The 108,420-nt window shown below is 56.2% G+C and carries 98 protein-coding genes and 3 pseudogenes; 82 read left to right on the top strand and 19 right to left on the bottom strand.

Annotation, left to right across the window (positions count from 1 at the left end; translation table 11 throughout):
- Nucleotides 1-91: 91 nt before the first annotated feature.
- Nucleotides 92-493: a cupin domain-containing protein gene (locus G485_RS0104665; RefSeq protein WP_027091596.1), complete on the top strand. Its 402-nt coding sequence runs from the start codon at nt 92-94 to the stop codon at nt 491-493.
- A gap of 430 nt (nt 494-923) precedes the next feature.
- On the opposite strand, the gene G485_RS25090 is transcribed toward G485_RS0104665, so the two are convergent.
- The gene (locus tag G485_RS25090; RefSeq protein ID WP_051318023.1) at nt 924-1,505 is read right to left on the bottom strand and encodes a TetR/AcrR family transcriptional regulator; all 582 of its coding nucleotides are present in this window, start codon (nt 1,503-1,505) and stop codon (nt 924-926) included.
- 161 nt (nt 1,506-1,666) lie between these two features.
- Here G485_RS25090 and G485_RS0104655 point away from each other — a divergent pair, with 161 nt between their 5' ends.
- The gene (locus G485_RS0104655; protein ID WP_027091595.1) at nt 1,667-2,428 is read left to right on the top strand and encodes an SDR family oxidoreductase; all 762 of its coding nucleotides are present in this window, start codon (nt 1,667-1,669) and stop codon (nt 2,426-2,428) included.
- A gap of 597 nt (nt 2,429-3,025) precedes the next feature.
- On the opposite strand, the pseudogene G485_RS25085 reads toward G485_RS0104655, so the two are convergent.
- Nucleotides 3,026-3,615, bottom strand: a pseudogene (locus G485_RS25085) (IS66 family transposase); the annotation flags it as partial.
- 240 nt (nt 3,616-3,855) lie between these two features.
- Here G485_RS25085 and G485_RS0104645 point away from each other — a divergent pair.
- The 8 genes and pseudogenes from G485_RS0104645 to G485_RS25075 form a co-directional block, all read left to right on the top strand.
- Nucleotides 3,856-5,625 (top strand): sensor histidine kinase, encoded by a 1,770-nt coding sequence (locus G485_RS0104645; protein ID WP_035154727.1) that lies wholly within the window; start codon nt 3,856-3,858, stop codon nt 5,623-5,625.
- Nucleotides 5,626-5,645: 20 nt separating this feature from the next.
- Nucleotides 5,646-7,184, top strand: a complete 1,539-nt coding sequence (locus tag G485_RS0104640; RefSeq protein WP_027091592.1) for a response regulator — start codon at nt 5,646-5,648, stop codon at nt 7,182-7,184.
- Between the two features lie 179 nt (nt 7,185-7,363).
- Nucleotides 7,364-8,611, top strand: a complete 1,248-nt coding sequence (locus tag G485_RS0104635; RefSeq protein WP_027091591.1) for an ABC transporter substrate-binding protein — start codon at nt 7,364-7,366, stop codon at nt 8,609-8,611.
- 92 nt (nt 8,612-8,703) lie between these two features.
- Complete coding sequence (locus tag G485_RS25080) at nt 8,704-9,591, top strand: carbohydrate ABC transporter permease (protein ID WP_051318022.1); 888 nt, start codon at nt 8,704-8,706, stop codon at nt 9,589-9,591.
- Nucleotides 9,592-9,596: 5 nt separating this feature from the next.
- Entirely contained in the window at nt 9,597-10,421 is an 825-nt protein-coding gene (locus G485_RS0104625) for a carbohydrate ABC transporter permease (RefSeq protein WP_051318021.1), read from the top strand.
- A gap of 28 nt (nt 10,422-10,449) precedes the next feature.
- Nucleotides 10,450-12,549: an amylo-alpha-1,6-glucosidase gene (locus tag G485_RS0104620; protein ID WP_027091589.1), complete on the top strand. Its 2,100-nt coding sequence runs from the start codon at nt 10,450-10,452 to the stop codon at nt 12,547-12,549.
- A gap of 16 nt (nt 12,550-12,565) precedes the next feature.
- Nucleotides 12,566-14,179 carry a glycoside hydrolase family 13 protein gene (locus tag G485_RS0104615; protein WP_027091588.1) on the top strand — a complete coding sequence of 538 codons (1,614 nt, stop codon included), beginning with the start codon at nt 12,566-12,568 and terminating at the stop codon, nt 14,177-14,179.
- Between the two features lie 224 nt (nt 14,180-14,403).
- Nucleotides 14,404-15,067 (top strand): annotated as a pseudogene (locus G485_RS25075) (transposase); the annotation flags it as partial.
- On the opposite strand, the gene G485_RS28765 reads toward G485_RS25075, so the two are convergent.
- From G485_RS28765 to G485_RS0104595, 3 genes are read right to left on the bottom strand one after another with little or no spacing between them, the layout of a single operon-like run.
- Nucleotides 15,021-15,239, bottom strand: coding sequence for a kinase/pyrophosphorylase (locus G485_RS28765; RefSeq protein WP_027091586.1), 219 nt, complete (start codon nt 15,237-15,239; stop codon nt 15,021-15,023). The pseudogene G485_RS25075 and the gene G485_RS28765 sit on opposite strands and share 47 nt — an antisense overlap.
- Nucleotides 15,240-15,253: 14 nt before the next feature.
- Complete coding sequence (locus tag G485_RS0104600; protein ID WP_027091585.1) at nt 15,254-15,919, bottom strand: helix-turn-helix transcriptional regulator; 666 nt, start codon at nt 15,917-15,919, stop codon at nt 15,254-15,256.
- Nucleotides 15,920-15,957: 38 nt separating this feature from the next.
- On the bottom strand, nt 15,958-16,431 hold the full coding sequence (locus G485_RS0104595) for a glyceraldehyde 3-phosphate dehydrogenase NAD-binding domain-containing protein (RefSeq protein ID WP_027091584.1): 474 nt from the start codon (nt 16,429-16,431) through the stop codon (nt 15,958-15,960).
- A gap of 132 nt (nt 16,432-16,563) precedes the next feature.
- On the opposite strand from G485_RS0104595, the gene G485_RS0104590 reads away from it, so the two are divergent.
- The 11 genes from G485_RS0104590 (at nt 16,564) to dgoD (ending at nt 28,615) form a co-directional block, all read left to right on the top strand.
- Nucleotides 16,564-17,352, top strand: a complete 789-nt coding sequence (locus G485_RS0104590) for an enoyl-CoA hydratase/isomerase family protein (RefSeq protein WP_027091583.1) — start codon at nt 16,564-16,566, stop codon at nt 17,350-17,352.
- Nucleotides 17,353-17,396: 44 nt separating this feature from the next.
- On the top strand, nt 17,397-18,281 hold the full coding sequence (locus tag G485_RS25070) for a CaiB/BaiF CoA transferase family protein (RefSeq protein WP_205620114.1): 885 nt from the start codon (nt 17,397-17,399) through the stop codon (nt 18,279-18,281).
- Nucleotides 18,251-18,586 (top strand): CoA transferase, encoded by a 336-nt coding sequence (locus G485_RS31195; RefSeq protein ID WP_205620113.1) that lies wholly within the window; start codon nt 18,251-18,253, stop codon nt 18,584-18,586. The genes G485_RS25070 and G485_RS31195 overlap by 31 nt, the downstream gene beginning before the upstream one ends.
- A 19-nt stretch (nt 18,587-18,605) precedes the next feature.
- Nucleotides 18,606-19,781, top strand: a complete 1,176-nt coding sequence (locus G485_RS0104580; RefSeq protein ID WP_027091582.1) for an ABC transporter substrate-binding protein — start codon at nt 18,606-18,608, stop codon at nt 19,779-19,781.
- 116 nt (nt 19,782-19,897) lie between these two features.
- Nucleotides 19,898-21,271: an ABC transporter substrate-binding protein gene (locus G485_RS0104575; protein ID WP_027091581.1), complete on the top strand. Its 1,374-nt coding sequence runs from the start codon at nt 19,898-19,900 to the stop codon at nt 21,269-21,271.
- An 85-nt stretch (nt 21,272-21,356) separates the two neighbouring features.
- Nucleotides 21,357-22,238 carry a carbohydrate ABC transporter permease gene (locus G485_RS0104570; RefSeq protein WP_027091580.1) on the top strand — a complete coding sequence of 294 codons (882 nt, stop codon included), beginning with the start codon at nt 21,357-21,359 and terminating at the stop codon, nt 22,236-22,238.
- The gene (locus G485_RS25065) at nt 22,235-23,083 is read left to right on the top strand and encodes a carbohydrate ABC transporter permease (protein WP_051318019.1); all 849 of its coding nucleotides are present in this window, start codon (nt 22,235-22,237) and stop codon (nt 23,081-23,083) included. The genes G485_RS0104570 and G485_RS25065 overlap by 4 nt, the downstream gene beginning before the upstream one ends.
- Nucleotides 23,084-23,161: 78 nt before the next feature.
- Complete coding sequence (locus tag G485_RS0104560) at nt 23,162-24,922, top strand: sensor histidine kinase (RefSeq protein WP_027091579.1); 1,761 nt, start codon at nt 23,162-23,164, stop codon at nt 24,920-24,922.
- Entirely contained in the window at nt 24,919-26,553 is a 1,635-nt protein-coding gene (locus G485_RS0104555; protein ID WP_027091578.1) for a response regulator transcription factor, read from the top strand. Before G485_RS0104560 ends, G485_RS0104555 begins: the two co-directional genes overlap by 4 nt.
- A gap of 98 nt (nt 26,554-26,651) precedes the next feature.
- Nucleotides 26,652-27,416: an SDR family oxidoreductase gene (locus G485_RS0104550; protein WP_035154766.1), complete on the top strand. Its 765-nt coding sequence runs from the start codon at nt 26,652-26,654 to the stop codon at nt 27,414-27,416.
- A 50-nt stretch (nt 27,417-27,466) separates the two neighbouring features.
- On the top strand, nt 27,467-28,615 hold the full coding sequence (gene dgoD, locus G485_RS0104545) for a galactonate dehydratase (protein WP_027091576.1): 1,149 nt from the start codon (nt 27,467-27,469) through the stop codon (nt 28,613-28,615).
- Between the two features lie 94 nt (nt 28,616-28,709).
- On the opposite strand, the gene G485_RS0104540 is transcribed toward dgoD, so the two are convergent.
- Complete coding sequence (locus tag G485_RS0104540) at nt 28,710-29,468, bottom strand: IclR family transcriptional regulator (RefSeq protein WP_027091575.1); 759 nt, start codon at nt 29,466-29,468, stop codon at nt 28,710-28,712.
- A 297-nt stretch (nt 29,469-29,765) separates the two neighbouring features.
- Here G485_RS0104540 and pxpB point away from each other — a divergent pair, with 297 nt between their 5' ends.
- From pxpB to G485_RS0104445, 18 genes are all read left to right on the top strand, one after another.
- A complete protein-coding gene (gene pxpB / locus G485_RS0104530; protein WP_051318018.1) occupies nt 29,766-30,536 on the top strand; it encodes a 5-oxoprolinase subunit PxpB in 771 nt (256 codons plus the stop codon).
- On the top strand, nt 30,533-31,552 hold the full coding sequence (locus G485_RS29705; RefSeq protein WP_027091573.1) for a 5-oxoprolinase subunit C family protein: 1,020 nt from the start codon (nt 30,533-30,535) through the stop codon (nt 31,550-31,552). The genes pxpB and G485_RS29705 overlap by 4 nt, the downstream gene beginning before the upstream one ends.
- A gap of 9 nt (nt 31,553-31,561) precedes the next feature.
- Nucleotides 31,562-32,335: an ABC transporter ATP-binding protein gene (locus tag G485_RS29700; RefSeq protein ID WP_027091572.1), complete on the top strand. Its 774-nt coding sequence runs from the start codon at nt 31,562-31,564 to the stop codon at nt 32,333-32,335.
- 15 nt (nt 32,336-32,350) lie between these two features.
- Nucleotides 32,351-33,154: an ABC transporter permease gene (locus G485_RS0104515; protein ID WP_027091571.1), complete on the top strand. Its 804-nt coding sequence runs from the start codon at nt 32,351-32,353 to the stop codon at nt 33,152-33,154.
- 74 nt (nt 33,155-33,228) lie between these two features.
- Nucleotides 33,229-34,269 (top strand): ABC transporter substrate-binding protein, encoded by a 1,041-nt coding sequence (locus G485_RS0104510; protein WP_027091570.1) that lies wholly within the window; start codon nt 33,229-33,231, stop codon nt 34,267-34,269.
- A gap of 20 nt (nt 34,270-34,289) precedes the next feature.
- The gene (locus G485_RS0104505; RefSeq protein ID WP_027091569.1) at nt 34,290-35,720 is read left to right on the top strand and encodes a UbiD family decarboxylase; all 1,431 of its coding nucleotides are present in this window, start codon (nt 34,290-34,292) and stop codon (nt 35,718-35,720) included.
- A 145-nt stretch (nt 35,721-35,865) separates the two neighbouring features.
- On the top strand, nt 35,866-36,645 hold the full coding sequence (locus G485_RS0104500) for a LamB/YcsF family protein (RefSeq protein WP_027091568.1): 780 nt from the start codon (nt 35,866-35,868) through the stop codon (nt 36,643-36,645).
- Between the two features lie 24 nt (nt 36,646-36,669).
- The gene (locus G485_RS0104495; protein ID WP_027091567.1) at nt 36,670-38,367 is read left to right on the top strand and encodes an FAD-binding protein; all 1,698 of its coding nucleotides are present in this window, start codon (nt 36,670-36,672) and stop codon (nt 38,365-38,367) included.
- Nucleotides 38,368-38,389: 22 nt separating this feature from the next.
- On the top strand, nt 38,390-38,701 hold the full coding sequence (locus G485_RS0104490; protein WP_027091566.1) for a 2Fe-2S iron-sulfur cluster-binding protein: 312 nt from the start codon (nt 38,390-38,392) through the stop codon (nt 38,699-38,701).
- Nucleotides 38,702-38,716: 15 nt separating this feature from the next.
- Nucleotides 38,717-39,589, top strand: coding sequence for an FAD binding domain-containing protein (locus G485_RS0104485; protein WP_027091565.1), 873 nt, complete (start codon nt 38,717-38,719; stop codon nt 39,587-39,589).
- Nucleotides 39,586-40,545, top strand: coding sequence for a type 2 periplasmic-binding domain-containing protein (locus G485_RS0104480; RefSeq protein WP_027091564.1), 960 nt, complete (start codon nt 39,586-39,588; stop codon nt 40,543-40,545). Before G485_RS0104485 ends, G485_RS0104480 begins: the two co-directional genes overlap by 4 nt.
- A 25-nt stretch (nt 40,546-40,570) precedes the next feature.
- A complete protein-coding gene (locus tag G485_RS0104475; RefSeq protein ID WP_027091563.1) occupies nt 40,571-41,056 on the top strand; it encodes a (2Fe-2S)-binding protein in 486 nt (161 codons plus the stop codon).
- Nucleotides 41,053-43,290 (top strand): xanthine dehydrogenase family protein molybdopterin-binding subunit, encoded by a 2,238-nt coding sequence (locus tag G485_RS0104470; protein WP_027091562.1) that lies wholly within the window; start codon nt 41,053-41,055, stop codon nt 43,288-43,290. Before G485_RS0104475 ends, G485_RS0104470 begins: the two co-directional genes overlap by 4 nt.
- Nucleotides 43,291-43,358: 68 nt before the next feature.
- Nucleotides 43,359-44,453, top strand: coding sequence for an XdhC family protein (locus G485_RS0104465; protein WP_027091561.1), 1,095 nt, complete (start codon nt 43,359-43,361; stop codon nt 44,451-44,453).
- Nucleotides 44,446-45,057, top strand: coding sequence for a nucleotidyltransferase family protein (locus tag G485_RS0104460; protein WP_027091560.1), 612 nt, complete (start codon nt 44,446-44,448; stop codon nt 45,055-45,057). Before G485_RS0104465 ends, G485_RS0104460 begins: the two co-directional genes overlap by 8 nt.
- 264 nt (nt 45,058-45,321) lie before the next feature.
- Nucleotides 45,322-45,525: a helix-turn-helix transcriptional regulator gene (locus G485_RS0104455; protein ID WP_027091559.1), complete on the top strand. Its 204-nt coding sequence runs from the start codon at nt 45,322-45,324 to the stop codon at nt 45,523-45,525.
- Nucleotides 45,522-45,731, top strand: coding sequence for a hypothetical protein (locus tag G485_RS0104450; protein WP_420805724.1), 210 nt, complete (start codon nt 45,522-45,524; stop codon nt 45,729-45,731). The genes G485_RS0104455 and G485_RS0104450 overlap by 4 nt, the downstream gene beginning before the upstream one ends.
- Before the next feature lie 53 nt (nt 45,732-45,784).
- Nucleotides 45,785-46,426, top strand: coding sequence for a hypothetical protein (locus G485_RS0104445; protein ID WP_156922109.1), 642 nt, complete (start codon nt 45,785-45,787; stop codon nt 46,424-46,426).
- A 75-nt stretch (nt 46,427-46,501) separates the two neighbouring features.
- On the opposite strand, the gene G485_RS25060 is transcribed toward G485_RS0104445, so the two are convergent.
- A complete protein-coding gene (locus tag G485_RS25060) occupies nt 46,502-46,810 on the bottom strand; it encodes an SRPBCC family protein (RefSeq protein ID WP_051318017.1) in 309 nt (102 codons plus the stop codon).
- A 376-nt stretch (nt 46,811-47,186) separates the two neighbouring features.
- On the opposite strand from G485_RS25060, the gene G485_RS0104435 reads away from it, so the two are divergent.
- From G485_RS0104435 to G485_RS0104405, 7 genes are all read left to right on the top strand, one after another.
- Nucleotides 47,187-49,241, top strand: coding sequence for a hydantoinase/oxoprolinase family protein (locus tag G485_RS0104435; protein ID WP_027091556.1), 2,055 nt, complete (start codon nt 47,187-47,189; stop codon nt 49,239-49,241).
- Nucleotides 49,238-51,202 (top strand): hydantoinase B/oxoprolinase family protein, encoded by a 1,965-nt coding sequence (locus tag G485_RS0104430; protein ID WP_027091555.1) that lies wholly within the window; start codon nt 49,238-49,240, stop codon nt 51,200-51,202. The genes G485_RS0104435 and G485_RS0104430 overlap by 4 nt, the downstream gene beginning before the upstream one ends.
- A gap of 31 nt (nt 51,203-51,233) precedes the next feature.
- Complete coding sequence (locus G485_RS0104425; protein ID WP_027091554.1) at nt 51,234-52,346, top strand: ABC transporter substrate-binding protein; 1,113 nt, start codon at nt 51,234-51,236, stop codon at nt 52,344-52,346.
- The gene (locus G485_RS0104420) at nt 52,343-53,443 is read left to right on the top strand and encodes an ABC transporter ATP-binding protein (RefSeq protein ID WP_027091553.1); all 1,101 of its coding nucleotides are present in this window, start codon (nt 52,343-52,345) and stop codon (nt 53,441-53,443) included. Before G485_RS0104425 ends, G485_RS0104420 begins: the two co-directional genes overlap by 4 nt.
- A gap of 52 nt (nt 53,444-53,495) precedes the next feature.
- Nucleotides 53,496-54,326 (top strand): ABC transporter permease subunit, encoded by an 831-nt coding sequence (locus tag G485_RS0104415; protein WP_051318026.1) that lies wholly within the window; start codon nt 53,496-53,498, stop codon nt 54,324-54,326.
- Nucleotides 54,319-55,164, top strand: a complete 846-nt coding sequence (locus G485_RS0104410; RefSeq protein ID WP_051318016.1) for an ABC transporter permease — start codon at nt 54,319-54,321, stop codon at nt 55,162-55,164. Before G485_RS0104415 ends, G485_RS0104410 begins: the two co-directional genes overlap by 8 nt.
- Before the next feature lie 87 nt (nt 55,165-55,251).
- Nucleotides 55,252-56,436 (top strand): amidohydrolase, encoded by a 1,185-nt coding sequence (locus tag G485_RS0104405; RefSeq protein ID WP_027091550.1) that lies wholly within the window; start codon nt 55,252-55,254, stop codon nt 56,434-56,436.
- 111 nt (nt 56,437-56,547) lie between these two features.
- Here the strand turns inward: G485_RS0104405 and ssuD are convergent, their stop codons facing one another.
- The 5 genes from ssuD to G485_RS0104380 all read right to left on the bottom strand — a co-directional run bounded on the left by ssuD (nt 56,548) and on the right by G485_RS0104380 (nt 61,197).
- Nucleotides 56,548-57,678, bottom strand: a complete 1,131-nt coding sequence (gene ssuD, locus G485_RS0104400; RefSeq protein WP_027091549.1) for an FMNH2-dependent alkanesulfonate monooxygenase — start codon at nt 57,676-57,678, stop codon at nt 56,548-56,550.
- Between the two features lie 11 nt (nt 57,679-57,689).
- A complete protein-coding gene (locus G485_RS0104395; protein WP_035154761.1) occupies nt 57,690-58,505 on the bottom strand; it encodes an ABC transporter ATP-binding protein in 816 nt (271 codons plus the stop codon).
- A gap of 25 nt (nt 58,506-58,530) precedes the next feature.
- The gene (locus G485_RS0104390; protein ID WP_035154716.1) at nt 58,531-59,625 is read right to left on the bottom strand and encodes a taurine ABC transporter substrate-binding protein; all 1,095 of its coding nucleotides are present in this window, start codon (nt 59,623-59,625) and stop codon (nt 58,531-58,533) included.
- 27 nt (nt 59,626-59,652) lie between these two features.
- Complete coding sequence (locus tag G485_RS0104385; protein WP_027091546.1) at nt 59,653-60,462, bottom strand: ABC transporter permease subunit; 810 nt, start codon at nt 60,460-60,462, stop codon at nt 59,653-59,655.
- 183 nt (nt 60,463-60,645) lie between these two features.
- Complete coding sequence (locus G485_RS0104380) at nt 60,646-61,197, bottom strand: TetR/AcrR family transcriptional regulator (protein ID WP_027091545.1); 552 nt, start codon at nt 61,195-61,197, stop codon at nt 60,646-60,648.
- 580 nt (nt 61,198-61,777) lie between these two features.
- Between G485_RS0104380 and G485_RS30775 the strand changes: the two are divergent.
- From G485_RS30775 to G485_RS0104285, 18 genes and pseudogenes are all read left to right on the top strand, one after another.
- A pseudogene (locus tag G485_RS30775) lies at nt 61,778-62,038 on the top strand (flavodoxin domain-containing protein); the annotation flags it as partial.
- Between the two features lie 39 nt (nt 62,039-62,077).
- Nucleotides 62,078-62,266, top strand: a complete 189-nt coding sequence (locus G485_RS0104370) for a hypothetical protein (protein ID WP_027091544.1) — start codon at nt 62,078-62,080, stop codon at nt 62,264-62,266.
- Between the two features lie 521 nt (nt 62,267-62,787).
- Entirely contained in the window at nt 62,788-63,465 is a 678-nt protein-coding gene (locus tag G485_RS0104365) for a response regulator transcription factor (RefSeq protein ID WP_027091543.1), read from the top strand.
- Nucleotides 63,462-64,841 carry a sensor histidine kinase gene (locus tag G485_RS0104360; RefSeq protein ID WP_027091542.1) on the top strand — a complete coding sequence of 460 codons (1,380 nt, stop codon included), beginning with the start codon at nt 63,462-63,464 and terminating at the stop codon, nt 64,839-64,841. Before G485_RS0104365 ends, G485_RS0104360 begins: the two co-directional genes overlap by 4 nt.
- 369 nt (nt 64,842-65,210) lie before the next feature.
- The gene (locus G485_RS0104355) at nt 65,211-65,591 is read left to right on the top strand and encodes a hypothetical protein (RefSeq protein WP_027091541.1); all 381 of its coding nucleotides are present in this window, start codon (nt 65,211-65,213) and stop codon (nt 65,589-65,591) included.
- 254 nt (nt 65,592-65,845) lie between these two features.
- On the top strand, nt 65,846-69,271 hold the full coding sequence (locus G485_RS28215) for an NEAT domain-containing protein (protein WP_240489062.1): 3,426 nt from the start codon (nt 65,846-65,848) through the stop codon (nt 69,269-69,271).
- 123 nt (nt 69,272-69,394) lie between these two features.
- Nucleotides 69,395-70,348 (top strand): heme ABC transporter substrate-binding protein IsdE, encoded by a 954-nt coding sequence (gene isdE, locus G485_RS0104345; protein ID WP_027091540.1) that lies wholly within the window; start codon nt 69,395-69,397, stop codon nt 70,346-70,348.
- Nucleotides 70,349-70,389: 41 nt separating this feature from the next.
- A complete protein-coding gene (locus G485_RS0104340; RefSeq protein WP_027091539.1) occupies nt 70,390-71,373 on the top strand; it encodes a FecCD family ABC transporter permease in 984 nt (327 codons plus the stop codon).
- Entirely contained in the window at nt 71,363-72,145 is a 783-nt protein-coding gene (locus tag G485_RS0104335; RefSeq protein ID WP_027091538.1) for an ABC transporter ATP-binding protein, read from the top strand. The genes G485_RS0104340 and G485_RS0104335 overlap by 11 nt, the downstream gene beginning before the upstream one ends.
- Nucleotides 72,146-72,161: 16 nt before the next feature.
- The gene (gene isdC, locus G485_RS28210; RefSeq protein WP_051318013.1) at nt 72,162-73,304 is read left to right on the top strand and encodes a heme uptake protein IsdC; all 1,143 of its coding nucleotides are present in this window, start codon (nt 72,162-72,164) and stop codon (nt 73,302-73,304) included.
- Nucleotides 73,301-74,257: an ABC transporter substrate-binding protein gene (locus G485_RS0104325; protein ID WP_027091537.1), complete on the top strand. Its 957-nt coding sequence runs from the start codon at nt 73,301-73,303 to the stop codon at nt 74,255-74,257. The genes isdC and G485_RS0104325 overlap by 4 nt, the downstream gene beginning before the upstream one ends.
- Nucleotides 74,250-75,248, top strand: coding sequence for a FecCD family ABC transporter permease (locus G485_RS0104320; protein ID WP_027091536.1), 999 nt, complete (start codon nt 74,250-74,252; stop codon nt 75,246-75,248). The genes G485_RS0104325 and G485_RS0104320 overlap by 8 nt, the downstream gene beginning before the upstream one ends.
- Entirely contained in the window at nt 75,245-76,027 is a 783-nt protein-coding gene (locus G485_RS0104315; protein WP_027091535.1) for an ABC transporter ATP-binding protein, read from the top strand. The genes G485_RS0104320 and G485_RS0104315 overlap by 4 nt, the downstream gene beginning before the upstream one ends.
- Nucleotides 76,028-76,106: 79 nt before the next feature.
- On the top strand, nt 76,107-76,424 hold the full coding sequence (gene isdG, locus G485_RS0104310) for a heme oxygenase (RefSeq protein WP_027091534.1): 318 nt from the start codon (nt 76,107-76,109) through the stop codon (nt 76,422-76,424).
- A gap of 272 nt (nt 76,425-76,696) precedes the next feature.
- Nucleotides 76,697-77,146: a hypothetical protein gene (locus G485_RS0104300; RefSeq protein WP_027091533.1), complete on the top strand. Its 450-nt coding sequence runs from the start codon at nt 76,697-76,699 to the stop codon at nt 77,144-77,146.
- 9 nt (nt 77,147-77,155) lie between these two features.
- The gene (locus G485_RS0104295; protein WP_027091532.1) at nt 77,156-77,776 is read left to right on the top strand and encodes a TetR/AcrR family transcriptional regulator; all 621 of its coding nucleotides are present in this window, start codon (nt 77,156-77,158) and stop codon (nt 77,774-77,776) included.
- 159 nt (nt 77,777-77,935) lie between these two features.
- Nucleotides 77,936-79,771, top strand: coding sequence for a cache domain-containing sensor histidine kinase (locus tag G485_RS0104290; RefSeq protein WP_027091531.1), 1,836 nt, complete (start codon nt 77,936-77,938; stop codon nt 79,769-79,771).
- Between the two features lie 14 nt (nt 79,772-79,785).
- Entirely contained in the window at nt 79,786-81,381 is a 1,596-nt protein-coding gene (locus tag G485_RS0104285; protein WP_027091530.1) for a response regulator transcription factor, read from the top strand.
- Here G485_RS0104285 and G485_RS25040 read toward each other — a convergent pair.
- Complete coding sequence (locus tag G485_RS25040) at nt 81,360-82,370, bottom strand: substrate-binding domain-containing protein (protein ID WP_051318012.1); 1,011 nt, start codon at nt 82,368-82,370, stop codon at nt 81,360-81,362. The two genes, G485_RS0104285 and G485_RS25040, sit on opposite strands and share 22 nt — an antisense overlap.
- 160 nt (nt 82,371-82,530) lie before the next feature.
- Between G485_RS25040 and G485_RS0104275 the strand changes: the two genes are divergently transcribed.
- The 14 genes from G485_RS0104275 to G485_RS25025 all read left to right on the top strand — a co-directional run bounded on the left by G485_RS0104275 (nt 82,531) and on the right by G485_RS25025 (nt 97,713).
- The gene (locus G485_RS0104275; protein ID WP_240489060.1) at nt 82,531-84,054 is read left to right on the top strand and encodes a sugar ABC transporter ATP-binding protein; all 1,524 of its coding nucleotides are present in this window, start codon (nt 82,531-82,533) and stop codon (nt 84,052-84,054) included.
- Nucleotides 84,051-84,992, top strand: coding sequence for an ABC transporter permease (locus G485_RS0104270; protein ID WP_051318011.1), 942 nt, complete (start codon nt 84,051-84,053; stop codon nt 84,990-84,992). Before G485_RS0104275 ends, G485_RS0104270 begins: the two co-directional genes overlap by 4 nt.
- Nucleotides 84,993-85,085: 93 nt before the next feature.
- A complete protein-coding gene (locus tag G485_RS0104265; RefSeq protein WP_027091527.1) occupies nt 85,086-86,066 on the top strand; it encodes a sugar ABC transporter substrate-binding protein in 981 nt (326 codons plus the stop codon).
- Nucleotides 86,067-86,112: 46 nt separating this feature from the next.
- Nucleotides 86,113-86,508 carry a D-ribose pyranase gene (rbsD, locus tag G485_RS0104260; RefSeq protein WP_027091526.1) on the top strand — a complete coding sequence of 132 codons (396 nt, stop codon included), beginning with the start codon at nt 86,113-86,115 and terminating at the stop codon, nt 86,506-86,508.
- Nucleotides 86,509-86,556: 48 nt separating this feature from the next.
- Nucleotides 86,557-87,759, top strand: coding sequence for a hypothetical protein (locus tag G485_RS0104255; protein ID WP_027091525.1), 1,203 nt, complete (start codon nt 86,557-86,559; stop codon nt 87,757-87,759).
- Nucleotides 87,760-87,788: 29 nt separating this feature from the next.
- Nucleotides 87,789-88,736, top strand: a complete 948-nt coding sequence (locus G485_RS0104250) for a sugar phosphate isomerase/epimerase family protein (protein WP_027091524.1) — start codon at nt 87,789-87,791, stop codon at nt 88,734-88,736.
- Nucleotides 88,737-88,945: 209 nt separating this feature from the next.
- Nucleotides 88,946-89,323, top strand: a complete 378-nt coding sequence (locus G485_RS0104245; protein WP_027091523.1) for a BlaI/MecI/CopY family transcriptional regulator — start codon at nt 88,946-88,948, stop codon at nt 89,321-89,323.
- Nucleotides 89,324-89,326: 3 nt separating this feature from the next.
- Entirely contained in the window at nt 89,327-90,535 is a 1,209-nt protein-coding gene (locus tag G485_RS25035) for a M56 family metallopeptidase (protein WP_051318010.1), read from the top strand.
- 26 nt (nt 90,536-90,561) lie between these two features.
- On the top strand, nt 90,562-91,638 hold the full coding sequence (locus G485_RS0104235; RefSeq protein WP_027091522.1) for a hypothetical protein: 1,077 nt from the start codon (nt 90,562-90,564) through the stop codon (nt 91,636-91,638).
- Nucleotides 91,635-92,819: a hypothetical protein gene (locus G485_RS0104230; protein ID WP_027091521.1), complete on the top strand. Its 1,185-nt coding sequence runs from the start codon at nt 91,635-91,637 to the stop codon at nt 92,817-92,819. The genes G485_RS0104235 and G485_RS0104230 overlap by 4 nt, the downstream gene beginning before the upstream one ends.
- A 16-nt stretch (nt 92,820-92,835) precedes the next feature.
- Nucleotides 92,836-93,708, top strand: coding sequence for an ABC transporter ATP-binding protein (locus G485_RS0104225; RefSeq protein ID WP_027091520.1), 873 nt, complete (start codon nt 92,836-92,838; stop codon nt 93,706-93,708).
- Nucleotides 93,702-94,937, top strand: coding sequence for a hypothetical protein (locus G485_RS0104220; protein WP_027091519.1), 1,236 nt, complete (start codon nt 93,702-93,704; stop codon nt 94,935-94,937). Before G485_RS0104225 ends, G485_RS0104220 begins: the two co-directional genes overlap by 7 nt.
- Nucleotides 94,918-96,864, top strand: a complete 1,947-nt coding sequence (locus tag G485_RS25030; RefSeq protein WP_156922101.1) for an ABC transporter permease — start codon at nt 94,918-94,920, stop codon at nt 96,862-96,864. The genes G485_RS0104220 and G485_RS25030 overlap by 20 nt, the downstream gene beginning before the upstream one ends.
- 210 nt (nt 96,865-97,074) lie before the next feature.
- Nucleotides 97,075-97,713: a YkoP family protein gene (locus G485_RS25025; RefSeq protein ID WP_240489059.1), complete on the top strand. Its 639-nt coding sequence runs from the start codon at nt 97,075-97,077 to the stop codon at nt 97,711-97,713.
- Nucleotides 97,714-97,828: 115 nt separating this feature from the next.
- On the opposite strand, the gene G485_RS25020 is transcribed toward G485_RS25025, so the two are convergent.
- Nucleotides 97,829-98,077 (bottom strand): hypothetical protein, encoded by a 249-nt coding sequence (locus tag G485_RS25020; RefSeq protein ID WP_240489058.1) that lies wholly within the window; start codon nt 98,075-98,077, stop codon nt 97,829-97,831.
- Nucleotides 98,078-98,166: 89 nt separating this feature from the next.
- Complete coding sequence (locus tag G485_RS0104200; protein WP_420805723.1) at nt 98,167-98,775, bottom strand: xanthine phosphoribosyltransferase; 609 nt, start codon at nt 98,773-98,775, stop codon at nt 98,167-98,169.
- A gap of 254 nt (nt 98,776-99,029) precedes the next feature.
- Here G485_RS0104200 and G485_RS0104195 point away from each other — a divergent pair, with 254 nt between their 5' ends.
- Complete coding sequence (locus G485_RS0104195; RefSeq protein WP_240489061.1) at nt 99,030-99,737, top strand: divergent polysaccharide deacetylase family protein; 708 nt, start codon at nt 99,030-99,032, stop codon at nt 99,735-99,737.
- A 51-nt stretch (nt 99,738-99,788) separates the two neighbouring features.
- On the opposite strand, the gene G485_RS0104190 is transcribed toward G485_RS0104195, so the two are convergent.
- Nucleotides 99,789-100,499, bottom strand: coding sequence for an N-acetylmuramoyl-L-alanine amidase family protein (locus G485_RS0104190; RefSeq protein WP_084423101.1), 711 nt, complete (start codon nt 100,497-100,499; stop codon nt 99,789-99,791).
- A gap of 177 nt (nt 100,500-100,676) precedes the next feature.
- Between G485_RS0104190 and G485_RS0104185 the strand changes: the two genes are divergently transcribed.
- On the top strand, nt 100,677-100,892 hold the full coding sequence (locus tag G485_RS0104185; RefSeq protein ID WP_027091515.1) for a YqzE family protein: 216 nt from the start codon (nt 100,677-100,679) through the stop codon (nt 100,890-100,892).
- A 65-nt stretch (nt 100,893-100,957) separates the two neighbouring features.
- Here G485_RS0104185 and G485_RS0104180 read toward each other — a convergent pair whose 3' ends face one another.
- The 3 genes from G485_RS0104180 to G485_RS25015 form a co-directional block, all read right to left on the bottom strand.
- Nucleotides 100,958-101,902 carry a hypothetical protein gene (locus G485_RS0104180; RefSeq protein WP_156922099.1) on the bottom strand — a complete coding sequence of 315 codons (945 nt, stop codon included), beginning with the start codon at nt 101,900-101,902 and terminating at the stop codon, nt 100,958-100,960.
- Between the two features lie 138 nt (nt 101,903-102,040).
- Nucleotides 102,041-102,910 carry a YqhG family protein gene (locus G485_RS0104175; RefSeq protein WP_027091513.1) on the bottom strand — a complete coding sequence of 290 codons (870 nt, stop codon included), beginning with the start codon at nt 102,908-102,910 and terminating at the stop codon, nt 102,041-102,043.
- Nucleotides 102,907-104,742, bottom strand: a complete 1,836-nt coding sequence (locus G485_RS25015; RefSeq protein ID WP_084423107.1) for a DEAD/DEAH box helicase — start codon at nt 104,740-104,742, stop codon at nt 102,907-102,909. The genes G485_RS0104175 and G485_RS25015 overlap by 4 nt, the downstream gene beginning before the upstream one ends.
- 343 nt (nt 104,743-105,085) lie before the next feature.
- Here G485_RS25015 and G485_RS0104165 point away from each other — a divergent pair, with 343 nt between their 5' ends.
- Together G485_RS0104165 and G485_RS25010 are read left to right on the top strand one after the other, a co-directional pair.
- Nucleotides 105,086-107,728 (top strand): adenosylcobalamin-dependent ribonucleoside-diphosphate reductase, encoded by a 2,643-nt coding sequence (locus G485_RS0104165; protein ID WP_027091512.1) that lies wholly within the window; start codon nt 105,086-105,088, stop codon nt 107,726-107,728.
- 471 nt (nt 107,729-108,199) lie between these two features.
- On the top strand, nt 108,200-108,420 hold a 221-nt coding region (locus G485_RS25010), incomplete at its 3' end, for a transposase (protein ID WP_035154711.1).

Below are 108,420 nucleotides of genomic sequence, written 5' to 3'. Positions count from 1 at the left end.
TTTCTATGTTTTCCTTGCAGATAAATTCGACAAAAGTAGCTCAAATCCCTTGTGGAATAAGGATTTTTTGTTCGTTCAGCAAGCCCTAAATATGAAAAACGAACACTTAAGCAACAGCACGATCTTCCCGTTGGGTCAAAAAGTAGAACAAAACTTTATCGGTGACGCGTACTTGCAAATGGTGCTTGCCGATCCAACACCGCTCAATACCGCAATCGGGAATGTAACCTTTGCTCCGGGAGCCCGCAATAACTGGCACTCACATCATGTAGGACAAGTGTTGTTAGTAACCGGCGGCGAGGGATGGTACCAAGAGGAAGGAAAGGCAGCTCGGTTGCTCAAGACAGGAGATGTGATCAATATCCCAGCCAACGTAAAACATTGGCATGGAGCCACAAAAGACAGTTGGTTTGTACACTTAGCTCTTACACCAGGGCCAACGGATTGGTTAGAACCCGTATCGGATGAAGAATATAACAAACTTAAGTATTAAAAACATATAAACGGCAGCCATCAGGCTGCCGTTTATAATTGAAGCTTCTTTTAAACCAGGAATCATTTATTCCATCGAAGACGTAGTTAAAAGGAAATAAGGCGCGATAAATCCACGATTTTAAGTGAATTTACCGCTTTCTACGAAGCTTTTGACGCTTACGTTTATTATGTATTCTAATGATATCATGTAAAGTTCGTTAAATTCAGAATTTTCCAATGAACTCGTCTGCCCGTTAGTGAAACAGGCCACCGATTATGTCGGTAGCGCCATCCTTTGTAGGGATTGTATAGTCTCCACTGTTTAACTACATCATAAAGGAGAAGCTAGTATTGAAATTTGAAGTTCAAACAGAATGCCTCGAAAAGAGGAGGCATTCCATGCTTACCCTTCCAAAATTAGATTCGGTCAACCGTAAATGATTATTTCCTTAATTTGAAATGCCTTCTTCGCCCTTGGCAAGCAAGCTAACGGCCTTGGCGATTGCTTCCCTTGTCTCGTTTGGCGTTTTCAATGCATTAGGGTCGTACGACGGACCAAAAGGATTTGTCGGCGTCCAGGCAGTAGCTAAGGCCATGATAGCAGTCAAAAGAAAACCAGGGGTGAAGGTCGTTCCTACCTGCCCGGCGCTTTGCGCATTCATTAGCTGTTTTATTTTCTTTTGTTGGACGGAGGCACGCTCGGTTAAGTTAACGACCCTCTGTTCCAACCCGTACCATGCCATTAATCTAAATAATTCGGGATGTGAAATAGCAAAATCGAAAACCCTTGCCGCATAACCGGGAAGATCTTCAGGGGTGAAGTATATTTCTTCATAGACTCGTGTCAGGTTATTCAGGAGAACAGTTGTAAAGAGCGTCTCTTTATTCTCAAAGTAAATATAGATCATATTCTTATTGCATCCGGCATTCTTGGCAATGCGATCAACACGCGCGCCTGCAATGCCATAGGAAGAGAACTCCTCCAAAGCTGCCTCTAAAATCCGCTCTTTTGTTGCTTCAGCGTTTTTCAAAGGAAGTCCCTCCTTGTTCATGCTTTTTGTATTTTAATATATCATACGGATCATCTGCTTGACAAACCGGTTAGTTAGATGTATATTTTAACTAACCAGATGGTTAGAAAGACTGGCATCCTAATGAAAGAAGTATAAAACGGTTAAGGAGCGGAAGGTATATGAAGCTTTCGGGAAACACAATACTCATTACCGGCGGAGGTTCCGGAATCGGGCTAGCTTTTGCGGAACGCTTTATAAAAGGCGGGAATCAAGTAATTATTTGCGGACGGCGTGAAAACGTACTTCAACAAGCCAAAGAAAAATTCCCAGGCATCATTACACGAGTATGCGATTTGACGGTTGAATCCGAACGTGCAGCATTATTTGATTGGGTAACCGCGAATTATCCTCAGGTGAATGTATTAATCAACAATGCAGGGATTCAACAGCGTTTCAATGTGTTAAAAGCAGAGGCGAAAGACAATTGGAGATACTTCGGTCAAGAAATTACAACAAATATTGAAGCGCCTTTCCATCTTTCCATGCTGTTCGCACCATTCTTTGCTGCAAAAGGAGAGGCGGCTATTATTAACGTGACGTCTGGGTTAGCGTTTACACCGCTTGCGATTGCCCCGATATATTCAGCCACAAAAGCGGCGCTTCATTCTTTTACCATGAGCCTTAGGCACCAGCTTTCAGCTACATCTATAGAAGTGATTGAAGTAGCTCCGCCTGCAGTGAATACAGATTTGGGCGGAACAGGGTTGCACACGATTGGAGAACCATTGGACGCCTTCGCAGACGGCATTTTCAAGGGATTGGAAGAAGGTAAAACGGAAATTGGATACGGCACTTCCGTAAGCCGCCTGCGCATGTCGCGAGATGAAATTGACGAGTACGCAGAAAAGATGTACAACGCAATGAAAGACTCGATTGAATAACAATTAAAACTCGTAACTCGATAAAATGTTTGATTTATTGTAACTGAAAGGTATACCGCCCTTAACCCTAGCCCAACATAAAAAACAGGTCGTTTAATGGAACCTATTGCCATTAAGCGACCTGTACTGCTTTCGGGATATTGCTCACCCAATATACGACGAACGGTTAAAACATTGGAAATGAGAAACCAAAGTAGTAAAGGCCAGAAAGCGATAAAGATCGTGAAGAAATCTTGTCGATTAACCTTATTGCTCCTTCCTCGTTAAAAGAGAAACAATTAAGTCTATTTTGCTGAACATAAGGTAGCCATATGGGATATGCCAGGTGCTTACTGGTGTTGGCTTCCAAATAGCAAGCGGAAGCGCCGCGGCTGTTCAGCCGGCAGACTAAATTGAAAGGGGGGGAAAGATGATGGTGTTGTTTTTGTCGTTTTATGGACGTTGGCCGCCATTTTGGTCATTACCAATCCCAAATATGAAGCAGTCAGGTGGATCGCGCTTACGCTTTTTGTCGCTGGTGGCGGAGCACTTTCCCTAACCATTACGGAAAACATATTGCCGTATCTGCATCATTTTCAGATTGGCACAAACGCTGGATTAAGATTTAAATACGCGGCAAGTTAGCGGCAGCGATGGCGACCACGGCAGCAGCCTGTCCAGCGCTTCTGGATCTTTCGGATCGGGAAGTTGCGGGAGCTGCTCGAACAAATACGTCAGGTATTTGAACGGGTTTAGCTGGTTCTCTTTCGCCGTTTCGATCACGCTGTAATTGATCGCGCTGGCCTTCGCGCCGCGAGGCGTGTTGGCGAACAACCAATTCTTCCGTCCGATGACAAACGGCTTGATGGCGCGCTCGCTGCGATTGTTATCAATCTCCAGCCGCCCGTCCTTTAGAAATGCAGTCAACTTGTCCCACTGGTTCAAGCTGTAGGCGATGGCTTCTCCAAGCAGACTCTTGGGCAAAGTGCGGGATCGCTGCTCACGCAGCCATACCAATAAACATCCAAAACGGGACGGCTTCGCTCCATTCGGATGGTATACCGTTCTTCCGGCGTGGCGTCCTTCAACTCCCGCTCAATCGCAAAAAGCTGGTTGCAGAAGTGCAAACCTTGCTGAGCCGCTGTCTCGGTTTTGTTTTGCGAGGCAGGCAACAGCGATGGGAGCTGGACAGACGTTGCTCTTTGGTGGTCATGAGGCAACCTCCTTAATTGGGGTACCTTCATTTTCTCATGAATGTCTAGGGCGTTGAAGGTGTGCAGGGTTTGACGCTTACCTGCCGGATTTTCATGGCCCACTCGGAGTCCGCCAATGAACATAGGATCCGTCCCGATTTTACAAAAGGCGCGGGATTGGGTAGCATATGTTCAGGACGTGAGAGGCACGGTGACACCGGATCGCTGCCGATTAACAGAAGGCGGAGGGCAGCCATGAAGAGCTGGAAACTGCAAAAACGATGGAAACGATGGTGGATTCATAAAGGTCTCAGGCAAAAGTTGATCCTGACTTTTGCCTGTTTCATTTTGCTCCCGCTTGCGGGGGTCGGCGGCGCGTTGTCGTGGCTGTACGTGGAATCGAACCGCGGCATGCTGCTGGACGCGGCCGTGGAGAACAACCGGCAAATCATCCGCAACATCGATACGGCCGTGAACCCGCTGCTTCGCTTGTCCATGTACCCGCTGCAGAACCCTTCGCTGCTTCAGATGATGAAGAAGGATTACGCGTCCGTCCTTTATCCGCTTTACGAGCGGGAGAAAGACTTTGACGAGGTGAACGGCATTATCCGCGACAGCATCATGCTGTATTCGGATCTGATCGACTCGACGGTGATCTATCATTTGAAGAACCATATGATTCTGGGCCGAAGCAATCTGGACTACATGAATCGTTCTTATTTGGAGAATGAATTTTATAAGGAGCCGTTCGTTCGGAGCATCATGCGGAAGAAGGGGCTCTACGTCCCTGTCGGCATCCACGACGAGAAGCTGTTGTCGTTCCGCCCGGTTCCCGTCGTCTCCATCGGCCGGGCTATTGTGGATCCGTTCACGAAGGAGGACCTGGGCTTCATCCTGTTCAACATTCAAGTCGCCAAATTAAAATCGCTGTGGAGCGACATCCATTTTACGGATCATACCCGTTTTTACTTGGTGGACCAGGACGGCAACCTGATCTACAGCCAAGACGGCAGCGAGATCGGCAAGCCTGCTGCGGATCTTCTGGGTCCGCAGCAAGACCGCGGGCATTATTTCATCTCCTCCTCCTCCAAGCTGACGGGGTGGACGACGGTGACCGTCATCCCGAAGCGGGAATTGTTCGGCTTCGTATATACGATTGCGAGAACGATCGCGATCTCCTTGATCGTGCTGCTCGCGCTGTCGATTGCCGCTTCGGTGTACATCGCGACGGGGATTACCCGGCCGCTGCGCGAACTGGAGCGCAAGATGCAGCGGGTGACCGAGGGGGATCTCGATGTGACGATCGAACCCGGTCCCGGCGAAGTCGGCAGAATCGGCGCCGCCATCGATCGCATGCTGCAAGAAATCCGCCGGCTCATCCGCGGCATTTACGAGGAGGAGCGGGAGAAAAGGCAGATGGAAATTCTCGCGCTGCAATCCCAGATCAAGCCCCATTTTATGTACAACACGTTAAACGCCATTAAATGGATGGCCAAAATCCAGGGGGCGTCGGGCATCGAAGAGGCGCTGACCGCTTTCTCCGCGGTGATCCGCTTCACGGCGATTACGAAGAGCGAGTTCGTCACCGTCCGGGAAGAGGTCGAGTTCATCCGCAACTACACGAAAATTTTGAGCTTTCGTTACCTCAATAAATTCGAGGTCGAATACGAGATCGATCCGGACGTGCAGGAATGCCGCATCCTGAAATTTCTGCTTCAACCGCTCGTAGAGAACGCCATTTTCCACGGATTCGACAAGATCGCTTATAAAGGGAAGCTGACCATTCGAATTCTTCGGGAGAACGGCAACATCGTGATGTCGGTCGCCGACAACGGACGGGGCATGACGAGCGAACAGGAGGCCGCCGCACGCCCAGGCAAAGCCCCGGAGCAGCTGAACGCGATCGGCATCAGCAATATTCGGCGGCGGATCGCCTTGCATTTCGGGCCTGGCTACGACCTTACTCTCCGCAGCGAGCCGGGAGCCGGCACGACGGCGACCATCGTGGTACCCATTATCGATTAACAGGAATCAGGTGAACAACGATGAAAATTTTGATCGCGGACGACGAACCGCTGGTGCGAATCGGCATCAAGTCCTCTTATGACTGGAAGCAAGCCGGCATGGAGATCGTCGGGGAAGCGGCGGACGGCGAGGAGACGCTGCGGCTGCTGGAGCAGCTGAAGCCGGACGTGCTGCTGCTCGACATTAAAATGCCCCAAAAAGACGGAATCGACGTGCTGACGGAGATGCGGCAGAGAGGCATGACAGCGAAAGTCGTCATCTTGAGCAGCTTCGACGATTTCGTCCACGTGAAAAAAGCGATGAAGCTCGGCGCGGCGGATTATTTCCACAAGCCGAGCATGGACGTGCTGGAAATCGTCGACGTGCTGCGGAAGATAAAAAACCAAATCGAAGAAGGGCGGACGGCAGACACTGGAGCCTCCGGCACAGCCGCCCTGAACCGGGAAACGATTCTTCGCGACTTGATCGGAGGCCGCACGGAGAACGCTTCAAGCACTCGTCTCACGGAGAACAACCTGTACGCGGTCGTCTTTTCTGTCAAAAAATATGCCCATACGCTCAAACGCTACTCGGGCGAAAGCGCCGCTTTTCTGCAGGGCACGATCCTGAACCTGCTCGGCGAGCTGCTGTCCAAAGAGCCGGAGACGGAATACGTTCGCCTGCAGGACAACCTGTTCGCCATCCTCGCCTCCCACGCCGAATCCAAGAGCGTCCAAGCCGCGTTCGCGCGCGTGAACGATCTCGTCTATTTGGTGCACAGCTCTCTGAAGCGTTACGTCAATATCGATACGGTGTTCGGAATCAGCGAGCCTTGCCACGCTTTCTCGAGTCTTCGTCAGGCCGTGGACCAGGCCCGGCAGGCACTCGAGTTGAAATTTTACCACCCCAACGAGCCCTTGTTTTATTACCGAAGCCGGAATCTCGACGATGAATCGATGCAGGCGAAGGTCCAAGCTCTAATCGCGGCGATGAAGACCGGCCTGAAAGAAGAGAAATACGAGGAGTTCGCCACATCGCTGGCGGAGTGGGAGGAATTCGTCCGGAGCCGGGAATGCATGACGGAAAACGATGTAAAAAAGGTGTACGAAGGGCTGCTGTTCATGTTGGCGGATGACGAGGACTACGGGGAGAGCCGGGCCGGCGCGGACGAGCTCGACGATTTCACCGAATGCTCCGGCTACTATCACGCCCGGTTCAACGAGATGCTCAAAGCCCGGATCTCCGGCAAGAGCAAGGACTACAGCCCGCTCATCCGCAACATCGTGCAATACCTCGAGACGCATTACCGCGAGGATATTTCGCTGGCGCTGCTCGGCGATACATTCCATGCCAGCCCCAACTACATCAGCCGGCTGTTCAAACAGGAAGTGGGCAGGGGCCTGTTCGACTACCTCAACCATGTCCGCATCCGCAAGGCGAAGGAACTGCTGAAGGACTACAAGTACAAAATCTACGAAATCGCCGAGCTTGTCGGGTTCCACAGCCAGGTTCATTTCGCTATCGTGTTCAACAAGTACGAGGGAATGTCCCCGACGGATTTCCGCAAGGAACTTGGATAATATTAATCGCATTAAAGAAAAGTCAATTTCGTTTAAATCAGATTTCGGCAGCTGCGGCCCCCGGCGTAAGACAAGTTTATCCCGTTAAAAGAAAGGCCGTTTGATTAATTTTATGTCACTCCCCAAATCCGTAAGATAGAGAAGCAAGAGGACGACTCCATCCGAGGGGGATACAAGACATGGTCAAAAAAATGAAAGACTCTGCACTGCTCTTGCTGGCCCTGTGCCTGGTGTTCGCGCTCGCGGCATGCGGCGGCAAGAACGAGGACAACGCCGGCGGCTCGCAAGCTTCCGGGAGCGCAGGCGCGAAGACGACCGTCACGATGGGCTTCTGGGGCACTGCGCAGGATCTGAAAATTTACCAGGCCGCGGCGGACAACATCTCGAAGCAATATCCGAACATCGAGCTCAAGATCAAGCAATACCCGAGCAGCGACCAGTTCTGGAACGCGCTGCCCGGCGAAATCGCCGCAGGCGTCGCGCCGGACTTCATCAAGATCTCGAACGAAGGCTCGTACGAATACATCCAGAAGGGGATGTTCGTTCCGCTTGACGATCTGGTCGCATCCGCCGGCATCGACCTGAACCGCTACACGGCGGGCTCGGTCGACACCTGGAAAGTGGACGGCAAGCTGTACGGCATTCCGAACAGCGTCATTCCGGGGATGTTCCTGATCAACGAAGACATGTGGAAGAACGCGGGGCTCGGCAAGTACCCGACCACCTGGGACGAAGTGAAAGCCGCCGCGAAAAAATTGACGACCAAAGACGTCAAAGGCATCGTCATCAACATCGATCCATACCACATCACCAACTACGTGAAAAGCTACGGCGGCGGATGGGGCTACGGCAAAACGATCAACTCGCCGGAGAACGTCAAAGCGCTGCAAACGATCTTTGACATGTATAACGCGGGCGTCGCGGTCACTCCGAAATCGCTCGGCTACGGCTGGGACGGCGAAGTGTTCGCCAACGGCAAAGCCGCGATGACGACGGGCGGCTACTGGTACAAGAGCTTCCTGAAGGATGCGGCCCCGAACCTGAAATACGTGGCGATCCCGATTCCGAAGGGAACAACGGAAGGCAGCACGATGATCGCCGACGGCTACGTCGTGCTGAAGGACGCGAAGGATAAGAAGGCGGCGGCGCAAGCGGCTTATTACATGACCAACGACGCCACCCAAAAGGCGCTGATGGAGAACGGCTTGCCTACCGCAGTCGCTTCCCTGTCTCCGAAATATTTCGAGCTGAACCCCGAATTCAAGTCGATCGAGCCGGAACTCAAGACGGCCACCGACTTCGCCTACCCGGCGGAAACGAAGAAGTTCAAAGACGAGCTCGTCATGCAGCTGGAGAATACGCTGCTCGGCGGTTTGAAGAAATCGCCGCAAGAGATTCTGGACGCGGTCCAACAACAATTCAAGTAAGCTAGGCCATCCCGTTCTCCGTTTCGGCATGAAACGGGAACGGGATTGTTCTGTCCGAAAGCGACAGTCCGCGAAACTTAAGGAGGGTTATAATGTTCCGCAAAGCAAGGGATTCCGACTTTGTCGTCGGCTGGCTGTTTTGCCTGCCGTTTCTGGCGCTGTGGGCGTGGTGGTTCTTCTACCCGTTCCTGCAGTCTTTTGTCCGCAGCTTCCAGGATGCCAACTTCGCGCAACTGGACGCAGCCAAGTTCATCGGTCTGGACAATTATGTAACCATCCTGCAAGACAAAGCCTTCTACCGGGCCGTCCTGCATTCGCTTGAAATCGTCGTGATCGCCGTACCGGTTCAGACGCTGCTCGGGCTGCTGATGGCGATTCTCGTCAACCGGAAGATCAAGGGGAAAGGCTTGTTCCGGACGCTCTTCTTCATTCCTTACATCACGTCGACCATCGCCGTCACGACGGTATTCATGATGCTGTTCAAGCAAGGAACGTTCGTCACCGAATTTTTCGGCCTGTTCGGCTTCCGCAACGTGACCTGGTTCGCGGATACGCATTATGCGCTGCTGTTCGTCGTCATTCTGTTCATTTTCCAGCAAGTCGGCTTCAGCATGATCGTGTATTTGTCGGGCCTGCAGGAGGTGCCCAGAGACCTGTACGAAGCGGGGCAAATCGACGGGGCTTCGCGGCTGGCGCAATTCCGCTACATTACCGTGCCGTCCCTGAAGCCCATCACTTTCTTTATCGTGTCCGTCGCGACCATCCTGGGCTTCCAGATTTACGACCAGATCGCCGCGATATCCCGCTACGGCGCGCTCGGTTCCCCGGCGGGGGCGACCAGCACGGTCGTCACGTATTTCTACCAGAACGGCATCCGCTACATGAACATCGGCTACGGCAGCGCTGCGGTCGTCCTGTTCTTCATCATTATCATGATCATTACGTTCCTGCAGAAAAAACTGCTGGATGACAAGGGGTGAGGGCTGTGAAAACCAATAAGGGCTTGGCGACCGCCGGCAATTACGCGCTGCTGATCGTCCTTGGGCTTTTATTTGCCCTGCCGTTTCTTTACACGCTGTATTCGTCCCTGGTGACGATGCAGGATGTCAATCATTGGGTCGGACCCTCGAAATGGACGCTCGACAACTACAACCTGTTCTTCACCAACGAAGCCTACAATGTGCCCCAGTGGCTTTGGAATACCGTCCTCATGACGGGAATCGTCATCGCCGGCAACCTGGTCATTAATCCGATGGCCGGCTTTGCGCTGGCGAAGCTGGATTTCGCGGGAAAACGGTGGATTTACTGGATCGTCGTGGCCACGATGATGGTGCCGTATCAGATGATCCTGATCCCGGTCTACGTGAACGTCGCCAAGCTCGGCTGGCTGAATTCGGTGTGGGGGCTGACGATTCCGTTCCTGTACCAGAGCTTGTATATTTTCATGCTGCGCCAGTTTTTCATCAGCATTCCCGGCGAATTCATCGAGGCGGCAAGGCTGGACGGACTGACGAAAATGGGGGCGTTCTGGCGGATCGTCTATCCGCTCGCGAGATCGTCCCTCATTACGATGTCGATTCTGGCGTTCTCGGGGACGTGGAACAGCTATTTGATCCCGAGCACGTTCACGAGCGATCCGTCCAAGTACGTGCTCGTCGTCGGCCTCAACAGCGTCAAGGATATGTTCTTCGAGAACACGCCGCTGATCATGGCCGGAGTCGTGCTCGCCACGCTGCCGATTCTGGCGTTCTTCTTCATTTTCCAGAAGCAATATATCGAGGGCGTGTCCAGCTCCGGCGTCAAAGGCTGACTAATAACGGGAATGGGGAGTTACCGATATGGATTACCGCGTCATTAAAGAAGGGGATTTGTTTTTCCTGACCGATCTGCACGGGGACGTGACCGGCAACGACGAAGCCGGCCACGGCTTGTACGCGCAGGATACCCGGTATCTCAGCCGGATGGAACTGCGGATCGACGGGGAGAAGCCTTCGCTGCTCGGTTCGGACGGGAGTAAGAGCTATTTCGCGTCGATCCGGTCGATGAAGGCAAGCAAAGACGAAGGCGCCATCGAGATGCTGCGAGAACGGTTCATCTATGGCGGCATCCTGTACGAACGGGTTTCCCTGACGAATTACTTTCCGCGTTCCGTCCGGTTCGATTTTGCGGCGGCGTTCAACGCCGATTTCCAGGATATGTTCATCGTCCGCAAATACCGGACCGGCGACGTCGGAGCCATCGTCGGCCGCGACATCGGCCCCAAGGGAATGTCGATCCGCTACAGCGGCAAAGACGGCATCGAGCGGGAGACCCGCATAGCCTGGGACTGGCCGGAGGCGGCCAAAGCGGGAGCGGACGGCTGCTTCCACTTCGCCGTGTCGCTGGAGCCGAAGCAGTCGCAACAGATCTGCTTCACGATTACGCCCGTGATCGGCGGCAAGGTTCCGGAAGCACGCTCGTTCGATGAAGGGCTGGCGCTGCTGGAGCAGTCTTACGACCGCTGGCGCAAGGAGACGGCCGAAGTCGCCTCGGACGTGCCGGCTTTCGACCAGTTGTACCGCCGCGGCGTGCAGGATCTGCGCATGCTGATGACGGACGTTGGCTTCGGGGACGTTCCCGTAGCGGGATTGCCATGGTTCGCGGTGCCGTTCGGCCGCGACAGCCTGATCACTTCGTTGTTCATGCTGCCGCTGAACGCGGGCAAAGCCCGCGGAACGCTGCGGACGCTGGCCGCGTACCAGGGCGAGAAAGCCGATGCCTGGCGGGACGAACGGCCGGGCAAGATCATGCACGAGATCCGCTTCGGCGAGCTCGTGAACACGAACCAGTCTCCCTTCGGCCCGTATTACGGCTCGGTGGACGCCACGCCGCTGTTCCTGCTGCTCCTAGGCGAATACGTCCTCTGGACGGGCGACGCTGCGCTCGCGGAGGAGCTAAAGCCTAACGTGCTGCGCGCGCTCGAGTGGATGGACGAGAACGCCGGCGGCTCGGAAGGCGGCTTCCTGACCTACCGGCAGGAGGCCGAGAAGGGCTTCCCGAACCAGGGCTGGAAAGACTCGGCGAACTCCATCGTCCACGAGTCCGGCGAATACGCGGCTTCTCCGATCGCGCTGTCCGAAGTGCAGGGGTACGTCTATCAGGCGAAGCGAAGCCTCGCGCCGATCTACCGGCAGCTTGGGGACGCGGAGCTGGCGGACCGGCTGGAACGCGAGGCCGAGGCGCTGCGGGTCCGCTTCGAGACCGCCTTCTGGATGGAAGATGAGGGATTCTACGCGATTGCATTGGATCAGGAAGAGCGGCAGGTGCGCTCCGTCGCCTCGAACCCTGGGCATCTGCTGATGTCCGGGCTGCCGTCGCGCGACCGTGCGGAGAACGTCGCCAGACGGCTTGTGTCTGCCGACATGTTCAACGGCTACGGCGTGCGCACCATGAGCACGGAAGCGGCGGGTTACTACCCGATGAGCTACCACAACGGAAGCGTATGGCCGCACGACAACGGCATGATTTTGCTCGGGCTCGGCAAGCTCGGGATGAAGGAGGAGGCCGGACGGATCATGAACGGCTTGCTGGCCGCCTCCGCCCATTTCGAATACCAACGCTTGCCGGAGCTGTTCTGCGGGTACGGGCTTGCCGAGTCGGCCGTCCCGGTTCCGTACCCGACGACCTGTTCGCCGCAGGCGTGGGCGTCTGCCGTGCCTTTCGTCTTTGTGCAGGCGATGCTAGGCATCGTTCCGAACGTCCCGGAGCGGACCATCGCGTTGCACCCGTTCTTGCCCGACGGCTTTGGCGAGTTGACGGTACGCGGCGTGTCCGTCGGCGGCGGACGGCTCAGCGTGAAGCTGATTCGGACTCCGGCGACGGAGGCGGGGTCCGGCGGCAATGTTCGCGTCGATATCCTTGAGAACACGACCGGTTGCGAACTAAGCATCAAGGAATGAGGGGACGGAGCCTGCTATGAACAAAAAGTGGTGGAAAGAGGCCGTCGTATACCAGGTATATTGGCGCAGCTTTCTCGATACGGACGGAGACGGGTACGGCGACCTGGAGGGCGTCATTCAGAAGCTGGACTACATTCGCGATCTCGGCGCCGACGTCATTTGGCTCAATCCGTGCTACGGCTCTCCGGACGTGGATAACGGCTACGACATCTCCGATTACCGGTCGGTGATGCCGAAGGCGGGCACGATGGATACTTTCGAGCGGCTGCTGCGCGAAGTCCACGCCCGGGGCATGAAGCTGATCATGGACCTGGTCGTCAACCATACGTCGGACCGGCACCCGTGGTTTATCGAGTCCCGTTCGTCCAAGGACAATCCGAAGCGGGATTATTATATTTGGCGCAAGGACAAGAACAATTGGCGCTCCTACTTCACGCCGTCGGCATGGGAGTATGACGAGCGCACGGGGGAGTACTATTTCCACTCGTTCGCCGTCGAGCAGCCCGACCTGAACTGGGCCAACCCGAAAGTGCGGGAAGAAATTTACGACATGATGCGTTTCTGGCTGGACAAGGGCATCGACGGCTTCCGCATGGACGTGATCAACCTGCTCGCCAAGCAGGAAGGGTTCCCTGACTCTCCGCATCCGGACAATATCTCTTATCTGGGCAACAATCCCGGGATTCACGACTACCTCCGGGAGATGCACGACAAGGTGCTCCAGCATTACGACGTCTTCACCGTGGGAGAGATCCCCTTCGTCACGCCGGAGGACGGGGTTCTGTACGTGGGCGAGGACCGCGGCGAGCTGAACACGCTGTTCCATTTCGAGGTGCTCGATTACATCGCGTATTGGGACATGGGAAAGTTCAAGGACATCCAGAAGCGCTGGTACGACGGCATGTGGGGCAAAGGATGGAACTCGCAGTTCCTAAATAACCACGATCACACCCGGGTCGTTACCCGTTACGGCAACGACAAGGAGTACCGCGTCCCGTCCGCCAAATGCTTCGCGACGCTGATCCATACGCTGCCCGGCATGCCTTACGTGTACCAGGGCGAAGAGATCGGGATGACCGGCGTGCGTTACGAGTCCATCGACGACTACAACGACATCGCGATGATCAACAAGTACAAGGAAGCGGTGGCCGCCGGACGCGATCCGCAGGCGACGTTCGAGAGCCTCCTCCACCTGTCGCGGGATAACTCGAGAACGCCGATGCAGTGGAACGATTCGGCGAACGCCGGCTTCACCGAAGGCGTTCCCTGGCTGAAGGTCAATCCGAACTACCGCGAAATCAACGTCGAGCAGGCGCTTTCCGATCCGGACTCCGTCTTCTATTACTACCAGAAGCTCATTCGGCTGCGGAAGGAAAATGAAGTGATGGTGTACGGCAGCTACGAGCCAATCTTGGAAGACCACCCGCAAATTTATGCCTTCTATCGCGCTTTGGGAAGCGAGAGGTGGCTCATCCTGCTGAACATCTCGGAGCAGGAGGTCCTCGCCGAGCTGCCGGAGGACGCCGCGTCCCGGCTGCAAGAGACGCTGCTCCGCAACTATCCGGAGGAAGCCGGCGCCGCGGACGAGTTCTTGCTGAAGCCGTACGAAGCCCGCATTTACCGCTGTTAAATCAAAAGCAAAGAAGGTACAGTTACTCAAGTTTATTGAGGAAGCTGTGCCTTTTTTCTGTATAATCAACTTTGAAGTGTAAAGACATAAATTGACCACTTACAATTCCTGGCGGCGGATTCGAATTTCTAACTCTTCGTATCCGTACACCTCATAACGGCGCCGCCATTTCGCCAAAGTTGTTTTGCAATGCCGTATTTTTTTGCTGCTGCCTTAACGCCTATCTGGCCGCATTCAATTTCTTGGAGGATGACGAATTTCTGTGGCGCACTATAAATGCGCAAGATGCCGGTGTCGCAAAGTTGCTGGAATCGGTACCGAACCAAATCTTACAAGCGCAGGTGACCGAACAATTGGATGCGCAGCGTTATGAACGTACTGAACATCGGCGAGGTTATCGCAATGGCACCTATCCCCATCCACTACATACGCGCATCGGCACCATCACGTTGAGTGTACCGCGCATCCGTGGCGGCAAGTTTACGACGGAACCGTTTGCCCGTTACCAGCGCGAACAAGCCTTCATCCTCACCATGATGGAAATGGTCGTTATCGGTGTCTCCACACGAAAAGTCTCTGAGGTCACCGAGGAGCTGTGCGGTACAGAGTTCTCGAAATCCGTTGTCGGACAGCCCATTTCCTTTTGTGCTGGTTGATGCACTCTACTTGAAAGTCCGGGAGGAAGGCCGTGTGCGATCCCGCGGCGTCATGCTCGGGATTGGTATCAATACCGACGGACATCGCGAAGTATTAGGCCTCATGCTGGGCGATACCGAGTCTGAAGAAAGCTGGACGGAATTCTTTAGCTGGCTGAAAACACGCGGCCTTCGGGGTGTAGACCTCATTGTCTCCGATGACCACGGCGGCCTGGTACGTTCCATCCGCTCCGGGCCGCTTCTTCCATCAGGAGACGAATTTCCTCTTCCGATTTGATATGGGCCCAGCGCCGGATGTTCACCTGCTCCGCGTCGAATTGCCGGGCGGTCGCTCTGACGACGGCTTCGGCCGTCTCTCCGACCGAGTCGGAGCATACGAAAATCGTATTTCGCTGAATGTCCAAATTCCCATCGCCTCCTAAAGTTCTCCCGCAGTCGATTGAAGGAGCAGCCTGGTTACGGTGGTCTTCGTAATTCGTCCGATCGCTTCGACCTTGGCGGTTCCTTCCGAAGGATGCAGAGGCTGGACGACAGGCAGTCCGTCCACTTGATGCTCGATCATCTTGCGGATGGCGTCAAGCACCGTATCGACCGGCGATACGGTCACGACATTGGGATATCGGGTCATGACCATGCTGAGCGGAACGGTTGCGGCCTGGGCATTGCCGAGCGTCACCTTGAGCAGATCCTTGCGGGACACAATGCCGACGAGCGCTCCGGCGGCGTCCGCAACGATGAGGCTTCCCACGTTCTCCAGGAACAGGGTGACGACGGCGTCGCTTACGGTCGCCGTCTCCCGCAGCGTAACGGGAATTCCCATCACGTCCTTCACCCTCATCCCGGTCACCTCGACCGCTGCCGACTGCTGCTTGACGACGGCAGAGCCGAGAAAGTACCCGACTTTGGGTTTGGCATCCAGGTAGCCCAGCATGACTAGCAGCATCAAATCGGAACGGATGGCAGGCCGTGTGGTTCCGAGCAGCTCGGCAATCTGTTCTCCGGTAACCGGAGCGTGCTTCTGGACGAGTCCGACGATTTCCAACTGGCGGGGGGACAGTTCGATCTTGGTTCCCTCCCGGTACAAGTTCGCACCTATCCATTGTATCCGATTCCCGCGCGGCGTCACACCGCTTTTATCTTCGCTGTCGATCTTTTGTGTTCAATGGCCGCTTGCGCGGCGGCAATGCGCGCCATCGGAATCCGATACGGCGAACAACTGACGTAATCCAGGCCGACCCGATGGCCCGGGGCGGTAATCAGTACTTTCCCCTCTCCCGCCAGCCGATGCTTTTCCATGCCCGAACGCTCTTTGAATTTGCCCGTGGCGTCCACTGCCAGTTCGATCCCGTACTCCCGCCATGGAAGCAGCTCGGGATTTCTCTCGGAAATGACGGTTACGCGCCGGCCGTTCGCCACCAATTCGTTCCCCTCAGCGTGAACCTCCGTACTCCATTCGCCATGAACGGTGCCGTATTGTAGAAGATGCGCCAGTTCCTGAGGCGAGCAAGTCGAGTCGATCGCTTGAAGCTCAATGTCGGCGACTTCTCCGACAAGGACATGCGCCTGCCAGTCCGCCAAATGGGTCAGCAGGACCAATCGATTAATGTTTCGTTATCGAAGTTAAAGATCGGTTATATATTCCGGCAACATGCGAATTTAAGATGAGGGTGTAACCCTTGGAAGCAGAAGGAAGAGGCACCGTTATTTCGAGCAAAGGGGGATGATGGAATGACAGGGTCATCTTACAGGTACTTGGAGCGACAAGTGCAGGATGGCGTGCTCTTCGTGACGATTCGCCGGGAAGAGAAGCTGAACGCGATGAACGACGGCATGATGGCGGAACTGACGGATTGCTTTCTGCGAATCCGGGAGCGCGCGGACGTGCGGGCCGTCGTCTTGACCGGTACGGGCAAAGGGTTTATGGCCGGAGCGGATATCGAAGGATACGGCAGCTTCGATATCGGGCAATTTTTCGCCTTCCAGCAGAAAGGCAGAGAAATGTACCGCGCGATCGAGACGTGTCCGCAGCCGGTCATTGCCGCCGTGAACGGCTATGCGCTCGGAGGAGGCTTCGAGCTGGCGCTCTCCTGCGACATCGTCATCGCTTCGGAGAAGGCGAAGTTCGGGCTCCCGGAAGTGAAGCTGGGACTCGTGCCCGGCGGAGGCGGCGTTCAGAAGATCGCCCGTATCGTAGGTCCGTTCGTCGCCAAGGAATTGACGATGAGCGGAAGGTTTCTGACGGCGGAAGAAGGCAAGTCGCTGCTGTTCGTCAATCAGGTGACGGAGCCGGACAAGCTGATGGATACCGCCGCCGCGTTCGCCCGCATGCTGGCGGGTCAGGCGCCGCTGGCCGTGCAGGCGCTCAAGAAATTAATTGACGAGGGACGGGACGCGAGCTTGGAAACCGCCCAAGCGTATGACCGATCTTACCTTGCCAACTTGTTTCACAGCGAGGACGGCCAAGAAGGGATCGCTGCGTTCATCGAGAAGCGGACGCCCCGGTTCCAAGGCAAATAAGCGTTCTAACGCTTTCGGAAGCGATCGCCAGAGGAGGATGGACGATGGACAAAGCGCTTTCCGGCATTAAAATATTGGATTTTACGCATCTATTGCAAGGACCGTTCGCTACGCAAATGCTGGGCGATCTCGGCGCGGACGTGATCAAGATCGAACGCAGAGGCACGGGCGACAGCTACCGGGCGTGGACGTTCTTGAAATATTGGCTCGGCGGCACCGAATCGCCTTGCTACATGGCGTTCAACCGGAACAAACGGTCGCTCGCCCTTGATTTGAAGTCGGCGGAAGCCAAGGAGATCGTCTACAAATTGGCCGCCGAGTGCGACATCGTCGTGGAGAATTTCCGTCCCGGCATCATGGCCAAGCTCGGATTCGGCTACGAGAATTTCAAGCAAATCAATCCGCGCATTATCTATTGCTCCAGCACCGGCTACGGTCAGGACGGCCCGTATGCCGATCGTCCGGGCCAGGATTTGATGATCCAATCGCTTTCCGGACTGATGACGCTAACGGGACGCAAGGAGGACCCGCCGATGCCGCTCGGCACGGGCATTGCCGATCAGCTCGGCGCATACAACATCGTGTACGGGCTGTTGTCGGCCTTGTATTACAGAGAGAAAACCGGCAAAGGACAGAAGCTGGAAATCAACCTGTTCCAATGTTTGCTGACGCACCAGCTGCAGGAATTTGCCGTCACGCTCAATTCGGGCAAGCTGTTCGAGCGCCCGCAATCCGGCATCGCCCATCCGGGCCAATCCGCGCCGTTCGGCATCTACCGCACGGCGGACGGCTACATGTGCATCTCGGTTAATCCGATCCCGGTGCTGGCGGAAGTGCTGGGCGACGAAGGCTTAATCGCCTATGACGATCCGCAGACGTTGTATGACAAGCGCGACGAATGTTCTTCCGCATTCAGGCAACCATCGTGAAGCAGACGACGGCGTATTGGGTGGACAAGATGCTGGCGCGGGACATGTGGGTGTCCGAAGTGAAAAACCATTTGGAAGTCGAGCAGGATCCGCAGGCGATCCACCTGGAAGCGTTTGCTTCCTATGAGCATCCAACGGCCGGAACGGTGCGCACGGTGAACATTCCCGTGAAATTCAGCGAGACGCCGGGCGACATCCGCCGTCATCCCCCGCGGATCGGCGAACACAATGAGGAGATTTTGCGGGAGCTCGGCTATTCGGACGAAACGATCGCGTCCTTGAAGCAAAACGGCGTTCTCGACTGATCGGACGGAGGTGTGGACCATGGGTAAACTGAAAGGCATGACTTGGAATCATCCCAGGGGCTACTTGCCACTCGAAGCGGCGGCGGCGAAATTCCGCGAGACGCATCCGGAATTCGACATTGCGTGGGATCGCCGTTCCCTGAAAGATTTCGGCGATTATCCCGTCGAACTTCTGGCGCGGGAATACGATATCATCCTGATCGATCATCCCCATGTCGGGATGGCCGCGAGACAAAATGCGCTCGTGCCGCTGGACGAATACGTTCCGGAGCCGTATTTGCATGACCAGGACGCCAATTCCGTCGGCCCTAGCCATCGCAGCTACCGGTGGAACGGCCGGCAGTGGGCGCTCGCCGTCGACGCCGCCGCCCAGGTGGCGGCGTTTCGCCCGGACTTGCTGGACGCGCGGGACGTGCCGCATACTTGGCAGGAGGTGCTGGAGCTGGCCAAGTCGCCGCAAGGACCGAACGGAAGCCGGGTAGGATGGCCGCTCTGCCCGACGGACGCCATGTGCAGCTTCCTGAGCTTGTGCGCCGGCATCGACGGACCGGGCTTCTTCGACGAAGAGAGCGGCGTCGATAGCGTTATCGGCGAAGCGGCAATCGGCCTCATGTTCGAGCTGCTGCCGCATTTGCACGCTTCATCGCTTCATTCCAACCCGATTCAGATGTACGACCGGATGTCGTCGGGGGACGAGATCGCTTACGTTCCGCTCGCGTTCGGCTACACGAACTACGCCCGCAAGAGCTTGGCGAGCCGTCTGCTGCGATTCGCCGACATCCCTGCGATCTCCCGGGAGCCGCGAGGCAGCTTGCTTGGCGGCGTCGGGATGGCCGTGTCCGCCTATTCCGCGAACATCGGGCTGTCGGTCGAATTCGCCATGTTTGCGGCCCGCGGCGATGTGCAGCGCACGCTCTACGTCGAGAGCGGCGGACAGCCGGGCCATGCGGCTGCATGGGGGGATAAGGCAGCGAACGCTGCCTGCGGCGATTTCTTCGCGAGCACCCTTCGCACGATGGAATTAAGCTATATGCGGCCGCGCAACGAGGCATTCCCGACCTTCCAGGAGCAAGCCGGCGTTCTGCTGCACGAAGCGCTCAAGCGGCGCGCGGCGGGTGAATCCATCCATTCGGCTGTCATCGTGGAAGACATGAACCGATTGTACCGCAGCGCGTTGCATCATCGCGTTCGATAGATTAAAAACTCATTAATGTTTCGTTATCGAAGTTAAATCTCGGTTATATCTTCTTACATTTGGGAGTTTTATGATGAGAGTGTAACAACCTACACGCTCACTTAGGGGGTTCAGCTATGAAAAAGAAGTTGTTCGGAACAAGCGCAGCGATTGTCGTAACGGCCGGCATGCTGGCTGGCTGCGGCAGCAATTCTGCGCCGCAAGCGTCGACGTCGCCGTCAGCAGCGACTGCGGAAACGACGGCGACCGCAACTTCGGCGGCCGCAACTTCGGCGGCCGGAGACAAACCGTTCGCAGGCCAGACGATAACGCTGGTCACCGCCAATCACCCATGGTCGGAAGCGCTTACGCCGCTCCTGCCGGATTTTGAAGCCCAAACGGGCATCAAAGTCAAAGTGGAAAACTACTTCGAAGACCAGCTGACGCAAAAGCTGACCGTTCAATTCACGGCGGGATCGTCGACGCCGGACGTGTTCATGTACCGTCCGCTCCAAGAAGGCCAATTGTTCTTCAAGAACGGCTGGGTAGCGCCGCTTGACGAGTACGTCAACCAAGATGCGGACTACGACTTCAAGGACATCTCCCCTTCGGCCGTCGGCACGACGACGGTGGACGGCAAGCTGGCCGGCATTCCGATCATTACGGAGCGGGAAATTTTGTACTACCGCAAAGACTTGCTGGAAAAAGCGAACATCCCGGTGCCGAAGACGATCGACGAGCTTGTCGCGGCAGCCAAGAAGCTGCACGATCCGGGCGCGGAAATGTACGGCTTCGTCGCGCGCGGTCAGCGCTCTCCGCTCGTCACCCAGCTGTCCTCGTACATCTACTCCGAGGGCGGGGACTTCATGAAGGACGGCAAAGCGACGATCAACACGCCCGAAGCCGTGAAGGCGATGACGACATACGGCACGCTGCTCAAGGATTACGGCCCTCCCGGGGTGCTCAATATGTCCTGGCCGCAAGCGTTCGGCATTTTCGCGCAAGGCAAAGTCGCTTTCCTGACGGACGTAGACTCCCTGTACACGAACGCCACCGATCCGGCGAAATCGAAAATCGGCGACAAAGTCGGCTTTGCGCCATTCCCGGCCGGCGCCGCAGGCTCCAAGCCGACGAACGTAACGGCATGGGGATTGTCCATCAACGCGAGGACGGAGCACAAGGATGCAGCTTGGGAGTTCATCAAATGGGCGACCAGCAAAGAGATCGTGTTGAAACAGCAGCAAAAAGGCAATCCGGGCGCCCGCACGTCGGTATGGGACACTCCGGAAGCGACCCAATCGTTCCCGGCCGAACTGGTGCAAGTCATTAAAGAATCCATGAAAAACGGCGTCGACCATGACCGTCCGGTCGTCATCACGGTCGGGGAAGCGCGCGACGCCGTCGGCGAAGTCGTCATGAGAGTCATCACGGGCGAGAAGGACATTCAAGCCGTGGCGGATAAAGCGAACGCCAATTTGCAAGCCATCATCGACAAAGACAACAAAAAGTAAGTTTAGCTCTGTTTGGACTGCTGTTTGAGGGCCATGCACTACGGGATATGGCCCTCGAACAGGGAAGACGGAAAGGATGATACGCATGCGTTACAATTGGTTCGACCGCAACTTGAAGTGGGTGTACATCCTGCCCGCGCTGTTGTTCGTGCTGGTCATGATGCTTTTCCCGATTCTATATACGGTATGGATCAGCTTTTACGAGTGGAGCATGTCCGCCATCACGCCGCCCGCTTTCGTGGGGTTTGCGAATTACATCGCGTTGTTTAAGGACGAGCGATTTCTCGACGCGTTGTTCAATACGTTTTATTTCACGGTCGTGGCGCTGATCGCCGAAGTCGTTCTCGGCCTCGCGATCGCCGTGCTGCTCAATCGGAGCTTCAAAGGCAAAAATATCGCGAAAACGTTGTTTCTGCTCCCGATGGTCGCGACGCCGGTCGCCATGGGGCTTGTATGGATGCTGATTTACGAACCGACGATCGGCGCGGCGAACACGATTTTGAAGGCAATCGGCATTCATCCCCAGCTTTTCCTGGCGTCGATGACGCAGGTCGTTCCCTCTCTGATCGTCGTGGACATATGGCAGTGGACGCCGATGGTGGCGCTCATTTTGATGGCAGGCTTGTCTACGCTGCCTGCCGATCCTTACGAATCGGCAGATGTCGACGGCGCGACCGCATGGAAGAAATTCGTGCATATTACGCTGCCGCTGCTTAAACCGACGCTCATTATCGCGACCATGCTCCGTCTGATCGGCGTTTTGAAGACGTTCGACATTATTTATGCCACCACGCAAGGCGGGCCAAACTTCAAGTCCGAAACGCTCAACATCTATAGCTACGTGCTCGGCTTCCAATATTTCAAGTTGGGATCGGCTTCCGCGCTGCTGGTCATCTTTTTTCTGATCGTCATGGCGCTTACGCTGCTGCTGATCTGGATGAGGAAACGATTGGAGGCTGCTTCATGAAAAAGAAGAAAAGGACGAAAATCCTGCTGGCCGCGCTGACTGTGCTCGTTCTGGTCGTGTTCGTCTTTCCGTTCGTGTGGATGCTGCTCGCGTCCTTCAAGACGCAATCGCAAATTATGTCGGCGGATCAGACGTTTATTTTTACGCCGACGACCGACAACTACGAAAGCGTGTTCCGGCAGTACGATTTTCTGAAATATATCGTGAACAGCATGATCGTGGCCGTCGCCTCCACCGTTTTGTCGCTCCTGCTGGGGCTGCCTGCGGCTTATTCGGTCGCCAGGTACAGATTGCAAGGTTTCGGTCTCGTCATTCTCGTCGCCCGGATCGTGCCGGGGATCTCGTTCCTCATTCCGTGGTACATCATTTTTTCGAAGCTCGGACTGGTGGATTCGTATGTATCACTCGTGCTCAGCCACATGCTGGTCGGTTTGCCGTTCATCGTGTGGATCATGATTTCGTTCTTCGAAGGACTTCCGCACGAAGTCGAGGAAGCCGGGATGATCGACGGCTGCTCGCCGCACCAAGTGTTCCGGCGTATTGTGCTGCCGATGTCGGGAGCGGGCATCATCACGTCTTCTCTGCTGTCGTTCATTTTCTCGTGGAACAACTTCATGTTTTCGATCATTCTCGCGGGCGACAAGACCAAAACATTGCCGATTGCAGTATTCAACTTTATGTCCTATGCTGAAATCAACTGGGGCGGTTTGATGGCCGCCGCTTGCATCATTACCCTTCCCGTGCTTGTCATCGCTTTGATTGCGCAGCGTTACGTAGTCAACGGTCTGGCGGCGGGAGCGGTAAAAGGAATAAGATCAGCCGGAACAAGAAAACGGTTACATTAATGCCGGCATCATGCCGGATCGCGCGTTGCGGACCTGCTGAAGCTGTATTGGCGCTTGACGGCTGAGGGAGGGAACCTGTTGTTCAGACAAAATATTTTCCTCAAAATGGTTCTCTTGCTCGTTCTGCTGCTTGTGCCGATCCTGATTTTGTACAGCGTGTCTACGAGAACCAGCACGGAGGTCGTGCGGGAGCAGATCGAGACGACGAATTTGAACCAGTTGACGTTTCTCATGAACCAGTTGGATACGAACATCGAGCAGTTGTCCATGTTCCCGGTGCTGCTCAGCTACGATCCGTACATTCGCGAGTTTCTCGACCGCCGTCCGGTCAAGCTCTTCGACGCGCTCAACGCCGAATACCGGATCATCGAGAAATTGAGCTTGCAAAGCGTATCGAGCGGCTGGCAGAACGACTTGACGCTGATTTTGCCGCAGGAGCGCCGGGAGATCGCGTCCAACGTCTTTTTGCAGGCAACCGACAAGGATACGACGGGACCGATCTACACGCGCTGGACTTATATGACGGAGGGAACGGGCGACAAGACCCGCCGTTATTTCGTCCGTGAGATCGGCGAACCGGCCAAGGAACGGCTCAAGGAATCGGCGCAGGCCGTTTTTCGCGTCCGATTCGACATGGCCAACATCACGGCGATGCTGGATGCGTACAAGAACGGCAAGAATAACGATCCATTCCTGTATCTGCGGGGCGAACAGCCGGTGCCGAACAGCACCTCGTCCGCGGAGAAGACGCAGCAGCTGGTCGAATTGTTGAACGGCGGCGGGGACCTCAAGCCGGACACGGGACAGAAGCTGATGAAGCTGGGGAACGATCAGTATCTCGTCAGCTATGCCAAATCGCAGCAATTGGGCTGGTACCTGATCGATTACACGCCGTACCAAAGCGTCATTACGCCGATCACGAAGCAGCGAAACTTTTTCTACGCGATCATCGGGCTGCTGCTCGTTCTCGCCGTGGCCGCGTCGTTCCTGCTTTACCGCAACGTGCAGCGTCCGCTCGGACAGTTGATCGCGAACGTGCAGCGCATCAAGCGGGGCGATTACTCCGCCCGGATTCGCTACCAGGCGCGCAATGAGTTCGATTATTTGATTTTCCAGTTCAATGAGATGGCGAAGCAGATTCAGCTTTTGATCGAGGACGTATACGCGGAGAAGCTGAGAAGCCGGGAGGCGACGCTCAAGCAGCTGCAGTCGCAGATCAATCCGCATTTTCTGTACAACTCGCTGTTCTTCATCATCAATTCGGCCATGATGAACGACAAGGAGGCGGTCGTGCAGATGTCGCAAAACCTGGCGCAGTATTGCCGCTATACGACGCGGGTGGAAAATCAGTTGGTGGCGCTTGAGGAGGAGCTCGACCTCGTCCGGCACTACTTGATTATTCAAAATTTGCGGATGGATCGGGTTCAGTTCGAAATCGACGTGCCGGAAAAAATGCTGGATCTGAAAGTGCCGCGGCTGATTCTGCAGCCGATCGTGGAGAACGCGATCGTGCACGGCATCGGACGTTCGCCGGACAGCGGAATGATTACGATTACGGGCAAACAGGACGACCGCTACAACATGCTTTACGTCGAAGACGACGGGCCCGGCATGTCGCCGGAGGCGCTGCGCGAGCTGCAAGTGAAGCTTCTGCAGCCGATGTCGGAGGAGATCGGATGCGGCACGTGGAACGTGCATCGCCGCTTGCAATACCAATTCGGCGGACAATCGGGGCTCTCATTCGAGCAATTGCCGATGGGCGGATTTCGCACGACGATCAAATGGACGCGGACCGGGACATCGGAAGCATGGAATCATCAAGACGGAGGGTTCGAATGATGCAACTGTTGATTGTGGACGACGAGGCGCACGTAGTCGATCGCCTGGCGACGACGATCGCTTGGAGAAGCGTCGGCATCCTGCAGGTGTACCGGGCGTACTCGGTATACGAAGCGCTCGCGATTTTGCAGCAATGCTCCGTCGACATCGTCATTACGGACATTCAGATGCCTGGCATGACGGGCCTTGAGCTGATCGCGGAAATCCGCAAAAGGTGGAACAAGACGAAGTGCGTGCTCCTGTCCGGCTACTCCGATTTTCACTACGCCAAAGAAGCGATCCAGAACCAGGTGGAGGATTACTTGCTGAAGCCCGTCACCGAGGAAGAGCTGCTGCAAACCGTCTCCAGGCTTCGGCAAAAAATGTTCGACGAGTGGGAGCAAGTGATCTCCGTGCGGAATTTGACCATGACGCTGCACGAGAACATGCCGCTGCTCAAAGGCAATTTGCTGACCGAGCTGCTGCAAGGGCATATCCGGAACGAGCAGACGGTCAGGGAGAAAATGCAAACTTTGTCGCTGCCCGATCTCTATGGCCAAACGTGCTCGATCATGCTCGTTCGGCCCGAAGAGCCGTTCGTCGACTACGATTTCCGCAGCCGGTCGCTGATCGAATACGCGATCGGCAATATGGCCGAAGAACTGTTCAACGAGCGGTTCCATTTGTGGCATACGAAGGATGCGCACGATTATTTGATTTTCCTGGTCGCCGGGAAGGAAGGGGCCGACGCGGAGGAGAGGACGCTATTGTTCGAACGGACGGCGTCGCAGCTGCAAACGGTCGTGAAAAGCTTTTTGAAGGGCCGCATCTCCGTGATCGTCAGCACCTCGGGCGTGTTCCCGCATGACGTGCCGGATTTGTACGACAGCTGTGTATCCGCGGCGCGCAAACGGGTCGGCAGCGAGCAGGAGCTGTTCGTGCGGGCGGCGGGCGAGCTGGCCGACGTCAAGATGGAATCGCTGCGCAGCTTGTACGAGCCGCCGACGCTGATTCATCTGTTGGAGGCGGGGCGCTGGGACGGGATTCAGGAGAAGCTGGGCCGCATTTTCGACGAGCTGCAGGACAAATGGTCGCATTCGCAGGAGCATTTGCTGGAAGTCTGCTTTGCCATCTCCTCGGCGTTCTCGTATATCGCGCACAAGAACGGCCAGCCGCTCTCCGACCTTATCGGCGACGATTACGGCAAATTGGCCGACGGCATTCCATTCCGTTCCATTCAGCAGCTTCGCGATTGGTCGATGCGCGTATTGCGCCGCCTGACGGAAGACATGGACCGCGAAATCAAAGACAGCCGCGCGTCGCTCATTCGCGCCATCCACAAATTCATCGACGAAAACTTGGAGCAGGACGTCACGCTGCAAAGCATCGCCGACCACGTCTTTATGCATCCCGTGTACGTATCGAAAATTTACAAGCTGGAAACCGGCATCAATATAAGCGATTACATTCAGCAGCTGCGCATTGAGAAGGCGGTCTATCTGCTGACGAACAGCCAGGAGAAGACGTACGAAATCGCCGCCAAGCTGGGCTATCAGCATTCCCATTCGTTTAACTACGCGTTTAAAAAGTACCATGGCTTAACGCCGCAGGAATTTCGGGACCAACAAAAGAAAAGGGCGAACTGCCCTTGAACGCGAACGGCTCCGGCGCGATCCGCGGGTTCCGCGATGCGATCGATGCGGGTTTGCCGTGCAACGTTAAATCCTCTGATGAAAAGGCGGTCGCAATGATGGCAAATTTGAGCTTATTCGATCTGACGGGCAAGAAGGCAATCGTCACGGGAGCCGGCTGCGGACTGGGCCGCGGCATCGCCGCCGCGCTGGCGAACGCCGGCGCGGAAGTGGTCATCCTCGACATTGCGGACGCAGCGGTTGACACCGCTGCCGAATTGACCGCGAGCGGGCTCGCCGTCCATGCGGTAAAGGGCAATCTGCTGGACCGCGCCGATCTGGAGCGCAGCTTCCACGAATCGGTCCGCGTCCTGGGCGGACTCGACATTCTCGTCAACAACGCGGGCATGCACGACCGCAGAGCTTGTCTCGATCTGCCTGTCGAGAGCTGGGACAAAGTGTTGGAATTGAACATTACGGCGGTGTATCAGCTTTGCCGTCTGGCGGGCGCGATCATGGTGAAGCAGGGCAGCGGCAAAATCATCAGCATGGCGTCCATGCTCAGCTTCCTGGGCGGATATAACGCTTCCGCGTACGCGGTGAGCAAGGCGGGCGTCGCGCAATTGACGAAGTCGCTGTCCAACGAGTGGGCGGGGTACGGCGTCCAGGTCAACGCGATCGCTCCCGGCTACATGGCGACGGAGATGAACACCGACTTGTTGCACGACGATGTCCGTCTGCCGCAAGTGAATGCCCGCATCCCCGCCGGCCGGTGGGGCCGTCCGGACGATTTGGCGGGGGTCAGCGTATTTCTCGCTTCGGCGGCTTCGGATTACGTTTCGGGCGCCATCGTTCCGGTCGACGGCGGCTATTTGGCCAGATAGCGCGGCGTTGCGGCGCCATTTGAATCCGATGGGGAGGAGCGGGAATCGAAATGAAAATACGCAGCATCGAGCTGTTCAAAGTGCCGCCGCGTTGGCTGTTTCTCCGTATGGAGACGGACGACGGGCTGGTCGGCTGGGGAGAGCCGATCGTGGAGGGCAAAGCGGACACGGTCAAGGCGGCCGTGGAAGAAATGAGCGCCTACGTGATCGGCCAAGATCCGATGCGGATCGAAGATCTTTTTCAGGTGTTGTACCGCGCGGCGTTTTACCGCGGAGGGCCGGTGCTGTCGAGCGCCATCTCCGGCATCGAGCAGGCGTTGTGGGACATCAAGGGCAAATTTTACAATGCGCCGGTATACGACCTGCTCGGCGGCGCCTGCCGGGACCGGATACGCGTCTACAACTGGATCGGCGGCGACCGGCCGAGCGACGTGGGCGAGGAAGCGAAGAAGCAGATCGCCGCCGGATTCACGGCGGTGAAGATGAACGCGACGGAGGAGATGCATTACATCGATTCGTTCACCAAAGTGGAGCAGGCGATCGCCCGCATTGCCGCCGTCCGCGAGGCGGGCGGACCGGATTTCGGCATCGGCATCGACTTCCACGGCCGGGTTCATAAATCGATGGCGAAAATACTCGCCAAGGAGCTGGAGCCGTTCCGCCCGATGTTCATCGAAGAACCGGTGCTGCCGGAGAACAACGAAGCGTTGAAGGAAATTGCGCGCCATACGTCCGCTCCGATCGCGACGGGCGAGCGGATGTATACGCGCTGGGGCTTCAAGGAGCTGCTCGCGCAGGGCATTGTCGATATTATTCAGCCCGATTTGTCTCATGCCGGCGGCATTCTCGAAACGCGGAAAATCGCCGCGATGGCGGAAGCGTACGACGTGTCGGTCGCTCCGCATTGCCCGCTCGGTCCGATCGCGCTCGCCGCCTGTCTGCAGCTCGACGCGTGCTCGCCGAACGCGATCATTCAAGAGCAGAGCCTCGGCATCCATTACAATCGAGGCAACGACATTCTCGACTACGTCAAGGACGCTTCGGTGTTCGCGTACAAGGACGGCTACGTCGACAACTTGAAGCTGCCGGGACTCGGCATCGAAGTGAACGAAGACAAAGTTCGCGAAATGGCCGCTGTCGGCCACGACTGGAAAAATCCCGTCTGGCGCCAGAGCGACGGCACGGTAGCAGAGTGGTAGAATAAGCGGCAAATCAAACCAAAGACTCCTGCCAACGAGATTTAGATGTTGGCAGGAGTCTATTTTTTTGACGAGCTACGCTTAAGGCGCCGGCTCACGACGCCGAATAACCGAGTTTCAGCGAGATTTCATGGGCCGCCTGCTTAACCTTGCGGATCAGTTCGGGCAGCTGCTCTTCGCCGAACCGTACTTCGAGTCCGGCAATGCTGAGTCCGGCCACCATTTTGCCGGAATGATCGAAGATGGGAGCGCTTAATTCCGCCGTATAATTTTCAAGTTCGGAACGGCTGAAGCTGTATCCCGTCCGCCTCGTGGTCTCCAAAGCTTCAAGCAGCTCCTGTTTGTTTGTAATCGTTCCGACCCCGATCGGAACCAGCTCCACTTGATTCAAGTAGGCTTCCCGTTCTTCTTCGGGCATAAAGGCGAGAATAATCCGGGACGAAGCTCCCGCGTACAGCGGCGCCTTTCTGCCGATTTGGGTAAAGAGCCGCACCGGATGATCCGTGTCCAGCTTCTCGATATACATGGACGAATAACCGTCTCTGACGGCAAGATGGACGGCTTCTTCTAGATCGTCCCGAAGCCTCTGCATGACATTGAGGGATATTTGCCGGATGTCCAGCCGCTCGGCGACCAAATGGCCGAATTGCAAAAATAGCAATCCGAGGGAATAATATCCATCCTGATCTTTGTTCAAGAAACCCATCTCTTCAAGCGAACCGATCATACGGTTGACGGATGTTTTGGGAATGCCCGACAACCGCACCATATCGTTTATATTCAGCTTCGAATGGGTCAAGAATAAATTCAGCAGATCCATGGATCTGACCACCGTTTTATTTTTAATTTGCACCGTTTCCTCCCATTGTTCGCTTCATTCATACCGTTCAACGGACGGCTTTAAAATGTAGTATACACCGAATGACCGCTGCATGAAATCCGGAAGGAATCAACCCGTTCTTATTCGACCGTAAATGTGAATTTTTTATTTAAAACACTTGATTTTTATTTAATCCTTACTATAATGATCGTATATATATGGATTGAAATTCGGATTAAAAAAACCGAAATTCGGTTTTTGATGAATTTCGGAGAGGAGATCCATGAGACTTTTTACCGTTAACACCGATGACAAGGCGATGATGACCAGATGGGCAATGTAGCGGGCCATTCCGCCGGAAGCGAGCCCGGCGCGGCGGAGATCGTTCCATTGGGCGATTCGGCGATCGTCGTTCGGCTGGGCGAGTCCATCCATCCGGACACGCACAGACGAGTCCGGCAGCTGGCCGATTACTTGGAGCGCTATCCGTTCGACGGCATGATCGAATATGTTCCCGCCTTTACGACGGTTACGATTTACTACGATGGATGGTCGCTGGTGAACGCCCATTCCGAGGATGGGGCCGGGACTAAGGAACCGACGCCTTATGACCTGGCGGTCTCGCTCGTGAAGAGGATTTTGCTGGAGATGGACGACGCCTCGGCGGAGCCGGCGAGAATCGTGGACATTCCCGTTTGTTACGGGGGGGAGTGGGGCCCGGATCTGGAGACGGTCGCAGCCTATCACGGTTTGACGCCGGAAGAAGTCATCGAGATTCACACTTCGGCCGACTATCTCGTGTACATGCTTGGTTTTGCGCCCGGCTTCGCTTATTTGGGCGGTTTGTCGCCTCGAATCGCCACCCCGCGCCGTCAAACGCCGCGGCTGTCCATTCCGGCGGGAACGGTAGGCATTGCAGGCGACCAGACCGGGGTGTATCCGATCGATACGCCGGGCGGTTGGCAATTGATCGGGAGGACGCCGCTGCCGCTGTTTCTTCCCGAGCGGATGCCGCCGACGCTTATGAAGGCGGGCGATATCGTCCGCTTCCATCCGATCTCCCGGTCCGAGTTCGAGCGTTGGGAGGAGAGAGGGCGATGAGCCTGATTATTCTCAAACCGGGATTGCTTACAACGATTCAGGACCTGGGCAGATTCGGCTATCAGAAATTCGGCGTCATTGCGAGCGGAGCGATGGATGCCTTTGCCCTGCGCGTCGCCAATCTGCTGGTCGGCAATGAAGAGACGGACGCCGGCCTCGAGATCACGATCGCCGGTCCGGAGATCAGCTTCGCAAGCGCGTCGCTCATCGCCATCTGCGGAGGCGATTTGTCCCCGACGTTGAACGGCCGGCCCGTTCCGCTGTGGAGAACGGTGTACGCGCCGCAAGGAAGCCGTTTAAAATTCGGCCCGCCCAAACAGGGCTGCCGCGCTTATCTGGCGGTCGGAGGAGGGGTCGATGTGCCGTTGGAGATGAACAGCCGCTCCACATACTTGCGCGCAGGCATTGGGGGGTTCCGCGGCCGGGCCTTGCAGACGGGCGATTGCGTTCCGCTGGGGGACGCTTCTTCGCGCAGCTTAAACCTGATGGAGATGATGGCATACGAAGCGGATCCCGAGACCGGCGCCGTCAGCCGTTGGTCGGTGACGCCCGGGATGCTCCCGCCCTATTCGCCGAACCCGACGGTGCGCGTGTTGGAAGGCGAAGAGCGCGATGCGTTCGACGAAGAAAGCCTGAGCCGGTTTTTCTCTGAGCCTTATACGGTGATGCCGCAATCGGACCGGATGGGCTACCGACTGTCCGGCAGCGAGCTGAGGTTGAAGGCGAAGAAAGAGATGATCTCTTCGGCGGTCACGTACGGAACGATTCAGGTTCCGCCCGACGGACAACCGATCGTGCTGATGGCGGACCGGCAGACGACCGGCGGTTATCCGAAAATCGCCCAGGTCATATCGGCGGATCTGCCTGTGCTGGCCCAGGTCAATTTGGGGGGCAAAGTGAGGTTCCGATCGGTCTCGCTGGTCGAAGCGCAAAACCAATATCTCCTTCGGGAACGAGCGATCCGGACGCTGCGCGAAGGATTGAACCGATTGCAAGCAAGCAGGAAGGGAAGGTGAACGGGCGTAATGAACGACAACGAATCCAAGCTGGCGATTCGGGATTTGAAGGTGGAGTATGACGCCAAAGGCCGTCGTACGGTCGCCCTTGAGCAGGTTAATTTGAACGTGAAGGACGGCGAATTCGTATCGGTCGTCGGCCCGAGCGGCTGCGGAAAATCTACGCTGCTCAAAGTCGTATCCGGTCTGCTGCGGCCCGCCGGCGGCACCGCTTCGATTGACGGCAAGGAGATTGCGGGGGTTCCCGATCAAGTCGGCATGGTGTTCCAGAACGATGCGCTGCTGCCTTGGAAGACGGTGATCGACAATGTGCGGCTGCCCCTTGAAATCAAAGGAGTTCCCCGCAAGGAACAGCTTCATGAGGCTCAGCGGCTGCTCGGCATGGTCGGTCTGGAAGGCTTCGCCTCCTATTACCCCAAGCAGTTGTCGGGCGGGATGCGGAAGCGGGTGGCGTTGGCCCGAACGTTCGCTTACGACCCCGAAATTTATTTGATGGACGAGCCGTTCGGCCCGCTCGATGCGCAGACGCGCGTGAAGATCGGGGAACAATTTCTGAAAATATGGGAGCAAGTCGGCAAGAGCGTCTTGTTCATCACCCATGATATCGAAGAAGCGATCGCGCTGTCGGACCGGGTCGTCGTCATGTCCGCCCGCCCGGGACGAATCAAAGCCGAGTTCAACGTCCGTCTGGAACGACCCCGCCCGTTCTACGACATCCGGTTCGATCCTCTGTTCAAAGATTTGCAGAAAGAAATATGGGCACAAATGGCGGATGAAGGGTAGAGAGGAGACTGGCATATGGCGGCAAAATCAAACAAGAGCGCTTCCTATCCCTCGTCATTCCGGCAGCGCGAGTACAAGCCATCATCCGTTTGGCTGGGAAGAGCGGGCGTCTTTATCCTGACGGTAGGTCTTTGGGAGCTGCTGTCCGGCCGAGCGTTCAATTCGTTCTGGCTCAGCAAGCCCTCGCTCATCCTGAAGCGGATTGGCGAGATGGCGGCGGACGGCGACTTATGGTTCCATATGAGCGCGACTCTTCAAGAAGCGATTGTCGGTCTCGTCATCGGAATGGCCGGAGGAACGCTGCTCGGCGTGGCCATCTCCTTCAGCGGCATTTTCGAGAAATGGATCTATCCTTATATCATGGCGCTGTACAGCTTGCCTCGCGTATCCTTGGCCCCGCTGTTTATCGTATGGTTCGGCATCGGCTTGTCGTCCAAAATCCTGATGGTCGTGGCCATGGTCGTTTTCGTGGCTTTCTATAACGCCTTTGAGGGCATTCGCAACATTGACAGAGACCTGATGGACATGATGAGCACGTACAAGGCCAAATGGACGCACAAGCTCAAATGGGTGGTGCTGCCCTCGATTACCGTGTGGATTCTGACCAGTCTGCGCCTCAATATCGGCATGGCCTTGATCGGATCGGTCATTGCCGAGCTGGTAGGATCGAACCGCGGCCTGGGGTATTATATTACGTTTTCGTCCAGCATGCTGGATACGACGGGAATCTTCACCGGCTTGGTGTTGATTATGCTGATCGCCGTTGTACTGGAGCAGATCGTGCTTCTGATGGAGAGGCGGCTGCTTAGGTACCGTTAAGCTTGGCATCCTGCTCCGACCCGACAACGGGAGGGCCTTATATACATCAAGAGCATTTTAAGGAGGAAAAAAAGATGAGAAAAAATCGATGGATGATGACCGCTTTGCTCGCTCTTACGACGGTTGCGCTCGGAGCATGCGGAAACAACGCGAACAGCGGGAACACTTCTTCCCCGTCGTCCACGCCGGACAGCTCCGCTGCAGCGACAAGCAGCGCGCCGACTTCGGAACAGCCGCAAGACGTGACGATCCGTCTGGGATTGGTCGGGGGCGGCATGACGCCTCTGCTCTCCCAGATCGGCATTAATGACGGCTCCTTCGAGAAAGCGGGCATTCATATCGAGAAGCAAAGCTTCAGCTCCGGAGCGGACATGGTTCAGGCGCTGGTCGGAGGAAGCCTGGATATCGCGCTGGGCTCGTACGAACACGTACTGCGTCAGCAGCAGAACGGTCTGGGCGTGAAGGCTTACGGAGAAATTTTCAACGGCGTCGGCTATTCGCTTATCGTCAAGAAGGATTCCAAGTATCAAACGCTTGCGGATTTGAAAGGCACGAAGTTGGCCGTCACCAAAGTGGGCAGTCTGTCCGACACGGGACTTCGCGAAGCGCTGAAGGAAGCCAACATCGATCCGGACAAAGACGTACAGATTATTAACGGAGGCAGCGGCGCAACGATGCTCGCCGCGATCGAGAGCGGGAACGTAGCCGGCGGGATGGTGTCCGAGCCTACCGTGTCCCAAATGCTGGCTACCGGCAACTACCGAATTCTCTACGATCCCACCTACGATTTTGCGGGCATCGTCGTCATGGCCAAGACGGACTGGGTGAACAAAAACAAAGAAGCGATGCAGCGCTTCCTGAAAGTGAACGCCGACATCAACGATCGCGTGCAGAAAGATCCGGCCAGCGCGGTCGATGCCATGCTGAAGGAATTCAACCAAATTCCGAAGCAGGTCATGGAAACGGCGGTCAAAAACCAGTTGGCCAAAGTTCCGGCCGGACTGAAGGTCACCGAAGAAGGCGCCCAAAAGGTGCAGAAGACCCAGCTGGAGCAAGGCATCCTGAAGAAGGAAATTCCGTTTGACCAAGCCGTAGATTTGTCCCTACTTCCCTAAGGAAAGAAGGTGCCGCTGCCATGGCCCAAGACTTGAGAACGTATCTCCGACAGTTGGAGGCGTCCGACGCATCAAGCATCCGGCTGGTGGACAAAGAGGTCGATCCGCGTTTCGGGATTACCGCATATGCCGCAGCTCTGGCCGAGAAGGGCGAATATCCCGCGCTTCTGTTCAATCGGGTCAAGGGCTCCGAGCTGTCATGCATCTCCAACCTGCTGACGACGTATGAGCGAATCGCCTTGTATCTGGGCTGTGAAGTCGCCGATATTCCCCGGGTATACGGCGAGAAGCTGAAAAACCCGATCGAACCCGTCGTCGTCGATCGCTCCGCAGCCAAAGTCAAAGAGACGGTCGTCGCCGAAGCGGATATCGATTTGGCCAAGCTTCCGATCCCCGTCCACAACAAGCTTGACGGCGGACCGTATCTGAGCGCGGGAGTCATGATCATCCGCGATCCGGATTCCGGACGGATCAACGCGGGCATCTATCGCCACCAGGTGTTTAATGAACGCGATATCGGCGTCTGGTTCCTCGGCGCCCATCACGGCGGATTGATCTACAAGAAGTATAAGAAGCAGGGAAAACCGGCCCCGGTCGCCATCGCGATCGGCCATCATCCGGGATTCGTCATGGGGGCGGTGTCCCGGGTGCAAGGGATCGGGGGCGAATATGAAGCCGCCGGCGCGCTGATGGGGGAAGCGCTTGAGCTCGTTCAAGCGGAAACTTCCGATCTGCTCGTTCCGGCCCATGCGGAGATCGTTCTGGAGGGAGAAATTCTCCCGGACGAGGATCACGCCGAAGGGCCTTTCGGAGAATGGCCGGGCCACTATCTGGGCGGCGGGTCGGTTCCGGTCATCCGGATCCGGCGCATCACCCACCGCCGCAACGCCATTTTCCAGGATATTGTGGCATCGAGCCGGGAGCATCTTGTCGTCGGAGGCGTGCCGCGTTCCGGCAGCATCTATCAGACGGTCAAGCAGGTCGTCCCGAGCCTGAAGACGGTTCACGTCCCGTTCTACAGCCGGATGAACTGCTACCTCTCGCTTCATAAGGAGCGGGACGCCGACGTGAAGAAAGCGGCGTTCGCCGCGCTCAATACCGAGCCCGAGAACTTGCGGCATATCGTCGTGGTGGACGATGACATCGACGTCTTCAACGGCGAAGAGGTGGCATGGGCGATCGGAACGCGCTTCGACGCGGAACGGGATCTGCTCGTCATCCCGAAGTGGAACGGTCCGGGGGGGTTGCTGCCTACGAACTGGGATTACCATCCGGACGGCAAAAACACTCCGCGAATGTCCAGCGCCGTCATCGTCGACGCCACCAAGCCGGCCCCGCCGGTCGTCTTCCCGGAACGCGCGGTTGTGCCGAAGGGCGATGTGGAGCAGGCCGATCTGGGAGCGCTGCGCAAATTAAATATCGAAGAGAAGAACAAGTGGCTCACGCCTTGACGGCGGGAGCCCCGTGAGCGCTAGGCGAGCCTCAAACCGCTTCGGACACGGGCACGTGCCGTCGGCGGGTTGAGGCTGCACCGTTTGATTCGGTTGGAACGGACAACCGTACAAGCTCAGAGTCAAAATGGGAGGCAGGATCAGGATGAAGGTAGTAGATTTGAACTGTGATATGGGAGAAAGCTTTGGCGCTTACAAGCTGGGGAACGACGAGGCGATTTTGAACCACGTCACCTCCGCCAACATCGCTTGCGGCTTCCATGCCGGAGATCCGGCGACGATGCGCCGCACGGTGAGGCTGGCGCTGGATCGCGGCGTCGCCATCGGCGCCCATCCGGGCTTGCAGGACTTGATCGGCTTCGGCCGCCGGGATATGGACATCACCCCCGAGGAGGCGTACGAGCTTGTCGTTTACCAGATCGGCGCGCTGTGGGCGTTCGTGCGTTCGGAAGGGGGCGCGCTTCAGCATGTCAAGGCGCACGGGTCCTTATACAATATGGCGGCGCGCAACGCCGGGCTGGCCCAAGCGATCGCGCGGGCGGTCTACCGGGTCGATCCGGAGCTCATTCTGTTCGGGTTGGCCGGAAGCGAGCTGATCAAGGCCGGCAAGGAGATCGGCTTGCGCACGGCGAGCGAGGTGTTCGCGGACCGGACCTATCAATCCGACGGATCGCTCACCTCCAGAAGGCTGCCCGATTCCGTCATCACCGACGATCGGCAGTCCGTCGAACAAGTGATCCGGATGGTATCGGAAGGAAAGGTGCGGTCCAGGCAGCAGGTCGATGTCGACATTCAGGCCGACACCGTCTGCATTCACGGGGACGGCGTTCGCGCGCTCGAATTCGCCGGACAAATTCGCCATTCGTTGCAGGCCGCCGGCATTGCCGTTCAGCCGATCGGCGTGACATTGGCCGCACAACATTAGGCGGACGGAGAGGAGGTTGCGCGCGTGGAAACGTTGCGATTGGAAACGGACGTGCTGATTGTCGGGGCGGGCGCGGCCGGCATGATGGCCGCCAGAGCGGCGTCGGATGAAGGCGCCGAGGTGATTCTTACGGACAAAAGCCTGATCGGCAGAGGCGGAGCCACCATTTTGGCCCAGATGACGGTTGCCGTGGCGCTGGGCGAAGCCGAACCGGACAGCCCGGACATTCATTTCGAAGATACGATGGCCGGCAGCCGCGGCCTGGCCGATCCGGCGATCGTTCGCGCCATTGTGGAGCGGGGGCCGGAGGTCATTCTGGAAGCGGAGCGATACGGCGTGAAGTGGGCCCGAACGCCGGACGGCAAGCGGTCGCAGGCATTCGCGCCGGGACATTCGCGGGCCCGCTGCGTCTACGTGGATATTCTGAACACGGGAGGAGCGACTTCAAACGGCTTAAAGAAGGCGATCTGGAAAGACGGGAAGATCAAACGTCTGAAAAATGTCATGATCACCCGTATCGTCGTCGAGGGCGGCCGGGCGGTCGGCGCCATCGGCTTCGAAATGGAGGATTTCCGTCCGGTGAGCATCGCCGCAGGAGCGGTAATATTGGCGACCGGAGGTCTGACGGAAATTTACGAGCGCAACAGCGCTTCCGCCAACATGACCGGGGACGGCTTCATTCTGGCCGCCGAGGCGGGCGCCGAACTGAGGGACATGGAGATGGTGCAATTTTTCCCCATTGCCCATCTTTTCCCGCCGCTGGTCGGGATCGATCCGATCATGTGGGATCCGTTCCGCTACAAGCTTGGAGGCCGGCTGCTGAACGGACTTCATGAAGAATTTATGGACAAATACAACGGCGAAGTGGCGGGCAAATATACGGCGGCCCGGGACCAAACGACGCTGGCGATCTTTCGCGAAGTGGAGGCGGGGCGCGGGACTCCCCACGGAGGGGCGTACCTCGATTTCCGCATGGTGCCCGAAGACAAGCTGAAGGAAGCGTTCGGACCGGTCATCGATCTGCTGCGCAATCAGGGCGTCGATTTGACCCGGGATATGGTCGAAGTGGCGCCGATGGCTCACTTCATGCTTGGAGGCGTCCGGGTGGACGACGGCATGCGAACCCGTGTGCCGGGACTGCTCGCAGCCGGCGAACTGATCTACGGGATGCATGGGGCCAACCGCTTGTCCGGCAATGCGATTACGGAAGCTCTGGCGACCGGACGCATCGCCGGGGAGACGGCCGCGCGCGAACGGGGAGCCGCGGATCCGGCCGCTGTCGAGAGGGCGGCGGAGGAAGAACGGCAGCGGCTTGAGTCGTTCTGGCATCCGATCCCGACAGACCGCGACACCGCTTCGCTTCAGGCGTTCAAACGCAAGCTGCAGCGGACGATGTGGAAGGGAGCCGGTCCGCTTCGGACGGAGCAGGGACTGTCTGCGGCGCTTGAGGAAATTCGGGCGCTTCGCGGCGAGCTTCGGGAGATTTCGCTGGCCAGACCCGGCAAGTTCGCCCTGACGCTTGTCGAGAAGCTTGAGGCCGCCAACCTGTTGAAAATCGGAGAGGCGATCATTCTCGGAGCGATGGAACGACGGGAGACCAGAGGCGCGCACGTGCGGCTCGATTGGGAGGAGACGCTGGATACGCCGGTCAGCTCGCAATTGACGCTGGACAAAGCCGGAGAATGGCAGCTGACAACCGTTCCCTTGTCCGTCAAAGCTTAAGTTACGAAGGAGGGAAGCTCGTATGTCAAATGTTACGTTGCGGCTCGTACGCGGCGAGGCCGGGAACGCCGCTTCCGAAGCGGTTTACGAGGTGCCTTATCGGGACGGCATGAGCCTGCTGGACGCGATTTTCTGGATTCGGGAGCACGTGGATCCGGCGCTGGCGGTTCGCTACTCCTGCCGTTCCGCCAATGCCTGCAAGGAATGCTCCGCGATCGTAGACGGCAAAGCCGGCTTCTTGTGCAGCATTCGCGCGCGGCCGGGGAGCGAGGTTCGCATCGAACCGCTGTCCGCGAGGCCGTGGATTCAAGATTTGGTGACTTCGCTGGAATAGGAGGGGACGGCGTAAATGGCATGGTATCGCCCCCAAAGCTTGCCTGAAGCGCTGGAATTGCTGGAGAGGCGGCGTCCCCGGATCGTTTGCGGAGGGACGGATCTGTTCGTAAATGCGCCCCGAAAAGAATATGAGGCGGGAAAGACCGACTGGCTGGAGGTGCGCGGCCTGCCGGAACTGAGACGGATCAGCCGGCAAGCGGAAGGGCTGGAGATCGGCGCCGCCGTCACGGCGGCGGAAATCTGGGAGAGCCGGGAGCTCCGCATGGTGCCGGCTTTGCAGCAGGCGGCCCGGATCGTCGGCGGCTGGCAGATTCAGAACCGGGCCTCCATCGGCGGCAACGTGGCGAACGCTTCCCCCGCGGCGGATATGCTCGTTCCGCTCGTCGCTTACCGGGCCGAAGTGCGGTTGGCGAGCGCCTCCGGCAGCCGCAGCGTTCCGATTGCGGACTTTGTCGAGGGTCCGAAGCGGACGCAGCTGAGACCGGGCGAAATGATCGTATCGCTGTTCATTCCGGCCCGGATGCTCGGCGTTCCGCAAATTTTTCTTCGGCATGACCAGCGTGCCGCAACCGACATTTCGATCGTATCCGTCGCTCTGATTCTCCAGGGGAATGCCCGGCAGGTGGAGTGGGGGACGGCCGCCGTCGGCGCCGCTGCGCCCAAACCGTTCACCTTAAGCGACGAGGAAGAAAGATTGTGGGCAGGGAAACTGGATGCGGATAAACTGAGAAGATTGGGCGAGCTCTACGCGCAGCGAAGCTCGCCGATAACGGATGTCAGGGCCGGAGCGCAATATCGGCGTTCTCTGGTCGGTACTTATGTGGTCCGCGCGGGCCAAGCGCTGCTGTCGAATCTGGAACAGACGGAAGGAGAAGCGTGGCGATGACGGCACCTCAACTAACGATCGCGATGTCGGAAAGCGACCGTACTTTGAAGCTGCTGACCGGCGTCAGCCGCCTGCCGGGCTTCGAGCTGGCGGTAAGCCGGGAAACGGTGGAGCAAATTTTCGTTCAACAAATCTCGCAAGCGATGTACGATATTTCGGAGCTGTCGCTGGCTTCGTACTTGATTGCCAAAGGAGGCGGCGATACCCGGCTGACGGCGATTCCGGTCTTCCTGTCCCGATCCTTCCGGCACAATGCGATTTATGTCCGAGCGGACAGTCCTTGGCGGCATCCTTCCGAATTGAAGGGTCGCCGGTTCGGCTTCCCGGAATATCAAATGACGGCTGCGGTATGGATCAGAGGCCTGTTCCGGGAGGAGTGGGGCATCGCCACCGGCGATATGGAATGGTTCACGTTCCGTCCGGAACGGGTGCCTGTCGCCACCCCGGCCAAGCTGACCGAAGGCGATATTTTCGAGGCGCTCGCCGAAGGGAGAGTGGACGCGATCATGTCGGCCCGGCGTCCGCCCGAGAAGTTTTTCCCGTCTTCGGGGGAAGGCGGCGTTCTGCGCCGGTTGATTCCGGACGTATGGAACGAGGAGCGGAGGTATTACGAGCGAACCGGCATTTTCCCCATCATGCACCTGGTCTCGATCAAGGAGGAGACGGCGGCCCGCTACCCCGAGCTGCCGAGGCTGCTGTACGATCGGATGACCGAGATCAAGAACGAGGGGATCGCCGGCCTGCTGGAGACGATTAAGAACAACACCTCCGACCCCTGGATTTGGGAATCGGTGGAACGGTCGATCCGGTTCATGGGCGGCGATCTTTGGCCCTATGGAGCCTCCGGAAATTGGGAGCAAATCCGGAAGTTTATGTCCTATCTGATTCAGGACGGTCTGCTGAAGCGCGAGCTTGCGCCGGAAGAAGTGTTCCACCCGTCCGTATGGGACACCTGAGGAGAGGAAAAGGGAGGTGCGTCGAATGAACGGTGAAGGGGAGCGCCCGATCCGCTTGACCGTCAACGGGGAAAGCGTCGCCTGGAACGGCGATGCCACGGTGCCGTTGGCGGATGTGTTGCGGGATGGACAGGGATTGACGGGGACCAAGATCGGCTGCCGAACCGGAGAATGCGGCGCCTGCACCGTGCTTCTGGACGGGCGGCCGGTCGTCTCCTGCCTCGTACCCGTCGCGTCCGCGCAGGATCAGCGGATCGAGACGGTCGAAGGTCTGGCCTCTAATGCCGACTTTCAGGCGCTGGCCCGGTCCATGGAGCAACACGGCGGCGTCCAGTGCGGTTTCTGTACGCCCGGAATTATGGTTGCCTTATGGGCATGGCTGCAAGATCCCGAACGTTTCGGAGGAGACGTGCGGTCCGCCTTGAAAAACAACCTTTGCCGCTGTACCGGCTATTTGGGAATGATGCGTGCGGCTGAGCAGGTTGCCGCGCAGAGAGGAGAGACGCGATGACCGAGAAGCTGACGGGATCCCGGTCCCCCCTTGATCTGCAATCGAAGCTCGAAGGGCGAACGCGGTATTTGCACGACTTGAATTTGCCCGGACAACTGGTCGGCGCCATCTTCCGCAGTCCTTATCCCCATGCCCGGATCGTCCGGCTTGACGTGTCCCGCGCGCGCGAAGTGCCGGGCGTCGCCGCTGTCATTACCGCTGACGATGTGCCTCATCATCCTTACGGGCCGACCAAGTACAAGGATTGGAACATTCTGGCCAAAGACCGGGTGCTGTTCATCGGGGACGAGATTGCCGCTGTCGCCGCGGAGAGCCGGGAGGCCGCCGCTAAGGCGATTGCCGCGATCGAGGCCGAATTCGAGCCGCTGCCGGGAGTGTTCGATCCGGAAGAAGCGATGACCGCCGGGGCTCCGACGATTCATGAAGAGACGCCGAACAACCGGCCCATGCACATTCGTCTGCAGCGGGGCGACGTGGAAGCGGCGAAGCGGGAAGCCGCCGTCGTCAAAGGCGGCCGTTATCGCTCCAATCGCATTTATCAGGGGCATCTGGAACCGGTGGGCGCAATGGCGAGCTGGTCGGACGAAGAAGGCTTGACGATTTGGGCGCCTTCCCATATTCCTTACCGGGCCAGAGAAACGTACGCCGCAGGCTTCGGATTGCCGGAAGATCGCGTGCGGATTATCGTTCCGCCCATCGGCGGATCCTTCGGGGCCAAATATGTGCTGAAGGTGCATGTGATCGCGGCCGCGCTGGCGATGGCGGCCCGGCGTCCGGTGAAGATCATTCTGGACCGCTACGAGGATATGATCACCGCGCATCCGCGCGTTCCCCTGACGTTCGATATCGAGATCGGAACGGATCGGGAAGGCCGGTTTCTCTATAAGGATCTGGCCGTTTACGCCGATGCCGGCGCGCGCGTCTACTGGAGCCCCAATGTGATCGCCACCGCGTGCACGCGCCCCGACAACATCTATCACTTCCGGAATGTCCGGGCGGAAGGCCATTTATGCTATACGAACAACAGCCCGACCACCTGCATGCGGGGGTTCGGCAATGCCGAAATGCTTTTCGCCGTCGAGAGCGTCATCGATGAGATTGCTTTGGAGCTGGGGATGGACCCCGCCGAACTGCGGCTTAAAAATATCGTCCACGAGGGAGAAACGACGATCCACGGCTACCGGCTCGATACTTGCAAGCTGGAGCAGTGCATCGAGCAGGTGAAGATTCTGTCGGGCTGGGACCGGCGCGGCCAGCTGCCCCCCAACCGGGGATTGGGGCTCGCCGTAGCGAACCACGTGTCGGGGTTCCGCGCGATCGATCCCCGATTCGACGGCTCTACGGCCGTTGCGCGCTTGAAGGCGGACGGCAGGGTCGAGATCGAGACCGGCGAGATTGAGCTGGGGCAGGGGATGTCGTTAACCTATGCCCGGATCGCGGGACAGACGCTCGGTATTCCGGAGACGGCCATTACGGTAAAATCGGGGGATACGGGGCGCTACCCGTTCGGAATCGGGACACTGGCTTCCCGCAGTACGGTCATGGGAGGCAACGCGGTGCGGAAGGCGGCGGAGTCGCTGGCTCGCGCCATTGCCGGTCTGGCCGCCGAGGCGCTGGGCAAGGAGGCGGTTTTCCAAGCGGGAAACGTCGTTTGCGAAGGACGGACGTATCCGCTCAGCGAAGTGTCCGCTTGGTACCGAGCGCGTCAGGCCGGAGAAGAACTGGAAGTGAAGGAAACTTACGTTCCCGACACCGAGCTGCCGGATGCGACGTATTACGGGCATCCGTCGCCGAACTATCCGTTCGCCGCCCACGTTGCGGAGGTGGAGGTGGACCCCGAGACCGGACGAACGCAAGTGATCGGGTATTGGGCGGTTCACGATTCCGGAACGATCATCCACGAGACGATGGCCAAAGGACAGGTGCTGGGAGCGGTCGCGCAAGGAATCGGCTGGGTGACGATGGAGGATCTGCTCGTGAAGGACGGCCGCGTGTTAAACCCTTCGATGATGGATTATCGGATGCCGGGGGTTAAGGACATCCCGGAGATTGAAGTCAAATTCATCGAAGGAGCGGATCCGAACGGCCCGCTGGGAGCGAAGTCGATCGGCGAAGTCGCGCTCGATCCCGTTCCCGGAGCGATCGCGAACGCCATCGCCCATGCGACCGGAGTGCGCGGCTATGAGCTTCCATTGTCCGCGGAGCGGGTCTGGCGGGCGCTTCATCCGGAATGAAACGGCTTGCGGCAGGGCCGCAACATGTCTAATCGCGAGGGTGAGGGAACGTGGAAGACATACAGGAAATGCTGTTGCGTTGTCAGAAAGACGCTGTTCCTTGCGTCATCGCCACCATTATCGAGGTGGAAGGTTCCGCTTACCGCCGGGAAGGCACGCGCTGTCTGTTCATGCCGGATGGGCAAGTGATCGGAATCGTCAGCGGCGGATGCATCGAGGAGGATCTTCGCATGCATGCCGACGAAGTGCTGAAGTCGGGCGAGCCCCGACGCGTCCGCTATGATTTTCGAACCGGCGAAGACGAGGAATGGGGAACCGGCGTCGGGTGCAACGGCGCGATCGCCTTGTGGCTGGAATTGTTCGATCCCGTTGGAAAGCCGGAAGAGGCGGAATGGATTGCCGGCGATATGCGGAATCGGCTGAAGGCGACGGCTCCGTACGAAGCGGCAACGGTTATCGCCACATCCGACGCCGCCCGAATGCCTCCCGGAACCCGGTGGGTTCGCAAGGCCGGCGCTTACGACGGACGGCTCGGAACGGATCGCAAGGCGGGGATTGTGCCGGACACGATCGGAGATATTCAAGTCGAGCTGTTGGTCGAACGGATCTCGCCGCGGCCGGAATTAATCATTGTCGGCGTCGGGGAGGACGCCCGGCTCTTGTGCCGGCTCGCCCGAATGCTGCAATGGCGGGTCACGATCCTTTACCACAAGACGGAGAAGGCGAGCCCCGAACGGTTTCCGGAAGCGGATGAGATCCGGCTCATTCCGCGTCTTGCCTTCGAACAAGCCGATGTCGCGGGCAAATATGCCGTTATCATGACGCATCAGCTCGAGCTCGACCGCGAGGCGGTAAGGAAGATGCTGTCGGATGAGATCGCGTATTTGGGCTTGGTGGGGTCGCGCTCCCGTTTGGAACGCATCCTGCAAGATCTGACCGCTGCGCAAGGCCCCCTCGAGCCGCATCTGCTGGAAAAGCTCTATTCGCCGGTCGGGCTGGATATCGGCGCGGAGACGCCCCAGGAGATCGCTTTGAGCATCATGGCGGAGATGACGGCACACCGCCGCGGCCGATCCGGCGCGCCGCTGCGGAACCGCAAGGGTATTCCTTCGGCGAGCGGATTCGCCCGCGCTTCTGCGCTTAAGGAGGAGAGCCATGTCTGACGACGTTTGGGCGCTTATTCTGGCTGCCGGCCAATCCAGCCGAATGGGGCAGCCCAAGATGCTGCTGCCGTCAACGGAAGGCATCACCATTTTGCGGCAATCGATTCGCCGCGCGCTGGAGGCGGGCAATTGCCGGGTGGCGGTGGTCGCCGCCCGGCAGGGGCCGGTGAGCCGGGACCATGCGGGCGACGCGCCTGTCGATTGGATTGACAGCGATTGTTCCGAGCTGGGACTAGGCGCATCTCTGGCCTCGGGACTGCGGGAATTGGTGAAGCGGCATTCCCCGCGGGGCGTGATCGTTCTGCTCGGCGACCAGCCTGACGTCCAGAGCCGTCTCATCCGACGCGTCGCGGACACTTACCGGGAGACCCAAGCGCCTATTGTGCAGGTACGCTACGCCGACCGGCCGGCGCACCCCGTGTTGTTCGATGCCGGGATGTATCCGGAATTGATGGAGCTGTCGGGGGACTTCGGGGCGAGGGAAGTGCTCAGGCGGCACCGAAGCCGGATCGTCTATGTCGATTCCGACGACCTCGCGCCGCGAGATTTGGATACGCCTGAAGACTACCGGGATTATCTTCGTTCTGCAGAACCCGAGTCCTGAAGCGGGGCAGCTCCTCCTTCGCACAAATCGGAGGGTGCCCCCGTTCATGGCGGAGCTGATTGCCCATCGGAACGGCCGAAGCGGGGGATCGTTGAAGCATCGCGAATAAATCTGAGAAGCCAACCGTGCCCTGGCTTCTTTTCTTTTTGTCCGTTAGGGCTGCAACGATGGCAAAATGTAAAAACAATTTGACATTGCATCGATGTTCGTTTAGGATTATAAACGTAAAAAGTTTTTTACATTTCAAGATAAGGTGATGAGTTATTGAAGAATAACATTAGGGAGATCAGGAGAAGGATGAAGATATCCCAAGAAGAGCTTGCCGACAGGTGCGGCGTTACAAGACAAACCATCAATGCCATTGAAAACGATAAATACGATCCAACGCTGTCTTTGGCGTTTCGATTAGCTATTCATCTTGATACGACTGTTGATCAATTATTTATTTTCGAGGAGGACTCAAAATGAAATTGCGAAAAGCGGATGAAATGGAACAATACCAAAATGACAAATCCGCCAAAAACGCTTATCTGTTTTTTACCGTAGCCTTGTTAGTTTGGTCGTTCATCGATTTTTTTAAGAAAGGTCAAACAGGGTGGGAATTTACCATCTTATTGATAGGCAATGCAATCTTCCTTGGTTCAAGAGTTTTCTATAAAAGGAAAATGCGATGACAGGCAGGGGATCGTGATTAAAGGATACGTGCAAGGTTGATTGGAGGGGAAGGATGATGAAAGCAGCAACTCAGAAACTGCTGATCAGCATGATCCTATTCATGCTTGTTACCTCATGTTTAAGCCCAAAGGCAACAGAATCGCAGCATTCCCCTTCTTCGCCTTCTCCGCGGCAGAACAATAAGATAGATGAACCATTAGAAACCTCGCAACCCAATGAATCATCCCAACATCCGGTAGAAACCACACAGGAACCTTTTGTTTTGCCGCAGGGATATCAAGCGATAGAGACATCCTCTTTTAAACTCGCCATTCCAAAAGAATGGAGTTATAAAGCAGGATCGGCATCTGATTCTCTCGTCTTCCAGAAGGATGGAGAGGAGTTGGGACAAACGGAAATATTAGGGTGGTTTGATTCAAATACCTGGAAAGATATGAAACCAAACCATTCCGAGCAAAAGGATTTTCAGGAGGTCGAAGGCCTTTTGTCCATTAGCGGAATGAACGTTCATACGTATAGAATTCAACTTTCGCATACGAAGCCTGCAGCCGAACAAGACCCTGATTGGGCATACAAGGAAACCAGATGGTATGTGGCCGTTAAAGAAAAAGGATGCTCGTATGGTTTTTATTTTTCAAGCGGTGATGTAGACGAATCCATTATGGAAACCATAGTCTCGACTTTTCGGCTTTAAAGGCGATTTATGGCCGAAGAAGCCGCACCACGCCAGCGCGGACCAGGATACCCTTTGGTTCCTGAATGACGTTTCTCATTTGGCTTCGGCAATTTTTTTAATCTGTTTGCCTCTATGTAAGATAAACTTTTTTAAATAAAACTTTAAAACCAATTGCTCAACGACTTTTCCGAAGACGCCGAAAAGCACTTCAAAGGAGATTATATCCGTCATCATTGTGCCGCCGTTATCTGTTTTAAATTCATGGATGTGTGTAAACGTTTTGAAAGCACCCTTGGTCATTTGATCGACCATACGTTTAGGTCGTTCATATTCGACTACCTTGGAAGTTAAATTTTGACGAATAAAAAAATGAGTTGCCCTGAAGGCTACAGAGTCACCCATTTGTATTTTACCCCCAGAACGATTGACTCCTGTTACATCCATTGGTGTCGCACATGGATGCTTATCGTGGGTGAGGGGATGCCTTGTCCCACAAGCGATTTCGGCTTTTTATTCACCTCCTTGCAGTGGACTAATTTCAGGTTTTAGCGGTGTAACAGTTGTGGAGATTCGAGTCCTCTCGACCGCACCATACCTTTTCATTAAAACTCTTCTGACGAAGGGTTTTTTTGTGCGATGGCCAGCTCGACGGCGCTCATGATGTCGAAAATTGTCTAATTTTCTTGACTAAAATCAATGAATTCCGATATTATAAGTATAATTAAACGGAATTAGATCCTCCCAGATTGGAAATTCCGAGCAAGGGGGCTTCACCGCTTTGAGTCATTCTTGGAGATTGGGTATTGATATAGGCGGTACCTTTACAGATTTAACGGTGCTGGATGAGCAGAGCGGCACCTTAATCGGCATCAAAACGCCGACGGTTCCTTCCGACCCGGCTCAGGGGATCGCGAATGGACTCGCTTTATTGAGACAACGAGGGATCGAGCCGAAGGACATTCGTTACTTTGTCCATGGGACGACGATAGGCCTTAATACTTTATTGCAGCGACGCGGTGAGTCGATTGCCTTGATTGTCACCGAGGGATTCCGGGATTTATTGTCCCTGCAGCGCTTGCGACTGCCGATTCCTTACGACTTCCGTTCGAGACTTCCGGAACCTCTGATTCCGAGGGAACGGGTATTCACGGTAAAAGAACGTCTGCGCCATGACGGCTCCGTGCATACGCCGCTGGATATGGACAGCCTGGACGAAGCCATTCGTGCGGCAGCCGCATCTGGCGCAGGCGGGGTCGTCGTGTGCTTCCTGCACAGCTATAAAAATCCGGTGCATGAGCAGCAGGCGGTTGCCCGAATCCGCGAGCTGGCCCCGGAACTTGGGGTGAGCGCCTCAGCCGAGCTGTGGCCGCAAATGAGAGAGTACGAGCGCGCGGCGATGACGGCGGTCAACTTGTATATTCAACCGAATGTGAGAAGGTATTTCGAAACGCTGCAGGAACGTCTGCAGGAAGAAGGGGTTCGGGCCCAACCGTTTATCACGCAATCCAACGGTGGGATTATGGATATCGGGACTGCGGCGGATGCGCCGGTGCGCACGCTCTTCTCCGGACCAGCGGCAGGTGTAATCGGGGCGGTGCAAGTTGCCCGTTCAGCCGATGTGAGCAATGTCATCACGTTCGATATGGGCGGTACCAGTGCCGACATCTCCATTATTGAAAGCGGACAGCCGACTTTCACGCAGATGAACCATCTGGCAGGCATGCCGATCATGCTGCCTTCCGTGTCGATCTATTCGGTGGGCGCAGGCGGCGGTTCGTATGCCTGGATCGACAACGGCGGATTGCTGAAGGTGGGGCCGGAATCGGTAGGATCTTCGCCCGGACCTGCCTGTTACGGCAAAGGGGACCGCGCCGCTTTGACGGATGCTTACCTGCTGTGCGGTTATTTGAATCCCGACCGTTTCGCGGCCGGAAACGTCCGGCTCTATCCGGAACGTTCGGCACAGGCGATCGCGCCTATCGCCGAGCATCTTGGCACTGACGCACGCGGAGCGGCCGACCGCATGATTCAGGTTGCGGTAGCCAACATGTACGCTGAGCTAAGCGCGGTGATGGAGCAGCACGGGTTTGACCCGCGCGAATTCAGCCTCCTTGCGTTTGGAGGCGGCGGCCCGGTAACCGCCAACTTCCTGGCGGAAGAGATTCAGGCACAGAGCGTGCTCGTGCCGCCAAGCCCGGGAACGTTGTGCGCCTTGGGGGCTTTGACCGCTGATTTTGCGTACGATGCGGTATTGTCCCTGCAAAAGAGGTTTGAAGAGGTCACGATGGATGCCCTGGTGCATGAATATGACCGGCTTGCCAAGCAGGCTCGAATGTGGCTCACGGACCAGCAGGTAAGCGGGCTGGAAGACAGCACCTTGCATTATTCCATGGATGCCCGTTATGCGGGCCAGGCCTTCGAAATTGAGCTGCCGCTGGACAAGTCGATGCTGGAAGACCGGACTGGAGAGCGGATTGTCACAGCGTTCCATGAGTTGCACCGCAGACAATACGGGCACAGCGATGCCGCTGCCGTGCTGGAGCTGATCAATTTGCGCGTCCGTCTGGTCGGACATACCCTGAAACCGGCCATTGCTTCGGTTCCGGATGCACAGGGTGAAATTAAGCCGACGTGTACACGCAGGATCCGATATGGCGGACAAGAGCACATGGCTAACGTATATGTCCGGAGTGAGATGCATGCGGGCCACACCATTGAAGGACCGGCCATTGTTGAGCAGGATGATACGACGGTTCTGGTGCTGGACGGCTGGTACGGTACCGTAGACCGGGCCGGCAACCTGATTTTGAAACGGAAAGAGGTGCGCGCATGAAGACAGATCCGGCTACATTGGAAATTATGCGCAGCTATTATAATGCCATCGCTGCCGGTATGGGGCATGTCATCGAGCGGACCTCGTTTACGACCTTCGTCAAGGAATCGGCTGACTTCGCGACCGCATTGGCGACGCCGAGCGGTGAGTTTTTCGTCTATCCGAAAACGGTAGGCGTTACGATTTTTCTCGGATTAAGCTTGAAACGGGCGGCCGAGGCGTGCCATCCCCTTGAGCCGGGCGACATCATCATTACCAATGAACCCTACTCGACGGACGGACTCGCGACTCATCTTCCCGATGTTCATGTGTTCAAGCCTATTTTTGTGGATGGCGAGCTGATTTCCTACGCCTGGGCCTTCGTGCACTGCAGCGACGTCGGCGGACTGGTTCCTTCCAGCATTTCGCCGGAAGCCATCGATATCCATCAGGAAGGGCTGCGAATTCCACCGGTTAAGCTGTATAAACGCGGCGAACCCAACGCGGATGTGCATGCCTTCCTTCAAGCGAACAGCCGCTCGCCGCAGCTTAACCTGGGTGACTTCAACGCGATGGTAGCCGCAGTCAACACCGCCGAACAACGGTTGCTGACGTTGGTGAGCAAATTTGGCGTGCAGGCTGTGAAAGACAGCATGGAGGATTTGATGGATCAGGGCGAGCTTCGTGCCCGCAAGGTCATTGAGCAGATTCCGGACGGCACGTATGAATTTGCCGATTATTTGGACGATGACATGCTGTCCGATACGCCGATTCGTCTTGCCGTCAAGGTTACGGTTCAGGGCGGAGACATTAAGCTCGATTTTTCGAACTGCGATCCGCAGGTCAGAACGGCTTTTAACCTGGTAACGAACGGCAAGAAGCATTCTTTCCTGTTCCAGGGGCTGATTAACTATATTATCAGCTCGGATCCGTTTATCCCGGTGAATGGCGGCATTACACGCCCCATTTCCGTCATCGCTCCTGCCGGAACGCTGGTCAATCCGGTGTATCCTGCCGCGGTCGGGGTGCGCCATACGATTACGATGCGCCTGTACAATGCGGTGCTGGGAGCTCTGGCCAAAGCGATCCCTCACCGCATTCCGGCGGCCGGAGCCGGCCAGTCCGCGATCGTGGTGCTGTCGACTCCGGATGTAAAGAACGGCACGCGTAATATGGCGGTTGTACAGCCGATGGGCGGCGGAGGCGGCGGTCAGAGCGATATGGACGGGGCCGACGGCATTGACCATGCGTCCGGTTTTTTGCGCAATACACCGATTGAAAGTCTGGAGCAGCATATCCAGGTGTTGGTTCATAAATATGAACTGCTGGAAAATACGGCAGGCCCCGGACTCCATCGCGGCGGTCACGCCATCCGTTTGGACTTCGAAATTATCGAAGAAGGCTCTGTTGTTACGGCAAGAGGAATGGAGCGCTTGCGCTTCCATCCTTGGGGGCTTGCCGGCGGACGAGCCGGTTCGCTCGGCAAGGTTCAGCTGAATCCGGGTCGGGACAATGAAACGAATCTGCCGAAGATCAGTGTGCTTCATCCTAAACCGGGGGATATCGTCAGCATTCACTCTCCGGGAGGCGGAGGCTGGGGAAATCCGTTGGAGCGCGATCCGGAAGATGTGCTGCATGAGGTTCGCTCCGGACTGCTTGGTAAAGAGCAGGCGAAAGAACAGTACGGTGTTGTGCTGAAAACGAAGGCAGGCGTGCTGGTTGTCGATGCCGAAGAGACGCAGCGGGTCAGAGCCACCCGGCCGGTACGGGAACAATTCTGGGATTTCGGCAGCGCGCGGACAGCGTACGAGCAGGTCTGGACGCCTGAAGCAAGCGACAAGCTGGCCCGGCTGCTTCAGAATTTGCCGCCGGCCCAGCGGGCTGCTCGCAAGCAACTGGTGCATGAACGTGCAGCAGACCGATTTTCGGGGGAACCGTTAACGGCTTCCATGATCGAGCAGTTGTGGGCCGAGCATCAATAAAAAATCACTATCCATTAGGGGGCAAACCACAATGAAAAGCAAAAAGAATTTGACGTTCGGAGCGCTGCTCCTCAGTTTGACGCTGATTGTCTCGGCATGCGGCAATTCATCCGGCGGTTCCAAAGATCAGGCAAGCGGCGAGCTTCCGAAGACAAATAAGGTGGTCATCGGTGTGTCCGGCGGCGACTGGGAGAAAAATATCCGTCAGGCCGCCTTGGATAAATTTAAACAGGAGACCGGCATCGACGTGGAGGTCGTTACGGGCACCGACGCGGAGTGGTTTCCTAAATTAAAGGCGGGCAACGGCAAAAACTCGCCATACGACGTGCTCGTTCTTCAGCCGGATACCATTCAGCGCGCTGCCGAAGCCAATCTATTGGAGCCGCTGGATACCCAGAACGTGCCCAACCTGGCTGATCTTTACCCTTCCGTGGAAGAACGCTTCACCATAGACGGCAAAGTCTATGCGGCCGGCTTCAGTATGGGACAGCTGGGCATTATTTACCGCAAAGATCTGGTCAAAACTCCTCTGACCAAGTGGACGGATTTGTGGAATCCGGAATATAAAGGCCATGTTGCCGTTTCGTCGCCGACATACTCGGCCGGTCTTCAGTTCTTATCCGGCCTAGTACATGCGCTCGGAGGCAAGGAGAGCAACGCGACGGATGTCGATAAGGCATTCGCGAAACTGGCTGAACTGAAGCAAAATGCAGTCGCATTTCCGGATAACGCGGGTTCGATCCAGACGCTGCTGGAACGCGGCGACGCGTGGGTTGTTCCGTTCTGGGACGGCCGCGCCTTTGCCATGCAGGATTCGGGCTTGAACGTAGGCTTTGCTTATCCGGAAGACGGTCCCGTGGCGGCTGTTGCCAGCTGGGCCATTCCTAAAGGCGGCAAGAACCTGGCGAATGCCTATAAGCTGGTTAATTATCTGTCCAGCCCGGATGTCCAAAAGGCATTTTCCGATCTTTCCCTGTACGGCATGACGAACAAAAATGTTCAATATAGCGATACTTTGAAGAAAAGGGTGCAGGTAGGGGAAGAAGCTTACAAAAAGTTGACCTGGGTGGATTACGCGACGGCCACGCCGAAATTGGCGGATTGGACGGACCGTTGGACAAAGGCGCTCGGTGGTAGTAAATGAGTGGCATCCATATCGACGATGTGAGCCGTCAGTTTGGCGATTTTACCGCACTGGAAGAAGTTCAGCTGCAGGTTCGAGAAGGGGAATTCTTCTCCCTGCTCGGGCCGAGCGGCTGCGGCAAAACGACGCTGCTCAACCTGATTGCCGGCTTCCTTGATCCCACGCGCGGCCGGATTATGATCGGAGGCAAAGACGTTACCGGACTGCCGCCTTACCGGCGCGGTCTCGGTATCGTTTTTCAGGATTATGCCCTGTTCCCCCATCTCTCGGTATTTGACAACGTGGCCTATGGTTTGCGTATCCGCAAGCAGCCCAAAAAGGAGATCAAACGCCGCGTGGAAGAAATGCTGGCACTCGTCCAGCTGTCCTCCATGGCGGACCGGCGCCCTCATCAGCTCAGCGGGGGCCAGCGTCAGCGCGTAGCCATCGCCCGTGCTTTGGCCATTGAGCCATCCGTTCTGCTGCTTGATGAGCCTTTGAGCAACCTGGACGCCAAGCTGCGCAAAGCAATGCAAACCGAGCTTCGGACCATTCAGCGACGGACCGGAGTCACGACGGTTCTCGTGACTCATGACCAGGAAGAGGCGCTCAGCCTGTCGGACCGCATCGGAATTCTGGGTCATGGCCGGTTGCAGCAAGTGGGCACGCCGCTTGAGGTGTACCGCCGTCCTGCGAACCGTTTTGTCGCCGACTTTATCGGCCAGGTCAATCTCATTCAGACGGCGGTTGCGGCGGAGCGGAGTACCGGCCGTAATCGTCATGCTGCAATAGACTACGAAATAGCGGCTGGTGTTCCGCTCCTTCTGGAGACTACAGGGAGCGCAGAGGGATCGGGACTCTATATGATCCGTCCGGAGCGAATCAAGATTGCCTTGACCGCAGGGAATTCAGGCGAAGCTAACCGGGCTCCCGGCGTCATTTCTCATGTGGGTTACGCAGGAGATCAGGTGAGACTCCACGTGCAGCTTGCCGGGAAGGGGGAGCTGCAGGTCGTGGCTTCCGATCCGCTGTTCCCTGTTCTGCCGTCAGCCGGAGACCGCTGCGAATTATACTGGGACGCCGAGGATGTTATTGCTCTCCCGCCGGAAGGGGTGTAGAGTCGTGGCCCGAAATACGGTTGTACGCCGAACCCTTTCTTTTTACTGGCTGATGCTGTCGCCGGCTCTGCTGTTTCTGCTCGCCTTTCTGGTCGTTCCCTTTATCATGCTGATTGTCCTCAGCTTCCGTGAAGTGGACAGCTTGCTGAATGTTCTGCCTTCGTACAGCTTGAAAAACTATACCGAGATCTTTACCTCCGCTTCCTATTTAACGACCATTCGTTCGACTCTTGGCGTGGCTGCGCTAACGACAGTCATTGTGATTATAGCGGCATATCCGGCAGCCTATCTGCTTGTGAGAACAGGGAGCAAGGGGTTGCGCACCTTCTTTTATATCCTGCTGATTTCTCCGCTGCTGACCAGCGTGGTGATCCGGACGTTCGCCTGGATCGTCATCATGGCGCAGAACGGCCTTCTGAATGAGGCGCTGCTTAAGCTGCATCTGATCGACAAACCGCTGTCGCTCTTGTGGTCCATGAAAGCGGTGGTTATTGCCTATGTGCAGGTCATGCTGCCATTCGCCGTATTGCCGATTGCGACCTCGATGGGAGAAATTCAGCCGAAGCTTCGGCAGGCGTCCATGAGTCTTGGGGCAGGGCGGATCCGCACTTTTTTCAAAGTGACCTTCCCGCTGACGCTGCCCGGTTTGCTGTCCGGCGCAGCGATCGTATTCTCGCTGGCTGCAGGCAGTTATATTACGCCGCTGCTGGTCGGCGGACGGCTTCAGCCGCTGCTGCCGTTGTCCATCTATCAGCAGGCTGTGCAGGTATTTAATATGCCGTTTGCGGCTGCACTCTCCATGACCTTGCTAGTTTTGGTGGCCATCGTCGTCGGGCTGATCAGTTGGATTTCGAAAAGATGGGAGGCGAGACTTCATGACTGAGACGACAAGTCATTCGCAGCGTAGCGGGACGGGGAAGCCGCGTCGCAGACGCAAGTTCTCAGCGCTGACCGCCCTTATATGGATCGCAGGCATCATCGTCTATCTGTTTCTGATCTCGCCGATTTTGGTCATCATCCTTTCGGCGTTCAGTCCTACCGAGTATCCGACCTTTCCTCCGTCTTCGTTCTCGGTTCGCTGGTTTACAGCGGTATTCCAGAACAGCGACTGGTGGGAGGCTCTCCGGGTCAGCCTGATTCTGCTGGCGATCGTGACCCCGCTGACCGTGCTGCTGGGTACGGCGGCGGCATACGGGCTAGGACGCCTGAAGTTCAGAGGACGGGAAGCCATCCAGTCCCTGATGCTGTCCCCGCTCATGATTCCGCAGGTTGTTCTGGGCATTGCGCTGCTGTATGAATTTACAAGCCTTGGAATCATCAACTCTTTGACCGGGCTTGTCATCGGGCATATGGTCGTGGCCTTCCCGTATGTTGTCCGGGTGGTCAGCGTCAGTGTAATAGGGCTTGATCCCAAGCTGGAGTCCGCCTCCATGAGTTTGGGTGCCGGCAGATGGTCCACTTTCCGGCGAGTGACCTTACCGCTGATTAAGCCGGGAATGATTGCCGGCACGGTCTTCTCCATCGTGGAATCCTTCGGGGAAGTGTCGGTCAGCTTGTTTGTATCGTCACCGGGTAATATTACGATTCCGGTCCGGATCTTCAGTTATATCGATCAGACCTTCGATCCGTCCGTCAATGCGATTTCGGTCATGTTCATTGCGTTTGCCGTCATTGCGCTGATTATTATTGATAAAACGGTCGGCCTGACGAAAGTGATGTAAGCCAGCCGGATTGTATATTGCATGGGGCCAGGTTCGCGGTGGTAGCCGGGATCCTGGCCCCTCTAAATAGAAGAGGAGGTTTTAAATATGACGCTGGCAGAATGGATGAAGCAGGCTGAGGCTCTGCAGCAGCAGGTTGTGGATTGGCGCAGACATTTTCACCGCTATCCTGAATTGTCGTTCCAGGAAGTGAGGACATCGGCTTATATCGCCGAGCAATTGGAATCGTTCGGCGGGCTCGAGCTCTCAAGGCCGACACCGACCAGTGTCGTAGCCCGCCTGATCGGCAGCCGCCCCGGCAAAACGTTGGCGTTTCGGGCGGATATCGATGCGCTGCCGATTCAGGAGGAGAACCGGTTCGAGTTTGTATCGCAAAATCCGGGAGTCAGCCACGCCTGCGGGCACGACAGCCACGCGGCGATTCTTCTCGGTGCCGCTAAAATTTTAGCCGGTCAGAAGAAACGGATTGCAGGAGAAATCCGGTTTATTTTTCAGCATGCGGAAGAGCAGGTTCCCGGTGGAGCGGAGCAGCTGGTGGAAGCCGGTGTGCTGGACGGCGTGGACGCCATTTACGGCCTGCACCTCGTTTCCTGGATCGAGACAGGCAAAATCGGGGTGATTGCCGGTCCGGCGATGGCCGGAAATGACGCGTTCGACATCATCGTTCGGGGAACGGGAGGGCATGCCGCGTACCCTCATCAGTCTGTGGATGTCATCTCGACCGCGGCCCAGGTGATCACGAACCTGCAGCATATCGTTGCCCGCCGTTTGGATCCGCTGGATCGTGCCGTACTGTCCCTTACTCAGATTCATGGGGGAACGTCGTACAATTCGTTTCCGGAGGAGCTGAAGATCAGCGGCACGTTCCGTGCTTTTGACCAGGAAATCCGCGACAAAATGCCGGGAATGATCCGGCAGGTTATTGAAGGGGTAGGCGCCGCCCATGGGGCTGTGTGCGAGCTCGATTACCGGTACGGGTACCGTCCGCTCGTAAATGACGCGCAGCTCGTAGAGGATGTCCGTGAGGTTGCCGCAGGCTTTTTCGGTAAAGAGGCGCTGCAGGAAATGAAGCCGGTGCTCGGTGCGGAGGACTTCTCGGCTTATCTGCAAAAGGTGCCTGGAGCTTTTATCTACGTCGGCTCACGCAACGAGGAGAAGGAAAGCCATTACCCTCATCATACTCCGCGTTTCACCGTGGATGAGGATGGAATGGACACGGGTTTGAAGCTCCTGTTGCTGCTCGTGGACAAATGGCAGAGGGCATTCAGATGACATAGTCGGAAAACGCACATCGAGCTCGCTTTGCCGGCGCTCAATGTGCGTTTTTTTACTGGAAAGCTTGCGATGGCGAGCCAACCATATTCGGACTCTTATCCGCTCCGCCTACGCCTCTCTTGGCTTTCGGTTCTCGGCGATCAACTCGCCCATCGGCGCCCATGGCGACACTTCCCGGCGTTCCGGATAAGCAACAGGCAATTTCGGGAAAAGAAGCTCGGAAATGCGGTAGGCTTCCTCCAGGTGCGGGTAGCCGGACAGAATGAACGTATCGATGCCAAGAGACGCATACTCCTTTAATCGTTCCGCCACTTCGTCCGGATTGCCCACGAGCGCCGTGCCGACGCCGCCCCGCACCTGCCCGATGCCCGCCCAAAGGTTGGGGCTAACTTCAAGCCGCTCCATATTGTCTCGCACCAATTGCGTCATGCGGCGTTGCCCGACGGAGTCGAATCGATCGAACAGAGCTTGGGCTGCTTGGATGTCTTCTTCGGAGACGTACTGGATTAACCGGTTGGCTGCGGCCCAAGCTTCTTCGGTCGTTTCGCGCACGATAATCTGCACGCGCAGGCCGAATTTGATCCGGCGGCCCAGCGCTTGCGCGCGGGCTCTTACGTCGGCGATTTTCTCGGCTACCATGGCAGGCGTCTCGGCCCAGGTCAGATACGTATCGATGTGCTTGGCCGCCACTTGATGGCCCGCCTCCGACGAAGCGCCGATAAACAACGGCGGGGACTGCCGATCGAACGGGACATACTGCAGTTTGGCATTCTCTACGCGGATATGCTTGCCATGATAGGTCACGGATTCTCCCGTCATGAGACGCTTCCACACGTCGAGGAACTCGTCGGTCGCTTCGTAGCGCTCGCTGTGGGAGAGGAAGATGCCGTCGCCTCTCATTTCATAGGGATCGCCGCCGGTCACGACGTTGATTAGCAGCCTGCCGGACGACAGCCGGTCGAACGAGGCGGCCATGCGTGCGGCGATGCTGACCGATATGCCGCCGGGCCGTACGGCGACCAGAAACTTCAGCGTCTCCGTCGCCTGCATGAGCGCCGAAGCGACGACCCAGCCGTCTTCGCAGGCATGGCCGGTCGGAACAAGCATGCCGGTGTAGCCGAGGCGGTCCACGGCTTGCGCAATCTGACGAAAATAATGCAGATCCGTTACTTTGGCGCCTTTTGTCGTGCCGAGATAACGTCCGTCGCCCATCGTGGGCAAGTACCAAAACATCTCCATGCGTGTTCCTCCTAAGATTCTGTTCTATCGCCAGCGATGGACATCATTAAACGTTGACGCAGCGGGATATATTCCTTTGCGGCGCGCAGCTCATGAAGGGGCAAGCCGATTTCCGCCTGGCACAGCGGATTCTCGAAATCCTCGACGAAGCGCCCGGGGCCCGGCTGCATCACCATGATCCGTCGCCCCAGCAGAAGCGCTTCATCGACATCGTGCGTGATGAAGAAGATGCACGTCCGAGTACGCTGCCAGATGCCGATCAGATGCTGCTGCATCGATTCCCTGGTTAAGGCGTCCAGCGCGCTAAACGGCTCATCCATAAGCACGATGCTTGGCTCCGCGGCCAGCGTTCTCGCCAATGCCGCCCGCTGTTTCATGCCGCCGGAGAGCTGATGCGGCAGGAGAGACGCGGCCGACTCCAGACCGACAAGGGAGAGATAATCGGCAGTCCGGCGCATCCGTTCTTTTCTGGGTATGCCCGCCATGCGTAGTCCGAAAGCGACATTTTCCGAGATTGAGAGCCATGGAAACAAATTATGATGCTGAAACACGACGCCGACTTGCGGATCGGGCCTTGTATGCAAAACGCCGTTGATCCGGACCGTGCCTTCCGTAGGCCGGAGGTATCCCGCAATAATATGGAGCAGGGACGACTTGCCGCACCCCGAGGGTCCCAGCACGCAGACGAAATCGTCGGGCCGCAAGGTGAAGTTGACCCCTTGAAGCACCGGCCGTCCGCCGGCACCATCGCCATACGCCAATGAGATATCCGTCAGCCGAACTCCCGCTTCCACCGTCTCAGCCGCATTTACCGCACGGGTTCCCATGATCATGCAGCCTCCCTACCTTGTTTTATTGTACGTACAGATCGTTACGGATCGCTTTTTGGAAGACGGAAACGTCCGGCGCGCTTTTGATCGATTGTTGCTCGACCAGAAAATCGGCGGTAGCCTTCAATAAGGCGCCGAACGCGCCAGGTTTGTCGGGCGTGCCCATATATTTCTCGTCCGTTTGCTGGGAAGCGTCAAGCACGGTGATTTCGTTCATGGCTTTGAGCGTCTCTTCCGGTGTGAGGCCCAGCTCTTTGGAGAGCGCCTCGGAGGCTTCCTTCGGATGGTCTCGGTAATATTTGGTTCCTTCGTCAAGCACCTCGATGTATTGCTTCACCACATTCGGGTATTTCGCGAGAAAATCGTTGTGCACCACGCCGAACTCGCCGGTCAGCGCGCCCTTGTCGGCCACTTCCTTGGACGTAATGATGACCTTGCCCCCGGCAGCAAGCAATTTGGATTGGACGGGCTGCCACGTGTAGGCGCCGTCGATGTCTCCGCGCTGCCAGGCTGCCGCCAGATCGGGTGCCTGCATGTCGATGATTTTTATTGTCGAAGGATCGATGTTTGCCTGTTTCAACGCCGACAGCAGACTGAAGTGCGACGTGGAGCCGAATGTCGTGGCAATCGTCTTGCCCTTCAGATCCTGGAGGCTTGCTATCCCGGATTTGCTCTGGACGACGAGGGCTTCGCTGTCCCCGATGACGTCGTGAATGTAATAAATTTGATCCGGCAATCCCTGTGCGATTCCGGAAGCGCCCGGGGGCGTGCCGACAAGCCCGAAATCAATGCTTCCGCTGGCGATAGCCGTATTGACGTCCCGTCCGGAGTCGAATTTCAACCAGGAAATTTTGACGCCCGGAAATTTTTTCTCGGCAAGGCCGAGAGCTTTAGCCATCAGCTCGCCGTTCGGGGACACTTGATAGCCGATCCGAATCTCCTTCGGCAGCTCGGGTGCCGCTTTCGTGGACGGAGCGGCCGCAGAGGAAGCTTGGCCCGGATTGCCGGAGACGTCGGACGTTTCATTTTTGGCGCCGCAGGCGGCGACAGCCAACAGCAGGACAGTCATCAGGGACAAAGCGAGCAGACGGGAAAGCTTGCGGTTCAATCCGTTCATGTTAATCGCTCCTTATAATCGTTTGGTTTATTGTTCGATCCATGGCGATACCCGGCGAATCAGCAGCCGGATGGCCGAATCGATGAGAATCGCGATGATGCCCATAATGATGATGACGGCGTAAATGATGTCGCTTCGCAAGTATTTGCTCGCGTCGAGCGCCATCCAGCCGATTCCCGATACCGCGGCGACCATCTCCGCGGCCACCAGTGTGGCGTACGTGACGCCAACCGCCGTCCGGAAGCCGGTCAGCAAGTCGGGGAGACAGGAAGGGAAAATGACAAATGCATACAGCCGGAATCCGTTCGCGCCCAAGGACCTGGCGCCGTTGATCCGGTCGGCGGGGATACGCCTGGCGCTGTATACGGCAGCGATAAACATCGGCGCAAATCCGCTTAAGAACAGCAGGATCACTTTGGACGTATCTCCGATGCCGAACCAAAGCACGAGCAGCGAGTAATAGGCCAAAGGAGGAAGCGGCCGGTAAAACTCGATGATCGGATCGAAGACGGCTCGGACCAGGCGGCTTCTCCCGCATACGATACCCAGCGGAACGGCGGTGACGAACACGAAGAACATGGCAATCAGAATTCGCCGCAGGCTTGCTCCGACATGTCCCAGCAGGGTACTGCCCTTGTAACCTTCACGTGCGATATCCGTGAATGCCGACCAGACGTCAGCAGGCGAGGGCAGGAACAGGGGATTTACCCATCCATAATGGCTGGCGATCCACCAGATCGTGAAGAGAGCCAGGACAGAGCAGCAGGAGACGGTAAAATATAGAACATAACCTTTGGATCGGCTGACTTTTAAGGGACGAGACAACGGTGCAGCCAAACGATCACTTCCTTCGCCGTATACAAATTAAACACATTGACATAGTTGGGTTTGAGGCGTGAAATCCGACGGTCCGCCGTTATCCGGCGGATGCCGCACGGGCAGGGCGGAGCCGACAGCGATGATATGAATCGGGCTCACCCGACATCCGGAAGTCCGCCGATAACGACCCGAAGCCAACCGTTACTCGTTCTGATCACGGCTTTTCACCATTTTCAACAAGTAGGCCAGAACCTCGGAACGCAACTGCGGTTCGAGCGGCGCAAAACCGAACAGCTCGCAGAAAAACAGTCCGTCCGCCGCCAGCCGGGCCACCGTCGCTTCGACCGGGTCCTTGCATTCCGCCGTCATTCGGCTCTGCCAAAGCACGTAACGCTCGCGCATCGGATCCAGCATGGCCGGTTGATTCGAAGCGGCAGCCAAAATGCCGAAGCTCATCTCAAGGTCGTCCTTGTCGATGTCGAACGTCTTGATCAGGTAGGCTTGAGCCCAGCGGTTATCGAGGGCCGGATTGCGCAAAGCCTCGGCGTCCGTCTCGGAGTCGAAACGGTCCAGGAAATCGTCCAATGCCGCCTGGATCAACGATTCTTTGGTAGGAAAGTGGTACAGCAATCCCCCTTTGCTTACCCCTGCTTCTTTGGCGACCGCATCGAGGGTCAGGTGAGCTGCGCCAAGTTGTCTCACCAGTCGGCAGGCTACCTTCAGAATCGCGGCACGTTTCGAATTTTGGTTCATGGAGCACCTCCAGATTTACTATACTGTCCGGACGGTATAGTCGTCAATATTCTTTTGTATATAATCCGATAAATATAATGGGGAATACGCCGGCGGCGTGGCGGGAACCGCATTGACCGGCGCTCCTTATTTCCTCTATCTGATGACCAGGCGTTGACTGCAAACCTTATGCCTCGAGAGCATAGCGATTCGGGACGTCGGCAGTATCATGTTCGAGATCCCGTCGCCCAGTTGGAAGGTACCACTTGTTGTTTACTCGCTTTCCCAAGTCGTGTGTTCATTTGTTACCACCTGTTCGCTCTTCCAGATCGTGCGGTTCGCCGCAAACAGAAAACCGTATATTTATGCGACTATTTGAATTAAATGATAAGGTTCCTGCTTGAAGAAGTACAATTAAGATATTTTCGTTCTTGACCAAAAGAATATTTATGGATGGCTTCGATTTCCTCACCGCAGCGAATCTGGCAGCCGCTGTTTTGCCAAAGGTCCGCTATTTTTACACATAGTAATTGACAATGAGAATCATTATCAATTACTATGTAGAAAGGCAGCGATCGTGACACATGCTCTGTTCGTTCCGCCGGACGAATTTTTGGATTTTTACGACGAGTTGGACGAACTGCGGCTGGAACGCAAGCAGGCGGCGGTGTTCGGCTCGTGCGACTCCCGCTACCCGGCTCGCGGCGCGGCTGTCGATACGCTGATCGACAAGCTGCGCCAACTGGGAGCCGAAGTAGTCGCGCCGGGGCTGAAGATCGAGCTGACGCCGAGTCCGCAGGAGAAGGAAGCGTGCAGACAGTTCGGCAGGCAATTTGTCCGGCATCTCACCGGCGTCCGCTAAAGGCAGACCGAAACCAATAAGCGAAGGGAGAACAAGGAGATGGGACTTTTATATCAAATCTACCAAACGATGAAGGAGCAGGAGGCAGATCTTGACGGCGAGGCGGAACGACTGGGAGGGCGCGGTGAGGATAAAGAGCAGCTCTCGTTGATCGAGCTTCTGGTTCATCCGGTGGGGCGCGACAAGTCTGCGGACTCGCTCCGGGAACGGGGGGACGGATGGGGTTGAACGGCGCGACCTGCGGCCGCGCCCGGGCGGGCGATCCGCTATGGCTGCCGCTCGGGTCGATTCGGTCTGGATCTCATCCGGGAGTAGACGCGGTGCCGCGAGCTGATTTGCTCTCTCATACAAGGATAACTCGCAGCGGACGGAAACGGCAGTCTCCAGATCGGGGGCCGCCGTTTCCGGTTTATTCGCGCCAGAATTCCTAAGCCTCGCCCAAATTCAATTCTGAATCGTCTCCGGTCGAACGGACCCGCCGCGCCGATCGATGGGTTGTAATTTGATATTCACACACCGTTCATAATTCACTTTTACAATCACGGTACAGAGGCGAGCCAAATGCGATCTTTTTTAATTGATAATGATAATCAATATCGATTATAATGGGGGTGAGATTGCTTTAATAACCTAAATATTGAAAAAAATATCAAAATGGATGAGCTCGGTTCGATCGAAGCATCCGGAAGTTTGGTCGGGTCAATCAATATAGGAAAGAAATTCCGCGCTTAACAGGTGGATGATGGAGCATGAAGCAGCTGTTGATTACAGATGACGATGTTCATAACCGGTCGCTTCTGAATCATTACATGACCAGACAGGGATTCAGGGTTCTGGAAGCGCAGGACGGCGAGGAAGCGATTGCCGTGCTGAAGGAGCACCCGATCGATCTGGCGATTCTCGACATCATGATGCCCAAGATCGACGGTCTGACCTTGTGCGAATACATAAGGGACAGCTACGATATCCCGATCATTCTGCTGACGGCAAGAGACCAGTTGTCCGATAAGACGCAGGGGTATCTTAGCGGTACGGACGACTACGTGACCAAGCCGTACGAGCTGCCGGAGCTGCTGTTTCGAATCAAGGCGCTGTTCCGCCGCTATTCGGTGCCTTCGAGCGACAAGATCAGACTGAATCGGCTTGTGATCGATCTCCAGAATCATGAGGTGATCGACGGCGATACCGTTGTGCTGCTGCCGCTCAAGGAATTCGAGCTTCTGGCCCAGATGGCGCAATATCCGGGACGTCTGTTCTCGCGCGATGATCTGATTCGGCTCGTATGGGGAGCGGATTACGCCGGCGACGAGCGGACGGTGGACGTGCATATCAAACGATTGCGCAAACGCTTCATCGGCAGCGAGAACAACTTCATCATCCATACGGTGAGAGGGATCGGGTACAAAATCGAGGTTCCGGAGCTATGAAGTCGCTCTATTTTCGCGTCTTCGTTCTTATCGTGTATACGGTTGCGCTCAGCACGCTGCTGGGCTTCTATGTCTCCAACGTCTATTATCATTGGAAGCTGAAGCCTCTGACGGACGCCAAGCTGACGGGAATAGCCGAAGAAATACGCGCATTCGCAGAGCGTAATCCGGCCATGCTCGGAGAATATTTGAGCCATACGGCCGCGCTCGGTTACCAGATTTATCTGGTCGACCGGAACAGGAACGAGATGTTCTTCGGCCACCCGTTCCGCAAAGGGAAGCTCTCGGACGATATCAAGCGTATCGTGCTGGAGGGCGAAGTGTACCACGGGGTTGCGGAGTATCCCGATTATCCCTTCCTGACCGGTTATTTCGAGAACAGCCTGAGCAACTCGGTGGGCGTGCGGCTGCAGGACGGGGAGGAAGCGTACGCGCTGTTTTTGCGGCCGGATATTCAGCTTCAGTTCGGGGAACTGCGGATTTATTTTTTCTTGATTTTTCTGCTTACCGTCCTCTTCAGCATTCCGACCTTTCTCCTGAGCACCCGTTATCTGGTACAGCCCGTTACGCTTCTGACGGAAGCGACCAAGAAGATCGCCCAAGGCCATTACAATCTTCAACTCAATACGAACAGAAAAGACGAGATCGGGCAGCTGGCGTCCCATTTTCAGACGATGAGCCGGGAATTGGAGCGTGCGGACAAGGCGAAACGGGAGTTCGTCGCCAATGTGTCCCACGAGATCCATTCGCCGTTGTCGTCCATTCAGGGCTTCGCCGATATGCTGCAAACGCCGGAGCTTCCGGACGAGCTTCGTCGATCCTATGCCGGCATTATCGGCCAGGAAGCGCGCCGCCTGGCGGCTTTGAGCCGTCAATTGCTGCTGCTGTCCACGCTGGATAACGCCGGAGAAGCCGGCTTCGCCAAGCAGGAGCATAATTTGAAGCGCCAGATCCATCATGCGCTTCGGCTGATGGAGTGGCAGTTGACGGAGAAGATGATCTCCGTCCGCATGGCCGTGCCCGGTCACCTAGTGATCCGCGGGGACGGAGTGCTGCTGCTTCAGGTATGGACCAATCTGCTGTCGAACGCGGTCAAGCATGTGCCGGAAGGACGTTCGATTTCGATCCAGGCCCGTTGCGAGGGAGGGAATTGCGTCGTGGAGGTGGCCGATACCGGCGACGGCATTCCCGAGGATCAGCTGCCGTTTATTTACGACCGTTTCTTTAGGGGGGACAAAGCCCGTTCCAGAACTTCGGGCAGCACCGGCCTGGGGCTGTCCATCGTGCAAAAAATCGTTCACCGGCACGGAGGGACGATCGAGGCTTTCAGCCAGTCGGGAGTAGGGACCACCTTCCGGGTGTCGATTCCGATGTAATCTGTTGTTCATGCTCCATTCACAATTCGCCGTTAAGCTGGCGTTGCGCGGGTGAAGGAGAAGAGGCCGGGGGAACGGCGGCGTTCCTTCAGTTTGCCGCGCCTTGTTACGGATACAAAAATACATAATATGAAATATAAAAATAAAAAAAGAAAAATATCTAAAAATAGGTTGACAGAGTGATTTGGAATCATGTACCATCGGGTTGTTTAAATGATAATGATTATCATTATCGATTGAACAAAAATGACCCTGGAGTGATGCCGTCAAGAGAATCAAGCTGTCGCACCATCAGTTGTAAGCCGTCCCGTCGGATATCCGGAAACGAGAATAGCACTACAAATTTCAAATTTAAGGAGTGTATGGATAATGGCTGCAACGATGAAAAAGCCGGTCTCATTCGTATTAATGGCTGTTCTTGCGCTCGTGCTGGCCGTCCCGGCTTTCGCTGCGACCTGGACGCACAGCTACAAGTTTTATTACAACGGCGCGGAGGATTCGCATTCGAGCTCGTTTATTGCCGGACCCGCCACGATCGACAATTCGACCGGCAAGGTCACGATCAAGTTGACGGGCAATTACTTCCCGGAATTGGTTAAGGATGGCGTGACCTACTACGGCTCCTACAGCTCCGGCGTCACGACGTTCGTGTTCCCCGGCAGCGACAGCGCCGATATTCCGATCTCGCTGCACGTTGTCGTGGCCCCGTTCCATGACGACTGGTACGATCTCGATATTCATTGGGACTAAACGGAGTATTGCCTGAGCATGCCAATGCCGAGACGGTCTGCTTTTTCAGACCGTTTCGGCCGCAACCGCCGTCTTGCTTTGCCGGTCAAATGCCTGTGTAGCACATCGCTTATCTCATCCCGATCGAAAACAGTTCGCCAGGCTTGAGCCGGAGCCGGATGCGCTGCACGTCTCCCAACCCGCGCAGGCTGGGTGCGAGTTCGAATACATTGCAAATCCATTCCAAATCTTAAGGAGCTAGTTAAAACTTGAATATGACGATCAGAAAAACAGTTCTGTTGTGGATCGCGGCGCTGCTGTTGTTCACCTTCCCGTCGCCGGGTTCCGCGGCCGATGAGACCGGCGGCGAAGCGGTCGTCGCGGACGGCGAATATACGAATCTGTCCTACGAGTATCTGAAGGACGAGACGACGACCACGTCAGCCGCGAATGGTTTCCTGAATGTGGAGAATTCCGGAAGGTTGGTCGTGGAGAACGGCAAGGCGACCTTCTATCATCAAGTGACGAGTGAAAACTACGCGTTGATTCCGTATATCGCCTTCCGCAAGCCGGGGGCGGCCAAGGCCAAGGTGGTCAACAACGTCGTGTCGGACGCGGAAGGTTACGAGGAATACACGGTCAGTTCCCCGAGCGTCGACGGCGGACCGGTTGAAGTTGCCGTGGGCGTGGAGAATTTAAGCGACAAGATCGACGTCCTTATGCATGTCGTGATCATTAACAATCCGAAGTATCCGGGGCTGGTATACGACAATTGGTACAATGTGCAGCTGTCGATCGACACCAGCTCGCTGCCGCGGACAGAACCGGGTGAAGGAGACCCGGGCACCGGCGGAGACGGTACGGAGGCGCTGCAGAAGCTGAACGATCTCATCGGCGCCGCCCGCAGCGTATACGACAGCGCGGCGGAAGGAACCGAATACGGACAGTATCCGGCCGGTTCCAAAGAGAAGCTGAACACGAGCATTACGGCGGCGGAGACGGCTGCGGCGAATGCGGCGGCGAATCCGTCCGGGGTCGAGACGGCGTACACCGAGTTAACGGCTGCGCTCGACGCGTTCCGCGCGTCCGTCCGCTCGGTGGATAAATCCGCGCTTCAGGAAATTTACGATAAGACGCAAGCTCTGTACCAACTTGTGCTGGAGCACGGGGAGGTTGGCAAGACGGAAGGCAAGGAAGGCGTCTATGCTCCCGTGTCCGACGGCGAATTTGCCAGAGGCACGAAGTCCGCGCTGGAGAACGCTTTGAAGAGCGCTGAAGCGGTGTTGACGAACAGCGCGGCGACAGAGGCGGAGGTGGCTTCGCGCACAACGTCGCTTACCAACACGTACCAAACGCGGAGCAAGCTCGTTTATACGCTGAATCCGACTCCGCTGCCCATTTATATTTTGGACAACAGAACGTCTGCGACCGCGCAGTCGGCCTACGCTTCCGATTTTACCGGCACGGCGTACTTGCTGACCAACGCGCAGGATACGAACACCTACGCCAATCTGACTTTTGTCAACGCCGGCGTTGCCGACGTGCTGATGTCCTACCCGAACATCAACGGCACGTATGACGACAACGTGACGATCGACAATGAGATGTATAGGGCCGTGCTGCTTCAGAACGGCACGACAGCCGAGCGCAAGGCGTACCAGGTGAAGAGCAGGGCAAGCGGCAATCCCGACCTCTATGAAGGGTTGTCCTTCTTGAGCTACAAGGTCGGAGGCGAAACTCGCAACGTCTATATCAGCTACAACTACAACGAATTGAAGAAATTGAACGACGAGGTGACGGCTGCGCAGAAGCTGCTGGACAAAGCGAGCGCGGACAGCGCCTACGAGCAGGCCCGCAAGGATTTGGCGGCCGCGATCGCCGCCGCCCGGACGGTTGCCGGCAATTTGGCTTCCACCAGACCCGCAATCGCAAAGGCCGGCTCCGATTTGCAAACAGCGGTGGATCATTTCCGCCGGAACGCCGCCTATTTGTCCAACTTCACGGTGGCAGACGGAACGTCGGACACTTTCTCCTCCGTTGGCTCTTATTTCTCGGGGCCGGCTGAAATGAAATGGGAAGCGGGCGTTCTTCAGGCGGTGTTTACGCTTCGCAACAGCTCGTCCGTGTCGCTTAAGGTGGATAACGGTGCGGAGTACGTCGATGCGGCGACCGTCAGCGAGGACAAGAACGCCAATACGCGGGTGGTCAAAATCGCGATTCCGGATGCGGCCGCTTTGACGAAGGCGCGAGTCGTCGACGCGAGCGGAACGCACGACGTGCGGTTGAATTTCAACGACATCGACAACGCGGCGCTCGCCGGCAAAGTTGCGGAGGCCGCAGCTCTGTTGGCCGGTGCGACGGTCGGAGACCAGCCGGGGCAATATCCGGCCGCGGTCGCGGCCGCGCTGAAGCAGGCGATCGCGACAGCCGGAGCGGAGGCGGCGCGTACGGACGGAACCCAGATGACGTCGGACGACGCGGTGAAGGCGCTTGAACAGGCGATGGCTGCGTTCGCCGCAGCGGTCGTACCGAAGGGGTCCGGCGGATCGGGTGGATCCGGAGGGTCCGGAGGATCTGGAGGATCGAGCGATTTGGCGGACGGGAAGTACCAGATTAACTTCCGTATTTTGAAGTACGGCACCTCGCAAAATTCGGTGATGGATGAATACGTGGCGCACCCCGGTCGCCTGCTCGTCGAGAACGGCAAGAAATACGTCTATATTTGGTTGAAGCAAAGCAAGGAGATTACCGCCTTTACCGTCGAAGGCAAGTCGACCCAAGTGACGGAAACCGACTCGTCCGCCAATACGAGATGGGTCAGGTTCCAGGTCTCGGATCTGACGAATGTGCTGAACGGACATGTGAAGGTCGACTGGCCCGAAATGAATTACTTCCATGAATATGACATCCAGATCAAGCTTGGCACGTACAAGTCGGTTACGAAATGGTCCGGGGAAACGTTCGGAACGGTTACCGACAGACCGAATCCGGGAGGAGGCGGATCTTCGGCCGGAGGTGGAACAGGAGAGGAAACGGGAGAAGAGGAAGGAACGAACGGCAATGCCGGCGGGACGGACACGCCGGGCGGACAGCAGCCGGGAATCGAATTCCCGGATGCGGCGGGCCATTGGGCAGCCCGCGATATTAGCCGCGCCGTAGAGCGGGGCATCGTCAACGGGTTCGCGGACGGTTCGTTCCGGCCGAATGAGACCGTGAGCCGCGTCGAATTCGTGGCGATGCTGAGCCGGGCGTTCAAACTGAACGGCGGCGCTGCGGAGCTTCGCTTCACCGATACGGATCAGATTAAGCCCTGGGCGCAGGAGCTTGTCAAACAAGCGGTCGCCGCGGGGATAGTCGGAGGCTTCCAGGACGGTTCCTTCCGGCCGCAGCAGGAGATCAGCCGCACGGACGCGGCGGTGCTGGCCGTCAGGGCGCTCGGCTTGCCGTTGGAAGAGGCAGCCGGCCCGACGTTCGCCGACGCGGCGAAAATTCCCGCATATGCCCGGCCTTATGTGGCAACGGCGGTGAAATACGGCTTGATCAACGGAATCGAGGGCAACCGGTTCGGCGTGACGGTCGCGTTCTCGCGGGCGCAGGCGGTGACGCTGATTGTGCGGGCGCTCGATTACGCGGAAGCGCAAGCGGCGGTAGCCGCGGAGCAAGCGGATCGGGAAGAAGCCGCGGCAACCGCGACGCCCTAACCGGCGCGTGGCGGCGAGACCGCGCGGCGGGCCGTGCCCGCGGGATCGCGCCGCCCACCTTCACAGGTGCTGCAGGGAACTCTGAAAGCGAGTGTCCTCAGCACGATTTTTCAGGAGGATTATATGAAGAGATATCGCTTCTGGACCGGTCTTGCCGTGCTGCTCGTCTGGTCGCTCCTGGCTGCCGGCTGCGCGCAAGGGGGGACTCGCTTGCAGCCGGATCGCGCGGCGGCGGCCGGACAGCCGGCGGAGACGGCTGCGCCGACCGCGGCGGGGTCCGCTCCCGCCGCCCCTGCCGAGACGCCGCCTCCGCGCATCGTCTCCACGACGGTCGCGATTACGCAGATCATGGATGCCCTCGGGCTCGATCTGGTCGGCATCCCCAAGAGCGTCAAGACGCTGCCGGCGCGGTATGACGGCGTCACGAAGGTCGGCAACCCGATGAGCCCGGACATGGAACTCGTGAAGTCGCTGAAGCCGACGGACGTGCTGTCCGTGACGACCCTGCAGTACGACCTGGAGCCGGTCTTCGAGCAGGCGGGCATCAAGGCGACGTTCCTCGACTTGACGAGCTTGGCCGATATGCAGCAGGCGATCGTCGAGTTGGGCGCCAAGTACGACCGCGCGGAGCAAGCCGCCACCCTCTCGGACAGCTTCAATGCGACCCTGAGCAGGCTGCAGGCCGAAACGGCCGGCAAGGAGAAGCCGACGGTGCTTATTCTGCTGGGCGTGCCGGGCAGCTACCTTGTGGCGACGGAGCATTCGTATATCGGCGATCTGGTAAGATTGCTGGGCGGAGTCAATGTCGTGCAGGGGGAATCGGTCGAATATCTGGCTTCCAATACGGAGTACCTGCAGCAGGCCAACCCGGACGTGATCCTGCGGGCGGCTCACGGCATGCCGGATGAGGTGGTCAAGATGTTCGACGAGGAATTCAAGAAGAACGACATATGGAAGCATTTCAAAGCGGTGCAGAACGGGCGCGTCTATGATCTGGAGGAGGAATTGTTCGGCACGACGGGCAATCTGGCCGCGAACGAGGCGCTGGTCTCGCTGGCCGCGAAGCTGTATCCGTAGCGGCAGAGCGGCCGAGCATCAACTACATGAGGAAGCTGATGATGTCGAAAAAAACGATCTGTTTTGCCGTCGTCGCGATCTTGCTGCTTGCCGCTGCGCTGATCTCCATGACGACGGGCAGCATCAAAGTCGGTTTTCTGGAACTGATCCGGGGGCTGATCAACGGGGACAACGAGAATGTGAACGTGGTGCGGGATTTGCGGCTGCCGCGCATCATCGTCTCGCTGCTGACCGGGGCGGCGCTGGCGGTATCCGGCGTGCTGCTGCAGGCGGTTATGCGCAATCCGCTGGCCGACGCGGGGGTGATCGGCATCTCGTCGGGCGCAGGCGTCGTGTCGCTTACGATGGTGACGATTTTCCCGAACCTGTTCTTCTGGATGCCGTTCTTCTCCTTTCTCGGCGGGGCGTTCGCTTGTCTGCTCGTTTATTCGCTGTCCTGGAGCAGCGGGCTGCATCCGATCCGGCTCCTTCTCATCGGAGTTGCGATTAACGCCACCTTCACCGGGCTGGGACAATCGTTTAACTATCGCGGCAGCTATGCGGTCACTTCCGTGAACCAGGCGATCAGCTCGATCTTCACGATGAAGACATGGGAAGATGTGAAGATTATGGGGCTGTACGGTTCCTTCGGCCTGCTGCTGGCGCTTGCCGTCAGCTCCTGGTGCAACACGCTGGCGCTGCAGGACAAGACGGCCGGCAATCTGGGGTTTAAGGTGGTGCGGGCGCGGCTTGTCATCTCGGCCATCGCGGTGCTGCTGGCATCCGTGGCGACTGCGGTCGGCGGTCTGATCGCGTTTGTCGGGCTGCTCGTGCCCCATATTGCGCGTCTGCTGGTGGGCTCGGATCACCGGGCGCTGATTCCTTTTTCCATTCTGCTCGGCGCGCTGCTTATTCTGACGGCGGACACGCTCGGCCGGACCGTGCTGGCTCCGACGGAAATTCCCGCTTCCATCATCATGACGGTAATCGGAGGCCCTTTCCTCATCTTCATGCTCAGAAAGAGTGACCGCGCGTATGGAACTTAACGGAATCACGTATTCGTACGACCGCAAGACCGATCAACTGCAGGGCGTTACGGCCAGCATCGGGCAAGGGAAGATGACGGCGATTATCGGGCCGAACGGCAGCGGCAAGTCCACGCTGCTTGGCGTAATGGCCCGCAATCTGGCGCCGCGCAGCGGCACGGCGGTGCTGGACGGCAAGGCGATCGCCGCGTACAAGCCGAAGGAACTGGCCCGCAAGCTGGCGGTCGTGCACCAGCGCAACGACGCGCCGGGCGATCTGACCGTCGAGCGGCTGGCGTATTACGGACGTCTTCCGCACCGGAGCCTATTCGCCCAGCGGTCGGAGGACGACGAGGAAGCGGTGGAATGGGCGCTCGGATGCACCAATCTGCTGGCCCGGCGCGGCGCGCGCATCTGCGAGCTGTCCGGCGGGGAGCGGCAGCGGGTATGGATCGCGCTGGCGCTGGCGCAGAAGACGCCGATTCTGTTCCTCGACGAGCCGACCGCTTATTTGGATATGTACTATCAAATCGAGCTTCTGGAATTGATTCGCAGGCTCAACCTGCGGCATGGGCTGACGATCGTCATCGTGCTGCACGACATGAACCAGGCTGTTCGCTACTGCGACGAGATCATTGTGATGAAAGGCGGACAGGCGGTGCTGCAGGGGACGCCGGAGCAGGTGGTGACGGCGCGGACGATCAAGGACATCTACGGCGTCGATGTCGTCGTCCGTCACGACGAGCTGGCGGGCATGTATATCGTGCCGGTCGGCACCGGAGAACGGAACTAGAAGGGAAGTCGGAAAATTGAGAGCGAGCAGAAGTTGGCTGTCGGCGCTGCTGGTTGCGGGAGCGGTTCTGGCGGCGCTAGGTTTGCCCGGTTCCGCGGCTCATGCATTCACGCCGCCCGCGGAGGGGACCTATACGATGGATTATGTCGTGCTGAAGGCCGAAGACGATTCGGTATCGATGGCGAACGATTATTGGGAGAAGCCGGCGACGGTGACCTTCGACCATGGCAAAACGACGGTTCGCCTCACGGTCAACCACAGCAAATGGGTGACGCAGTTCAAGGTGCCTGGCGCCGGAGGCTTCGTCAATACGAAAATCCTTCGCACCGACGAGGCGGCGGACACGCGGACGGTCTCCTTCGAGGCGGACGATCTGTCGAAGCCGCTGGAGTCGAAAATTCACGTGACCGTAGAGGACATCGATTACGACCACGATTACACGATCCGCTTGAGCTTCAAGCCGGATACCATGGCCCCCCTCGAATCGGCGGGGAGCGGGCAGACCGCGAAGCCGGAAACCGCTGCTGCGGCGAAACCGGAGCCGGCGCAGACGTCGGAACCTGCGGGCGGCGCAGGCACGGCGGAACCGGCTGCAAGCGGCAAGGAAAGCGCGACGGGGCAAGCGATTCCGAAGCCGGCGGCGGGCAAGGAGTCCTCGCGGACCGATCCCGCTCCTAACGTCGAAGCGGGAGGGGGGGACGGACAAGCGGCGAAAGGAGCGGCGGCGAAGAAGGTCGACGCGGGGGAAGCGCACGCGACAGGCGCCGCCGGGAATGGCGGAGCGGGAGACGGGTCGTCCGCCAACGCTGCCGCAGATGGCGGAGAATCCGCGAGCGCCGTGGCCGAAAGCGATGCGTCCGTCGGTGGATCGGACGCAGGCGGGGCGCAGGATGGTGCGAGCAACCCGGGCAGCAGCGAAGCGCAGGATGGTGCGAGCGGCTCGGCCAGCAGCGGCGCGGCGGAGGCGCTGCCGTCCGACATCGCCGCTCCTGCGGGAACGGATGCGGCGGCGGTTCTTCCTGCCGTCGGACCGGAAGAGGAGGCCGGCGATGGCGGCTCCCGCTTCGTGTCGGTGGGGGCGGTTGCGGGAGCTGTGATACTGGCGCTTGGAGGCGGACTATGGTGGCGCTATCGGATCGTTCGCCGTCGCGGCGGATGAGAGGCATTCTCTTCCTTAGCGGGTGGGCGTGTTTGCTCGTTGTCCTGGCGGGATGCGGCGGTTCGGCGCATCAGCGTGCGCACGGGGCCGCCGCGCTGACCGTGACCGACTTCGCCGGGCGCGAAGTTCGGTTCGCCGAGAAGCCGATTCGCATTGTAGCGCTGAGCAACGGCGAGACCAATATTATCTATGCGCTCGGAGGAGAACTGGTCGGCCGTCCCGCTTCGACGACGCCGCTGGCGGACGAAGCGGCGGAGCGGGTAACCCAGATCGGTACGGCGCACGAGGTGGACCTGGAGAAGATCGCACTGCTGCATCCGGATGTTGTGCTGGGCAACGATCCGATGAATGTGAAGGACATCCCGATGCTGGAAGGGATCGGAGCCAAGGTCGTTCTGACCAGCGCCAATTCGATCGACGAGATCAAGCGGCAAATTGCGCTTTTCGGGCAGCTCCTGGGCAGAGAGGAGAAGGCGGTCGAATTGGTCGGCGGCATCGAGGCGGAAGAGGGCCGGTTGTCCGCAGCCTCCGCCGAGAGCGGGCCGAGGGCGCTGCTCGTATACGGCGCTCCGGGCACCTTCATGGCTGCGCTGCCGAGCTCCCTGGGCGGAGACATCCTGGAGGCGGCGGGAGGCTACAATATCGCTTCCGATTTTCCCCGGCTGCAAAGCTATCCGCAGTATGCGCAGTTGAACGCCGAACGGATCGTCGAGGCCGATCCGCAGGTGATCTTCATCATGACGCACGGCAGCCCGGAGGAAGTGGAAGACAGCTTCCGCAAGGAGATGCAGAACAATGCCGCCTGGAAAGGCGTGCAAGCGGTCAAGAACGGCCGAGTGGAAGTGCTGCCGTCCGATCTGTTCGGCTCCAGCCCGGGCAGCCGCATCGTCGAAGCGCTGCGGTTGATGCGCGACAAATTGGCGTCCGTGTCTTCGGAACGGTCCGATGAATAAGGCGCAACGCACACGGAAAAGGAAAATCGCCGCTGCGCTGATGCCGCCGCTGCTCGCCGCCTGCGCGCTGTTCGGCCTGACGACGGGCTCCGTATCGATCCCGCTGCGGGAGATCGGCGCGGTCCTTCTGCACGGTTCCTCGTCCGAGCATGCCGTGATTCTGCTGGAGGTGCGGCTTCCCCGGGTGCTTATCGGCTTGTTGACAGGCGCCTGCCTTGCGGCCTCCGGGGCGATTCTGCAGGGAATCATGCGCAATCCGCTGGCCGATCCCGGCATCATCGGCGTATCCGCCGGCGGCGGTCTGGCGGCGGTCATTGCGCTGGTGCTGCTGCCGCAATGGAGCTACCTGCTGCCCCCGGCCGCCTTCGTCGGCGCGTTCGCCGCCGCGCTGCTCATCTACGGGCTGTCCTGGGACCGCGGCGCGTCTCCCGTCAAAATCGTCTTGGCCGGCGTCGCCGTGAATGCGCTGCTCGGAGCCGTCATGAACGGCATCATGGTCTTCCATAGCGACCGGATTCAGGCGGTCATCCCCTGGCTGTCGGGCGGCCTGAACGGCCGAAGCTGGAAGCATTTGGGCTTCATGCTCCCTTACGCGCTGCTCGGTCTGGCTTTGACGGCGCTGGCGGTCAAGCCGGCGAACCTGCTGGCGCTCGGCGACCAATCGGCGAAGCTGCTGGGCCAGAGAGTCGAGCTTCAGCGGATGCTGCTTCTGGCGCTGGCGGCCTTACTGGCCGGAGCGGCGGTCAGCGTCGCCGGTCTGGTCGGCTTCGTCGGCCTGGTCGTCCCGCATGCCGTCAGATTGCTTATCGGGGAGGACTACCGCTATTTGCTTCCGGTGTCCGCCTTTGCCGGCGGCGCGCTGGTCGTCGTCGCCGATACGATTGCGCGCTCCTGGTTCGATCCGGTCGAGCTTCCGGTCGGCATCCTGCTGGCCTGCGTCGGAGCGCCTTTTTTTCTCTATCTGTTAAAGAAAAGGAGCCATTGGCGATGACGGCGATCGAGACGAACGAGCTGCGCTTGACGGCGGGGGTGTTCCGGCTGTCGGGGGTGTCGATAACGGTGCCGGTCGGTCAAATCACCGCCATCGTGGGACCGAACGGCTCGGGCAAATCGACGCTGCTGAAGCTGATCGCCGGACTGCTGGCTCCAGGCGGGGGGAGCATCGTCATTCACGGCAAGCCGCTCGCCGGGTATAAGAGAGCGGAGTTGGCGAGAGAGCTCTCCATGTTGCCGCAGTCGGGGGAGACGCTGCCCGAGCTTACGGTGCGGGAACTGGCCGCTTACGGCCGCAGTCCGTACCACGGTCCGTTCAGCCGGCGTTTGAACGCCGAAGACGAGCAGGCGATCGACTGGGCCTTGGAGCGGATGAATCTTCGCCGCCACGAGGACCGCATGGCGAGAACGCTGTCGGGCGGCGAACGCCAACGGGCGCTGATCGCCATGGCGCTGGCGCAAAAGACCGGCATTCTGCTGCTCGACGAGCCGACAACTTATCTGGATATCGCCCATCAGCTGGACTTGATGCGCGTGCTCTCCGGACTGAACCGCGAATACGGCCTGACGATCGTCATGGTGCTGCACGATCTCCAGCAGGCCGCTGCCTTCTGCGGGCATCTGATCGCCGTTAAGGAGGGGGCGGTTGTCGCGCGGGGCGCGCCTCAAGCGGTCATTACGCCGCATTTTCTGAAAGCCGTTTACGATATTGACGCCAAGGTCCGCTTCGACGAGGCGTATCCTCTGATTATTCCGCTTCTCCGTCCGGAACTGTAATTTATTGTTCATCGGTCGTTCACAAAGCGGCCTTACAATTCAACTCGATCAGGCACAATTATGCGAAGGGGGAACGAATATGGTCATTGTGACGAACGTATCGCACATTACCAAAGGCAATGGCGACAAACTTATCGAACGTTTCAATAAGGTCGGCAAAGTTGAAGGGATGGCCGGATTTCTCGGGCTGGAGGTGATGATGACGGAAAATACGAAGGATTACGACGAGGTCACCGTGAGCACCCGATGGGAGAACAAGGAAGCTTTCCAAGCGTGGACGCGCAGCGAAGCGTTCCGGGAGGCCCACTCCCACCGGGAGAAGCCGGACTACATTCTCTCCAACAAAATCACCTTTTACGAAGTGAAGATCGTCCGTCAGCCGCTGTCGGTATCCTGAGCTTCCGGCCTCTGCGTCCCGGCAGACCGTTCGGGAAGCCGCACACGCCGCCGTACTCCTTGCGGGGAGCGACGGGCGGCGTTTTGTTTGCGCATTTATGTAAAACTATTCCCGATTAACCTGTAATTCTCATTGATCATCATTATTTTGAAGAAGTCGATTAGTCGATCTATTGGGAATTCGCCCATTGACATCCCTCCCAACGCAAGATATGATTTGATCAAACAACCAAAAAATTGATCGATTGATCAAATTATTGAGGAGGTAATCAAATGACTCAACGTGCAACAACGTCCGATTGGCTGCCCAAAACGCTTCCGTTCGTTAGCGCCTTAATTACGGTTGGATCGCTGTGGTATTGTTGGACGAAATATCATGATATGATGGATGCATCGGGTACTCCTTGGCAGGCATGGATCCGAGTTGCCTTTATTGGAGTTATGGGCATTCTTTGCTTGGCGGCAACGGTTTTATTCGTTATCGGCAAGCGTTCCGGATGGACAGTTCTGGAGCTCGGGCTGTTCATGGTGCCCGCGCTTATGTTTACGAATTTAATCGTATTGCTTGTTCGAGCAGTCATATCCTTATTTCAAGGTCATTTTCCTGCTGTGCTCGATCGCGCATTAAGCAGCCCTGGTAAATTCATTTCCATTCCGATCGTGATATTCGTAATCGTGTTGCTCGGAGTCGTAAGCAAGGAGAATCCCAATAAGCAGCGTTGAGGTAGAACGATGAGTAAGGATGACAAAACGGCAGGACGCCAATCCTTTATCGCGGAAGCGAGACGGGAGCAAATTATGGAAGCGGCCATCCAAACATTGGACGAAATCGGGTACGTAAACGCCAGCCTCTCACAGATCGCAAAAAGAGCGGGGATCAGCACCGCGCTGATTTCCTATCACTTTGCGGATAAGGGCGACCTGATGAACCAATTGCTCATGAATCTCCTAGAAAGATCGACCTCTTATATCCTGGAGAGGGTAAACCGTGAAAGGACGTCGACCGGGAAATTGCACGCCTTTATCGTCGCCAGCCTGGCTTATCAAGGTGCGCATCCGTCGCGTTATGCAGCCTTGGTCGAGATTGTCTTTAATGCCAGGACGCCTGATAACGTTCCGTATTATAAGGTGAGCGACGATGATGAAGACCCCATGATGCGTGTTCTGCTCGACATCTTGCGCGAAGGCCAGAATAACGGAGAGTTTGCCGACTTCCATTTGGATGTGATGGCAAGCATGATCCAGGGGGCGATAGGCGAGTATATGCTGAGCTCGCCAGTGACGCGAAAAGTCAGTTTGGAAACGTATAGCGACGAACTCGTGAAGATGGTAACCCGTGCGATACAAAAATAAAAGAGAGGCGAGTCGTGACGAATTCTTTATCCAGAGAGCATCGACTGGTTCCCGGATTGGTGCTGTTCTTGCGCATTGCTAGAAGTTTCGTCCCTTGCTTATAATTATCGTAAGGGCTTTCAAGACCGATACTTAATCCTAGTTAAAGGTGCTTGACAGATGCGCAGTACAATAAACGGCTTATTCGGCAAAGCCAGGAATTTTCTCATCCAGAGGATGTTTAACCAGCGGTCCATACAGTATAAACTGTTGTCCACCTATATATTGGTTAATTTAATTCCGCTCATTATTGTGGGAGCGATTTCATACAAGGTGTCATCCGAGGCCATCATCGAGGAAGTAAAGCGAAGCGATGCCCAATTGCTCGACGAAATCAGCAGAAACTTCAATTCATACGTCCATGCCATCGAAATCAATTCTAACATATTTGTTTCCCGATTAATTGACAACAATATCAAACTGGACGAAAACAATAATTTTAGCGACGTCAAAGTGATGGAAAATATGAAAAGAATCAGCGAGTTTATTCAGGATACATTTCGTTCGAGCAATGATTACGAAAGTATCCGCGTTTATTCCAACGAAGGGGAATTCGTAACGGCCGGTATTCCTGAAAATACGTACAAGCTTTATTCTTACAAATCGGAGGGCGAAATTGCGTGGCAGAATAAAATGTTCGAGAATAGGACAGACCGACTGATTTACGACGTGCATACTTTGGAAGTCAACGGCATGCTTAGTTTTGTTGCTTCGCGGCCGGTCATTCATCCCTATACGGGCGAAAGATACGGGTATATTAGCTTTGACAAGAAGTTTTCGTCGTTTGCCGAATTGTTCAAGCGATTCGAATACAGGAAAGGGAGCATCATTCAAGCGATTTCGAAAAATGGCACAATCTTGTATCATACAGATTGGACGAAAATCGGCAGCAAAGCCGATCCGGAATGGATGAAGCTGATTACAGGCACGAATTCGCGGTATTCCGTAAGCTATATGAATAAACAGAAAATGCTTAACACTTCTAGCCATTCCGTATACGGAGAAATGCTCATCGTCGGGTCGACTCCGATATCGCTGATGTATAAGATGGTCAATCCGCTGCGAAACGTGACGGTTATCGTTTGCATCGTTTCCCTGCTTTTGGTCGTTATTCTTTCTCTATTCCTGTCCATTTATATTTCCCGTCCGATCAAACAGCTTAAAAGTTTATTTCATTCAGTTGAGCGAGGCAATTTCAATGTGCAGATTCAAGAGCCTGTCAGCAGAGACGAGATCGGTCAACTACGAAAAAGCTTCAACTCCATGGTGACGACGATGAAACAACTGATACAAGATCGCTATGTCAATGAACTGCATCGCAGAAATGTGGAGTTGAAAGCGCTTCTGATGCAAATTAATCCACATTTTATGTACAATACGCTGGAGGTGATCAGTGGTATCGCAGATGAAGAAGGCGTCCACAAAATTTCGCAAATTACGCAATCGCTTAGCAAATTGCTGCGTTATAACATTGACCTGAAGAAGGAGAAGGTCACGATTCAGGAGGAGTATGATAGTTGCCGGCATTTTTTCTATATTTTACAAAGTCGCTTTGAGGATAACTTAATCACAATCTCTGAGCTTGACGAAGCGGCAAAAGACTATATGATCATTAAAATGATTTTGCAACCACTGGTCGAGAACGCTGTCAAACATGGGATTGAAAAGAAGATTGGCACGGGCCGCATCCACCTTTCCATCAAAAAAAGGCAGAATAGAATCCAGTTTGTGCTGAGTGACAACGGGATCGGTTTTTCCAAAGAGAAGCTGCAGGAGTTCGAACAGTTTAAGAGGCTTCCCATCATGGTGATGGAAGAAACATCCAGGAGTTTGGGTTTGAAAAATGTCTATACTCGACTGAAAATTGTTTTTGGCGACGAGCTTCATTTTCACATTGACACCATTGAGGGCGAAGGAAGTACGATTACGATTGATATCCCAGCCGTTAAAGCGTGAAAGGTATGCATTCGATGATGATGCAGAAAAATTCGGATAGCAAATTAAACGTGCTGATTGTGGAAGACGAGTCGGCGGTCAGACGGAGTATACGCAACAAACTGGACTGGAACGGAGAAGGCTTTGAACTGGTCGGCGAAGCCGGAAATGCGGAAGAAGCTCAAGCGTTTCTTGCGGATCATCAGGCAGATATTATTTTGCTTGATATGAGGATGCCGGGCATGGGCGGAATGAAATTTCTGGACGTATTAAAAGCGGAATATCCGGAAATTCGAGTAATCGTGATCAGCGGCTATACGGATTTCGAGTATGTAAAGCAAGCGCTTGTTTGCGGAGCAACCGATTATTTGCTGAAACCGATCGTCAAAGAGGATATATTGAGAGCGCTTCATGAGACGGCGGACAAAATCCGCAGCGAGCGCCAGAAGAAGATACAGAATATTTCCCGCAGCATTTTATTAAATGAAAGCATTCCCTTGTTGAAGACCAACATACTGAACAAAGCATTCATCGGCGTAAATATCAATCCCGCTGAGCTTGTCAAAAGGCTGAGTTACATCGGGGTTGATCTGGATCAACGATTTCGGGCGTTAGCGATTTTTAATGTATCGAATTATGAGCAGGCGAAAAGCATGTATGATCAGGATGAGGGGCTGATTTTCTTCATCATTGAGAACGTGTTGAAGGAGTGCATGGTACCGGCTATTAAGAGTGTTGGCGTAAAAAGCTTATACAAGGAAAATGAATTCGTTGCCATTTTTGGATCGTATCAGGAATCCGGATTTGTGGAAGAACTCCGGGAACGGTTAGGAACCGTTATTCTGAACTTGCAAAAATACAATAGAATAGACGTTAAGATTACAGTCAGCGGCATCTTTCAGGATATTGCCCAACTCCGAAATATGTATCTCGAAACGCAGCTCCACACGGATGAAGGCTTGCCCGGCGCTTCGGTCGTTTTCATCCACGGAAACGGCAAACCGCCATGGGAAGATATTCTTTTATCGGATGCTGGAAACGCATTCAAGGAATGTTGGAAAAATAACGATAAAGAAGGAGTGCTGGCTTGCGCGAACCATCTGTTTCAGCGCGCAGAGAGATTTGGCGTGGAAGCGTTCAAACAAATCGCAATCTTCATGTACAAACTCATCGAGGAGCTGAATTATTCGAGTCGCATCGACGGGGGATTAATGAAGGCAATCGTTGCAGGGAACAGTCCGGATGAAATCAAGAACAGCACCATCCAGTTGTTGTTGAAGTACAGCCATGATCTGGGAAAAGTCCCGGAATCCAGCCAGCTCATCTCGCAAATCAAGAAGTATATCGACGAGTATTATTTTGAAGATATAAGCCTTGAATTCGTTTCCAGAAAATTTTTCTTGAATCGCACTTATCTCAGCGAATTGTTTAAAAAGGAAACCGGGACGAATTTTAAGAAATATGTGAATCGGATCCGGATTGAAAAGTCGAAAGAGCTGCTAGGCAAGTATGGCTTGAAGCCTGCGGTCGTTTCCGATTTGGTCGGTTTTAAAAGCACCTCCTACTTCTCTAGCGTTTTCAAAAAATATGTGGGTATCAATCCTATGGACTATAAGGATTCAAGAGCATAATCAGAAAGGAGATGAAGATAGTAGGAGGTATTCTCCTTTGTTACCAAGCGAAAAGGAATAAAGTAAGATTTCGCGATTTTTTCCTCCTTGATAACCTTCAAGGCCAGGTCCAACGCGAGCTTAGCTTGGCCGACCGCATCCTGGAACACGGTGGCTGTCAATTCGCCGCGGTCAACTGCGGCGAGTCCCGCCTCTTGTCCGTCGATGCCGACGATCGGAATCTTCGCTGCTTTGCCAACCTCCTTCCAATATTGGATCGCCCCGAGAGCCATCTCATCATTTTGTGAAATAACGCCATTTATTTTGTCCCCGAATTCAAGATCCCACTGTTTCATCAAGCGGTAGCCTTCCTCATATTTCCAATTTCCGGATTTTTCGTCCAGAATGTGGATGTTCGGAAATAGCTGCAACGCGGTTTTAATGCCCAAAGTGCGTTGAACTTGCGTAGATTGGCCTGTGATGCCGTTGAGGATCACGATATTCCCTTCTCCGCGCAACATTTCCGCAATGTATCTCGCTTCCATCTCCCCAGCTTCAATATCATTGGAACCGACATAACTGGCGATTCGGTCACTGTTCACCACCGCATTAACGGTAATGACCGGAATACCCGCATGGATGGCCTCTTCCACAGCTTCCACTACCCCGTTCGCATCCACGGGGTTAAGGATGATCGCATCGACCTGCTGGGCGATCATGCTCCGGATCTGTCTCGCTTGTTCTTTATTGTTGCCTTCGGCGTCGTAAACCAAGAGTTCGATGCCCTTGTTTTCCGCCTCGCGAATCAGCAGCTTTTTAATCGTTTGCGGGAAAGCGTTGTCACCGAGAATTGTGGCGCCGAGCCGAATATTTTTCACAGCGGTCTGTTGAGCTTCTTCGTCCGCAGGATGGGAATAGGCTTCTTGTTTCGTTTGCGATGCCAGGCCAAGACCAATAAGGGATAAAGCGACCAAGACGAATATCGTCTTAAGTATGCCGTATCTGCTCATCAATCCGCTTACCTCCGCATCCGGTTTTTTAGTACTCAATTATAGCATGATCCGAAGAAATTGAAAGGCAGGAACCGAATTAATTGAGCAATCCGCATCCTCATCCTTTTTAAAATATAAACAAATCACACTAGGATGTTGGAAACGAGGTGGCGGACAAATGGATTTGGCCACGGACGATGTTCTACAGATGAAGAACGTGCGCAAGGAGTTTCCCGGCGTAGTGGCGCTCGACAACGTCTCATTCGAAGTCAGGCGGGGAGAAGTGCACGGACTCATGGGGGAGAACGGCGCAGGCAAATCGACTTTGATGAAAGTCCTGGCCGGCATCTACCAGCCTGATAGCGGCGATATTTTGTTAAGAGGCGAGAAAGTCCGATTTCAATCTCCCAGAGATTCGTTGCAAAAAGGCATTGCGATGATCCACCAAGAGTTGAATTCGGTGCTGGACATGACCGTGGCGGAGAACATCTTTTTGGGGAGGGAGCTGACCGTTCCTGGCACAGGCATTGTCAAACGCAGGCTGCTAAAGGAGATGACGCGTGAAATTTTACAGCAAATCCGCAGTGATATCGATCCGAACCGCAAGCTTCGTTCGCTCAGCGTAGCGGAGATGCAGATGGTCGAGATCGCCAAGGCGCTCTCCTACCAATCCGACATCATCATTATGGACGAGCCGACATCGGCGATAACCGATCGCGAAGTCAACATTTTGTTCGGGGTTATCGAGGAGCTGAAGGCCAGCGGGAAAGCGATCATCTATATTTCGCACAAAATGGACGAGCTGTTCAGATTGACGGACCGGATCACGGTGTTGCGCGACGGCCAATATATCGCCACACGGGATACTTCGGAGCTGACGCAAAGAGATTTGATCCAGATGATGGTGGGCCGGGATTTGACCCAGATTTACCCGAAAGAAGACATCGAGATCAGAGACGTGTTGTTGGAAGTCAAAAATCTTTCGCGCCATAACGAATTCCGCAATATTAACCTCCAGGTCAGAGGGGGTGAAATTGTTGGCATTGCCGGACTGATGGGAGCGGGAAGAACCGAACTGGTCGAGAGCATCTTCGGCGCGCGTCGGGCGGACACCGGCGAAATTCGGGTTAAGGGCAAACCCGTGACGATCCGCAATCCAAAAGACGGAATCAGGAACGGAATTGCTCTGGTGACGGAGGATCGCAAGCTGCTGGGCCTTAATTTGAAAGCCTCAGTTAAAGACAACATTGTGATAGCGAACTTGTCCGCTTACACCTACTTGCGGCAAATCATCAATTTCAAAGCGGAAAAGGCGGCCGCTGATGAGAAGATCGAGCAGATGAACGTGAAGACGCCAAGCCGCAACACCATCGTGGGAACATTAAGCGGAGGCAACCAGCAGAAAGTCGTCTTGTCCAACTGGATGCTGACCAATCCCGACGTCTTAATTCTGGACGAGCCTACGCGAGGAATTGATATTGGGGCTAAGTCGGAGATTTACAAAATGATCAGCCGGATTGCCAAAGAGGGTCGGGGAATCATTATGATTTCTTCCGAAATGCCGGAATTGTTCGGAATGTGCGATCGCATCCTGGTGCTTTATCAAGGGGAAATAACAGGGGAATTCTCACGTGCTGAATTCGATCAGAACCAAGTGATGGCGTGCGCATCCGGATTTCGCAAAGGAGAGGCCGTAATATGAGTATCCGTAAGCAGAAACTGTCGTCTGTTTTTTTCAAATATGGCGTATTCATTGGGCTTGTAATTTTGTGCCTTGTTCTGACCTTCATCACGCCCAACTTTTTAACTGCACAGAACATTCTGAACATCCTGCGGCAAGTGTCGATTATAGGGATGCTTGCGGTCGGCATGACATTCGTCATCATCACAGGCGGTATCGACCTGTCCGTCGGTTCGATCCTCGCTTTATCCGCGGTCGTGGCCACCAGCCTGGCTCATCCTGACACGTATCCGTTAATTGTACCGATTGTTGTCGGCCTGCTAGTCGGGTTAGGCTGCGGCGTGATAAACGGGGTTGTCGTTTCCAGATGGAAAGTCGCTCCGTTTATCGTCACGCTGGGCATGATGACGGCTGCCAGAGGTTTGACGATGGTGTATACGAACGGGCGTCCCGTCATTAATTTGAGCGACAAATATAACTTTATTGGCGGCGGCTATGTGCTGGATATCCCGCTCCCGATTATTATTTTCGTCGGCATCGCACTCATAGGGGTGTTTTTGCTGAATTTTACGAAGTTCGGTCGTCACGTTTATTCGATTGGCGGCAACGAATCGGCAGCAAGATTGTCCGGCGTAAACGTCGGATGGGTACAAACAGGGGTTTTCGCGTTATCCGGATTGTTCGCGGGGCTTGCCGGGATTGTGCTCTCTTCGCGGGTTATGGCCGGATCGCCTGTACTGGGACAAGGGTATGAGCTTGATGCGATTGCCAGTGTCGTCATTGGCGGCACAAGCCTCATGGGCGGGGTAGGAAAAATCGGCGGAACCGTGATCGGTGTGCTGATCATTGGGGTCATGAACAACGGTCTCGACCTGATGAACGTCTCCTCCTATTATCAGCAGATTATTAAAGGCATCATCATTATTTTGGCGGTTCTACTCGATAAGAAGAAATCATAGGCGGCAAGGGTTAAACGTGCGGACTTCTATTCGGTAGTGCGCACTTTTAATAACAACAAAAATACAAAACATGGAAAGGGATGGTTATGAGCTATGAAAAACTGGAAATGGTATATGACCGTTGCGATTCTGGTACTCTGTCTGACGGTTCTATCGGCATGCTCGGGAAGCCAGAATAGCGGATCCGCAGCTTCCGGGGAAACCGGGGGCGGGAGCGGCAGCAGTGACGATCAAATTACAATAGGCGTTTCGTACCAGAATCTGCAAAATGAGTTCATCATCAACATCCAGGATGCTTTGCAAGCCAAGGCCAAGGAGCTTGGCATCAAGCTGATCGAGACAGACGGTCAAGGCAAAGCGGAAAACCAAATTTCACAAATCGAAAACTTCATTACCCAGAAGGTCGATGCCATCATTCTGAATCCGTTTGACAAAAACGGCAGCGCGCCGGCTGTAGATAAAGCGGTTGCTGCGAACATTCCGATCATTGTCCTCAACGCACAAGTGGCGAACATGGATAAAGTAACCACCTATGTCGGATCGGATGATCATGAAGCAGGCAAAATCGAAATGCAATACATTGCCGATCTGCTCGGAGGCAAAGGCAACATCGTTATTCTGCACGGGCCCAACGGCCACTCTGCGGAAGTGGCGCGTACGGAAGGAAACAAGGAAGTGCTGGCCAAATACCCCGACATCAAAATCTTAGCGGAACAAACCGCGAACTGGGATCGTGCGCAAGCGCTGTCCCTAATGGAGAACTGGATCCAGTCGGACATGCATATCGATGCGGTTGTCGCTCAGAATGACGAAATGGCGCTCGGCGCTTATAAAGCCGTAGAGGCGGCTAAGCTTCAGGATAAAATCAAAATTATCGGCATCGATGCGATTCCCGATGCGCTTAAAGCGGTTGAAGAAGGCAAACTGGTAGCAACCGTGTACCAAGATGCACGCGGTCAAGGCGAAAAGGCTGTTGAAATGGCAGTGAAGGCGGCGAAAGGCGAACCGACCGAGAAGACGGTGTATATTCCGTTCCAATTGGTGACGAAAGACAATCTGAATCAATTCAAGTGATGGATGCCTGCCGACACCGTGATCCGATGAAGATGGAGGCCATCTCATGAAAAAGACGACCTTAATGAATCGAGAGCTTTCAGGAGTCATTGCCGGATTAGGACATACGGACTTATTGACCGTTTGCGACGGAGGGTTCCCGGTTCCTAAGGAACCCCTTCGTTTGGATTTAGCCGTCCGTCCGCAATTGCCCCGTTTTTTCGATGTGCTGGATACCATCCTTGAAGAGCTGTGTGTCGAGAAAATCTTTATTGCAACAGAGACCAAAGAAATCAGTCCGAACGTCTATGAGGAAATGCTCAAGAGATTTCCTGACGCTCAAGTAGAGCTGCTGCCGCACGCGGAGTTCAAGAAGCTTTCCAGAGAAGCGAAGGCTACGGTGCGGACAGGCGAGCATACCCCTTACTCCAACATCATCTTGCAGTCCGGAGTCGTGTATTGAGCAATCGATCCTTTAAGACGATCCCTGAAGACTCAAGGAGGAAACGCCATGACAACGGAACGTCTCATTAGGGAAACGTTCACGCGCGGGGAAGGTATTCTGCGATTGTTCCCCAATTTCGTGCCCAGACGATTCGCCAGACCCGGCAGACGTCTTCGGCTGCACCCGGATGATTATTACGCCCTGGGCACGGCCCGGGGCGCGATTAAGGAACGCTGGTTTTCTTCCGTCATCCCTGCGTTTAACGGGGAGCTGGCACCGGATGACGAAGGAATGAGTTATGTGGCCACCTCGGAAAAAGCGGAGGCCAAGTTTTTGTTCAAGGATGCCGTCGATGAGCTGGGAGCGGAATTGATCGGCTCGGAACTGAAGGAAAAATATGGGACATGGCCGATGTATTCGAAATTTTTCGATTACGACACGCCGCTGTTCCATCACCTTCACCTTAGCGATGATAAGGCTTCGTTAGTCGGGCGGCTGGGCAAGCCGGAAGCTTATTACTTTCCGCCGCAGCTCAACAACCATCTGGGTACGTTTCCGGTGACCTATTTCGGATATGATCCTGACGTCACGATCGACCAGGTGAGGGAGCGTCTGCTCCAATACGAATCCGGCGACAACAGAATTACGGAATTGTCCCGCGCGTACCGGATCGAATTGGGTACGGGATGGTATACGCCTCCGGGTGTCGTTCATGCGCCCGGCTCCGTTCTGACTTACGAGCCGCAATGGAACAGCGACGTCAATTCGGTCCATGAGAATATCGTCGCGGACGAAGTGTATCCGTACGAGTTTCTGTCGGAGAATTGTCCGGCAGATAAGCAGCGGGATATGGATTACATTCTCAGTCTGATGGATTGGGAGAAAAACATTGATCCGCACTACAAGAAAAAGTATTTCAGACCGCCATTGACCTGCCATGAAGATGATCGCTACGTGGAAAAATGGATTACCTATGGCAATGATTATTTCGGGGCGAAAGAACTGACAGTACTTCCCGGTCAAACGGCTGTCGTGCAAGATGCGGCCGCTTACGGCTGCATTGTCATCCAGGGCCACGGCAAATTTGGCGTGCATCATGTGGAAGCGGCCATTATGCTGCGCTACGGCCAAATGAGCGCGGATGAGCTGTTTGTCAGTGAGCAGGTGGCTAAGGCAGGAGTCGCCATTACGAACCAAAGCCTCACGGAGCCGTTGGTCATTCTCAAGCATTTCGGACCGAATCATCCGGATATGCCGAGATCCGTCTAAAGTCTCGCCATTACAGGAGGGAAGCGGGAATGAAAGAACAAAACTTTGAGATGAAAAACCGCAAGATCAGAGAGGCATTTCTGGAGTTAAAGAGAGACCATCCCGAACGGCTGCAGCAACGATTGAACTTATCCTGGAGCAACTGGGGCTTCGGCATCGAGCCATTGAAGGAATCGGCGGCCCGGTTGGAGAAAGCCGGCCTGGAGTATATTGAACTGCACGGCAATCATTATGGCGCGGACCTTGGTTATTCGGTGGATGAAACGCTTCGTATTCTCAAGGAGCATAATCTTAAAGTATCCGGCGTATGCGGAATGTTCTCAGCCGACAACGATCTGTCCAGCAACCGCGGCGTCCATAGACAGTCCGCCATCGATTATTTGAAGCGGGAAATCGAATTTACCGCCGCTGTCAAGGGGGACTACCTGCTGGTTGTACCGGGGGCGGTAGGACGCCCGAAAAAATACGATGATGTGGAATTCGAACGAAGCGTGGAGACACTGCGAATCGTCGCGGATTTGTTTGTTCAGCACAAGGTTATGGCTGCAATCGAACCGATTCGCTCCGCCGAAGTCAGCCTCGTGCATACGATTGCCGATGCAAAAGCTTATATCGAGGCGGTATCCCATCCGGGAGTCAGGCATATCAACGCCGATGTTTATCATATGCAGGCGGAAGAGGTGCACATCGGAGAAGCGCTGCTCGATGCCGGAGATCAGCTGGTCAACCTGCATATGGCAGACAGCAATCGGCGTGCGTTGGGCGAAGGCTCAATGGATCTCGATACGATCATTATGTCGTTGTATTTGATCGGCCATAATCGCGAAGGCAGATACGTCACGCCGGAACCGCTGGGTCCAGGAGGAGACCCGTACCCGGCCATGTATGGGAAGCCGGACAAACAAGAACTCGATCACTTGGTGATGCAGACGGTTCGTTATTTTCGCGAGCGGGAAGAAGCGCTTCTCAGTTCATAAGGAAGACTTCTCGTTCTCGCCAACGATATCTATCTTCAACGGCATCTTCCGCCCGATCTTGGGGGATGCCGTTTTTTCTTTGCGGCGAAATATGATGTCGTGAAACGTTCAGAACCTCATTTTAGACAAATGCAAAAAATCGTTGACAGCTATTTTTGACAAGTGTAGAATACCAAAAAAGACAATTGTCAAAAAAAGGGGCGGGACAGATGAAAAAGTTGAAGAAGCTGCCGGAAGCCGAATTTGAAATTATGCGGGTGGTCTGGGCGAACGAGCCGCCCATCACTACTGCAATGGTGATGGATCAACTCGGGAACGAACGCCGATGGAAAGCTCCTACGGTGATTTCTCTTATGTTGCGTTTGGTTGAGCGAGGCTTCTTGCGCACGGAAAAGCAAGGGAAAGAACGCACCTATTTCCCGCTGATCGGAAAAGAGGAGTACCTTGCTCTGGAAACCGAGCATTTTATGAAGCAATATCACGAAAACTCTTTTTTGAGCTTCGTCAACACACTGTACAACGGCAAGCAGCTAAGCGAGAAAGAACTGGATGACTTGCTGAAATGGGCGAAGGAACGGAGGGAGTAGCGGATGCAGAGCTTTATGGTCGCCCTGCTGGAATGTTCGGTTTCCATGACGGCCGTTGGACTTCTCTATATGGCGGTTACGCCCTTCCTGCAGAACCGCTTTACGGCCAAGGGCCGCTACTATGCATGGCTGGCGATTGTCATCGGACTTATTATTCCGTTTCGCTTCCATCTCCCCGCGTCGGTTGTTTCCGTGGATGCGCTGGTCCCTGCGCTGAAGAATGCCAGTCGTTCCTCTCTTGACCAGGCGGTTTCCCCTGCAACAGCAACCGCGGCGGCATTCCCCTGGTATGTACTGGCCGGCGGCTTCTGGATTGCCGGGGTCATCGTGTTTTTGGCTTACCACGCCATTCGGCACAGACGCTTGTTGTACATAATGAAACGCTGGAGCGCGGAATGTTCGGATCGGCAAGCGCTGCGCATGCTGCAGGATGTTCAAGCGAACCTGAACATCACCCGGCAAGTGGATTTGCGGGTCTGTCCGGGTATTTTCAGCCCGATGCTGGTGGGTTTTGTCCGTCCTGTCATTTTGCTTCCTTCCGATCATATCCCGGCCAATGAGCTTCTGTTCATTCTGAAGCATGAGCTGATTCACCTGAAACGCGGGGATTTGGGCTGCAAAACGCTTGTGTTGCTGGCCACCGCTTTGCATTGGTTCAATCCGTTCGTCTACCGAATGGCCCGGGAAATCGCGCTTCAATGCGAGCTTTCTTGCGACGAGGAAGTCGTCCGGCATTCAGATACGAACCATCGGCAGCAGTATGTTGAAGCCATTATTGGCGTTATGAAGAAGCAGTCAAGGGGACCAAGCGTATTCTCCACCAGCTTCTCCGACAGCAGGCTGAGCATGAAGAACAGGGTGCTGTCCATTATGGACACCCGAAGCAAGAAATGGGGCATTTCTCTATTGTCTGTCATCGTTCTGGCTGCGATAGGCACAGGCGCTGTGTTAAAGCTAAGCCCGACAAAATCCGAAACCGCCACGCCCGAACCGACAAGGCCCATTACGGCATCCGGGAGTGTGGCGGGGCAGGAGAAGAACGAGCCGCCGGCCTCCCTTGCCGATCCCGCATCTCCGGCCGACAGTCCGGAAGGGAAGATGAGGGGTACCGCTTTGGAACCCGGCATTCCGGAACGCGGCGTTTCAGTTCCCGACGCCACTCCGCTCTTAGTCCCCATGCCGGCTTCCGAATCCCGCATCTCCCGGCAATAACCCGGAACAAGGAGGAGGATGACCTCGTGAAAAAATCAAAGGCTTTCAAATCGGCCTTCTTTCTAGTCGTCATTGCGGTATTGGCAATAGGCTGTTCCAATAAAAATCCCGATGCAAGCGAATCAGAGGCTTCTAATCAAACAACGCATAACCCGTTTGAAGCGGGTGAACAGGGAACCGCTGTTCTGGGCAGTATCGGTCATGGTTTTGCCAATCCTCCACTTGATGAAAACGGCAAAATACTTCCCTTGCCATACAATGGCGGCGAGTTCAAGATCGATTATTCCGTGCGCGCTTCCGGAAAAGCCAAAAACGTCGGTTTTCTTGTTTTTATTGACGGAAAGCCGCAGCCCTACAAGTTTAATACAACCGAAGCCCCTTATGAATATATGCATATTTTTGAACTGGAAGAGGATAACCAAGACACGCCATTCACATTTGTATTTACCCCGGTCACAGGCAAGCAAGGGGACACCCTTCCGATCACGATCGCCAGTGTATTCAACCCGGCATTTATCCCGGACATGAAAGAAACGACCTCCTACGGAGGCTATCAAACGACGCTGGAATCAGGGAGATCGTTGGTCTTTAACCAAGATGCAGACGCTCTTGATGTTTCCTCCATTCCGCAACGAGAGGTTCTAAGCCATGTCCGCCTGTCAACGGAGCCAGTGACGCAGGAGCTGCTGGAGAAGCATAGTGTCATGGAGCAGGTGGATATGGAGGCATTGGACAAAAAGGTGTATAGCGATTTGTATATAGACGGCGCTGTGCGCCAAGATAATTTTCTGGTCAAGAAAAGCGGGACCCTCCACGTGACATTCAAACTGTTCGGCCATCCCGGGATGCGATACAGGAATACGTTCTACATCAACCATGAAGCCTTGACCGGCAAGGACGGCACTTCCTTCGAAACGACGCTGGCCAAGGGCGATGTAGCGGTAATCGACGCGGATATTGCACTGGAGAAGCTGAAGGACTTCAATACGTTTTATGTCGTATCCGTTCCCCTTAATGCGGACGATTTCCCCGATGATGTTGTCGTATTGATGAAGACCCCCTCCCTGTTACTTTATAAGGGATTGGAGCAAAGCGGACGATGAGAAAGAAACGATGGATCGTGATATTGGCTTTATCCGCGCTTTGGATCGCAGGATGCTCACGACTCGAAACCCATCCTGCGACTTTGAATGATTCCGCTTCGTCAGCGGTTCCTCCTATCCCAAGCACTTCTTCAAACCATGGAGGCGAGGCAAGAGAGATACAAGGCGATATCCGGAATATCCATTACGCGGATGGAAATCAGGTGTTGCTATCGGCGGACAAATGGTACCTGTATAACCTGGATACGGGCCGTGTGACGGCTGAGACCCCGCGGAGGGCATTCGATCAGGAACAGTTTCAGGCGATAAAAGACGGATATGTGGCGGTCGGGGCAAACATCAATCCCGGAGGCAGCAGCGGCGGTTTGTTGGCGGCGGACGGCGGGATCGCGTACAGCGCGATCTTTTACGACCGTCAACTCCATCAAAAGTCGGTATTTGAATTCAACACATTGCTGAAGGCGAACGAACAGATTTTGTCCTTGAAGGCCATCGCGTTTTCCGCCGATGGAACTCAAGCGGCCTATGCGACAACGACCGGACTGTATCTGTACGACTTCCAAACGAATCGAAAAACAACAGTCGTGGATTTGAACGGAGAAGATATCGAGGCGCGTTCAGGCGTCGTTACCTTTGAACAAATCGGCTTCACGAATGATGACAAGACCATTGCTTTTAAGGCGCAAAGCTTTGATATCCCCGCCGTACCCGGCAAGCCCTCTTTTGATACTTGCGGAACGGTAAATACAGACGGCTCCGGAATGTCGAACCGGACATTCGGCAGCTACACGTGCAAGGAGTTGACGGCCTACAACAAGCTGCTGCTCTTGGCAGAAGATTTCACGATTCCATCCGGAAGAATGCTGGTTATGGAGGTTCCAAGCGGTATAACGAAGCTTCATACCTTGAGTGAGAAAGGAGAAAGCGGATTTATATCCGGTTCCGACTCGGGACGCTATTTCGCGACCACGCTTGCAGATAAGACAGGTTGGAAAGTTCGGGTGTATGACACGAGCACAGGCAAACTTGAAGCGGAGCAGCGAATTTCAAGCGACGGAGAGGCGCGTTATATGGCGAACGACCCGATTGTAAAAATGATCGATGACAAGCGAATGGTTATGGTGCTGTTAGGCGCCAATCAGCCGGGGGTCAAACTGAAAGTGGTGTTCAGCCCGTTTTAAAGGGGGGGAGCCGTTCATGAAAGTCACGTTTAAAGACATCTCAAAGCAATATAAGGGAAAGTATGCGTTAAAAGATTTTTCCGCAGAGCTGGGGAACGGGATATGCGGACTCCTGGGGACGAACGGTGCGGGAAAAACCACGCTGATTAATATTTTTGTCGGCATTTTGAGAAGCGACAAAGGGCAGGTTTTGATCGATGGCGTTGATGCCAGGCGCCTGGGCGTTGACTTTTTGTCCCGTATCGGGTATTTGCCGCAGTTCCCGCAATTTTATAAAAACTTTAAGGTGATGGAATTTTTAAGGTACGTGTGCGTGCTTAAAGGCATTCCCAAAGAACAAGGAGAGAAGAGGGCCAAGGAATTATTGGAAATCGTAAATTTAAGCGACGCCGCTGACCAAAAAATCGGGGCTTTATCCGGAGGGATGCGCCAGCGCGTGGGGATCGTACAAGCCATGCTCAATAATCCCGACATCTTGATTCTGGACGAACCGACAGCCGGACTTGACCCGCAAGAAAGAATCCGTTTCCGGAATCTGATCGCCAAATTTTCCGAGAACCGAATGGTTTTATTGGCAACGCACATCGTTTCCGATATTGAATTTATCGCGAACCAAGTCATTTTACTTAAAGACGGGCAACTTCTGAGACAGGATACGCCGCAAGCTCTCGTGGGCGGCATGGAGGGGAAGGTTTGGAAAGTAACGGCGACGGATGAAACGGTAGATGAAAAGCTGAAATGCCTGAAAATCAGTAATATGATGCGGGATCAAAATGAAATTCATTTAAGAGTGATCGGGGATGAAAAACCGGATGTTCATGCTGTGAATGTACAACCGAATTTGGAGGACGTTTTTTTGTACTATTTCGAAGAGGGCGAACAATGGTAAGATTAATCCCTTTTGAATTCCGCAAGCATTTTATGAAAATTTCCATTATTGCGGCGGTTCTTCTCTTCTCTGCTCTAAATGTCGTGAAAATATACAGCGTACACGAGGGAAACTCGCTGCTCTCGAAACACGTTACCGGCCCGCTTTGGAAGGGGCTGTATTGGAAAATGTATAAGGACTTCGGCGGTACGATCACCGATGAAAAAATCGGGAAGCTTATGGCCATCTATCGACCGCTTGAACAGCAGACTGCCGATCTGACCGCAAGCACGACGCACGACAACCCGAACACCTATACAGGAAATGTATACGAAGACTTTCATTTCTTCAGATGGTGCTTTGTCAATCCGATGAAGTATGCTTACGATTACAAGGCGTATGCCCAAAGGGTGGTAAACGCGGCCAAGGATAATATCGCGTTTTACGACGCAATGGACAATCCCTACGAAGCTCGCAAGAATGCGGCCGTCGCCGAGCTATTCCAAGGACGAGCGATCACAAGCTTCTCTTATACGGAGATGTATCAATATTACGTTCAGTACGACTTCTCGGCGTTGCTGGCGCTGCTAATCTGTCTGTACGGATTAATGAGCGTGTTCCTGTCCGAGAAGGAGACGGAGATGGACGCTTTGCTGCTGACGACCAAGGCGGGCGGAGCCCAAACGGTTCAGGCGAAGCTTATAGCTTCTTCTCTGTTTATATGCAGCGTCTGCTTCTGGTTTTGGCTCCTCGACTTTGCCGCCTTTTCCGTCCTATTCGGCTCTTGGGACGGAGCTTCTTCCCCTTTGTACGTTCTGGAAGACTTCATTCATGCCTCGTTGAATGTGAGTCTGGGACAATACGCCGTTGTATCCGCACTGGTGAAAACGGCGGGCATACTCGTGTTTGGCCTGGCGTTCCTGCTGCTGTCCAGCCTGTTCCGAAACGCCTTGATTCCCTTCATTGTCGGTTTATCCGCATCGTTCGGATGCATCTATATGGCGGAAGTTTACATGGGCTCCGGGCGCGTTCTGCTCAAACTCGTCAACCCGTTCGTCCTGGTTGTAAACCGGGAACTGTTCCGCAAAGCGGAGTTCGTTGCCCTATGGGGCTATCCGCTGCCAAGCTATGTCGTTGCCCTTCTGCTCTCCGCCGTCTGGGGAGCGGTGTTTATTGGCGGCCTGACGATTGCCGTGAGGAAAAATACGTTGCGGAAGGGGGGAGGAAAGCGTGTCTTTGTGGATGTATGAGATGAAAAAAATGTTCCTTCTGCAGAAGGGGTTGCTGTTCGTCGGTTTATTTCTCGTGCTGACTTTAGCTTCGCTGGCCATTCTGGATAAACCCGCAAACCCGGACATCGAGAGGAATGCTTCAACGTATTTGTTCTACCTGAATCAAGTCCAAGGTCCGTATTCGGAGAAGACGGAGCGTTTTTTTGCGGCTGAAGCCGCCAAAATTTCCAACGCCAAAGTCGCCTTGCAAAAGGCGAGCGACGATTACTATGACGGGAAAATGGGAGAAAAGGAATTTCTGGCCGTGTCCGCTCCATTGGAGAGCATTCTGGAGAAGGAAAAGGGCTTTAAAGTGATTTATGACCAATTCACCTATATTCGCGAAAATCCCGCCAACCGCTATTTTCTATATACGAATGGCTGGGAGGGGCTGTTGGCGAATGACGATCTGGACTTCTTTTGGCTGTTATTGCTGCTTCTCCTGGTTGCTCCCGTGTTTGGTTTCGAGTTCGAAAGCAAGATGGACGCTCTCCTCCTCACCGTAAAAAAAGGAACCGGGCCCCACACCGTTTGCAAGATCGTCCTGGTGCTTCTGACGGTCGCCGTGCTTTGCCTGTTGACGGCCGGATTGCGGTATGGCTTCTACCGGTTTAAGTATGGCCTGGAGAATGGAAATTACCCGCTGCAAAGCCTCTCCTACTTTGGAACGTCGACCAAGGACCTTACATTGCTTGAGGCCTATCTGTGGATAACGGCAGGCAAGCTGTTCGGCAGCTTATGCTTTGCCGTTCTGATTCTCTTTGTTTCGATTTGCTTGAAGAAGTATGCCGTTACCTTGTTTCTCTGTTCGGCCGCGCTTCTTCTTCCCTACTATGGGCTGCGCTTGGAGTCATCCAAATATTTCTTTCCGGGACCTCTCGGGTTTATGGTGTCGACCGGCTTCCTGAGGGGGAATGAGTCCAAGCGCAATCCGTTCAAGGATCAGATGGATGTAGTATTTCGGGAAGTCTCCCTTACGGCATGGAGCGTTGTGTTTGCGGTCACGCTGTGCCTGAGCATCGGCATGTTGATCGTGATCGGGATTCGACGGACCAACGTGTGGAGCGCAAGGAAACCAGTTCAGGTCCGGAGGGCGTCTCGTCTGATGCTCATCCTTTGCCTGGCGGTATCCGTGCTTTCCGGCTGCACCTCTTCGGGAAGCACGGGAACAAGCGATATTTACAACTGCTCTTCCAGGCAGTCGTTTGAGAATGAGCGCTACCGCTTTTATGTAGACGACACGGATTTGGAGAATATCCGGATCGTATTCGAGGATAAAAATAGCGGCGAAAAACGCAACTTTATCCGGAACCCCATGCCCTCCTTAACCCGGGTAGAGAACACGATTTATGGGAACGGCTCACGGGTCTACTATATGAAATACGATTTTGACAAGTCGGGATTCATGGAGAAGGTTGCCCGGTTTTCCGTTATCGAAGTAGATACGACGACCTTTCAGGAGAAAATTGTGTTTGAGAAGAAGCTAAGCACGGATAAGAGCAGTGTTTTAGGACTAGTGAAAGTGAGCGATCACGATGCGAGCTTTTATATGGCCATCCGTTCCTTCTTTCGGGATGAACACAGTCTTTACTTCATCGGACAAAACGAGATCCGGCGAGTCAATCGACGGACTGGGGACATGAGGGTCATCCTTCGGCTCCCGGCATTCACAAACGTCGCGTTTGACGGCCGGACGATCTATTATGCCAATGAGAAATCCCAGGTGGTCAAATATGATACAAAGACGGGTTCCGAGACGGTGATTCCCGATCTGATCACGCGGAACTTTGTTTTGACCGATACCGAGCTTCTTTTTATGAATCGGAAGGATCGGCAAAAAATGTATGCTCTGCGCTTAAGCGATTCCAGCATCCGAAAGATCGCGGATCAACCTGCGCGCGGCTGATCGGAATGCCGGCGAGGAGCGCCGTGCTGAAGACGCACATAAAAGCGGCACACCTGCGCCCGTCTGTAAAGCTCCCCTCCTTAGGTCCAGTGCAAAACCCGACTTCCGTTATCCCGATAACGCGACGCGGGGCAATCGGAACCGTCGCCGTCAGCCGTTAGAATGGAAGAGGAGCAAGACACGGACGAATCTGCGAAGGTGGTTGTGGCGATGGCGGTTGCGAATGCCAACACGGATGCGCGCGGGATGAGGGCGAGCGACGGTTATAGAGCCGGACAGAAGCTCTGGATGGCATGGGAGCGGGCGGTCGGGCGCTTTATGGAATGGAGAAGCGACGGCGCCTTCCATTATGGAATAAGTAAAGTCCTGGTGAAGAAGCATCGGGGAAAAAGCATCGTCTGCGCGGACGGCACGCGGATCGAGGACGGAGATTGGGTCGGGGAGCTTCATTTGGACAACGCGAAGGTGTTGGAGCTGACCGGCGCAGCCTCTTCCAGCAGCGCGGCGCTGACGACGGCCAGGCTGGCTCGCGCGGACCTCAGGCAAATTTACGCCTCGATGGAGACGCATCCGGACCTGCAGCGCGTCAAAGCGCTGGTCGGCGTCACCCTGCTCCACCGCGGCCTTATTCACGGGCTTGGCTTCGAATTGCGGCGCTTGCCTTCGCGCGGCGCAGAGCGTCTCTGCGCGATATATTTGCGGCTTCTGCTTCGCTGCCTGCATCCGGAAGGGAGGAGGCGCGTGCTGGGCCGCGAGGACAAGCTCGTCCCGATGCAGCTCCTGCATTCGCGAGCGTCGCTGAAGCGAAAATTCGGGCCGGCGTCGAAAGCGGAGACGCCGGCAGGCTAAGCGCGGAGCGGGCGGCCCTGCCGAGCGCCGGAGCGGACGGGGCGGAACGTGACGCCTCGCCCGCATCGGTCGCAATCTCGCGAACTGCAGGGCCGTTCAAGCGATGCGGGCTGAATTATCTTCTGAATTTCGCGCCCGCGGAACGGGATTTGCCGCGAATGCCGCGGATCTCGGCGGTATCGCACCAGACGTCTTTGGTCACACAGGTGAAAACGTGATGCGGAATCGGGACGCAATGATGGCGGCGGATCACTTCAACCGGGTGAACGACGTTCACCACTTGCGGATGGAAGAAATTCTCGTAAACGACTTGCGGCGGATCGTAAACCGTCTGCGTGGGACAGTTCGGATGATGGTGTGACATGTCATTCATCTCCTTTCTTCGATTGTGCTACAGTATACGGGGCAGGCCATTGCAATGCTTGTTCAGATGCCTAAAGCGAATGTCACGTCCTAGTCCGCGAAGCGGATGGTTCCGTCTTCGAGCGAGGCGATCCGGGCGAGCGATTCGACGCGATATCCGGCCTCGAGCAGCTGCTGCCTTCCCGACTGAAACGACTTCTCGATGACGATGCCGATGCCGGCCACCTCGGCTCCGGCTTGTTCGACGATGCGGGCCAGCGCGAGGGCGGCTTGTCCGTTGGCGAGGAAGTCGTCGACGATCAGGACGCGATCGCCGGCCTTGATGAACCGTTTGGACACCGTAATTTCGTTCTCCTCCCGCTTCGTGAACGAATACGCTTTTTCCGTATATAAGTCGCTCTGCAGCGTCAACGATTTGCGCTTGCGGGCGAAAATGAGCGGGACGTTCAGCCGCAGAGCCGTCATGAGCGCCGGGGCGATGCCGGACGATTCGATCGTCAGCACCTTGACGACGCCCGATTCGGCGAACAGGCGCGCGAACGTATCGCCGATCTCGGCCATGAGAACGGGATCGACACGATGGTTGAGGAACGAGTCGACCTTCAGAACCTGGTCGCCGAGGACGATGCCTTCTTCGACGATTTTGCGTTTGAGCGATTCGATGGGACTTAACTCCTTTGCGTATGTTGTTGCTCCCATTATACACCATTCAGGCGTCCGAATCCCGGATTGGCGCAACTTGTGCCGAATAATTCCTGTCGCAATCAGCCACAATGTAATCGTTATGTCCGGATTAGGCGATTCAACAGGAGGGATAGCGGAACGTGATTTTCCAAACGCGCAGGGGGAAGATGCGGCAAATTCCCGTGCGGGCGTTAGCGCTTGCCATCCTCGGTGCGATGGCGGCGTTCTCTTCGGGCACGGCTCATGGCAAGGCGGCCGAGGGGACGAAGATGCCCCTGCTCCCGTCCAAGCAAATCGCCATCGTCATCGACGACTTCGGCAACGGCATGAAGGGCACGGCCCAGATGCTGAACCTGCCCGTCCGTTTGACGGTGGCGGTCATGCCCTTCCTGCCGACGACGAAGCAGGACGCCCAGGCGGCGCATGCCAAAGGGCACGGCGTCATCGTCCATATGCCGATGGAGCCCGTTCGGGGCAAGGCGAGCTGGCTCGGTCCGAACGCAATTCTGACTTCGCTGCCGGACGAGGAGATTCGGCGCCGCGTCGAAACGGCGATCGACGACGTGCCCTATGCGGTCGGGATGAACAACCATATGGGCTCGAAAGCGACGGCGGACGAACGGGTCATGCGGATCGTGCTGCAGGTTTGCAAGGAGAAAGGCTTGTTTTTCCTCGATAGCCGCACCTCCTATAAGTCGGTAATTCCGAAGGTAGCCAAAGAGGTAGGGGTGCCGCTGCTTCGCAACGACGTCTTCCTGGATGACGTGTACACCGCCCGTCACGTGTCCCGTCAGCTCGACGTGGTGAAGCAGAAGCTGGAGAAGAAGGAGAATTGCGTCGTCATCGGCCATGTCGGTCCTCCGGGACTGATTACGTCCGGCGCGTTGAAGTCGGCGATCCCCCAGCTCGAGCGGGATGCGAAGTTCGTCCTGCTGACCGAGCTGCTGCCCCCGGAAGCGGTCCGATCGGCGCGGTGACGAAGAAAGAAGCGGCCTTCCCGGGAGATTCCCGGGAAGGCCGCTTCTTTGTTAAGGGGCAACGCAGCGGTAAGCCAGAATGCCTTCGGCTATGGCGTGGGCGATTCGGGTTTGTCCTCTGGGAGAAGTCAGCATCGCCCGGTCAAGCGGATCGTTCAGGAAAGTCGTCTCCACAATGACGCTCGGAACCCGCACCCGGTTCAGGACGTAGAACCGTTTTCCGAGCGTCGGCACCCCGTTCGCGCGCTGCTGGCGGTTCAAGCCGTCCTGGATGAACGACGCGAGCAGGGCGCTGCGTCCTTCGGCCTGATGGAGTACGAGCGGTCCCCGCTTCCGCCCCCGGGGCGACCAGTTGACATGGATGCTGACGAACATTCGCGGCTGAATCTCTTCGGTCAGCCCGCCCCGCTGGGACAAATCGCGGGTGTGGCGGGACGCCCGGTGCCACCGGTTCTCGTCGCTCAGCGCGTAATCTCCCGTCCGGTTAAGCACCGCCCGAACGCCGTGACTGCGCAAAATCAAGTACAGCCTGCTGGAGATGGCGAGATTGATATCCTTTTCCATAATATCGCCCCAATGCGTGCCCGAATCGATCCCGCCGTGCCCGGCGTCGATGAGCACGTCCGCCGTCGGCAGCGCATGACGGACCGAGGCCGGCGGAGTCGACGGTTGTTCCGGCGGGGTCCATCCCGACAACAGCAAAACCGCGCCCAACAAGGCCGCTCTCCGGCTTAACGCCCCAAAACTCTTTGCAATCGCCATCCGCACACCTCTCCTTTCCCCGAAACCGGCCGGCCGGGCGAATTTTCGCGCGTGATCCTCCTATAGCGTGACACGAAAGCCTTCGTCTCATGCAGAAGAAGCCGCGAACCCCGGCCGCGTTTGAAAAGCGCTCGCACGGGATATCCTAGGAGCAGAACGGAAAAGGAGGGGTACGGCATGGGCGACGGTACCGATCTTCTGAAGTACGTAACGAGCCGGGCGGTAGCTTACTTGACGACGCCGCCGGACGTCAGGGAGAAGGACGCAAAGCCGAACCGGCTGCCGTGGACGACGCAATGGTTCGGCATGGTGCCGATGGGCATGCAGCTCTGGTGGGACGAGCGCCGGAGCAACAGCCCGAAGCGCAAAAATGAGCTCGAATCCGAGCTGTAAATCTCGTCCGTTCATAAGAAAGCCGCCATTCCCGGTGTCTGCCCGAGAGTTGCGGCTTTTCGCGTTTACCGATAAAAAAGGCCGGCCGCCCGAAGCGAATCGAGCGGAATGAAGCGGGTTCCCTGCATGTCTAGCGCGAGGTCGAGCCGGCCGCAGCTCCAGCTCTGATAGCCGACGACGGCAAGCGCGTACAGCATCCTGTCGCCGAACGGCTCGCTGACGAACCTTAACGACTTGGCTTGCTTGATGCGCCGGAGCAAAACTTCTCCGCCGGCGCCCGCTCCGACCGGAGCTTCGTTCATCAGCCAAGGGAGGCGGTCGTACGGGTCGAAGGGCTCGTTCAGCCGGACGGCTCGAACGGTGCCGCTGTCCGCAGCGTCCGAAGCCGGTTGCCGAGAAGAACGGAGAACCTTGTTCCACGCCTGGTCGTCCAGGGGGAGCAGTTCGTCCGTCTTGGCGTCCAGCCAGTACACGTCGTTCCCGATCGTCACCCTCCATACGGCGGCAAACGGATGCGCATACAGCTTCTCGGCCCGGTACGGCGAGGCATGCGAGGCGATGAAGCCGTTAGCGACGAGAGAGCGGGTCAAGGCGGCCTTGTCGAACAGCGGCTGCGGCCCGAGGCCGTATTCGCCGAGACGGTACGAGCCGTCTTCGGCCGCGTAGACGACGATGTAGCCGACAGGCCGGCTGTCGCTTTGGCGCAGCGTGACCAGCCAGCCGTGCGTGCCCGGTCCAAGCGCTTCGATGGAGGGAACGGCCTGCTTCCAGGCTTCGAACGGCCGCTGCGCCGACAACGTCCGGATCCACGACTGCACGCTGCGCTCCAAGGCAGAAGGAAACGCTTCTTCCCGAAGAGCGGTCTCGGCTTCCTTGGCGGCGGCCGTAATGGCGGATGCGGGCAGGACGGCGGCATGGGCGGCGGACGGAGCGGCGGCGGCAGACGCGAGAGCGAGCGCTTGAAGTCCGGCGGCGGTTAGCTGCCTTAGCCTGCGGCTCGTTACGATCATGAACATTCACCTGCTTCGTTGGAAGAGTGGGGGCTTGCGGCATCGGCAACAATCTCGTTGTTTGCATTATAAAGGACAAGCTGTGCCGATCCTGTTGGAATGTGTCCCGGATCGCCCGCCGTCCCGCTTCTATTCTTGTCAATCGATGCCGGGCAAGTGGAAAATCCCGCAATTGATGACGGATAGCGTCACTCTCGGCCTATATTGCCAATCGATCTCCTCCCGGCGTCTCCCGTAACGGGCCTTCAGCGCTTCGGCCTGCTCGGCCGTCGCGGCCCGTTCGATCATGGGCTCATAGTATTGCTCGACGCGGGCGAGCTCGTCCCGTCGCCGCTCGTCGGCTTCCTCGGCCCAGCCGAAGTCCGCGCTCTTCAGCTTGCGCTCGACGGCGTGCTCGAGCTGGGTCATCGCCCGGCGGAGCGACAGGCCGTTGCGCAGCAGGTGGACGTTCGACGGGAGGCGAGGGGTGAGCCGGATGTCCTTCAGCCGCTGCAGAAATTGCTCGTCGATGACGCCGGTGGCGAGCGAGATGCCCATGCCGTACAGCTCCTCGCGCTTCATGTCGCATTCATAAGTAGCTTTGAAGTTGACGCCGAGCCAGGCGGTGTAAGGCTGCGAGCCGAGCGGGCCGGCCGATCCCTTGGGCGGCTCCTCGAACAGCATGACGCATTTGCCGGCTTGCCCGACGGATTCGAAAATTTGGCCCAGACGGCGGGAGCCGAAGTAGACGTCGTCCTGGATGATTCGCGCGCCGTTCGCGACAATCGGGGGCGGCGCCGCCGGGCTTGACGACGGGTCCGGCGGTTCGAAGTTCCAGCGGAACGTCATCGTCTCGGGCTCCGCGCCGGTCCGGTCGACGAAGCTCCAATAATAAGGACGGTTCGTCAGCGCGCGGTCGGCTTCCGGCGACAGCTTCACCGTGACGTGGGCCGGCCCTTTCTCGATAATGCGGCTTCCCGTGGACTGCAAATAAGCGAGCACGAATTTTTGCACCTGCTTGGCGTTCATTGCGGTTTCTCCCGTTCCACCTGGCGCCTCGCCTCGAGCATCGAGTCGCCCAGATTGTCGATGCGTTCGCGGAGCTCGCCGGCGTTCGCCGATTCCAGCACCAATTTCGCCAGCTTGCGCTCCAATGTCTCTTCCTTCTCCACTCGTTCCAATATTTCGCCCAGCTCTCCGATGACCATTTCGAACATATTGATTTTTTCATGGAGCAGGTGTACGATATGTTCCTCTATGGTCCCGGCCGTGCACAGATTGAAGATACTGACGTCTTCCGTCTGGCCGAGCCGGTGAACCCGCCCGATCCGCTGCTCGACCCGCATCGGGTTCCAGGGCAGGTCGAAATTGACGATATGGTGGCAGAACTGCAGGTTGATTCCTTCTCCTCCGGCTTCGGTCGCGACCATGACTTGCGCCCGGCGGCGGAACAAGTCCATCATCCAGTCCTTCTTCCCCCGGTTCATGCCTCCGCGATACGGAACGGCGCTCAGGCCGCGCTCCTTGAAGAAGCGGATGAGATAATCCTGCGTCGCCCGGTATTCCGTGAACACGATGACCTTGTCCTGGATCTCCTCGATGATCTCCATCGTTTTCTCGGCCTTCGTGTTCGCCTTGATGTTGCGGATCCGGTTCACCAGTTCCCAGATTTGCGCGTGCAGCGGCGATTCGGGGGCCACCTTCTTGGACAAGTTAATCAGCGTCAGGAACACGGCGTCCCGGCTGGAGCAAACTTCCCGCTGCAGCGTCACCAAGGACAGCATGCTGGCCATGTCGCCTCTATCCGCTTGCGCGCGCTCGCGGACGAAGGCCGTCACCCCGTCGTACAGCTCCTGCTCCTCGGGCGATAGGCGAAGCGGGACGTTCGTCACCATCCGCCGGGTAAATTCCAGCGAGCCGTCGCTGCGCCGGTTGCGGATCATGACCTGTCCCAGCGCGGCCTGCAGCCGGTCCTCGTTCTTGGCGACGCGCCTTCCTTCGACGAAGTTGGCGGCGAAATCGCCTTCGCCCCCGAGTTGACCGGGCTTGAGCAGGGTAATGAGGTTGTAGAGCTCGGACAGATCGTTCTGCACCGGGGTGGCGGTCAACAGCAGGCAATATTTCTTACGCAGATCGCCGACGAATTGATAGTTGCCGGTTTTCTTGTTCTTGAGCTTGTGGGCTTCGTCGATGATCAGCATGTCGTATTCGCCGTCCAGCAGGAAGGAGCGGTGCGGCTCGCGCTTGGCCGTGTCCATGGAAGCGACGACGATGTCGCTGCTCCAGGTGTGCGCTTTCTTCTGCGCGACGGCGGGAATGCCGAACTTGCCGCTCAGCTCCCGCACCCATTGCAGCACGAGGGAGGCCGGCACGAGAATGAGCACCCGCTTCACGAGGCCGCGGACGAGATATTCCTTCAGCACGAGACCGGCTTCGATCGTCTTGCCCAGTCCGACTTCGTCGGCCAGAATGGCCCGGCCCCGCATCTCGTAGAGGACGCGGCGCGCCGTCTCCAACTGGTGGGGCAGCGGCGTCAGGTGGGGCAGAAGTCTCAGGCATTGCAGCTCGTGGAAATCGGAGATTTTGAGCGCCTCTTCGGCTTCCAGCGCCATCAGGTACAGCGACCAGTCGTCCCAAGGGCCGTTGCGTTCGATGCGCCGCTCCAATTCTTCGAAAGGGCTCCGATCGATATAAAGCTCGACAAGCGGATGCAGCTTGCGCGCGGGCGGAACGGCGGGTTTGCCGGCGGCGTCCGGTTCGGGTGCGGGAGGGAGCGGCTCGCTTGCGGGAAGCGTCGTTGCCGTCGTAAAATCGGCTTCGGCCGAAAGCTCGGGTGCGTCTGTTTGGGCCAGCTGCTGCATCGGATCGTTGCGCAATGTCGGTTGCCTCCTGATCGTGTTAGGATACGATGGCGGGGAAATCGTTGGCGGAATAACCTATAGTATGAGCAACTGAGGAAAATTCAAACCTTGCGGGAAAAGGAGGGAACGGGAGCAAACGGAAGAAAGGACGACAAGCGAGGACTTGGACGCTGTCAATGCTCCTTTTGGTCGATGGCGGCACCATATGTTGTATAGTATAATGGTGTTCGCACACAATATATTGTATAATTTACATACATTATCGTTGGTGTTGCGAACGAAACGAACCTAGCGAACCTAGCAGTTCATGAATTCAGATGTCATAACGAGAGGGTGTGCCGGATTGAAAACGACGGTTAAAACGAAGAAGCTGGAAGGTCTGAGCGAGAAAATCTTCCTGGATCGGTACGCGTGGAAGAACGCCGACTCCAACGAGACGCAAGTTGGGGACGTCGTGCTGGTGCTGACGAAGGACGATCCCAAATTCCCGGCCAAGGAAGTTGGGGAAGTGGTCGCTCGCGACGGCCGGAAGGTGACGGTCCGGACGAGAAGCGGGGAGTTGGTCGAATCGGACGTCGAGAAGCTGACGCTGACGATCGAGAAGACGCCGGAAGAGATGTGGACGCGTCTCGCGAACGCGATGGCATCGGTGGAAGCGACGCCGGAGAAGCAGAAGGAATGGAGCGAGAAGTTCCGTTGGCTGCTGGACGACTGGAAGCTCGTGCCGGGCGGACGGATTGCGGCCGGCGCCGGCGCCAGCGACGAGCTGACGCTGTTCAACTGCTATGTTATCCCTTCTCCTCATGACAGCCGCGGGGGCATCATGGAGACGCTCCGCGAGATGACGGAAATTATGGCCCGCGGCGGCGGAGTGGGCATCAACTTGTCCTCGCTGCGTCCGCGCCGTTCCGTTGTCAAAGGGGTGAACGGTTCGTCCAGCGGCGCGGTATCGTGGGGCGGACTGTTCAGCTACACGACCGGTCTGATCGAACAGGGCGGCAGCCGCCGGGGCGCGCTCATGCTGATGATCAACGACTGGCACCCGGACGTGCTCGACTTCATCACGGTCAAGCAGACGATGGGCCAGGTCACGAACGCGAACCTGTCCGTGTGCGTCAGCAACGGCTTCATGAAGGCGGTCAAGGAAGACATGGATTGGGAGCTCGTGTTCCCGGACACGAAGGACCCGGAATACAACGAGCTGTGGGACGGCGATCTGGACAAGTGGAAGAAGCTTGGGAAGGAAGTCATCCATTATAAGACGGTGCGGGCGCGCGACGTCTGGAGAACGATTATCGAATCGGCGTGGAAGTCGGCCGAGCCGGGCGTCGTGTTCATGGAATATTACAATCAAATGTCGAACAGCTGGTACTTCAACCCGATCATCTGCACGAATCCGTGCGGCGAGCAAGGGCTTCCGGCCTGGGGCGTGTGCAACCTGTCGGCGATCAACCTGTCGCGGTTCTACGATGCCGACAAGCATGACGTCGCCTGGGACGAACTGGCGCGCGTCGTCCGTTATTCGGTCCGTTTCCTGGACAATGTCATCGACAAAACGCCGTACCATTTCCCGGAGAACGAAGCGAATCAGAAAAAAGAGCGCCGCGTCGGACTCGGCACGATGGGTCTCGCGGAGCTGATGATTCGCCTGGAGATTCGCTACGGCAGCCCGGACAGCATCGAGTTCCTAGACAAGCTGTACGGGTTTATCGCTCGCGAAGCTTACCTGTCTTCGACGGAGATCGCTGCGGAGAAAGGGTCGTTCCAGGCGTTCGATGCCGAGAAGTTCCTGCAAAGCGGCTTTATGAAAAACATGACCAAGGTGTATCCGGAAGTGGCGGACGCCGTCCGCAAACGCGGCATGCGCAACGTCACCGTCATTACGCAGGCGCCGACGGGCTCCACCGGCACGATGGTCGGCACGTCCACCGGCATCGAGCCGTACTTCGCCTTCGAATATTTCCGCCAGAGCCGGCTCGGGTTCGACAAGCAGTACGTGCCGATCGCGCAGGAGTGGAAGGACGCCCATCCGGGCGAGGAACTGCCGGAATGGTTCGTGACGGCGATGGACTTGTCCGCCAAGGATCACATTCGCGTGCAGGCCGCCATCCAGCGCTGGGTAGACAGCTCCATCTCGAAGACGGCGAACTGCCCGGCCGACTTCACGATCGAAGAGACCGCCGAGCTGTATGAGCTGGCGTTTGAGCTCGGCTGCAAGGGCGTCACGATCTACCGCGACGGCAGCCGCGACGTGCAGGTGTTGAGCACGTCCAAGGACGAGAGGAAGGAAGAGGCGCCGAAGACCGCAGCTTCGCCTGCGGCTGCATCGGCTCCGGCAACCGCCGGCGAGACCGCCGCGATCGGAGCGCTGGCTTCCGCGCTGCCGGTTAACGCCACGCCGCAGCAGCAGAAGGTGTTCGACAAGCAGTACAAGAGCCGCCCAAAAGTGCTGCGCGGCGCAACGTACAAGTTCAACACGCCCTTCGGCATGGCGTATATTACGGTCAACGACATCGACGGCACGCCCGGCGAAATTTTCCTGAATGTGGGGAAAGCCGGCTCCGACGTGTTCGCGATGGCCGAGGCGCTCGGCCGCGTCATCTCGCTGTTCCTGCGATACGGCGACCACGGGAACAAGGTGCAGCTGCTCGTCAAGCACCTGAAAGGCATCGGCGGCTCCGGCGCCGTCGGCTTCGGCCCGAACCGCGTCGAGTCGATCGCCGACGCCGTCGCCAAGGCGCTCGAGCTGCACGCCAACCTGCTCGCGGAAGACGAGCTGACGGCCACGGCCGAAGCGCCGATCGCCGCAACGACGGCGCCGGCCGCGACGTTCCCTGTCGTGGACGGCCACGGCCATGGCCACGAATCGCCCGGCGGCTTCGTCTATACGTCGAAGGACCTGTGCCCGTCCTGCGGCTCGGCTTCGCTGCTGAACGTGGAAGGCTGCAAGACGTGCGCGAACTGCGGGTACAGCAAGTGCTCGTAAGAGAAAAGACCCCGGCAGCGGGGTCTCAGTGTGACTTTTCCAGTTGCGAAATTTGTTTCATTTTCCTTATAAAATAATATCTTTTATTCAGTAATTGGATCTTTATACACTTCTGGACGCTAAACATCAAGTTTAGCGTCTTTTTCTTTATTGTAATTGCAATAATTTAATGCCTTATGAAAAGGCTTATAAGCAATAGGACACTTTTTCCAGAAGGAGAAATATCATGTACACCAATACTCATTACATTTCGGAATAAAACACTTTTATGATTGACTGTAAGGACGTAATTTTAAGAGAATTCATAGTTACTGATTTAGATAAGTTTCATTCACTTACCTGGCAACCTGAGTTGAGTCCGTATAATTGTGTAAAATGAAATATCTCCTAAAAAGTACTAGGAGCCATATTCAAATGTCCTCGGTTAGAATGGAGTTGACTAGACAACATTCACAGAGAGGAGTATTTGAAATGGCTCAATACCAGATTACCGTAGATTCACAACTTTTGCAGCAACTATTTTTGGGAAATTCTCAGGACACAGGGGTAGCTAAGTTGCTGGAATCGGTATTAAACCAAATTCTTCAAGCACAGGTGACTGAACAAATAGGAGCAGAACACTACGAAAGAACCGAAGAACGACAAGGATATCGCAACGGATCCTATCCCCATCAACTCACAACACGAGTAGG

Origin of the sequence: Cohnella thermotolerans DSM 17683, assembly GCF_000429825.1 — a bacterium.
Lineage (GTDB): Bacteria > Bacillota > Bacilli > Paenibacillales > Paenibacillaceae > Cohnella > Cohnella thermotolerans.
The sequence above is the reverse complement of the archived record's forward strand: the minus strand, read 5'-3'. Positions and strand labels throughout refer to the sequence as shown.

Excerpts from the sequence above, each read along its gene's own strand:
- G485_RS0104290 (WP_027091531.1), top strand. The coding sequence starts at position 77,936 with ATGCGCAGTACAATAAACGGCTTATTCGGCAAAGCCAGGAATTTTCTC.
- G485_RS0104250 (WP_027091524.1), top strand. The coding sequence starts at position 87,789 with ATGAAAGAACAAAACTTTGAGATGAAAAACCGCAAGATCAGAGAGGCA.
- G485_RS25025 (WP_240489059.1), top strand. The coding sequence starts at position 97,075 with ATGGCGGTTGCGAATGCCAACACGGATGCGCGCGGGATGAGGGCGAGC.
- G485_RS0104295 (WP_027091532.1), top strand. The coding sequence starts at position 77,156 with ATGAGTAAGGATGACAAAACGGCAGGACGCCAATCCTTTATCGCGGAA.
- G485_RS0104335 (WP_027091538.1), top strand. The coding sequence starts at position 71,363 with ATGGAACTTAACGGAATCACGTATTCGTACGACCGCAAGACCGATCAA.
- G485_RS0104380 (WP_027091545.1), bottom strand. The coding sequence starts at position 61,197 with ATGAACCAAAATTCGAAACGTGCCGCGATTCTGAAGGTAGCCTGCCGA.
- G485_RS28215 (WP_240489062.1), top strand. The coding sequence starts at position 65,846 with ATGACGATCAGAAAAACAGTTCTGTTGTGGATCGCGGCGCTGCTGTTG.
- pxpB (WP_051318018.1), top strand. The coding sequence starts at position 29,766 with ATGGGCAATGTAGCGGGCCATTCCGCCGGAAGCGAGCCCGGCGCGGCG.
- G485_RS0104180 (WP_156922099.1), bottom strand. The coding sequence starts at position 101,902 with ATGATCGTAACGAGCCGCAGGCTAAGGCAGCTAACCGCCGCCGGACTT.
- G485_RS0104470 (WP_027091562.1), top strand. The coding sequence starts at position 41,053 with ATGACCGAGAAGCTGACGGGATCCCGGTCCCCCCTTGATCTGCAATCG.
- G485_RS0104200 (WP_420805723.1), bottom strand. The coding sequence starts at position 98,775 with ATGGGAGCAACAACATACGCAAAGGAGTTAAGTCCCATCGAATCGCTC.
- G485_RS0104370 (WP_027091544.1), top strand. The coding sequence starts at position 62,078 with ATGGGACTTTTATATCAAATCTACCAAACGATGAAGGAGCAGGAGGCA.
- G485_RS0104190 (WP_084423101.1), bottom strand. The coding sequence starts at position 100,499 with ATGGCGATTGCAAAGAGTTTTGGGGCGTTAAGCCGGAGAGCGGCCTTG.
- G485_RS0104315 (WP_027091535.1), top strand. The coding sequence starts at position 75,245 with ATGACGGCGATCGAGACGAACGAGCTGCGCTTGACGGCGGGGGTGTTC.
- G485_RS0104175 (WP_027091513.1), bottom strand. The coding sequence starts at position 102,910 with ATGAACGCCAAGCAGGTGCAAAAATTCGTGCTCGCTTATTTGCAGTCC.
- G485_RS25015 (WP_084423107.1), bottom strand. The coding sequence starts at position 104,742 with ATGCAGCAGCTGGCCCAAACAGACGCACCCGAGCTTTCGGCCGAAGCC.
- G485_RS0104485 (WP_027091565.1), top strand. The coding sequence starts at position 38,717 with ATGGCATGGTATCGCCCCCAAAGCTTGCCTGAAGCGCTGGAATTGCTG.
- G485_RS0104580 (WP_027091582.1), top strand. The coding sequence starts at position 18,606 with ATGGGTAAACTGAAAGGCATGACTTGGAATCATCCCAGGGGCTACTTG.
- G485_RS0104320 (WP_027091536.1), top strand. The coding sequence starts at position 74,250 with ATGAATAAGGCGCAACGCACACGGAAAAGGAAAATCGCCGCTGCGCTG.
- G485_RS0104450 (WP_420805724.1), top strand. The coding sequence starts at position 45,522 with ATGAAATTGCGAAAAGCGGATGAAATGGAACAATACCAAAATGACAAA.
- G485_RS0104550 (WP_035154766.1), top strand. The coding sequence starts at position 26,652 with ATGGCAAATTTGAGCTTATTCGATCTGACGGGCAAGAAGGCAATCGTC.
- G485_RS0104620 (WP_027091589.1), top strand. The coding sequence starts at position 10,450 with ATGGATTACCGCGTCATTAAAGAAGGGGATTTGTTTTTCCTGACCGAT.
- G485_RS0104185 (WP_027091515.1), top strand. The coding sequence starts at position 100,677 with ATGGGCGACGGTACCGATCTTCTGAAGTACGTAACGAGCCGGGCGGTA.
- G485_RS25040 (WP_051318012.1), bottom strand. The coding sequence starts at position 82,370 with ATGAGCAGATACGGCATACTTAAGACGATATTCGTCTTGGTCGCTTTA.
- G485_RS0104555 (WP_027091578.1), top strand. The coding sequence starts at position 24,919 with ATGATGCAACTGTTGATTGTGGACGACGAGGCGCACGTAGTCGATCGC.
- G485_RS0104355 (WP_027091541.1), top strand. The coding sequence starts at position 65,211 with ATGGCTGCAACGATGAAAAAGCCGGTCTCATTCGTATTAATGGCTGTT.
- G485_RS25065 (WP_051318019.1), top strand. The coding sequence starts at position 22,235 with ATGAAAAAGAAGAAAAGGACGAAAATCCTGCTGGCCGCGCTGACTGTG.
- G485_RS0104640 (WP_027091592.1), top strand. The coding sequence starts at position 5,646 with ATGAAAATTTTGATCGCGGACGACGAACCGCTGGTGCGAATCGGCATC.
- dgoD (WP_027091576.1), top strand. The coding sequence starts at position 27,467 with ATGAAAATACGCAGCATCGAGCTGTTCAAAGTGCCGCCGCGTTGGCTG.
- G485_RS0104420 (WP_027091553.1), top strand. The coding sequence starts at position 52,343 with ATGAGTGGCATCCATATCGACGATGTGAGCCGTCAGTTTGGCGATTTT.
- G485_RS0104445 (WP_156922109.1), top strand. The coding sequence starts at position 45,785 with ATGATGAAAGCAGCAACTCAGAAACTGCTGATCAGCATGATCCTATTC.
- G485_RS0104500 (WP_027091568.1), top strand. The coding sequence starts at position 35,866 with ATGAAGGTAGTAGATTTGAACTGTGATATGGGAGAAAGCTTTGGCGCT.
- ssuD (WP_027091549.1), bottom strand. The coding sequence starts at position 57,678 with ATGGAGATGTTTTGGTACTTGCCCACGATGGGCGACGGACGTTATCTC.
- G485_RS0104575 (WP_027091581.1), top strand. The coding sequence starts at position 19,898 with ATGAAAAAGAAGTTGTTCGGAACAAGCGCAGCGATTGTCGTAACGGCC.
- G485_RS25020 (WP_240489058.1), bottom strand. The coding sequence starts at position 98,077 with ATGTCACACCATCATCCGAACTGTCCCACGCAGACGGTTTACGATCCG.
- G485_RS0104360 (WP_027091542.1), top strand. The coding sequence starts at position 63,462 with ATGAAGTCGCTCTATTTTCGCGTCTTCGTTCTTATCGTGTATACGGTT.
- G485_RS25070 (WP_205620114.1), top strand. The coding sequence starts at position 17,397 with ATGGACAAAGCGCTTTCCGGCATTAAAATATTGGATTTTACGCATCTA.
- G485_RS0104665 (WP_027091596.1), top strand. The coding sequence starts at position 92 with ATGAAAAACGAACACTTAAGCAACAGCACGATCTTCCCGTTGGGTCAA.
- G485_RS0104465 (WP_027091561.1), top strand. The coding sequence starts at position 43,359 with ATGCTGTTGCGTTGTCAGAAAGACGCTGTTCCTTGCGTCATCGCCACC.
- rbsD (WP_027091526.1), top strand. The coding sequence starts at position 86,113 with ATGAAAAAGACGACCTTAATGAATCGAGAGCTTTCAGGAGTCATTGCC.
- G485_RS0104655 (WP_027091595.1), top strand. The coding sequence starts at position 1,667 with ATGAAGCTTTCGGGAAACACAATACTCATTACCGGCGGAGGTTCCGGA.
- G485_RS0104410 (WP_051318016.1), top strand. The coding sequence starts at position 54,319 with ATGACTGAGACGACAAGTCATTCGCAGCGTAGCGGGACGGGGAAGCCG.
- G485_RS0104505 (WP_027091569.1), top strand. The coding sequence starts at position 34,290 with ATGGCCCAAGACTTGAGAACGTATCTCCGACAGTTGGAGGCGTCCGAC.
- isdG (WP_027091534.1), top strand. The coding sequence starts at position 76,107 with ATGGTCATTGTGACGAACGTATCGCACATTACCAAAGGCAATGGCGAC.
- G485_RS0104195 (WP_240489061.1), top strand. The coding sequence starts at position 99,030 with ATGCCCCTGCTCCCGTCCAAGCAAATCGCCATCGTCATCGACGACTTC.
- G485_RS0104390 (WP_035154716.1), bottom strand. The coding sequence starts at position 59,625 with ATGAACGGATTGAACCGCAAGCTTTCCCGTCTGCTCGCTTTGTCCCTG.
- G485_RS0104490 (WP_027091566.1), top strand. The coding sequence starts at position 38,390 with ATGTCAAATGTTACGTTGCGGCTCGTACGCGGCGAGGCCGGGAACGCC.
- G485_RS0104270 (WP_051318011.1), top strand. The coding sequence starts at position 84,051 with ATGAGTATCCGTAAGCAGAAACTGTCGTCTGTTTTTTTCAAATATGGC.
- G485_RS0104325 (WP_027091537.1), top strand. The coding sequence starts at position 73,301 with ATGAGAGGCATTCTCTTCCTTAGCGGGTGGGCGTGTTTGCTCGTTGTC.
- G485_RS0104570 (WP_027091580.1), top strand. The coding sequence starts at position 21,357 with ATGCGTTACAATTGGTTCGACCGCAACTTGAAGTGGGTGTACATCCTG.
- G485_RS0104340 (WP_027091539.1), top strand. The coding sequence starts at position 70,390 with ATGTCGAAAAAAACGATCTGTTTTGCCGTCGTCGCGATCTTGCTGCTT.
- G485_RS0104645 (WP_035154727.1), top strand. The coding sequence starts at position 3,856 with ATGAAGAGCTGGAAACTGCAAAAACGATGGAAACGATGGTGGATTCAT.
- G485_RS25035 (WP_051318010.1), top strand. The coding sequence starts at position 89,327 with ATGCAGAGCTTTATGGTCGCCCTGCTGGAATGTTCGGTTTCCATGACG.
- G485_RS29705 (WP_027091573.1), top strand. The coding sequence starts at position 30,533 with ATGAGCCTGATTATTCTCAAACCGGGATTGCTTACAACGATTCAGGAC.
- G485_RS0104365 (WP_027091543.1), top strand. The coding sequence starts at position 62,788 with ATGAAGCAGCTGTTGATTACAGATGACGATGTTCATAACCGGTCGCTT.
- G485_RS0104300 (WP_027091533.1), top strand. The coding sequence starts at position 76,697 with ATGACTCAACGTGCAACAACGTCCGATTGGCTGCCCAAAACGCTTCCG.
- G485_RS0104510 (WP_027091570.1), top strand. The coding sequence starts at position 33,229 with ATGAGAAAAAATCGATGGATGATGACCGCTTTGCTCGCTCTTACGACG.
- G485_RS0104615 (WP_027091588.1), top strand. The coding sequence starts at position 12,566 with ATGAACAAAAAGTGGTGGAAAGAGGCCGTCGTATACCAGGTATATTGG.
- G485_RS0104425 (WP_027091554.1), top strand. The coding sequence starts at position 51,234 with ATGAAAAGCAAAAAGAATTTGACGTTCGGAGCGCTGCTCCTCAGTTTG.
- G485_RS29700 (WP_027091572.1), top strand. The coding sequence starts at position 31,562 with ATGAACGACAACGAATCCAAGCTGGCGATTCGGGATTTGAAGGTGGAG.
- G485_RS0104475 (WP_027091563.1), top strand. The coding sequence starts at position 40,571 with ATGAACGGTGAAGGGGAGCGCCCGATCCGCTTGACCGTCAACGGGGAA.
- G485_RS0104220 (WP_027091519.1), top strand. The coding sequence starts at position 93,702 with ATGGTAAGATTAATCCCTTTTGAATTCCGCAAGCATTTTATGAAAATT.
- G485_RS0104255 (WP_027091525.1), top strand. The coding sequence starts at position 86,557 with ATGACAACGGAACGTCTCATTAGGGAAACGTTCACGCGCGGGGAAGGT.
- G485_RS0104635 (WP_027091591.1), top strand. The coding sequence starts at position 7,364 with ATGGTCAAAAAAATGAAAGACTCTGCACTGCTCTTGCTGGCCCTGTGC.
- G485_RS0104395 (WP_035154761.1), bottom strand. The coding sequence starts at position 58,505 with ATGGGAACCCGTGCGGTAAATGCGGCTGAGACGGTGGAAGCGGGAGTT.
- G485_RS0104230 (WP_027091521.1), top strand. The coding sequence starts at position 91,635 with ATGAGAAAGAAACGATGGATCGTGATATTGGCTTTATCCGCGCTTTGG.
- G485_RS25060 (WP_051318017.1), bottom strand. The coding sequence starts at position 46,810 with ATGGGTGACTCTGTAGCCTTCAGGGCAACTCATTTTTTTATTCGTCAA.
- G485_RS0104275 (WP_240489060.1), top strand. The coding sequence starts at position 82,531 with ATGGATTTGGCCACGGACGATGTTCTACAGATGAAGAACGTGCGCAAG.
- G485_RS0104590 (WP_027091583.1), top strand. The coding sequence starts at position 16,564 with ATGACAGGGTCATCTTACAGGTACTTGGAGCGACAAGTGCAGGATGGC.
- G485_RS0104480 (WP_027091564.1), top strand. The coding sequence starts at position 39,586 with ATGACGGCACCTCAACTAACGATCGCGATGTCGGAAAGCGACCGTACT.
- G485_RS31195 (WP_205620113.1), top strand. The coding sequence starts at position 18,251 with ATGTTCTTCCGCATTCAGGCAACCATCGTGAAGCAGACGACGGCGTAT.
- G485_RS0104265 (WP_027091527.1), top strand. The coding sequence starts at position 85,086 with ATGAAAAACTGGAAATGGTATATGACCGTTGCGATTCTGGTACTCTGT.
- G485_RS0104415 (WP_051318026.1), top strand. The coding sequence starts at position 53,496 with ATGCTGTCGCCGGCTCTGCTGTTTCTGCTCGCCTTTCTGGTCGTTCCC.
- G485_RS0104515 (WP_027091571.1), top strand. The coding sequence starts at position 32,351 with ATGGCGGCAAAATCAAACAAGAGCGCTTCCTATCCCTCGTCATTCCGG.
- G485_RS0104225 (WP_027091520.1), top strand. The coding sequence starts at position 92,836 with ATGAAAGTCACGTTTAAAGACATCTCAAAGCAATATAAGGGAAAGTAT.
- G485_RS0104245 (WP_027091523.1), top strand. The coding sequence starts at position 88,946 with ATGAAAAAGTTGAAGAAGCTGCCGGAAGCCGAATTTGAAATTATGCGG.
- G485_RS0104430 (WP_027091555.1), top strand. The coding sequence starts at position 49,238 with ATGAAGACAGATCCGGCTACATTGGAAATTATGCGCAGCTATTATAAT.
- G485_RS0104285 (WP_027091530.1), top strand. The coding sequence starts at position 79,786 with ATGATGATGCAGAAAAATTCGGATAGCAAATTAAACGTGCTGATTGTG.
- G485_RS25080 (WP_051318022.1), top strand. The coding sequence starts at position 8,704 with ATGTTCCGCAAAGCAAGGGATTCCGACTTTGTCGTCGGCTGGCTGTTT.
- isdE (WP_027091540.1), top strand. The coding sequence starts at position 69,395 with ATGAAGAGATATCGCTTCTGGACCGGTCTTGCCGTGCTGCTCGTCTGG.
- G485_RS0104405 (WP_027091550.1), top strand. The coding sequence starts at position 55,252 with ATGACGCTGGCAGAATGGATGAAGCAGGCTGAGGCTCTGCAGCAGCAG.
- G485_RS0104460 (WP_027091560.1), top strand. The coding sequence starts at position 44,446 with ATGTCTGACGACGTTTGGGCGCTTATTCTGGCTGCCGGCCAATCCAGC.